This is a genomic window from Streptomyces sp. NPDC046197, assembly GCF_040646295.1.
Lineage (GTDB): Bacteria > Actinomycetota > Actinomycetes > Streptomycetales > Streptomycetaceae > Streptomyces.
This window is the reverse complement of sequence record NZ_JBEYZY010000004.1, coordinates 248324-360724: the sequence shown is the minus strand read 5'-3', so window position 1 is coordinate 360724 and position 112401 is coordinate 248324. Positions and strand designations below refer to the sequence as shown.

The 112401-nt window shown below is 71.6% G+C and carries 100 protein-coding genes, 4 pseudogenes and 2 riboswitches (1 of these 106 running past the window's edge); of the genes and pseudogenes, 45 read left to right on the top strand and 59 right to left on the bottom strand.

The annotated features are described in order from the left end of the window. Positions 1-43 carry the end of a VOC family protein gene (locus tag AB0A61_RS08670; RefSeq protein WP_361288255.1) on the top strand. Its footprint begins 359 nt before the window's first position, so the window shows 43 of its 402 coding nt (coding positions 360-402); the start codon falls outside the window, past its left edge; the stop codon is at positions 41-43. A gap of 90 nt (positions 44-133) precedes the next feature. Then, a complete protein-coding gene (locus tag AB0A61_RS08665; RefSeq protein WP_361288252.1) occupies positions 134-898 on the top strand; it encodes a VOC family protein in 765 nt (254 codons plus the stop codon). A 204-nt stretch (positions 899-1102) separates the two neighbouring features. On the opposite strand, the gene AB0A61_RS08660 is transcribed toward AB0A61_RS08665, so the two are convergent. Both AB0A61_RS08660 and AB0A61_RS08655 read right to left on the bottom strand, forming a co-directional pair. Beyond that, positions 1103-1699, bottom strand: a complete 597-nt coding sequence (locus AB0A61_RS08660) for a MarR family winged helix-turn-helix transcriptional regulator (protein ID WP_361288249.1) — start codon at positions 1697-1699, stop codon at positions 1103-1105. Next, complete coding sequence (locus AB0A61_RS08655; RefSeq protein ID WP_361288246.1) at positions 1696-3417, bottom strand: FUSC family protein; 1722 nt, start codon at positions 3415-3417, stop codon at positions 1696-1698. The genes AB0A61_RS08660 and AB0A61_RS08655 overlap by 4 nt, the downstream gene beginning before the upstream one ends. Before the next feature lie 214 nt (positions 3418-3631). On the opposite strand from AB0A61_RS08655, the gene AB0A61_RS08650 reads away from it, so the two are divergent. The 6 genes and pseudogenes from AB0A61_RS08650 to AB0A61_RS08625 all read left to right on the top strand — a co-directional run. Then, positions 3632-4183, top strand: a complete 552-nt coding sequence (locus AB0A61_RS08650) for a DUF5134 domain-containing protein (RefSeq protein ID WP_361288243.1) — start codon at positions 3632-3634, stop codon at positions 4181-4183. A gap of 86 nt (positions 4184-4269) precedes the next feature. After that, a complete protein-coding gene (locus AB0A61_RS08645; RefSeq protein WP_361288240.1) occupies positions 4270-5205 on the top strand; it encodes a M56 family metallopeptidase in 936 nt (311 codons plus the stop codon). A 213-nt stretch (positions 5206-5418) separates the two neighbouring features. Further along, on the top strand, positions 5419-6141 hold the full coding sequence (locus tag AB0A61_RS08640) for a helix-turn-helix domain-containing protein (RefSeq protein ID WP_361288237.1): 723 nt from the start codon (positions 5419-5421) through the stop codon (positions 6139-6141). Positions 6142-6397: 256 nt separating this feature from the next. Then, complete coding sequence (locus AB0A61_RS08635; protein WP_361288234.1) at positions 6398-7744, top strand: FAD-dependent oxidoreductase; 1347 nt, start codon at positions 6398-6400, stop codon at positions 7742-7744. Between the two features lie 58 nt (positions 7745-7802). After that, positions 7803-8042 carry a DUF397 domain-containing protein gene (locus tag AB0A61_RS08630; RefSeq protein ID WP_361288231.1) on the top strand — a complete coding sequence of 80 codons (240 nt, stop codon included), beginning with the start codon at positions 7803-7805 and terminating at the stop codon, positions 8040-8042. A 15-nt stretch (positions 8043-8057) separates the two neighbouring features. Further along, positions 8058-8480: pseudogene (locus AB0A61_RS08625) on the top strand (tRNA-dihydrouridine synthase); the annotation flags it as partial. 48 nt (positions 8481-8528) lie between these two features. Here the strand turns inward: AB0A61_RS08625 and AB0A61_RS08620 are convergent. The 3 genes from AB0A61_RS08620 to AB0A61_RS08610 all read right to left on the bottom strand — a co-directional run bounded on the left by AB0A61_RS08620 (position 8529) and on the right by AB0A61_RS08610 (position 14354). Beyond that, positions 8529-12815 (bottom strand): cation-translocating P-type ATPase, encoded by a 4287-nt coding sequence (locus AB0A61_RS08620; RefSeq protein ID WP_361288228.1) that lies wholly within the window; start codon positions 12813-12815, stop codon positions 8529-8531. A gap of 9 nt (positions 12816-12824) precedes the next feature. Beyond that, the gene (locus tag AB0A61_RS08615) at positions 12825-13409 is read right to left on the bottom strand and encodes a hypothetical protein (protein WP_361288225.1); all 585 of its coding nucleotides are present in this window, start codon (positions 13407-13409) and stop codon (positions 12825-12827) included. Between the two features lie 195 nt (positions 13410-13604). After that, complete coding sequence (locus AB0A61_RS08610; protein ID WP_361288222.1) at positions 13605-14354, bottom strand: PaaX family transcriptional regulator C-terminal domain-containing protein; 750 nt, start codon at positions 14352-14354, stop codon at positions 13605-13607. A 73-nt stretch (positions 14355-14427) separates the two neighbouring features. Between AB0A61_RS08610 and AB0A61_RS08605 the strand changes: the two genes are divergently transcribed. Continuing rightward, entirely contained in the window at positions 14428-16131 is a 1704-nt protein-coding gene (locus tag AB0A61_RS08605; RefSeq protein WP_361288219.1) for an acyl-CoA dehydrogenase family protein, read from the top strand. Positions 16132-16161: 30 nt separating this feature from the next. Here the strand turns inward: AB0A61_RS08605 and AB0A61_RS08600 are convergent, their stop codons facing one another. Beyond that, positions 16162-16884 (bottom strand): hypothetical protein, encoded by a 723-nt coding sequence (locus AB0A61_RS08600; RefSeq protein WP_361288216.1) that lies wholly within the window; start codon positions 16882-16884, stop codon positions 16162-16164. 226 nt (positions 16885-17110) lie between these two features. Between AB0A61_RS08600 and AB0A61_RS08595 the strand changes: the two genes are divergently transcribed. From AB0A61_RS08595 to AB0A61_RS08580, 4 genes are all read left to right on the top strand, one after another. Further along, a complete protein-coding gene (locus AB0A61_RS08595) occupies positions 17111-18268 on the top strand; it encodes an exo-alpha-sialidase (RefSeq protein ID WP_361288213.1) in 1158 nt (385 codons plus the stop codon). A 199-nt stretch (positions 18269-18467) separates the two neighbouring features. After that, on the top strand, positions 18468-19145 hold the full coding sequence (locus AB0A61_RS08590; protein ID WP_361288210.1) for a uracil-DNA glycosylase: 678 nt from the start codon (positions 18468-18470) through the stop codon (positions 19143-19145). Further along, entirely contained in the window at positions 19142-20161 is a 1020-nt protein-coding gene (locus AB0A61_RS08585) for a BadF/BadG/BcrA/BcrD ATPase family protein (RefSeq protein WP_361288207.1), read from the top strand. The genes AB0A61_RS08590 and AB0A61_RS08585 overlap by 4 nt, the downstream gene beginning before the upstream one ends. Before the next feature lie 185 nt (positions 20162-20346). Next, positions 20347-21270 (top strand): hypothetical protein, encoded by a 924-nt coding sequence (locus AB0A61_RS08580; protein ID WP_361288204.1) that lies wholly within the window; start codon positions 20347-20349, stop codon positions 21268-21270. A 163-nt stretch (positions 21271-21433) separates the two neighbouring features. Here AB0A61_RS08580 and AB0A61_RS08575 read toward each other — a convergent pair whose 3' ends face one another. Both AB0A61_RS08575 and AB0A61_RS08570 read right to left on the bottom strand, forming a co-directional pair. Then, on the bottom strand, positions 21434-22471 hold the full coding sequence (locus tag AB0A61_RS08575) for a lactonase family protein (protein ID WP_361288202.1): 1038 nt from the start codon (positions 22469-22471) through the stop codon (positions 21434-21436). Positions 22472-22572: 101 nt separating this feature from the next. Next, positions 22573-24066 carry an FUSC family protein gene (locus tag AB0A61_RS08570; protein WP_361288199.1) on the bottom strand — a complete coding sequence of 498 codons (1494 nt, stop codon included), beginning with the start codon at positions 24064-24066 and terminating at the stop codon, positions 22573-22575. Between the two features lie 277 nt (positions 24067-24343). Here AB0A61_RS08570 and AB0A61_RS08565 point away from each other — a divergent pair, with 277 nt between their 5' ends. Next, positions 24344-24820 (top strand): Lrp/AsnC family transcriptional regulator, encoded by a 477-nt coding sequence (locus AB0A61_RS08565; protein ID WP_361288196.1) that lies wholly within the window; start codon positions 24344-24346, stop codon positions 24818-24820. A 121-nt stretch (positions 24821-24941) separates the two neighbouring features. On the opposite strand, the gene AB0A61_RS08560 is transcribed toward AB0A61_RS08565, so the two are convergent. Next, positions 24942-25820 (bottom strand): LysR family substrate-binding domain-containing protein, encoded by an 879-nt coding sequence (locus AB0A61_RS08560; RefSeq protein WP_361288193.1) that lies wholly within the window; start codon positions 25818-25820, stop codon positions 24942-24944. A gap of 58 nt (positions 25821-25878) precedes the next feature. Here AB0A61_RS08560 and AB0A61_RS08555 point away from each other — a divergent pair, with 58 nt between their 5' ends. The 4 genes from AB0A61_RS08555 to AB0A61_RS08540 all read left to right on the top strand — a co-directional run bounded on the left by AB0A61_RS08555 (position 25879) and on the right by AB0A61_RS08540 (position 32084). Then, entirely contained in the window at positions 25879-26283 is a 405-nt protein-coding gene (locus AB0A61_RS08555; protein ID WP_361288190.1) for a DUF5997 family protein, read from the top strand. A 253-nt stretch (positions 26284-26536) separates the two neighbouring features. Then, positions 26537-28006, top strand: coding sequence for a cytochrome P450 (locus tag AB0A61_RS08550; RefSeq protein ID WP_361288187.1), 1470 nt, complete (start codon positions 26537-26539; stop codon positions 28004-28006). Continuing rightward, positions 27990-28994: a (-)-alpha-amorphene synthase gene (locus AB0A61_RS08545; RefSeq protein WP_361288184.1), complete on the top strand. Its 1005-nt coding sequence runs from the start codon at positions 27990-27992 to the stop codon at positions 28992-28994. Before AB0A61_RS08550 ends, AB0A61_RS08545 begins: the two co-directional genes overlap by 17 nt. A 180-nt stretch (positions 28995-29174) precedes the next feature. Further along, entirely contained in the window at positions 29175-32084 is a 2910-nt protein-coding gene (locus AB0A61_RS08540) for an AAA family ATPase (protein ID WP_361288181.1), read from the top strand. A 101-nt stretch (positions 32085-32185) separates the two neighbouring features. Here the strand turns inward: AB0A61_RS08540 and AB0A61_RS08535 are convergent, their stop codons facing one another. The 4 genes from AB0A61_RS08535 to AB0A61_RS08520 are packed head-to-tail and all read right to left on the bottom strand — an operon-like array spanning position 32186 to position 37209. After that, positions 32186-33394, bottom strand: a complete 1209-nt coding sequence (locus AB0A61_RS08535; protein WP_361288178.1) for an XdhC/CoxI family protein — start codon at positions 33392-33394, stop codon at positions 32186-32188. Continuing rightward, entirely contained in the window at positions 33387-35624 is a 2238-nt protein-coding gene (locus tag AB0A61_RS08530) for a xanthine dehydrogenase family protein molybdopterin-binding subunit (protein ID WP_361288175.1), read from the bottom strand. The genes AB0A61_RS08535 and AB0A61_RS08530 overlap by 8 nt, the downstream gene beginning before the upstream one ends. Beyond that, complete coding sequence (locus tag AB0A61_RS08525) at positions 35621-36613, bottom strand: xanthine dehydrogenase family protein subunit M (protein WP_361288172.1); 993 nt, start codon at positions 36611-36613, stop codon at positions 35621-35623. Before AB0A61_RS08525 ends, AB0A61_RS08530 begins: the two co-directional genes overlap by 4 nt. Beyond that, the gene (locus AB0A61_RS08520) at positions 36610-37209 is read right to left on the bottom strand and encodes a 2Fe-2S iron-sulfur cluster-binding protein (protein ID WP_361288169.1); all 600 of its coding nucleotides are present in this window, start codon (positions 37207-37209) and stop codon (positions 36610-36612) included. The genes AB0A61_RS08525 and AB0A61_RS08520 overlap by 4 nt, the downstream gene beginning before the upstream one ends. Positions 37210-37494: 285 nt before the next feature. Here AB0A61_RS08520 and AB0A61_RS08515 point away from each other — a divergent pair, with 285 nt between their 5' ends. After that, complete coding sequence (locus AB0A61_RS08515; protein WP_361288166.1) at positions 37495-38103, top strand: TetR/AcrR family transcriptional regulator; 609 nt, start codon at positions 37495-37497, stop codon at positions 38101-38103. Between the two features lie 792 nt (positions 38104-38895). On the opposite strand, the gene AB0A61_RS08510 is transcribed toward AB0A61_RS08515, so the two are convergent. Continuing rightward, complete coding sequence (locus AB0A61_RS08510; protein WP_361288163.1) at positions 38896-39909, bottom strand: 2-hydroxyacid dehydrogenase; 1014 nt, start codon at positions 39907-39909, stop codon at positions 38896-38898. A gap of 175 nt (positions 39910-40084) precedes the next feature. Between AB0A61_RS08510 and AB0A61_RS08505 the strand changes: the two genes are divergently transcribed. Then, positions 40085-40825: a class I SAM-dependent methyltransferase gene (locus tag AB0A61_RS08505; protein ID WP_361288160.1), complete on the top strand. Its 741-nt coding sequence runs from the start codon at positions 40085-40087 to the stop codon at positions 40823-40825. 31 nt (positions 40826-40856) lie between these two features. On the opposite strand, the gene AB0A61_RS08500 is transcribed toward AB0A61_RS08505, so the two are convergent. The 3 genes from AB0A61_RS08500 to AB0A61_RS08490 all read right to left on the bottom strand — a co-directional run bounded on the left by AB0A61_RS08500 (position 40857) and on the right by AB0A61_RS08490 (position 44294). After that, a complete protein-coding gene (locus tag AB0A61_RS08500; RefSeq protein WP_361288157.1) occupies positions 40857-42284 on the bottom strand; it encodes a selenium-binding protein SBP56-related protein in 1428 nt (475 codons plus the stop codon). Positions 42285-42441: 157 nt separating this feature from the next. Then, entirely contained in the window at positions 42442-43629 is a 1188-nt protein-coding gene (locus AB0A61_RS08495; RefSeq protein WP_361288154.1) for a cysteine desulfurase family protein, read from the bottom strand. After that, the gene (locus AB0A61_RS08490; protein ID WP_361288151.1) at positions 43626-44294 is read right to left on the bottom strand and encodes a metalloregulator ArsR/SmtB family transcription factor; all 669 of its coding nucleotides are present in this window, start codon (positions 44292-44294) and stop codon (positions 43626-43628) included. The genes AB0A61_RS08495 and AB0A61_RS08490 overlap by 4 nt, the downstream gene beginning before the upstream one ends. An 85-nt stretch (positions 44295-44379) precedes the next feature. On the opposite strand from AB0A61_RS08490, the gene AB0A61_RS08485 reads away from it, so the two are divergent. The 4 genes from AB0A61_RS08485 to AB0A61_RS08470 all read left to right on the top strand — a co-directional run bounded on the left by AB0A61_RS08485 (position 44380) and on the right by AB0A61_RS08470 (position 49238). After that, on the top strand, positions 44380-45738 hold the full coding sequence (locus AB0A61_RS08485; RefSeq protein WP_361288148.1) for an MBL fold metallo-hydrolase: 1359 nt from the start codon (positions 44380-44382) through the stop codon (positions 45736-45738). Further along, the gene (locus AB0A61_RS08480; protein WP_361288145.1) at positions 45735-47039 is read left to right on the top strand and encodes an MFS transporter; all 1305 of its coding nucleotides are present in this window, start codon (positions 45735-45737) and stop codon (positions 47037-47039) included. The genes AB0A61_RS08485 and AB0A61_RS08480 overlap by 4 nt, the downstream gene beginning before the upstream one ends. Positions 47040-47239: 200 nt before the next feature. Then, positions 47240-47443 (top strand): cold-shock protein, encoded by a 204-nt coding sequence (locus AB0A61_RS08475; protein ID WP_031161015.1) that lies wholly within the window; start codon positions 47240-47242, stop codon positions 47441-47443. Positions 47444-47531: 88 nt separating this feature from the next. Beyond that, on the top strand, positions 47532-49238 hold the full coding sequence (locus AB0A61_RS08470) for a DEAD/DEAH box helicase (RefSeq protein WP_361288142.1): 1707 nt from the start codon (positions 47532-47534) through the stop codon (positions 49236-49238). On the opposite strand, the gene AB0A61_RS08465 is transcribed toward AB0A61_RS08470, so the two are convergent. After that, a complete protein-coding gene (locus AB0A61_RS08465) occupies positions 49235-49603 on the bottom strand; it encodes a hypothetical protein (RefSeq protein WP_361288139.1) in 369 nt (122 codons plus the stop codon). The genes AB0A61_RS08470 and AB0A61_RS08465 overlap by 4 nt on opposite strands. Beyond that, a complete protein-coding gene (locus AB0A61_RS08460) occupies positions 49603-49764 on the bottom strand; it encodes a hypothetical protein (RefSeq protein WP_361288136.1) in 162 nt (53 codons plus the stop codon). The genes AB0A61_RS08465 and AB0A61_RS08460 overlap by 1 nt, the downstream gene beginning before the upstream one ends. A 793-nt stretch (positions 49765-50557) precedes the next feature. Here AB0A61_RS08460 and AB0A61_RS08455 point away from each other — a divergent pair. After that, the gene (locus tag AB0A61_RS08455; protein WP_361288133.1) at positions 50558-51742 is read left to right on the top strand and encodes a type III polyketide synthase; all 1185 of its coding nucleotides are present in this window, start codon (positions 50558-50560) and stop codon (positions 51740-51742) included. Between the two features lie 158 nt (positions 51743-51900). Here the strand turns inward: AB0A61_RS08455 and AB0A61_RS08450 are convergent, their stop codons facing one another. The 7 genes and pseudogenes from AB0A61_RS08450 to AB0A61_RS08420 form a co-directional block, all read right to left on the bottom strand. Further along, positions 51901-54063: a SpoIIE family protein phosphatase gene (locus tag AB0A61_RS08450; protein ID WP_361288130.1), complete on the bottom strand. Its 2163-nt coding sequence runs from the start codon at positions 54061-54063 to the stop codon at positions 51901-51903. A gap of 665 nt (positions 54064-54728) precedes the next feature. Continuing rightward, positions 54729-55510 (bottom strand): annotated as a pseudogene (locus tag AB0A61_RS08445) (alpha/beta fold hydrolase); the annotation flags it as partial. Continuing rightward, positions 55507-56031: pseudogene (locus AB0A61_RS08440) on the bottom strand (ABC transporter ATP-binding protein); the annotation flags it as partial. The pseudogenes AB0A61_RS08445 and AB0A61_RS08440, both read right to left, overlap by 4 nt. A 133-nt stretch (positions 56032-56164) precedes the next feature. Next, positions 56165-56368 (bottom strand): hypothetical protein, encoded by a 204-nt coding sequence (locus tag AB0A61_RS08435; RefSeq protein WP_361288127.1) that lies wholly within the window; start codon positions 56366-56368, stop codon positions 56165-56167. A gap of 115 nt (positions 56369-56483) precedes the next feature. Beyond that, positions 56484-57962, bottom strand: a complete 1479-nt coding sequence (locus tag AB0A61_RS08430; RefSeq protein ID WP_361288124.1) for a DEAD/DEAH box helicase — start codon at positions 57960-57962, stop codon at positions 56484-56486. A 171-nt stretch (positions 57963-58133) separates the two neighbouring features. After that, positions 58134-58337: a cold-shock protein gene (locus tag AB0A61_RS08425; RefSeq protein ID WP_351907225.1), complete on the bottom strand. Its 204-nt coding sequence runs from the start codon at positions 58335-58337 to the stop codon at positions 58134-58136. Positions 58338-58854: 517 nt separating this feature from the next. Then, positions 58855-59427 carry a helix-turn-helix domain-containing protein gene (locus tag AB0A61_RS08420; protein WP_361288120.1) on the bottom strand — a complete coding sequence of 191 codons (573 nt, stop codon included), beginning with the start codon at positions 59425-59427 and terminating at the stop codon, positions 58855-58857. 121 nt (positions 59428-59548) lie between these two features. On the opposite strand from AB0A61_RS08420, the gene AB0A61_RS08415 reads away from it, so the two are divergent. Then, a complete protein-coding gene (locus AB0A61_RS08415; protein ID WP_361288117.1) occupies positions 59549-59989 on the top strand; it encodes a nuclear transport factor 2 family protein in 441 nt (146 codons plus the stop codon). A gap of 371 nt (positions 59990-60360) precedes the next feature. Continuing rightward, on the top strand, positions 60361-61458 hold the full coding sequence (locus AB0A61_RS08410; protein WP_361288114.1) for a hypothetical protein: 1098 nt from the start codon (positions 60361-60363) through the stop codon (positions 61456-61458). 82 nt (positions 61459-61540) lie between these two features. Here the strand turns inward: AB0A61_RS08410 and AB0A61_RS08405 are convergent, their stop codons facing one another. The 24 genes and pseudogenes from AB0A61_RS08405 to AB0A61_RS08290 form a co-directional block, all read right to left on the bottom strand. Beyond that, positions 61541-61999, bottom strand: a complete 459-nt coding sequence (locus AB0A61_RS08405; RefSeq protein WP_361288111.1) for an Rrf2 family transcriptional regulator — start codon at positions 61997-61999, stop codon at positions 61541-61543. 54 nt (positions 62000-62053) lie between these two features. Continuing rightward, positions 62054-63277, bottom strand: coding sequence for an acyl-CoA dehydrogenase family protein (locus tag AB0A61_RS08400; protein ID WP_361288108.1), 1224 nt, complete (start codon positions 63275-63277; stop codon positions 62054-62056). 489 nt (positions 63278-63766) lie between these two features. After that, the gene (locus AB0A61_RS08395; RefSeq protein WP_361288105.1) at positions 63767-64936 is read right to left on the bottom strand and encodes an LLM class flavin-dependent oxidoreductase; all 1170 of its coding nucleotides are present in this window, start codon (positions 64934-64936) and stop codon (positions 63767-63769) included. Positions 64937-64959: 23 nt separating this feature from the next. Continuing rightward, complete coding sequence (locus tag AB0A61_RS08390) at positions 64960-65295, bottom strand: acyl-CoA dehydrogenase family protein (RefSeq protein ID WP_361288300.1); 336 nt, start codon at positions 65293-65295, stop codon at positions 64960-64962. Between the two features lie 23 nt (positions 65296-65318). Next, positions 65319-65540, bottom strand: coding sequence for a hypothetical protein (locus AB0A61_RS08385; RefSeq protein WP_361288306.1), 222 nt, complete (start codon positions 65538-65540; stop codon positions 65319-65321). Between the two features lie 110 nt (positions 65541-65650). Further along, positions 65651-66208 carry an NADPH-dependent FMN reductase gene (gene ssuE / locus AB0A61_RS08380; protein WP_361288102.1) on the bottom strand — a complete coding sequence of 186 codons (558 nt, stop codon included), beginning with the start codon at positions 66206-66208 and terminating at the stop codon, positions 65651-65653. Positions 66209-66250: 42 nt separating this feature from the next. Next, positions 66251-66481 (bottom strand): annotated as a pseudogene (locus AB0A61_RS08375) (hypothetical protein); the annotation flags it as partial. A 32-nt stretch (positions 66482-66513) separates the two neighbouring features. Continuing rightward, positions 66514-67662: an LLM class flavin-dependent oxidoreductase gene (locus AB0A61_RS08370; protein ID WP_361288099.1), complete on the bottom strand. Its 1149-nt coding sequence runs from the start codon at positions 67660-67662 to the stop codon at positions 66514-66516. After that, the gene (locus tag AB0A61_RS08365; RefSeq protein WP_361288096.1) at positions 67655-68746 is read right to left on the bottom strand and encodes an LLM class flavin-dependent oxidoreductase; all 1092 of its coding nucleotides are present in this window, start codon (positions 68744-68746) and stop codon (positions 67655-67657) included. The genes AB0A61_RS08370 and AB0A61_RS08365 overlap by 8 nt, the downstream gene beginning before the upstream one ends. Further along, positions 68743-70119 carry an NtaA/DmoA family FMN-dependent monooxygenase gene (locus AB0A61_RS08360; RefSeq protein WP_361288093.1) on the bottom strand — a complete coding sequence of 459 codons (1377 nt, stop codon included), beginning with the start codon at positions 70117-70119 and terminating at the stop codon, positions 68743-68745. Before AB0A61_RS08360 ends, AB0A61_RS08365 begins: the two co-directional genes overlap by 4 nt. A gap of 20 nt (positions 70120-70139) precedes the next feature. After that, a complete protein-coding gene (locus AB0A61_RS08355; protein WP_361288090.1) occupies positions 70140-71354 on the bottom strand; it encodes an LLM class flavin-dependent oxidoreductase in 1215 nt (404 codons plus the stop codon). Between the two features lie 75 nt (positions 71355-71429). After that, complete coding sequence (locus AB0A61_RS08350) at positions 71430-71495, bottom strand: putative leader peptide (RefSeq protein ID WP_351225061.1); 66 nt, start codon at positions 71493-71495, stop codon at positions 71430-71432. A 67-nt stretch (positions 71496-71562) separates the two neighbouring features. After that, positions 71563-72288: a GNAT family N-acetyltransferase gene (locus AB0A61_RS08345; RefSeq protein WP_361288087.1), complete on the bottom strand. Its 726-nt coding sequence runs from the start codon at positions 72286-72288 to the stop codon at positions 71563-71565. Between the two features lie 89 nt (positions 72289-72377). Next, positions 72378-73403, bottom strand: a complete 1026-nt coding sequence (locus AB0A61_RS08340; protein ID WP_361288084.1) for an ABC transporter substrate-binding protein — start codon at positions 73401-73403, stop codon at positions 72378-72380. A gap of 61 nt (positions 73404-73464) precedes the next feature. Next, positions 73465-74262, bottom strand: coding sequence for an amino acid ABC transporter ATP-binding protein (locus tag AB0A61_RS08335; RefSeq protein ID WP_361288081.1), 798 nt, complete (start codon positions 74260-74262; stop codon positions 73465-73467). Next, positions 74259-75239, bottom strand: a complete 981-nt coding sequence (locus AB0A61_RS08330) for an amino acid ABC transporter permease (RefSeq protein ID WP_361288078.1) — start codon at positions 75237-75239, stop codon at positions 74259-74261. Before AB0A61_RS08330 ends, AB0A61_RS08335 begins: the two co-directional genes overlap by 4 nt. A gap of 323 nt (positions 75240-75562) precedes the next feature. Next, a riboswitch (SAM riboswitch) is annotated at positions 75563-75671 on the bottom strand. Between the two features lie 38 nt (positions 75672-75709). After that, positions 75710-75892, bottom strand: a complete 183-nt coding sequence (locus AB0A61_RS08325; RefSeq protein ID WP_361288075.1) for a hypothetical protein — start codon at positions 75890-75892, stop codon at positions 75710-75712. Positions 75893-75915: 23 nt separating this feature from the next. Further along, positions 75916-76728, bottom strand: a complete 813-nt coding sequence (locus AB0A61_RS08320) for an ABC transporter permease (protein ID WP_361288072.1) — start codon at positions 76726-76728, stop codon at positions 75916-75918. Continuing rightward, the gene (locus tag AB0A61_RS08315; RefSeq protein ID WP_361288069.1) at positions 76725-77507 is read right to left on the bottom strand and encodes an ABC transporter ATP-binding protein; all 783 of its coding nucleotides are present in this window, start codon (positions 77505-77507) and stop codon (positions 76725-76727) included. The genes AB0A61_RS08320 and AB0A61_RS08315 overlap by 4 nt, the downstream gene beginning before the upstream one ends. Further along, the gene (locus AB0A61_RS08310; protein ID WP_361288297.1) at positions 77500-78825 is read right to left on the bottom strand and encodes an LLM class flavin-dependent oxidoreductase; all 1326 of its coding nucleotides are present in this window, start codon (positions 78823-78825) and stop codon (positions 77500-77502) included. The genes AB0A61_RS08315 and AB0A61_RS08310 overlap by 8 nt, the downstream gene beginning before the upstream one ends. Beyond that, positions 78825-79883 carry an aliphatic sulfonate ABC transporter substrate-binding protein gene (locus tag AB0A61_RS08305; protein ID WP_361288066.1) on the bottom strand — a complete coding sequence of 353 codons (1059 nt, stop codon included), beginning with the start codon at positions 79881-79883 and terminating at the stop codon, positions 78825-78827. The genes AB0A61_RS08310 and AB0A61_RS08305 overlap by 1 nt, the downstream gene beginning before the upstream one ends. Before the next feature lie 42 nt (positions 79884-79925). Next, positions 79926-80657, bottom strand: coding sequence for an ABC transporter ATP-binding protein (locus tag AB0A61_RS08300; RefSeq protein ID WP_361288063.1), 732 nt, complete (start codon positions 80655-80657; stop codon positions 79926-79928). Then, positions 80654-81547, bottom strand: a complete 894-nt coding sequence (locus AB0A61_RS08295; RefSeq protein ID WP_361288061.1) for an ABC transporter permease — start codon at positions 81545-81547, stop codon at positions 80654-80656. Before AB0A61_RS08295 ends, AB0A61_RS08300 begins: the two co-directional genes overlap by 4 nt. Then, on the bottom strand, positions 81544-82440 hold the full coding sequence (locus tag AB0A61_RS08290) for a TauD/TfdA family dioxygenase (RefSeq protein WP_361288059.1): 897 nt from the start codon (positions 82438-82440) through the stop codon (positions 81544-81546). The genes AB0A61_RS08295 and AB0A61_RS08290 overlap by 4 nt, the downstream gene beginning before the upstream one ends. A 642-nt stretch (positions 82441-83082) precedes the next feature. Here AB0A61_RS08290 and AB0A61_RS08285 point away from each other — a divergent pair. The 9 genes from AB0A61_RS08285 (at position 83083) to AB0A61_RS08245 (ending at position 92010) form a co-directional block, all read left to right on the top strand. Then, positions 83083-83637 (top strand): hypothetical protein, encoded by a 555-nt coding sequence (locus tag AB0A61_RS08285; RefSeq protein WP_361288056.1) that lies wholly within the window; start codon positions 83083-83085, stop codon positions 83635-83637. 59 nt (positions 83638-83696) lie between these two features. Beyond that, on the top strand, positions 83697-84620 hold the full coding sequence (locus AB0A61_RS08280) for an LLM class F420-dependent oxidoreductase (protein ID WP_361288053.1): 924 nt from the start codon (positions 83697-83699) through the stop codon (positions 84618-84620). A gap of 62 nt (positions 84621-84682) precedes the next feature. Beyond that, positions 84683-85507: a DUF1684 domain-containing protein gene (locus tag AB0A61_RS08275; RefSeq protein WP_361288050.1), complete on the top strand. Its 825-nt coding sequence runs from the start codon at positions 84683-84685 to the stop codon at positions 85505-85507. Between the two features lie 88 nt (positions 85508-85595). Next, a riboswitch (SAM riboswitch) is annotated at positions 85596-85710 on the top strand. A 19-nt stretch (positions 85711-85729) separates the two neighbouring features. Next, positions 85730-85861 carry a putative leader peptide gene (locus tag AB0A61_RS08270; protein WP_361288047.1) on the top strand — a complete coding sequence of 44 codons (132 nt, stop codon included), beginning with the start codon at positions 85730-85732 and terminating at the stop codon, positions 85859-85861. Positions 85862-86064: 203 nt separating this feature from the next. Further along, complete coding sequence (locus AB0A61_RS08265) at positions 86065-87681, top strand: ABC transporter substrate-binding protein (protein WP_361288044.1); 1617 nt, start codon at positions 86065-86067, stop codon at positions 87679-87681. Between the two features lie 3 nt (positions 87682-87684). Then, positions 87685-88644 (top strand): ABC transporter permease, encoded by a 960-nt coding sequence (locus tag AB0A61_RS08260; protein ID WP_361288041.1) that lies wholly within the window; start codon positions 87685-87687, stop codon positions 88642-88644. Beyond that, on the top strand, positions 88641-89564 hold the full coding sequence (locus tag AB0A61_RS08255) for an ABC transporter permease (protein ID WP_361288038.1): 924 nt from the start codon (positions 88641-88643) through the stop codon (positions 89562-89564). The genes AB0A61_RS08260 and AB0A61_RS08255 overlap by 4 nt, the downstream gene beginning before the upstream one ends. Next, positions 89546-91252, top strand: a complete 1707-nt coding sequence (locus AB0A61_RS08250) for an ABC transporter ATP-binding protein (RefSeq protein ID WP_361288035.1) — start codon at positions 89546-89548, stop codon at positions 91250-91252. Before AB0A61_RS08255 ends, AB0A61_RS08250 begins: the two co-directional genes overlap by 19 nt. Beyond that, complete coding sequence (locus AB0A61_RS08245; RefSeq protein ID WP_361288032.1) at positions 91249-92010, top strand: LLM class flavin-dependent oxidoreductase; 762 nt, start codon at positions 91249-91251, stop codon at positions 92008-92010. The genes AB0A61_RS08250 and AB0A61_RS08245 overlap by 4 nt, the downstream gene beginning before the upstream one ends. A gap of 223 nt (positions 92011-92233) precedes the next feature. Here the strand turns inward: AB0A61_RS08245 and AB0A61_RS08240 are convergent, their stop codons facing one another. Then, entirely contained in the window at positions 92234-92656 is a 423-nt protein-coding gene (locus AB0A61_RS08240; RefSeq protein WP_361288029.1) for a secondary thiamine-phosphate synthase enzyme YjbQ, read from the bottom strand. Between the two features lie 119 nt (positions 92657-92775). Here AB0A61_RS08240 and AB0A61_RS08235 point away from each other — a divergent pair, with 119 nt between their 5' ends. Beyond that, on the top strand, positions 92776-93855 hold the full coding sequence (locus tag AB0A61_RS08235; protein ID WP_361288026.1) for an NAD(P)-binding domain-containing protein: 1080 nt from the start codon (positions 92776-92778) through the stop codon (positions 93853-93855). A 79-nt stretch (positions 93856-93934) separates the two neighbouring features. Here AB0A61_RS08235 and mltG read toward each other — a convergent pair whose 3' ends face one another. Next, positions 93935-94783, bottom strand: a complete 849-nt coding sequence (mltG, locus tag AB0A61_RS08230) for an endolytic transglycosylase MltG (protein ID WP_361288023.1) — start codon at positions 94781-94783, stop codon at positions 93935-93937. 43 nt (positions 94784-94826) lie between these two features. Continuing rightward, positions 94827-96629, bottom strand: a complete 1803-nt coding sequence (locus AB0A61_RS08225; protein WP_361288020.1) for an ABC transporter ATP-binding protein — start codon at positions 96627-96629, stop codon at positions 94827-94829. A gap of 117 nt (positions 96630-96746) precedes the next feature. On the opposite strand from AB0A61_RS08225, the gene AB0A61_RS08220 reads away from it, so the two are divergent. Then, complete coding sequence (locus AB0A61_RS08220; protein ID WP_361288017.1) at positions 96747-97205, top strand: MarR family transcriptional regulator; 459 nt, start codon at positions 96747-96749, stop codon at positions 97203-97205. Between the two features lie 14 nt (positions 97206-97219). On the opposite strand, the gene AB0A61_RS08215 is transcribed toward AB0A61_RS08220, so the two are convergent. Beyond that, on the bottom strand, positions 97220-98869 hold the full coding sequence (locus tag AB0A61_RS08215) for a peptide-N4-asparagine amidase (protein WP_361288014.1): 1650 nt from the start codon (positions 98867-98869) through the stop codon (positions 97220-97222). 102 nt (positions 98870-98971) lie between these two features. Further along, positions 98972-99715, bottom strand: a complete 744-nt coding sequence (locus tag AB0A61_RS08210) for a L,D-transpeptidase family protein (protein WP_361288011.1) — start codon at positions 99713-99715, stop codon at positions 98972-98974. Positions 99716-100014: 299 nt separating this feature from the next. Between AB0A61_RS08210 and AB0A61_RS08205 the strand changes: the two genes are divergently transcribed. The 4 genes from AB0A61_RS08205 (at position 100015) to AB0A61_RS08190 (ending at position 105086) form a co-directional block, all read left to right on the top strand. Continuing rightward, the gene (locus tag AB0A61_RS08205; protein ID WP_361288008.1) at positions 100015-101892 is read left to right on the top strand and encodes an ABC transporter ATP-binding protein; all 1878 of its coding nucleotides are present in this window, start codon (positions 100015-100017) and stop codon (positions 101890-101892) included. Next, on the top strand, positions 101889-103706 hold the full coding sequence (locus AB0A61_RS08200; protein ID WP_361288005.1) for an ABC transporter ATP-binding protein: 1818 nt from the start codon (positions 101889-101891) through the stop codon (positions 103704-103706). The genes AB0A61_RS08205 and AB0A61_RS08200 overlap by 4 nt, the downstream gene beginning before the upstream one ends. 576 nt (positions 103707-104282) lie before the next feature. After that, positions 104283-104756, top strand: coding sequence for a DUF5709 domain-containing protein (locus tag AB0A61_RS08195; RefSeq protein ID WP_361288002.1), 474 nt, complete (start codon positions 104283-104285; stop codon positions 104754-104756). A gap of 51 nt (positions 104757-104807) precedes the next feature. After that, entirely contained in the window at positions 104808-105086 is a 279-nt protein-coding gene (locus AB0A61_RS08190) for a type B 50S ribosomal protein L31 (RefSeq protein ID WP_361287999.1), read from the top strand. 74 nt (positions 105087-105160) lie between these two features. Here the strand turns inward: AB0A61_RS08190 and AB0A61_RS08185 are convergent, their stop codons facing one another. Continuing rightward, complete coding sequence (locus tag AB0A61_RS08185; protein WP_361287996.1) at positions 105161-105955, bottom strand: metal-dependent hydrolase; 795 nt, start codon at positions 105953-105955, stop codon at positions 105161-105163. Between the two features lie 145 nt (positions 105956-106100). On the opposite strand from AB0A61_RS08185, the gene AB0A61_RS08180 reads away from it, so the two are divergent. Both AB0A61_RS08180 and AB0A61_RS08175 read left to right on the top strand, forming a co-directional pair. Then, positions 106101-108614 (top strand): DUF3516 domain-containing protein, encoded by a 2514-nt coding sequence (locus tag AB0A61_RS08180; RefSeq protein ID WP_361287993.1) that lies wholly within the window; start codon positions 106101-106103, stop codon positions 108612-108614. A gap of 19 nt (positions 108615-108633) precedes the next feature. Next, on the top strand, positions 108634-109500 hold the full coding sequence (locus AB0A61_RS08175; protein WP_361287990.1) for an acyl-CoA thioesterase II: 867 nt from the start codon (positions 108634-108636) through the stop codon (positions 109498-109500). A gap of 38 nt (positions 109501-109538) precedes the next feature. Here the strand turns inward: AB0A61_RS08175 and AB0A61_RS08170 are convergent, their stop codons facing one another. Together AB0A61_RS08170 and AB0A61_RS08165 are read right to left on the bottom strand one after the other, a co-directional pair. Then, entirely contained in the window at positions 109539-110465 is a 927-nt protein-coding gene (locus AB0A61_RS08170) for a DUF6397 family protein (protein WP_361287987.1), read from the bottom strand. A 126-nt stretch (positions 110466-110591) separates the two neighbouring features. After that, positions 110592-111002 (bottom strand): roadblock/LC7 domain-containing protein, encoded by a 411-nt coding sequence (locus AB0A61_RS08165; RefSeq protein WP_361287984.1) that lies wholly within the window; start codon positions 111000-111002, stop codon positions 110592-110594. Positions 111003-111095: 93 nt separating this feature from the next. Between AB0A61_RS08165 and AB0A61_RS08160 the strand changes: the two genes are divergently transcribed. Continuing rightward, complete coding sequence (locus tag AB0A61_RS08160) at positions 111096-111524, top strand: PPOX class F420-dependent oxidoreductase (RefSeq protein ID WP_361287981.1); 429 nt, start codon at positions 111096-111098, stop codon at positions 111522-111524. A gap of 53 nt (positions 111525-111577) precedes the next feature. Here the strand turns inward: AB0A61_RS08160 and AB0A61_RS08155 are convergent, their stop codons facing one another. Continuing rightward, entirely contained in the window at positions 111578-112183 is a 606-nt protein-coding gene (locus tag AB0A61_RS08155; RefSeq protein ID WP_361287978.1) for an ATP/GTP-binding protein, read from the bottom strand. Positions 112184-112401: the final 218 nt, after the last annotated feature.

Sequence of the window (112401 nt, the reverse complement as noted above, 5' to 3'; positions counted from 1 at the left end):
GGTGCCGGCGGACCATCCACTGCGATTCCGGGCCGGAATCTAGGGCGCGGCCGGCCGTACCGCTCCGGCTGGCCGCCGCCGGTGGGCCGGGCTAGCGTGCTGGTGGTGGGGGCGAGCCTTCCCGGAGGAAGCCATGGAGTTCGACAAACCGGTGATCGGCGGCCCCTGCTGGGCGGAACTGGGCACCACCGACCTGGAGGCGGCTCAGCGGTTCTACACAGAGGTGTTCGGCTGGCGGGCGGAGCCGGACCCCAGGCAGGAGCTGCGCGGGTATGCCATCGCCTTCGTGGGCGAGGCGGCGGTCGCCGGACTGGGCCCGCTGTACCGGCCGTCGCAGCCGGTCGCCTGGAACGTGTCGTTCGCCGTCGCCGACGCCGAAACGGCCACCAACAAGGTGACGGACGCGGGCGGAACGGTGATCCGCGGCCCGCTGGAGGTGCTCGACGAAGGACGCCTGACAGTGGCGCTGGACCCCTCCGGCGCAGCCTTCCAGATGTGGCAGGCAGGGCAGTTCGCCGGCGCCGGTCTGTTCAACGCGCCCGGCTCGCTGGGCTGGGTGGAGCTCGCCACCCGTGACATCAAGAGGGCCCGGGACTTCTACACGGAGGTGTTCGGCTGGAGCGTCAACGCCTCGGAGTGGTACACGCAGTGGGGCATGCACGGCGGGGAATTCGGCGGCATGACGAGAATCGGGGACCGCTACCCGCCCGACATGCCGCCGCACTGGCTGCCGTACTTCGCGGTCGAGGACGTGGACGCGACGACCGGTGTCGCGGTCACGGCGGGGGCGAGGACCCTGCTGGAGCCGAGCTCCGTCGCGGACGGCCCGCGCATCGCGGTGCTGCGAGACCCGCAGGGCGCGGCGTTCGGCGTCTACCAGGCTGGGCAGGAAGGGTGACTGCGCCGCCCTGCCGCACGACGTGAGAGCGGACGGCTGCCGCACGGGCGTGGGGCGGCCGGATCCCCAGGGCCGCCGAATCGCGGCACGTGACATGCGGGGCCGCGCCAATCGCGGCACTGACATCGCGGCGTGCAGGGCACGTGACATGCGGGGCCACGCGGCGTGCAGGGCACGTGACATGCGGGGCGCGGTGCGGCCCGCTCAGACCTCCGGCGCGCCCGGGCGGCCCTCCAGTCGTCCCAGCAACTGGCTCAAGAGGGCGGACAGTTCGGTCCGCCGGTCGGTGCCGAGACCGGACAGGACGGTCCTTTCGTAGGCGAGCTGCGCGGGCAGGATGCCGTCGACCAGGTCGCGTCCGGCGTCCGTGAGGCGGACATGGGCGACCCGGCGGTCGCGGGTGTCGCTGCGGCGGTCGACCAGGCCGCGCTCGGTCAGCTGTTTGAGGCGCTTGGTGACGGCGGCCCCCGAGGAGAACGTCTCGCGGGCCAGTTCGCTCGGGGTGAGCTCGTGTCCGGTGCGGCGCAGCGCCCCGAGCAGATCGAACTCGGGCCGGCTCAGCCCGGCCCGGCGCAGCGGGGCGTCCTCGGCCTGCTGCAGGAGGGCGGCGCAGCGGTTGATGCGGCCGATGATCTCCATGGGCGCGGTGTCCAGGCCGGGCTGGACGGCCTGCCACTGGCGGACCACGGCTGCGACGGTGTCGTCCACAGTCGCAACCTCGGGGGCCGTCGGCGGTCGGCCGTGCGCCGCCTGTGCGCTCCCCTCACCGCCGGTTGCGGACCGTCCGTTCGTCCCCGTCATGGCCGTACGTCCTCCGTCGTCCTGCCCGTGGCCGCCGGGGTGTGCAGGCCCTGGCGTCGTACCGTCGCCGCGAGCGTACGGTGTCCGGTCCGCTCGGCGAGCACGACCCGCTCCTGGGGCAGTGCGCGCTGCCACCATTCCCCGGACGCGGCATCGGCGGTGGTGCGCAGTTCGACCAGCGCGGCGGCGAGACTGCGGCGGGCGGAGTCCAGCGCGGCGGGCGCGGGGCGCGGCTCGGCCAGCAGGCGGGCAGCCCGCTCGCGGGCCCGGTCGGCGGCGGTCAGGGCGTGCTCGAGGCGGTCGCCGGCCCGCCGGTTGGTGACGGCGACGGCGGCGAGGAAGCCGACCAGCGCGCCGACGAGGGTGTCCATGGCCCGCTCGGTGATGAGCTCGCCCGGCGCGTGGTGTCCGGCGAACTCGGTGATGAGCAGGGCCATCGGGGTCACAAGGACGCTGCCGAGCCAGTAGTTGCGGCCGATCAGCGCTTCGGCGCCGAAGTTGAAGGCCAGGCAGCACAGCACGAGGGCGGCGGCACTGGCGTGGGCGAGCGGGGCGACGACGGCGAAGACCAGGACACCGACGAGGTTGCCGACGACGCGCTGGACGCCCCGGCTCCAGGTGAGGGTGACGTTGGCCTGGTAGAGGGAGGCCGCGGTGACCAGGGCCCAGTAGGGACGGCCGATGCCGAGCGCGAGGGAGGCGTACCCGGCGAGCGCGCAGCCGAGGGCTGTGCGCACGGCGATCGGGGTGAGCGGGCCGAGCCTGGTCCACCAGGGCCGGTGCGGGGCGGCGATCTCCGCGTCCACGCCGAGGAGCTCGTCGGCGGCGGCCCAGGTCTCGCCGGCCTGCGGGATCGGTCCGGTGCCGCACAGCTCTCGCGCCCACGCCCGCAGCCGGTCCGGGTCGGTGTCCGCGGGAGCGGCGAGCGCGACCTCTGCGCGGACGACGAGCCGCTCCAGGGCGCGGCGGGGCGCCGGGCGCTCCGGGGCTCGGCGGAGCACCGAACGGGCACCGGTGGACAGCAGTGACTGCCAGGCGGCCTGGACGGCGGCGGCCGCGGCGGCGCGGGCACGGGCCGCGCTCCCGCCGGTGCCCCGCGTGGCGGCGTACGCGGCGGCCGCGTGCAGCGCCTGGGCGGTGGCCCGGCGCTCCGGGCCGTGCGGCCGGAGCAGCCCGGGGGCCATGCCGACCAGCCAGGCCCAGGCGCCCGCCGCGGCGGCCGGCGCCATGTGGGCGGGGACCTGTCCAAGGGACTGCGGGGCGAACAGGGAGGCGGAGCTGATGAAGGTGAGGACGACGTTGCCGGGCGGGCCGATACGGGTCGCGTCGCACAGTGCCTTGTGGACCGCGGCCATCAGGGCGCCGACGGTGACCAGGACCACCGCGTCATGGGTCAGCGATGCCGCGACCAGGGAGACCGCGAGACCGCCCAGCATGCCCAGCACCACCCAGGCCAGGACGCGGGCCCGCGCGGCGTACGGACGGTTGTGGGCGTAGAGGGCACAGAGGGAACCCGCCATCGTGTACACGGCGAGGTCGAGCCGGCCGAGGGCGAGCAGCGCGAGGTTGGGCGGGGCGACCGAGGCGACGACGCTCAGGGCGGGCTTGAACCAGATGTCGGAGGGGCGGCCGAGCCGCAGCACGCCGCTGAGCGGGAGGCGGCGGGCCAGTCCCCCGGCGGGCACTAGCCGGGTTTTGGTGGGGATCGAACTGCGCATGACGACAAGCTTAGCAGGTGTTTTACCTGTGAATCATTTGCTGCGGCCGAAGTGCCCGCGATCAGTCCCCGCGCCTGCGTCCGCCGCCGTGCTCCGTCGAGTGCTCCCCACGTACACCCTTGCGCTCGCGTGCGCACCGCCCGCCCCGGGAATCTCTTGGCCGACCGGCCGACCGCCCAGGGGCGGTACGGGACCGTCGAACGGGGAGGTGGGCGTGCACGGACCGGCTTCGCCCGGCTGGCTCCTGGTCGCGCTGTGCGCGGCGACCGGGGCCTACTGCCTGCTGCGCATGCGCAGCTCGGTCGAGGAGCAGCGCCGCGCCGCGGGCGGCGAGGCGCTCATGGGCTTCGGCATGGCGGCGATGGCCGTGCCCGCCGCGGTGTTCAGCCCACCGGCGTGGGCCTGGCCGGCCTATGCGGTGGTCTTCGGCGCGGCCGCGCTGCGCGCCCTGTGGGCCGCACGGACGAGCCGACACCATCTGCACCACCTGGTGGGCGCCTCCGCCATGGTCTACATGGCGCTGGCGATGGCCGCCTCGCCCGGCGAGCACCACCACATACCCGGTGGGTCCGGGGTACCCCTGGTCACCGGCACACTGCTGCTGTACTTCGCCGGGTACGTCCTGCTGTCCGGCGTCCGGCTCGTCCCCACGGTGGCCGTGACCACGAGCGGCGGTGCCGGGGGGTGGGGCGACCGGCCGGAGCTGGCGCGGGCCTGCCGGCTGTCGATGGGGATCGCGATGGTGGCGATGCTGCTGACCCTGTGACGGCGGCCTGTACGGAACCGTGGTCTGTGTCACTTTGCCGTGCGATGCCGTACCGGTGAGCGGGCGGCCGCTCATAGGGTGCTCGCATGATGGTCCCCGCGGTCCTGTTGCTGCTCGGCGCCCTGACCGCCGTCGCCGCTCCCCGGCTCCTCGCGCGGGCCGACTGGGTGGACCGTGAACCTGTGGTCGCCCTGTGGGTGTGGCAGTGCGTGGTGGCCGCCGTCCTGCTGTGCTGCGCGCTGTCCATGACGCTCAGCGCGGCGGCCGCCTGGCAGGCGGTGCGTGGTCATGTGTTCGCCACGGCTCCGCGCTCGGTGGTGAAGGCCTATGCGTTCGGCGCGGCCGGCCCCTGGGCGGCGACGACGGCGGTGGCGCTCGCGTGCGGCGGGGCGTGGAGCGCCGCGATGCTCGTCCGGGAGGTCGCCCGGGCCCGGGCCCGCCGCAGGCAACGGCGGGCCGAACTCCTTGTGCGTGCGCCGCTGTTGCCCGGTGAGGAGCAGGTGGCCGGGCGGCTGCTCGTACTGGAGGGCGAGCGACCGGACGCCTGGTGGCTGCCCGGGGCGTCGCCCCAACTCGTCATCACCACGGCGGCGCTGCGCCGCCTCAAGGGGCGGCAGCTCGACGCCCTCCTCGCGCACGAGCAGGGACACGCGCAGGCGCGGCACGACTGGCTGCTGCACTGCTCGGCCGCGCTGGCGAGCGGCTTTCCTCAGGTACCGGTGTTCGCCGCGTTCCGCGACGAGATGCACCGACTGGTCGAACTCGCCGCCGACGACATGGCCTCGCGCCGCTTCGGGCGGCTGACCACCGCGCTGGCACTGGTCGAACTCAACGAGGACCGGGGCGTGTTCGGTCCCTGCCCCACCCCGCAGGCGCATGTTCCGCAGCGGGTGCGCCGGCTGCTCACTCCCCCGGACCGGCTCACGGCGGCCCGGCGACTGCGCCTGACGGCGGCGGCGTCCCTGGTGCCGGTGGTTCCGGTGCTGGTCGCGTTGTTGCCGGGGTTCAGGGCACTCGGTTAGCCCGGACCGCACCGCGGTTGGTCGACAGGCGGAGCACCACCGGCGGGGCCCGCAAAGTCGCCTCAGGCCACCACTGGGGCGAAGGGATGTCCGTCTCGGACGATCCCCCGCGTCGCCCGAGACGGACGGCAGCCCGAACGGACCCCGGGCAGGGGTCCGTCCATCTGCGTTGAGTATAGTTGGCTGGCAGCCAGTCAACGCAGGAGTTACAGCATGTCCCCGCGGAGCGCCTCGGTCAATGAAGAGTTGCGACGGCGTTCGCGGGAGCGGCTCCTGCAGGCCGCGGTCGAGCTGGTCAACGAGCACGGGTACGAGGCGACGACGCTCGGTGACATCGCCGACCGGGCGGGATCCGCGCGCGGACTGGTGTCGTACTACTTCCCCGGCAAACGCCAGCTCGTGCAGTCCGCCGTACACCGGCTGATGCATCGCACGCTGGAGGAGGCGCTGGAGCGCGAGCCGCGCACCGAGGACGGCCGGGTGCGGATGGCGCGGGCCATCGACGCGGTCCTGGGCCTGGCCCGTGACCGGCCGGTGCTCATGCGCCAGCACATGGCGGGCATCCTCCAGGGCGAGGGCTTCGTGCAGTGCCCGGAGCAGCAGCGCCTGGCGCAACTGCTGCGGGACACGGTCGCCCGGTACGGCTCACGGGACGTCGACGCCGACTATCCGATGCTGCGCGCCCTGCTCATGGGGGCCGTCTACGCCGCACTGGTGCCCGGGGTGCCCATGTCGATTCCGGTGCTGCGGGCGGAGTTGTTCGCGCGTTACCGGCTCGAGTGGGAGCTGGGCCTTCCGCCCGACACCGAGACGCCCGGCACGACCTGCGACTCGGACCTGTCCCGCTTCTTCGCCACCGGCCGACGGCAGGAGGGCCAGGGGGATCGGGGAGATCAGGGGGACCAGGAGGACCAGGCGAAGCCGCAGAAAAGCTGACACAAGGTCGAGGCCATCGAGGCTCTGTGGCAGATGTGGCAGATGTAGTGCGGACGGCCCGCGCCCGCCGTGCTGCCCGTCAGTGCCGACCATGACCGGTTGACACCGGTCGACACCGGTCGGGGCCCACGGAAATCGCGCCGAGCGTGCGACACGCCCTCGTCGCGGCGCCGACGCTCTCCCCGCGAGGGCCGCATGGTGCCATGCTGGAGCCATCAGCGATCTCCTCTGATCCGTCGGGGTAAGGAGTTCCGCCTTGCTGCGTGTCGCCGTTGTCGGCTCGGGGCCGAGCGGGTGCTACACCGCTCAGGGCCTCGTCCAGCAGGACTCCTCGGTCTTCGTCGACGTACTCGACCGGCTGCCCTGCCCGTACGGGCTGGTGCGCTACGGCGTCGCGCCCGACCACGAGAAGATCAAGTCGTTGCAGGGCAACCTGCGCACTGTCCTGGAGCACGAACGGATCCGGTTCCTCGGCGGTGTCCAGGTCGGCGGCCCGGGCGGCCTGCCCACCGCCCGGCTGCGGGAGCTGTACCACGCGGTGGTGTACTGCGTGGGCGCCGCCACCGACCGTCACCTCGGGATCCCCGGCGAGGACCTGCCGGGCAGCTGGTCGGCGACCGAGTTCGTCTCCTGGTACAGCGCGCATCCCGACGCCGTCGACGACGGTTTCGTGCGTGCTGCGCGGACGGCCGTGGTGATCGGCGTGGGCAACGTGGCGGTGGACGTGACGCGCATGCTGGCCCGGGGCGCGGCAGAGCTCAACCCCACCGACATGCCGCAGGGCGCGCTCGCCGCGCTCGCCGAGAGCCGGGTGACCGACATTCACATGGTGGGCCGGCGCGGACCGTCGCAGGCCCGCTTCACCACCAAGGAGCTGCGCGAGCTCGGCGCCCTGCCGGACACCGACGTCGTCGTCGACCCCGAGGACCTGGCGCTGGATCCGGGGTACGCCGACCCCTCGGCACTGCCCGCGGCGCAGCGCCGCAACGTGGAGGTGCTGCGCGGCTGGGCGGCCACGCCCCCTACGGGCGCCGACCGGCGGATCCGGCTGCGCTTCCACCTGCGCCCGGTCGAACTGCTCGCGGTCGACGGCCGCGTGGGGGCGGTGCGGTTCGAGCGTACGGTGCCGGACGGGCGGGGCGGGGTGACCGGCACGGGCCGGTACGAGGAGGTGGAGGCGCAGTTGGTGCTGCGGTCGGTGGGCTACCGCGGAGTGCCCCTGGAGGGCCTGCCGTTCGACACGTCCACCGGTACCGTGCCGCACCGGGAGGGGCGGGTCCTGCGCGACGGGGTGATCGCCCCGGGCGAGTACGTCGCCGGCTGGATCAAGCGGGGCCCGACGGGTGTCATCGGCACCAACCGACCCTGCGCCAAGGAGACGGTGACGTCGCTGCTGGGAGACGCCGCCGCGCTCGCGGGCAGGCAGGTGCCCGAGGACGCCGTCGCTTCGCTGCGTGCGGAGGGCGTCGAGCCGGTGGCCTGGGCGGGCTGGCTGGCCATCGAGCGGGCCGAGGCGGAGCTCGGCGCCTCACTCGGGCGGACCGTGGTGAAACTGCCGGACTGGGATTCCCTGCTGGCGGCGGCGCGCACCGCGACCCCTTGAGGGTCCTGCCCGGTACGCACTTCGGCGCGGCCGCCTTTCGGCGATCACACTCGGCCCGTTGTTCAACCACCTGCCCGCGCGGGGCGGTTCACCCGTCGCCGCGGAGGGTGGCCTGGCGGGCGGCGGCGGCCAGGAGGCTGTCGAGGAGCCCGGGGAAGAGATCGTCGAGGTAGCCCACGGCGCCGTCCCTGCAGCACTTCCGGTGCGTGACAGCAAGCGCCCCGCCGGGCCGGCGGTCGTCTTCGACGACACCACGTGGGGCGTGTTCGTCGACGCCCTGAAGCGTGGCGACGTCTGACGTAGCCCAGAAACTGCGGTCAGGGCGGTGTGGCCGCAGGACAAGCCGCTGTTCTTCCGGGTCTCCGCCACCGACTGGCTCGAGGACGGGGGCTGGACGGCGGACGACACGGTGCGCCTCGCCGCCGAACTGCACGCCCACGGGGTCGACCTGCTCGACGTCTCCACCGGCGGCAACGCCTCCGGCGTGCGCATCCCGACGGGGCCCGGCTACCAGGTGCCGTTCGCCGCGCGGGTCCGGGCCGAGTCGCCCATGCCGGTCGCCGCGGTCGGGCTCATCACCGACGCCGAGCAGGCCGAGAAGATCGTCGCCAACGCCGAGGCGGACGCGGTCCTGCTGGGCCGTGAACTGCTCCGCAACCCTTCCTGGGCCCGCCACGCCGCCCGCGAGCTGGGTGGCACGGCGCACGTGCCGGACCAGTACCACCGGTCCGTGTGAGCCGAGGGGCGGCGCCGGTACCGTGCGCCGCCCCGTCCGTCCCACGCGTCAGGGCTCCCAGTTCGGCACCAGCCGCAGGACGGTGTCCTCCAGCTGGGGCAGCGCTCGCTGCCCCAGCACCGCCAGGACGATCGCCGCGGCGACGCCTGCCCAGGCGACCGGGCCCAGCGGGGTGCAGCCGACGGCGCGGCTGACGCCCGGGGTCTGGACCACGGCGACGAGGGCGACGGCGGAGCCGAAGGCCGTGAGCCGCACCAGGTTGCTGTCCCGGCGGTCGAGCAGGGTCTGGACCAGCTGGGTTCCGACCACGCCGCACAGGGCCATCGTGCTGGAGCGGCGGGCGGTGCCGGGAGTGAAGCGACCGACCAGCCAGGCCGCGAGCGCGCCCAGGCACGTGGTCAGGGCCCGGTGGCGGATCTGCCGGATCAGGGGGTCGCCGAGCACACCGCCGGCCGCGTCCTCCGGAGACCCGATCCGTGCCCGTTCGACGTTGCCCTTCGGCGTCACCGCGACCGCCATCGCCGGGAACAGGTCGGTGAACAGGTTCACCATGAGCATCTGGCGCGTGGACAGCGGCGCGCGTCCCGACAGCAGGGTGCCGATGATGCCGAAGCCGACCTCGCCTCCGTTGCCGCCGATCAGGATGGCGATGGCGTCGGCGACGCTGTGCCACAGGGCACGCCCCTCGGCGATCGCATCGATCAGGACGGTCAGATCGTCGTCGGTGAGGACGATGTCGGCGGCATTGCGCGCGGCCGCCGAACCCCGCGCGTTGATGCCCACGCCGATGTCGGCGGCCCGGATGGCCGCGGCGTCGTTCGCACCGTCGCCGACCATGCCGACCACCCGGCCGGCATCCCGCAGCGCCTCGATGACCTGCAGCTTCTGCTCGGGTGCGACCCGGGCCACCACCCCGGCGTCACGAAGCATCCGGGCCCTGGCCGCCCGGTCGGCGGCGGCCAGCTCGTCCCCGGTGGCCACGGCCGTGTCCTGTGGCCAGCCCAGTTCCCGGGCGATGGCCCGCGCGGTCTGCGGATGGTCACCGGTGAGCATGACCGGCCGGACCCCCGCCTCGTACAGGCCCCGCACCAGGGCCGTGGAGGTCTCGCGCGGCACGTCCGACAGCGCCAGCAGGCCGGTGAACTCCAGGTCCCCCAGCGGCTGTTCGAGGACGTCCGCCTCGTTCTCGTGCTCGTCGAGCGTGCGCTGGGCCACCGCCAGCACCCGCAGTCCGTCGGCGGCCAGTGTGTGCGCCGCGTCGGAGGCATGGGACGGCAGGTCGCGGCAGGCGGGCAGGACCGTCTCCGGGGCGCCCTTGACCACCAGCGTGCGCGGGCCGTCCTTGGCCCGGCCGACGGCGGCGGCGTACCCACGACCGGCCTCGAAGGCCAGGCCTTCGAGCTGGACCCAGTCCGGATCGGGTCCGGCCGCGTCGAGGACCGCTTCGTCGGTGGCGTGCACCGGTTTGTCGGAGCTGCCGTTCACCCGCGGGCAGGCCCGTGCCGCGGTTCGCAGGGTGTCCGCGGCGGCCGGTTCGTTCGCCGCGCTGACGGTCCCGTCGGAGCCGGCCACCCGCACCACGCGCAGCCGGTTCTCGGTGAGGGTGCCGGTCTTGTCGAAGCAGAGGGTGTCCATGCGGCCCAGCGCCTCCAGTGTGCGCGGGGCACGTACGAGAACACCGCCGCGGCTCAGCCGGCGGGCGGCCGCCAGCTGGGCCACCGTGGCCACCAGCGGCAGGCCTTCGGGTACCGCGGCCACGGCGACGGCCACACCGCCGCTGACCGCCTCGCGGATGGGGGTGCCGCGCAGCAGGGCGAGACCCGTCACCGCGGCACCGCCGCCCAGGGTCAGCGGCAGGGCCTTGCGGGTGAGCTCCTGCAGCCTGGCCTGCACACCGGCCGCCGGGGGGATGCGGGCGGCGAGGTGGACGGCGCGGGCGGCTTCGGTGCGCTCGCCGGTGTCCACCACGACGGCCCGGGCGTTTCCGGCCACCACGGTGGTGCCCTCGAAGACCATGGAGCTCCGTTCGGCGACCGGGGCGTGCGGGGTCGGATCGGTCTGCTTCTGCACCGGCAGGGACTCCCCGGTGAGCGCGGACTCGTCGACCTCGAGGCCGTCCTCCCACAGCAGGCGGGCGTCGGCGGGCACCACGTCGTCCGCCTTGAGCTCGATGACGTCGCCCGGCCGGAGCTTGCCGGCGTCGACGGTGCGGGTGCCGCCGGCCGGTGCCTCGTCCTCGGGGGGCGCGACGCGCGCCTTCTGCTTCTGCTCCGCGAGCAGCCCGGACAGCGCTCGTTCGGCGCGCAGCCGCTGAATGCCGCCGACCAGCGCGTTCAGGTCGAGGGCGCCGACGACGAGCAGGGCGTCCACGAAGGAGCCGAGGATGGCCGAGGCCGCCGAGCCGACGGCCAGGACCGGGGTGAGCGGGTCGTGCAGCTCGCCGCGTACGGCCCGGCCGAGGTCCAGACTCCAGCGCGCCGCGGAGAGGCCGGGAAGCCGGAAGACTCGGCCGACGGCGTTGCGCGTCCGGGAGGCCGCCTGCTCGAACCGGGTGGGCTGTACGACCGGTTCGTGCTCCAGGCGCTCCCGGGTCTCGGCCACGTCCAGCTCGTGCCAGTGAACCCGGGGGCGGGGGTGGGGTGCGGCGGCCGCCGTCACCCCCAGGGCGGCCCGCGTCCCGGAGAGCAGGGCGGCCAGCGCGGCGGCGTCGACCGGCGCGTGCCGCAGTCCCGGCAGCACCGCGCGGCGTCCACGGCCGCCCTTGGACTCGCCGACGGCCACCAGCAGCCCGGAGAGCGCTGCACCCGAGCGGGCCAGGGTCTGCGCCCGGTGGCCGATCGTACGGGCGGCCGGTACCGCGGTCAGCACCCGCCAGACGTCGGGAAGGCCGTGCAGGGCCAGGATGTCCGCGCCCCACACGACGGCGCTGTCCCGGTCCGTGAGGGCGACGGCGACATCGCTGCCGCGCAGCCCGGCCAGGACGTCGTGCTCGTCGGCGGAGCGCATCCGGGCGACCGTGATGACGGCGCCCGAGTCGTCGTGGAGCCCGTAGACGACGTCGTCCAGCGGCCGCCGGGCGTCCACCACCTGGTCGGCGAGACCGGTGAAGTCCTCCAGGGCGGGGTCGTCCACCACCACGACCCGCAGTCCGGCCCGGCGGGCCGCGTCCATCACGGGCTCGGCCCACGGGTCGGCCTCCCCGTCCTCGGTGCGCAGTGCGCTCGGGTGCAGGACGACCGTGCCGGCCATCTCCAGCTGGCGCAGCCGCTCGGGGTTGCGGACCAGCAGGCCGGTCCGGGCCAGCGTGGCGCTCAGCACGGCGTGGAAGACGGCGGGCCCGTACCGCGCGGCCTTGGGCGAGCCGGCCAGCACGGCCTCGGCCGCCTCGGCGGTGTCGTGCTTGACGAGCAGCGTGGCCGCCGCGCCCAGCAGACTGCCCGCGGAGGCGTGCGCGGCGTACTCCTGGGCCGGTGAGACACGCAGGGGCGGGCGCGGGGAGTCGTCCGCCGCGACGCTCACGCGGCCGGGTGTCACCAGCTCGTCGTGGAACGCGTCGAACGCGGCGGCGCGCGCCACCGTGTCGACGAGCTGGCAGGCCCGCAGCGCCCCGTCGAGGATCAGCGAGGCGGGGGTCTGTCCCACGCCGTGGGTGACCGCGTTCACGCAGGCCAGCGCCAAGTCCATGCCGGAGCTGCCCAGCCGGGCGGCCAGCCGGTCCCGGAAACGCGGGTTCTCCCGCAGCAGTGTCACCACCGCGGTCACCATCCGGGGTGACGGCGGCAGACGCAGGCGGTACGCGGTGACCGCACCGGCGATCCCGACCACGTCGACCGCCAGCGTGGCGGCGGCCGCGCGTACCCCCTTGGGGTCGGCCGGGTGAGTGATCTCCTCGGGGTCACCCCCGAGAGCCAGTCCGTGCCGTTCCGCGAGCTCGGCGGCGTGCTCCACCACCCGGTCCGTGAGCTCCGCCTCGGTCGCCTGCACGACCAGACGCCCGAGCCCCTCGTCCCAGTACGCGAAGACCACGTCCGGGTGCTCCTCCAGCGCCGCGGCCACGTGCCGGGCCAGGGACCACACCTCCTCGCGCCCCGCCCGCCCCGGCCCGGCCGGGCGCAGCCCCAGATGTGCCCGGGCGCCGGACCGCCAGTGGCCTCCCGTGCCGGGCAGTGCGTTGCGGGCGACCCGGGCCACCCGTACGGCGGCGTCCGCGGTGCGCGCCCCGGCTCGTGCTGTTCCGGCCACCGCGCCGACGGCCACGCCCACCGCCGGTGCGGCCGTACGGGCGAGCAGGAGCCGGGCGGCCGCCGACGGCCCCGTCAGCAGACCGAGCACCATCGCGCGCCCTCAGAGGGTGGTGCGGTCGGGCCGCGCCGTCGGGCCGAGTGGTGCGGTGGCTGCCTTGCTCTTGGCCGGCTTGCTCCGGCCCGTGGGTGTCCTGCTCTTCTCCTTGCTCTCCTTCATCGGCCTGGAGGTGCGTGCCCCGGATCCGGTGGGCACTTCGATCGCGGCGCGGGCCTCCTTGGTGGACGCGCTCCTCGTGGTACGCGGTGCGGACGACTTTTTCGCGGTGCCGGTGGGCACTTCGATCGCGGCGCGGGCCTCCTTGGTGGTCGCGCTCCTCGTGGTGGCGGAGATCTGCGCGGGCGCCTGCTCCCCGCCGTCCCCGGTGTGTCCCGGCCTGGGCTGGGTGAGCCAGGCCACGGCGGCTCCGGTGAGGGCGACGGGCCACTCCACCAAACCGGCGACGCCGAGTACTCCGGCTCCGGTGTAGACCACCAGCCGGCGACTGCGCGGGGACACGGCACCGACCTTGTCCAGTGTTCCCTGCGCGGCCCTGCCCACGGCCTCGGCGCCCGGCACCCTCCGGAGTACCGAGGCCGCGCCGTGCAGGGGCGCCGCAAGGACCGACGACGACTTCTGCTCAGCCATGACTCTCCTCGCCTGGGTGACAAAGCCTTTTCCTGCTCCTGCGGGTGCCCACATGCTTGCTGGTCATCCCGCCTTTCCCAGGGAACGTCACGGAGCGCACCGGCGCCACCGGGCAACCGCACGCGCGTGTCCGGCCCGACAGGGCGGACGCGATGCCGGGCGTGCGGCGTGGCAATCCCCGCACGGCCGCCGCCCCTACTGCCTCGCGCGTCCCAGCATCTCCTCGGTCAGCTCACGCTGGTAGTCGGTGTAGGCGGCGCGGAGAGAGGGGCCCGGCCAGGCGGCGGGGAGGAGTTCGCCGGGCAGGACGGGGTCGGCCAGCAGGTGCCGTACGACCGCCGCCAGGGCGGTGAAGCGGTCGGCCGGGCGGTCGGTGCGGGCGACGTGGGCGAGCAGCGTCCGGGCCGTCGCCGCCCACTGGTCCAGCGGCCACAGACTCGCGGCCAGGTCACGGTCGGGCTGTTCGGGGCGGGCGGTGAGCCACCGGGCCACCTCGCCGAGGTCGTCCGGCCGGTTGCGGCGGAGGTTGGCGGGGCGCAGCCAGACCCCCTCGCGGAGTTCGGCCAGCCGGAGCCCGGCGAGTCGGGCGCGGAGTTCGGCCCGTTCGGCGGGGCCGCGGCCGGTCGCCGTCACCACGGCCATCTCCCACGCACCGTCCCAGGGCCGGGTCTCGGGATGGACGGCCGCGTCCTGGCGCCGCTGGCGCTCCAGCAGCCGGTCGCTGAGTCGGTAGACGGTGTCCGAGCGCCGCAGGTCTCCGGCGGCCACCATCCGGCTCAGCGCCGCCCGCAGGGTGGATCCGGCGACCCCGAAAGGCTGCACGGCGCTTACCAGGTCCTTCACCGGCAGCTCGGGCGGATGCGCCCCCAGCAGCAGGCTCAGGACGACGGACCGCGCGGACAGCGGCCGCAGGTCGACCCCGGCGGGCTCCTGGAAGGCGTTCATGGTCACGTAACTGTACGCAATCCGCCATGTTGCAGGATTGCTGCGGCCGCAGAGAAAGTGCAACACTGCCTGCATGGCCTCCACACTCGCGCATGAACAGCAGGAACGGCACCAGCCGCGGCACGAGCCACCGCTCCGGTACGCGACGCACGACGTCATCAACCAGGCCCCTCCCCTGGCCCCGTACGATGCGTCCGACGACGCCGCCCTGCTGGAGGGCCTGCGCCGCGAGGGCGCCGGTTGGGCCGAGGAGGACGTACGGCGGCTCGGGGTGCGGGCCGGCAGCGCCGAGGCCCAGGAGTGGGCCGGACAGGCCAACCGGTACGAGCCGGAGCTGCGCACGCACGACCGCTACGGCAACCGGATCGACGAGGTCGACTTCCACCCGGCCTGGCACCACCTGATGGGCGTGGCGGTCGCCGAGGGGCTGGCCGGCACTCCCTGGGCGGACAACCGGGCCGGCTCCCATGTCGCCCGGACCGCGGGCGGGTTGGTGTGGGGGCACACCGAGGCCGGGCACGGTTGTCCGACATCGATGACGTATGCGGCCGTGCCCGCGCTGCGCGCCCAGCCGGAACTGGCCGCCGTCTACGAGCCGCTGCTGACGAGCCGGGTGTACGAACCGGGGCTGCGGGTGCCGACCCAGAAGCCGGGCCTGCTCGCGGGCATGGGGATGACGGAGAAGCAGGGCGGCTCCGACGTACGGACCAACACCACGACGGCGACGCCCACGTCCGAGCCCGGCGTGTACACACTGCGCGGGCACAAGTGGTTCACCTCGGCGCCGATGTGCGACGTCTTTCTGGTGCTCGCTCAGGCACCTGGCGGGCTTTCGTGTTTCCTGGTGCCGCGTGTGCTGCCGGACGGCAGCCGCAACACCTTCCGCATCCAGCGACTCAAGGACAAGCTGGGCAACCGCTCCAACGCCTCCTCCGAGCCCGAGTTCGACGCGACCGTGGCCTGGCTGGTCGGCCCCGAGGGGCGGGGTGTCAAGACGATCATCGAGATGGTCAACTGCACCCGGCTGGACTGCGTGATGATGTCGGCGGCCCTGATGCGCAAGACCCTGGTGGAGGCGGGTCACCACGTCCGCCACCGCCGCGCCTTCGGCGCGCTGCTGGTCGACCAGCCGCTCATGCGCAACGTACTCGCCGATCTGGCGCTGGAGTCCGAGGCCGCCACGACGCTCACGCTGCGGCTGGCCGGTGCCGCCGACCGGGCGGTACGCGGGGACGGCGACCAGGGGTCGGAGGCGGCGTTCCGGCGGATCGCGACAGCCGTCGGCAAGTACTGGGTGACCAAGCGCGGCCCCGCCTTCACCGCGGAGGCGCTCGAATGCCTGGGCGGCAACGGGTACGTGGAGGACTCCGGCATGCCCCGGCACTACCGCGAGGCTCCCCTGCTGTCGATCTGGGAGGGGTCGGGAAACGTCAACGCCCTGGACGTGCTGCGGGCGCTGGGCCGCGAACCGGGCACCGCGGACGCGCTGTTCGCCGAACTCGCCCTGGCCCGGGGGGCCGACGCCCGGTTCGACGCCGCGGTCACCCGCCTCAAGAGCCTGCCGGCCGAAACCACCCCGGCGGGCGCGCGCCGCCTGGTGGAGCTGATGGCCCTCACCCTCCAGGCCTCCCTCCTGGTCCGCCACGCCCCGCACGCGGTCGCCGACGCGTTCTGCGCGACCCGGCTCGGCGGCGACTGGGGACACTCCTTCGGCACCCTGCCCGACACCGCGGACCTCGGCGCGATCCTGGAGCGGTCGTTGCCGGATCCCGGGTGACGAGCGGTCGCTGCCGGATCCTCGGTGACGTCACCAGGTCTTGCGGCCCCACAGCGGGCCGAACCGTGCCCACTCGGCGTCCCACTGCTCCATGCGCCGACGTTCCAGGCGGCCGCGCAGCACACGGCCGCCGACGAAGGGCGCGGCGGCCACGCTCACGCCGACCAGAGCGCCGATCAGCGTGGCCCGGCTCCGGGCCTGGGAGGCCGTGGCGGGCCTGGTCACCAGCCGGCCCTGGGGGTCCGTCCATACGGTGACCGGGGTGCCGACCGCGCTGCCCGGCCGTACCTGGGCCTGCCCGGTGTGCGAGGAGCCGTTCGGCGCGGTCCAGTGGACCTTCGCCCACACCCGCATCGCGTCGGTTCCCTGTCCCTTCGAGTCGGTCCGGCTGCTCCCGGACCGGCCGGGGCTGGATTCGGCCTTGGCATCATCACCGGTGTTCGTGCGGTCCGGATCACCGGTGTCCGTGCGGTCCGGCGCGCCCGCGCCGGCCCCGGCCGTCCCCGGCTGCGAGGACGAGGTGGTGCCGGGCGCCTGCTCGGTCACCAGTGCCACCGTGGGCCGCCACTCGACGCGCTCCCGGGCCAGGCCGTGCTCCACGGCCCGGGTCGCCGTCCATCCGGCGAGGGTTCCGGCGAGGACGGTGACCACCCAGGCACCGAGCACCACCCAGGCCTCCACCACATCGGCGCGGCGTTTGAGCGGATTGCGGCGCCAGCGCCACAGCCACACCTTCGGACCACGGAACGCCATCGAAGGCATCCTCCTCACGAGCGCACGGACATGCCGGATCGCCCTCCCATACGGGAGACGACTCCTCGATGCTCACGCCGAGTCCCCCGACTCGACGGTGCCATGAGTGGCGGCGCCCGCGCACAGTTCTGGCCGAATCGGCGGGAACCGGCCCGCGCCCGACTCCCCGGCGCGTCCGACATCGCCGTCCTGACCTGGGGCGACGTCGTCCCGAAGGTGACTGTCAGTGGTGGGGTGCAGACTGGCCGGTGTCCAGGACGAAGGCGTCCTGGACACCGAGGTCGCGGAGGTGATCGGCATGACCGAGGTCCTGCTCGCCGTGGGCACACGCAAGGGCCTGTTCATCGGGCGGCGGCGAGGTGGCGCCTGGGAGTTCGACGACGGACCCTACTTCAACGCCCAGGCCGTGTATTCGGTCGCCATCGACACCCGCGGCGCCGTGCCGCGGCTGCTGGCCGGCGGCGACAGCTCGCACTGGGGGCCGTCGGTGTTCCACTCCGACGACCTGGGGCGCACATGGACCGAGCCCGCCCGGCCGGCCGTCAAGTTCCCCAAGGACACGGGGGCTTCGCTGGAGCGGGTGTGGCAGCTGCACCCGGCGGCCGCGGAGGCGGACGTGGTGTACGCGGGCACGGAACCGGCCGCGCTGTACCGCTCCGAGGACCGCGGCGAGAGTTTCGAGCTGGTCCGCCCCCTGTGGGAGCACCCGACCCGTTCGAGGTGGGTGCCGGGCGGTGGCGGTGAGGGCCTGCACACCGTGGTGACCGACCGGCGCGACCCGAAGGCCGTCACGGTCGCGGTCTCCACGGCCGGCGTGTTCCGCACCTCCGACGGCGGGGCCACCTGGGCGCCCGCCAACTCCGGTGTGTCCGCCGTCTTCCTGCCGGACCCCGACCCGGAGTTCGGCCAGTGCGTGCACAAGGTGGCGATGGACGCGGCCAACCCGGACCGGCTGTACCTGCAGAACCACTGGGGGGTGTACCGCAGCGACGACGCGGGCGGGCGCTGGACGGACATCGGCGAGGGGCTGCCGTCGACGTTCGGCTTCGCGGCGGCGGCGCATCCGCACCGCGGTGACACGGCGTACGTCTTCCCGATCAACGCCGACGCCGACCGGGTGCCGGCCGATCACCGATGCCGTGTGTTCCGCACGGCCGACGCCGGCAAGAGCTGGGAGCCGTTGGCGGCGGGGCTGCCGTCGGCGGACCACTACGGCACGGTGCTGCGCGACGCGCTGTGCACCGACGACGGAGAGCCGGCAGGGGTGTACTTCGGCAACCGCAACGGCGAGTTGTACGCCTCGGCGGACGACGGCGACAGCTGGCGGCAGTTGGCGTCCCATCTGCCGGACGTGCTGTGCGTCCGGGCTGCGGTGATCAGTTGACAGCAGGGGGGTGGTGAGCCACGGGCGCACGGTGAGAACGCCCGCGCGGGGGACGGCCCGCGCGGCGAGGCTGCACGCCGAGGTCGCCAACGCAAGGAAAGGGAGGTCGCGTTCACCGGTGACGCCGGTTCGGTCATCCTCGGTCGGCCTTCGGCCACTGCTTGATCGTCGCCCGGTGTCCGGCAGTAGGGTGACGCCCGTGGCACCACGACCGTTGCATGAAATCGTCGAACCGGGCTGGGCCAAGGCCCTGGAACCCGTGACCGGAAGAGTCGCCGAGATGGGCGACTTCCTGCGCGCGGAGATCGCCGCGGGGCGCACCTACCTCCCGGCCGGGCCGAACGTCCTGCGGGCCTTCCAGCAGCCCTTCGACGACGTACGCGTCCTGATCGTCGGGCAGGACCCGTATCCGACTCCTGGGCACGCGGTGGGCCTGTCGTTCTCCGTCGCACCCGACGTACGCCCGCTGCCGGGCAGCCTGATCAACATCTTCCGCGAACTGCACAGCGACCTGGGGCTGCCCCAGCCGTCCAACGGCGACCTGACGCCCTGGACCCGGCAGGGCGTCCTGCTGCTCAACAGAGCGCTCACCACTGCCCCACGCCGGCCGGCCGCCCACCGTGGCAAGGGCTGGGAAGAGGTCACCGAGCAGGCCATCCGGGCCCTGGCGGCACGGGGCAAGCCGCTGGTGTCGATCCTGTGGGGCCGCGACGCCCGCAACCTCCGGCCGCTCCTCGGCGACCTTCCGTCGGTGGAGTCCGCCCACCCCTCCCCCATGTCGGCCGACCGCGGCTTCTTCGGCTCCCGCCCGTTCAGCCGCGCCAACGACCTGCTGATCAGGCAGGGGGGACAGCCGGTGGACTGGCGCCTGCCATGACGGGGGACGGTTCGGGCAGACCGGCCGCCGCACGGCCCGCGCCCGCCGCGGCCGGTTTCCTCGCCGTGGACTCGGGCGGCTCCGGACTCCGGGCGGTCGTCGGCCTGCCCGGGTCCGGGCCGCTGGCGGAGCGGGAGTCGAGGGAGCCGGTGCGTACCGGAGCCCGGGGAATCGACCCCGGGCACCTCATGGAGCAACTGGTTCCCATGGCACGGGAATTGGCCACCGAGTCCGGGGTGGAGCGGCTGGAGACGGCCGTGGTGGGGGCCGCCGGGTTCGCCACTCTCGGAGACGCCCTGCGCGCCGAACTTCCCGGTGCCCTGGGCCGGGAGCTCGGAGTGCGGTCGGTCGTACTCGCCGCCGACGCCGTCACCGCCTATGTCGGCGCCCTCGGCCCGCGACCCGGTGCCGTGATCGCCGCCGGTACCGGTCTGATCGCGATCGGCACCGATCTGACCGGCTGGCGTCGTGCCGACGGCTGGGGTCATCTGCTGGGCGACTGCGGCAGCGGGGCGTGGATCGGACGCGCGGGGCTGGAGGCCGCGCTGCGCGCCCACGACGGGCGGGACGGCGGCTCGGCCGTCCTGCTGGCCCGTGCCGAGGAGACGTTCGGGCCGATGCCGGAACTGCCCGGCCGGCTCTACCCGCGCCCCGACCGCGCCGCCGTCCTGGCCTCCTTCGCACCCGAAGTGGCGGCCTGCGCCGAGAGCGACACCGTCGCGGCGGGCATTGTGCGGGCGGCGGCCCGGCACATGGCCGGGTCCGCGGCCGCCGTCTGCCCGCCCGAGGGTGAGCCCCGTCTCGCTCTGACCGGTGGCCTGTTCAGGATGGGCGACCCCCTCCTCGTACCGCTGGAGCGGGAACTGGCCGAAAGACTGCCGCACGCGCGGCGCGTTCGGGCCGACGGGGATCCGCTGCACGGCTCGGTGCGCATCGCCACTGCCTTGACGACAGGCACCCTCAGCCTGCCGGGCGACGAGAAGATGCTGTACGTCGTGCCGGCCCACGGTGACTGATCGCCCGGATCCGCACTTGCCGGACAAGTACACCCATGCGGAGAGCGAGTTGTCGCATCGGCCCCGATTGCCGGTACCGATCAGTCCAGAACCGCACGTAACTCATCAGACAAAACCGGACGGATACCGCTCACCTGGACCCTCCCCGAACAGAGGAACCCAGAAAACCAGTAACATGCGGCGCCATGAGCTCCCCCACTGGGCCCGCGTCCGGCCTGCCAGTACGAATGCCGCGCCCCCGCCAGCCCGGACGGCACCGCCGACCCGAACCGCTGGCGGCTCCCGAGGGCGCGCCCGCGCTCGTCCTCGCGGTGCCGGGCACGCCCGGCGCCGCCTCGCGCAGCCTCGCCGAGGAGGTCGTGAGCATCGCCCGCTCCGAACTCCCCGGTCTTGACGCGCGGATCGGGTACCTCGACGGGGACGATGCCGAGTTCCCCTCGCTGCGGTCCGTGCTCGCACTCGCCGCCGAGGAGCGCACCGCCCGCTACGAGCAGGCGCTCGCGGCCGGTGCGGCGGTCAAGGAGCCCGACGGCCCTGTCGCCGTCGTGGTGCCCCTGCTGGCCGGTCCGGACAGTGCGCTGCTGCGCCAGGTCCGCCAGGCCGTCATGGAGAGCCGGGTCGCCGCCGAGCTGACCGACGTCCTCGGCCCGCACCCGCTGCTCGCCGAGGCGCTGCACGTACGTCTGTCGGAGGCCGGCCTGGCGCGGGCCGACCGGGCCCGCCTGTTCACCGTGGCGACCGCCGCGGACGGCATCATCCTCGCCTCCGTCGGCGGCGAGGAGGCCGTGCAGGCCGCCGGGATCACCGGCATGCTGCTCGCGGCCCGTCTCGCGGTGCCGGTGATGGCGGCCGCCCTCGACCAGGAGGGCTCGATCGCGGCCGTGGCCGAGCAGCTGCGGTCCTCCGGGTCCCAGCAGCTGGCCCTCGCGCCGTACCTGATCGGCCCGGAGATCGACGCCGGGCTGCTCGAAGCGGCCGCCGCCGAGGCGGGCTGCGCCGCGGCGGAAGCCCTCGGCCCGTACCCGGCCATCGGCAAGCTCGCCCTGGCCAAGTACACGACGGCGCTGGGCATCACCCCGCAGCAGGCCCAGGGACTGCCGGTCCGCTGACGCTCACGGCAGCCGTTACGCCCCTGCATGACCAAGGGCCCGCTCCGTACCTGGAGCGGGCCCTTTGCGCTGTCGGCCGGTTCGACCGGGTGGGCCGGGTCGGCAGGCTGTGCCGACCCGGCCGATCAGGCTCGGGCGGCCCGGCGCGCGGCACCGGAGCGGCTCAGTGGAACACCACGCAGGCGGCCGCAGGCACCTCGATGGCGCCACCGCGCTGGGGCAGTCCCGTCTCCGGGTGCACCCGGAACCAGGTCACGTCGCCCGAACGCTCGTTCGCCACGTACAGACAGCCGTCGTGGAAGGTGAGCGCCCGGGGCCAGTGGCCGCCGCACGCGACGGTTCCCACCAGCCGCAGCCGCGCCCCGTTCTCCTCGACCGCCAGCACGGACAGCACGTCCTCGCCCCGGGTCGCGGTCCACACGAACCGGCCGTCGGGGGCGACGACGATGCCCGAGGGGTAGGCGTCGGCGGCCGGGGCGTCCGCCAGGACCGGCGTCTGGGCCAGCGGCTTGAGGGAGCCGGTCGCGGCGTCCCAGTGGCAGACGGTGACGGTGGGGGTCAGCTCGTTGACCACGTAGGCGTGGGTGCCGTCCGGGTGGAAGGTGAGGTGACGGGGTCCCGAGCCGGGGCGCAGCGCGATCTCCCGGTGCAGCAGGAGGTCTCCGTCCGTCAGGGCACACACCCGCACCGAGTCCGTGCCGAGGTCGACGCTGACGACCCAGCGGCCGCTCGGATCGGGCTGCACCTGGTGTGCGTGCGGGCCGCGCTGGCGGCGCTCGTGCGGGCCTGCTCCGGAGTGCCGCAGCAGGCAGGAGGGGGCCGGAGCGAGCCGGCCGTCGGGGCGCAGGGGTACGGCGGTGACGCTGCCGGAGCCGTAGTTGGCGGTCAGCACGTGCCCGCCGAAGACGCTGAGGTGGGTCGGTCCGCTGCCGCCGACCGGCACCGGAGGACCGGCGAGCTCGGCCGTCCGCCCGTTCACCCGGTAGGCGGCCACCGCCCCGTCGGCCGTCTCGCTGACCGCGTAGAGCATGGCGCCGTCGGGCGACAGGGCCAGGTACGACGGGTCGGGAACGCCGTCGACGCTGCCCACCACGGTCAGCGTGCCCCCGCTCGCGGCGACGGCCGCGGTCACGACGCCGGGACCTCCCGCTGCCGTGAACGACCCGATGAACGCCCGCCGCCCGCCGCCCTGTGCAACCACCGTGGTCCCCTCTCGGTCGTGCCGTCCGGGGGTGACGTTAGCAGCCGATCAAGGGCGGTCTAGACCAAGTCGCATATGCCACTGCGGTGCCGCGCGCCCGGTCAGGCGCCCACCAGCGGGGAGCCCGACGGAGTGCGCAGCGGCTCGGCCAGCTCCGCCAGGGCCCGCTCCAGACCGTGGAGGTGGGCGAGCGCGGGCCCGGAAGCCACCGGCCCGGCGGCGACGGCGATCAGTTCGGCCTCGCCCGCGGTCAGCGCCTCCACCGCGGCCTCCACCCGCCAGCACGCGGCGGCCAGGCGGGCGTCGTGGGAGGCCTCGGGGTCCGCGGCCACGGCGACCAGGCCGCGGACCTCCCGGGCACAGTCGTCGAGCAGCGCGAGCACACGGCGGGCGCGGCGCTTGCGGCCGAGCATCGGGTTCAGGGGGTGCACGAGCGGCGCGACGGAGAGCCGCACCCGGCCGAGCAGCTGCTCAAGCTCGGCCACGCGCGGCGCCGGGTCGGCGTCCGCCGCGCCCGCCAGCCGGGCCGCCGTCTGCGCGGTGCACGCGTGGACGCAGCGCAGGGAACGCTGGATCCAGGCGTCGGTGACCGCGTGCGTGGTGACGGGCAGGACGAAGAGCACGGCGAGCCAGGCGCCGAGCGCGCCCACGGCGGTCTCTGCGAGCCGCACGGCGAGCAGGCCGGGACTCAGCACGCCGATCAGGCCGTAGAGCGACTCGGCGAGCAGTGTCACCCAGAGCATCATCCAGGTGTAGGACACGGCGGCCGTGTAGAAGATGCCGAAGACGCAGACGGCCACGAGGACTGCGGTGGGTAGCGGGGACCCGTGCAGCGGGACGGCGAGGAGGACGCCGAGGCCGATGCCGATCAGAGTGCCGAGGACCCGGCGGAAACCGCGCACCAGGGTCTCGCCCCGAGAGGCGGTGTTGACGAAGATCCACCAGGTGGCGCCGACGGCCCAGTACCACCGTTGCCCGGACACCAGCTGGCCCACGACGAGGGCGAAGCCGGCGCCGGCGGTCGCCTGGACGGCCTGCCTGGTGGTCACGCGGGCCAGCCCGGTGCCGCCGGACGGGGCGGGCAGGGCGGCCGGCGGCAGTCGGCGCTCGTAGCACCACAGCCCGAAGCGCACCACCGCGGCGGCGAGTACGGAGACCACGACGGCGGCGGACAGCCCGGGCAGCTGCCCGGCCGTGGCGTGCAGGAACTGCGCCACGAAGAAGGTCATGAAGGCGAACACACCGAGGCTGTGGCCGCGTGGCCCGAAGCGGCGCGCGTACACGCCCGCGCCGACCAGGGCGAGGAAGACCAGGTCCCGCATCACGGGACGGTCGTGCAGCTCGGCCGCGGCGGCGAGGACGGGCAGACCCACGACCGGCAGCAGCGCTGTGGTGACCGCCTGTCCGCGGACGGTGGTGTCGGCGACGGTGAACAGGGCGAGCAGCGCGGCGAGCCCGCCGGTGACGGCGCCCGGCAGGGAGTGCCCGGCCGGACCGGACACGGCGACCGCCAGGCCGACGCCGAGCACGGCCCGGGCTGCGAAGCGCAACCGCGTCCGTCCGGGGTCCGGAGCCACGAACACCCTCTTCAGCACTGCTTGCCCCCCTTTGGAACACCCGGAAGAACTGGAACACCGGCATGAAAAAGGCGCCGCGGGGTCCGCAGCGCCATCGACACCTCCATCACAGCATCACTACCGCCTCTGGCTCAAGTGTGCCCTTCATCACTGTGCCAATGGCTCAGACCGACAGGCGGGTGCCTTCCCGGGAGGGGGCCATCGGCTGACAACTCCTGGCCCATTCGAGGAACACTGTCCTGAGCCATTGGTACAGTCGAGAGGATCGTTCGAAGCAGGAGGAGAGCGGCACCCGATGGGCGTGGACGAACTGGACACCCGCATCCTGCGGCTGCTCCTGGAGCAGCCGCGCACCAGCGTGCGCGAGTACGCCCGCATCCTCGGCATCGCACGCGGCACGCTCCAGGCGCGGCTGGACCGTCTGGAACGGGACGGTGTGATCACCGGCACGGGCCCGGCGCTCTCCCCCTCCGCGCTGGGCCACCCGGTGCTGGCGTTCGTGCACATCGAGGTCACCCAGGGCCACCTGGACGACGTGGGGGACGCACTGGCCGGCGTGCCGGAGATCGTGGAGGCGTTCTCGATCACGGGCGGCGGCGATCTGCTCACCCGGGTCGTGGCGCGCGACAACGCGCATCTGGAGGACGTGATCCAGAAACTCATCAGCCTGCCCGGCGTGGTCCGCACCCGCACCGAGGTGGCCCTGCGCGAGCGGGTCCCGCACCGGCTGCTGCCCCTGGTGGAGTCGATCGGCCGCGCCACCGCCACCTGACCCCTCCGGGCGTGGGCGCTTCACGCGGCCCGGCTTGCGGGTTCGCACGCCGAAAAAGCGCAGGCCGGAGAAGGGGACTCCGTCACCGCGGGCCGTACGCGGACGGGAGGTGCCGGGCCGGTCAGGAACGGCGGCGTGGCCGGTTGCGGCCGCCGCTCTTGGTACCGCCGGACCCGCCCCGCGGGTTCCTGCCGGTGGCCTTGCCCGTGGTTTTTCCAGGCGTACTGCCGGTGGTCTTGCCGGTGGCTTTCCCGGACGTACCGCCGGTGGCCTTGCCCGTTGCCCTGCCGGGCGTCCTGCCGGTGGTCTTCCCCGCAGTGGGCGCGCGTCGGGCGCCGGTCGCGTCGGGACGCTTGCGCTCGGGCTGCTCCTCGGCTCGCCGGGCCGCGCTGCGTCCGCGGGTGCTGTTGACGGTCCTGCCGCGGACGATCCCGATGAGGTCCTCGACCAGGTCGGTGGTCGCCTCTTCCGGCCACGACAGCGCGACACCGGACTGCGGGGCGTCCACTACGGGACGGTAGGTGAGGTCCCGGCGGTGGTACAGGCGGGCGAGGGACTGGGGGACGAGGAGGAGGCCCACGCCTGCGGCCACGAGTTCCACCGCATCCTCCGTGGTGGCGGGGCGTTCGAAGGCGGGTTCCCCGGGTGGCCGCTCCCAGCCGAGCACGTCGTCGAGCGGGTGGAAGACGACCTCGTCGGCGAGGTCGTCGACGGACACCTCGTCAACGGCCGTCACCAGGTGGTCCTTGGGAACCACGACGACCGTCGTCTCGGTGTAGAGGGGAATCGCGCTGAAGAACGTCCGGTCCACCGGCAGCCGGACGAGCCCCGCGTCCGCCTCGCCTCCGCGCAGCACATCGGCTGCCTCGGCGGCCGGTACCTGGACGAGGGCGAGAGGAACGTCGGGCAGGCGCTCGTTCCAGATCCGCACCCATTTGGCGGGCGTCACCCCGGGGACGTACGCGAGCCGGAACGAGGGGGATGCTTGCGAGCCTGTCACCCCGCCAGGTTACCCGGCGTGGTCGGACCTCTCTTCGGAGGTCGATAGTCTTGACACCATGAAGTCGCACCAGAGCACCCAGACGATGAAGCCCGCGACCGCGGCGAAGAAGCTGGGTGTGTACCTCCCCGCCACGCCCGCCGAGTTCCAGGAGGGCGTCGTGTCGCGCGACGAGCTCAACGAGCTCCAGGCGAATCCGCCGGAGTGGCTGCGGGAACTGCGGGCGAACGGCCCGCATCCGCGCCCGGTGGTCGCGGCCAGGCTGGGCGTCTCCATCGCCGGTCTCGCGCGCGGGGGCGTCACGGAGGCCCTCACGACCGAGCAGATCGAGGCCTTGAAGCAGGACCGGCCTCAGTGGCTGGACAAGGAGCGCGCCACCCAGGCGGAGGTCCGCAAGGAAGCGGCACGCCTGAAGAAGCGGGACACCGAGCGCGCCGAACAGAATCGCGAATCGCGTTCCTGACCCGCCCCGGACAGAAGAAGCCGCCCTGCCGGAACATCCGGACAGAAGACCCCGCCCTGCCGGAAAAAGTCGTCAGTTGACACCTCACGCATCAAAGACGTTTCGCCGCATGCTTCCGTGCGCTCCTGTGCGCCCCCACGGGCAGAGGATTCACGGGCCCAGAACACGTTGAACTGGGCAGGACATGAGTCGAGCGCCAAGCCCGTGAAAGACCGCATCCATTTCGCGTGTCGACTGAGGCAGGTGGTATTCGATGAACGGTTCCGCACCTGAATCCGAGCGAGCATGGTCCGTGGGTACTGCGCCAGGCATATTCCCGTTCTTCAGTCACGGTATCGCCTTGATACGCCGGCCGCTGGCCTTTCTGAATTCTTTACCCGCTCGTGGGGATATGGTGCGGATATGCCTGGGCCCACAGCGCGCGTGGATGGTGTGTCACCCGAAGCTCGTCCACGAAATGCTGCTGGACACGCGCACCTTCGACAAGGGCGGCCCGCAGTACGACAGGCTCCGGATTCTCATGGGCGACGGCCTGGTCACCAGCCACCATGAAAGGCATCGTCGTCAGCGTCGGCTCCTGCAGCCCTGCTTCCGCCCCGCCCAGGTGGCCGCGTACACGGAGCTGATGGGCGAGGAGGCGGAGTCCCTGTGCCGGACGTGGCAGGCAGGTCAGAGAATCGACGTCAGCGCGGCCATGATGGCACTGACGACACGCCTGACCAGCCGCTTCCTCCTTTCCGACACCCTCGACGAGTCGACCGCCGCCCAGCTGAGGGACTGTCTGTCCACCATCGTCCGCGGCCTGTTCGTGCGCACGGTCGTACCGGTCGACGCCCCCTTCCGGGTCCCCACGCCCGCCAATCGCCGCTACCGGCTCGCGGTCGACCGGCTGCACGCGATCGTGGACGCGACCATCGCGCAGCGGCGTCGGTCCGCTCCCCGGGACGATGTGCTGAGCACTCTGCTGACGGCGCACGACACCGACGAGGCGTCCCCCGTCAGCGAACGGGAAGTCCACGACCACCTCATCACCCTGCTGCTGACCGGCGTGGAGACCACCGCGCTCTGGCTGGCTTCCGCCTTCAGCCTCCTGGCGCTTCATCCGGAGGCGGAGCGCCAACTGCACCGCGAGGTCGACGCGGTTCTCGCCGGACGGCGGCCCGCGCCACAGGAACTGCCCCGTCTCGTTCGCACCCGGTGCGTCCTCACGGAGACACTGCGCCATTCCCCTCCCGGCTGGCTCTTCACCCGCGTCACCACCAGGGAGACGGAGTTCGCCGGGTGCCGACTGCCGCGTGGCGCCACCGTCCTGTACAGCCCCTACCTCCTGCACCACGACCCCGCCTCGTTTTCCGAGCCGGAGCGCTTTCTCCCGGAACGCTGGCTTCCGGGCCGTGCCGCCCAGGTTCCGCAAGGCGCGATGCTGCCGTTCGCCGCGGGCAGCCGTAAATGCGTCGGTGACGCGCTGGCCATGGCGGAGGCCACGGTGGCCGTCGCCACCATCGCCGGCCGCTGGCGCCTGCGGCATCTCCCCGGACCCGTCACGCAGTCGCGCCCCGCGGCGACATTGGGTCCGAGGTCGCTGGTGATGATCTGCGAACCGCGCTCGCGCGAGACGGCGGGCGCGCCGACTCGTGCGGATTGTCTCGCGCCCTGGACCACGGTGACACCCCGAGTACCGGACTCCCGAATGGCAGGTGACCCTGGTGTCGACGACGCATGAGGAACTCACGGTGACCACGCCGGGCGGAATAAGGCATTCCAATCTGCGGGAGCTGATCGACGCCCATCTCTACATGCCGTACCCCTTCCGGCGGAACCGCTATGAATCCGAGGCGGCGGCAGGCACGGACGTATGGCTGCGCCGGTGCGGGCTGACCGAGGAGCCGGGTGTGGCGGAGATGATCGCCTACACTCGCCCGGCCGAACTCGCTTCGTACACCAGCCCGGCCGTCAATCCCGGCATCCTCCAGATCGTGGCCAATCAGATCGCCTACCAGTTCGTCTTCGACGACCGGGCGGAGGACGTCGGCCGGCGGCGGCCGCACCGCCTGCTGCCGATGTTGTGCGAGAGCATCGGCATCCTGCGCGACGACGAGCCGCCCACGACCCCTCTCGGCGCGGCCCTGGCCGACCTGTACGGACAGGTCCGCGAGACGTGCACGCCCGCGCAGGCCGCGCGCTGGGCCTCGCTGAGCCGGGAGTACGTGCACGGACTGTTGTACGAGGCGGTGGCCCAGGCAGGCTCCTCGCCGATACGGACCGGGCTGTGCACGTCGATACGGTCGCTGACCGCGGGGGTGGAGCCGTTCTATCCGCTGCACGAGGCCGCGGAGCAGGAGGAACTCACCCCGGACGAGCTCAATCACCCCGCCATGCGGCGGCTGGCGCGGCTGTCTGCCGACGCGGCGGTGTGGATTCCCGACCTCTTCTCCGCGGTGAAGGAGCAGCGAACGGGCGGGATGATCAATCTGGCCCTCGCCTACGAGCGCAGGTACCGCTGCTCGTTGCCCGCGGCCGTCCTGCTGGCCATTCGCAAGATCAACCGCACGATCTGCGCGTTCGAGAAGCTGCGCGCCCAGGTCGAACCGGAGTTGAGCCCTTCCGCGCTCGGCTGCGTCGACGGCATGGTCGGCTGGATGCGGGGGTGCTACTACTGGTCGCGCACCGTTCCTCGCTACGCCGATGCGCTGGCGGCACCCGCTGTGTGAACGGACGGGTCCACAAAACCAATTCAACTGACCTACCCCAAGGACGGCGACCGCAACCTTCTGTCAAGAGCGATTCACCCTTCCTTGCCACCTTCGTCCCCCATCCGGTCTCCGAGCGCCGGGGAAGGCGTACGCTCTCGCTGCCTCCCGACGGCCGAACGACAGGAAGCGGTACGGCACATGGCGAATGGGCTCGGGCGACCGAACAGCGGACATCCGCCGTTGTTCGAGCGCCATCGGGAACTCAGTGCGCTCGACGCCGCGCTGGCCGGTCTTCGTGACGTCGCACGGGGCGTGGCGCGAGCCCGGCGCGGCGGGCTGCTCGCCTTCACCGGTTCGGCCGGCCTGGGCAAGTCCACGCTCATAGCGCAAGCGCGCGACCGGGCCACCGCCCAGGGGTTCACGATCCTCTCGGGCAAGGGCGGCGAGACGGAGCAGGAACTGGCCTTCCGTGTGGTGCGTCAGCTGGTGCAGCCCACCCTGGCTGCGATGGAGGAGACGGAACGCCGTGCGCTCCTGGGGAGTTGGTACGACATCGTGGCCACCGCCCTCGGTCTGGAGGCGAGGGGCCCCGACCGGGTACCGGACCCGGCGGGGGTGCGCGACGGCCTCGACTGGGTGATGACACGCCTGACCGTGCTGAAGGCGCCCGTCGTGCTGCTTCTCGACGACATGCACTGGGCCGACGCGGAGTCGCTGAGCTGGCTCGCCTCCTTCGCCCCGCGAGCCGAAGACCTTCCGCTGCTGATCGTCGCGGCCTACCGGCCGGACGAACTGCCGCCCGAGGCGGCCCCGTTCCGCGCCCTCGTCGAGGACCACGGGGCCCGCCCCTACGACCTGGAGCCGCTCACCGCCGAGAGTGTGGCGCGCATCGTCAGGGAGCACGTGGGTGAGCAGGCGGAGGACGAGTTCTGTACCGAGTGCTGGAAAGCCACCGGCGGCAGTCCTTTCGAGACGGTGGAACTCGCCATCAGGCTGGGCGAACGGCGTGCGAAGGGTACCGAGGAGAACCTGCCCGCCATGCGCGCCCTCGCTTCCGCGGTCAAAGGTCCCGGGCTGCTCGACCGACTGCACCGGCTCGGCACGGCCACCGTCCGCTTCGCGTGGGCCGCCGCCGTCCTGGGCACGTCCGTCTCGCCGGAACTCGCCGCCACGGTCGCCGTGGTCGGCAGCGAGGAAGCGGCCGAGGCGGCCGAGAGGCTGCGCGCCGCCAGGATTCTGGGGGCCGCGCCGGGCCCCGGAGGCAGCCTGGGATTCGTGCACCCGCTGATCGCCACCGCGGTCTACCGCGACATCCCGCCTGCGCTGCGGGTCGGCCTGCACAATGCGGCCGCGGACGCCGTCCGTGCGGCGGGGCTCGGTCCCACCGCGGCCGCCCGGCATCTGCTGGAGGTCCCCTGCGAAGGGAGGTCCGATGCCGTCGCATGCCTGCGGGAGGCCGCCCGTGAGTACCTTCGTGCCGGTGCCCCGGAGGCAGCCCGAAGGGTCCTGACGCGCGCGCTCCAGGAGCCGCCGAGTCCGGAGGACCGAGCCGCCCTGCTCCACGAGCTGGCGTGCTCCACGTTCCTCATCGAACCCGCGGCCACCGTCAGCCATCTGCGTGCGGCGCTGGCGGAGCCGGGCGTCGATCCGGAGCTGCGGGCCTCCATCGTCTACCGGCTGACTCAGGCGCTGGCCCACACGGATCGGATGGCGGAGGCCGCGACCGTGGCCGCGGAGGAGGCGCGGCAGGCCACCAATCCGCGCATCCGGCTGCGCATGCAGGCCGATCACTTCGTGTGGAGCGCGTTCCGTACCGACGAGTCCGACTCGTCCGCCCGCTCGCGCAGGCTGGCCCGGCTGGCCGAACGTCTGACCGGCCGCGGACTGGAGGAGCGGTACATCCTGGGGCTGCGCGCCTGGGACGCCCTGCTGCGCGGGGAGCCGAGGCAGACCGTCCTCGGGTATGCGGAGGACGCCCTGCGCGGTGGTCTGCGCTGGACGGAGGAGAGCCGGGGTTTCGAGGTACCCGTCTCGGTCGCCCTGGCTTTCATGTACTGCGACCAGCCGCGGCGGGCCGAGGAGTTGTTCAGCAGGGGCATCGCCGAATGCGAGGGAAAGGGCTGGCGCGGCTCCCATCTGGCCCTGGGCGACACCCTGCTCGGCTACATCCGCTACCGCCGCGGCTGTCTGGCCGAGGCCGAGCACCTGGTCCGGGAGGGGCTGCGCATCGCCGACCGGGTGGAGGGGGCCGTGCCCGCGCAGTGGTTCGCGATCGGCATCCTCATTCAGACCCTGCTGGCCCGTGGCCGCGTCACCGCCGCGCGCCGGCTGGCCGACCGCTACCACTACGGCGACGTGGTGCCCAATGCCGTCATCTACCCGGATCCCCGCACGGTGTACGCCGAACTGCTGCTGGCCGAGGGACGGCACCCGGAGGCGGCAGCCCTGTTGTCCGATGTCGGGGACTGGCTGGAGGGCCGCGCCTGGCGGAACCCCGCCTGGTGTCCGTGGCAGCTGGACCTGGCGTCGGCGCTGCGCCCCACCGCGCCCGACCGTGCGGCGAGCCTGGCCGCGGAGGCGGTCGAGCGAGCCCGTGCCTTCGGTGCGACGTCCACGATCGGCCAGGCGCTGCACACCCTGGCGGAGGTGACCGGCGGACCGGCGGCGCTCGATCTGCACGCCGAGGCGGTGGAACACCTGGAGCGGTCGCCCGCCTCGTACGAGCTGGCGCGTGCACTGGTCGGCCAGGGCGCCGCGCTGTCCCGGAACGGCCGGCTCCACGAGGCCGCCGACCGGCTCTACCAGGGTCTGGAAGGCGCCGTTCACTGCGGTGCGGAGGCGTTGGCAGGACGGGCCAGGGAAGAGCTCTCCGCGGCCGGACTGCGGCCGCTTCCGCTGCGCTACGGGCAGACCGACACCCTGACCGCCCAGGAACGAAAGGCCGCGGAAAAGGCGGCCCAGGGCCAGTCGGTGGCGGTGGTCGCCAAGGAGCTGCAGCTGACCGAGCAGGGTGTACGGCAGCTGCTCTCCTCCGTCTACCGCAAGATCGGCACCGACGCCGCCGGTCTCGCCCGCGCGCTGGAGAACTTTCCCCGCCCCAAAACCTGACCGGCGTCACTCCGCGAATCGCACGCGGCGGGGACACCGGCGACCGCCTCGGCCGGGCTCCCGGGCGTGGCGATCTCAGGCCGCCGCCGCGCGTCCCGATTTCAGGCCGCCGCCGCGCCGTCCCGCTCTCCTCCGGAACGCCCCTCGTGCAGATCCGGGTCCCGTTCGTCGCGTCCGTCCCGGTGAATCGGCATCCGCGCGCCGGTGAGCGGGACGCCGGTCCCGCCCCGACGCGCCGCGACGATCTCGGCCGTGATGGACAAGGCCGTCTCCTCGGGCGTACGGGCGCCGAGATCGAGGCCGATCGGCGACCTGAGCCGGGCCAGCTCCCGCTCGCTGACGCCGGCCTCCCGCAGTCGCCGGTTGCGGTCCTCGTGAGTGCGTCGCGAGCCCATCGCGCCGACGAACGCGACCGGCATCCGCAGGGCGGCCGTCAGCAGCGGCACGTCGAACTTGGCGTCGTGGGTGAGGACGCACAGGACCGTGCGGCCGTCGGTCTCGGTGCGCCGCAGGTAGCGGTGCGGCCAGTCCACCACGATGTCGTCGGCCGCGGGGAACCGGGCCCGCGTGGCGAAGACGGGGCGGGCGTCGCACACGGTCACGTGGTAGCCGAGGAACTTGCCCGCACGCACCAGGGCCGCGGCGAAGTCGACCGCCCCGAAGACGATCATGCGCGGTGGAGGCACGTTCGCCTCGACGAGCAGGGTGAGGCCGCCCGGGCAGTGCGATCCGTCCTCGGAGAGCTCCACCGTGCCGGTGCGGCCGGCGTCCAGCAGCGCCCGGGCCTGGGCCGCCGCCGTGCGGTCCAGATCCGGGTGGCCGCCGAGAACGCCCTCATCCGAGCCGGCGCGGAAGCCGTCGTACGTTCCGTCGGGGCGCACGAGCAGGGCTCTGCCGAGGAGTTGGGCCGGTCCGCGGACGACTCGGGCGAGGGCTGCCGGCTCGCCCCCGACGGCCGCCGACAGGGCCGCGCGGAACACTGGCCTGACCGGCGCCTGCGCGCCGATCGGCGTGATCATGACGTCGAGGACTCCCCCGCAGGTCAGGCCGACCGCGAAGGCGTCCTCGTCGCTGTATCCGAAGCGTTCGAGGACGGTCCCGCCGTCCTGGAGTGCCTGCACGCACAGGTCGTACACCGCTGACTCGACGCAGCCGCCGGAGACCGAACCGACGACCGTGCCCTCGCTGTCGACGGCGAGGGCGGCGCCGGGGCCGCGCGGTGCGCTGCCGCCGACCCCCACGACGGTGGCGACCGCGAAGTCACGACCCTCCTCGAGCCAGCGGTACAACTCCTCCGCGATGTCAAGCATCCCGTGCTCCCGTGCCCGGCCCGCCCGCGCCCGTGGCCGTACTCGCACCCCTACCCCCACCGGCACCGGCACCGGCACCGGCACCGGCGGCCTGCGGTGCCGCACCGTCCTGCGCTCCCGCCAGCAGGACCCGATCGGGGCGGATCGGCAGGTTCCGGTGGCGGACGCCGGTCGCGTGCCAGACCGCGTTCGCGATCGCCGCGGCGGCGCCGACGATGCCGATCTCGCCGACGCCCTTGATCCCGACGGGGTCGTCCGGGTCCGGGTCGTCCACCCAGTCCGCCTCGACGACCGGTACGTCGGCGTGTGTGGCGACGTGGTAGCCGGCGAGATCGGCGCCGACGTGGCCGCCCGAGGCGTGGTCCCGGACCGCCTCCTCGTGCAGGGCCATCGAGATGCCCCAGATCATGCCGCCCACCAACTGGTTGCGAGCCGTGAGCGGGTTGACGATCCGGCCCGCCGCGAACACGCCGAGCATGCGCCGTACGCGCACCTCGCCGGTGGTGACGTCGACGGCCACCTCGGCGAACTGGGCGCCGAAGGAGTGCCGTTCCTTCTGGGCGAGCGCGCCGACGGCCGCGGTCGTGTCCGACCGTACGGTGATTCCCTCCGGGGGGATGTCGGCACTCAGGGCGAGCCGTTCCCGCAGCTCGTCGGCCGCCATCAGGATCGCCCAGGCCCACGAGCGGGTGCCCATGGATCCGCCCGCGATCCCCGCCGGTCCGAAGTCACTGTCCCCGATGCGCACCCGGACGCGCTCCGGTGTCACCTGCAGCGCGTCGGCGGCCACCAGGGTCAGCGCGGTACGCGCCCCGGTGCCGATGTCCGCCGCGGCGATCCGCACGGTGAAGGTTCCGTCCGCCTGCGCCGTCACGACGGCCGTGGACGGCAGGGCTCCCGCGCCGAAGGAGGCAGCCGCCGTGCCGGTCCCGAGCAGCCACCGCCCCTCGCGGCGCGTGCCGGGACGCGGGTCCCGGTCGGCCCAGCCGAACCTGCGGGCGCCCTCCTCGAAGCAGGCCCGCAGATTGCGGCTGCTGAAGGGCAGTCCGGAGACGGGGCCCTTGTCGGGTTCGTTGCGCAGGCGCAGCTCGATCGGGTCGAGGCCGCACTTCACGGCGAGTTCGTCCAGCGCGGACTCCAGCGCGAACGACCCCGGCGCCTCGCCCGGCGCCCGCATCCAGGTGGGGGTCGGCACGTCGAGCCGTACGACCCGGTTCGCCGTGTGGTGGGCGTCGGCGTCGTACATCACCCGTGCCACCCCGGCGCTCGGCTCGACGAACTCGTGCACGGTCGAGGTGAGGCTCGTGGAGTGGTGCTCCAGGGCGTGCAGCCGCCCGTCGGCGTCGGCACCGAGCCTGACCCGTTGGGTCGTGGGGCTGCGGTAGCCGGCGAGCGAGAACATCTGGCGTCGGGTCAGGACCACCCGGACGGGCCGCTGGAGTACCGTCGCGGCCATCACGGCCGCCACCTGGTGCACGCGCACGCCCTTGCTGCCGAAGCCGCCGCCGACGTGTTCGGAGCGCACCCGTACCGCGCCCAGGTCGAGGGAGAACATCTTCGCCAGCTCGCCCACCACCCATGTGGCGCCCTGGTTGGAGTCGACGACGTCCAGCCGGCCGCCGTCCCAGCGGGCCGTCGCCGCATGGGGCTCCATCGGGTTGTGGTGCTCTTCCGGCGTGGTGTACTCGGCGTCCAGGACGACGGCGGACGCCGCGAGCTCGGACTCCAGGTCGCCCTTGTCCGTCACCGCCGGCATGAAGCCGTCCGCTGGATAGGCGTCCGGGTGTTCACCGCGGAACGCGACGTCGTGCGGCTCCTCCTCGTAGTGCACCACGAGCGCTTCGGCGGCCTCCCGGGCCTGCTCGGAGGTCTCGGCGACGACCAGTGCCACCGGCCAGCCCCGGTGCGGCACCCGGTCGTGCTGGAAGAGGGCGCAGGTCGGGTCCGGCCTGACACCCAGCATGCCGACGTAGTCGGTCTCGACGCGGGGTGCGTTGTGGTGATCCAGGACGGTGAGCACGCCCGGCATCGCGAGCACGGGTTCGCTCTCCACCGAGCGGATGCGGCCGCGGGCCACGGTGGACAGCACCAGCCAGCCGTGGGCGAGTTCGGCGAAGGGGATCTCCCCGGCGTAGCGGGCCGCGCCGGTGACCTTGTCGCGGCCCTCCACACGGGTGTGCGCCGTGCCGACGTGGCTCTTCGCCGTCGTCGGTGTCGTGGCCGTGGTCATCGGGAGGCCTCCTCGGCGAGTTCGGTCAGCACGGCCACCACCAGGTTGCGCATCAGGGTCACCTTGTACCGGTTGTGGGGCAGCGGGTGCGCCGCCGCCAGTTCGGCGTCCGCGGCGGCGGCGAAGGTCCCGGCGTCGGCCGGTGCGCCGGCGAGCACCCGCTCGGCGGCCCGGGCCCGCCAGGGCCGGGACGCGACCGCGCCGAAGGCCAGGCGCACGTCGCGGACGACGCCGTCGCGGACGTCGAGCGCGGCGGCGATCGAGCCGATCGCGAACGCGTAGGAGGCGCGTTCCCGCACCTTCCGGTAACGGGAGCGGGCGGCGACCGGGGCGGGCGGCAGGGTCACGCCGGTGATCAGCGCTCCCGTCGGCAGGGCGGTCTCCCGGTGCGGGGTGTCGCCCACCGGAAGATAGAGGTCGGCGAGCGGCAACTCGCCCGGTCCGTCGACCGTTCGGTAGGAGACGGCGGCGTCGAAGGCCGTCAGCGCGACCCCCATGTCCGAGGGGTGCACGGCCACGCAGTGCTCGGACGCACCGAGGATCGCGTGGTTGTGGTGCTCGCCCTCGATCGCGGGACAACCGCTGCCGGGGACACGCTTGTTGCAGGGCTGGGTCACGTCGGCGAAGTAGCCGCAGCGGGTGCGCTGGAGCAGGTTCCCGCCGACCGTGGCCATGTTGCGCAGCTGTCCGGAGGCGCCGGACAGCACGGCCTGGGTCAACGCCGGGTAGCGGCGGCGGACTTCCGGGTGGGCGGCGAGGTCGCTGTTGGTGACGGTCGCGCCGATGCGCAGGCCGCCGTCCGCCGTCGACTCGATGCGGTCCAGGGGCAGTTCGCGGATGTCGACGAGCCGGGCCGGGCGCTCCACGCCGGTCTTCATCAGGTCGACGAGATTGGTGCCACCGCCCAGGAACCGCGCTTCGGGGTCGCCGCCGAGCAGCGCGACCGCCCCGGCGACGTCGGACGCCCGCTGATAGCCGAACTCCTTCATGCCGCCGCCTCCGTGGACTCGGCCTCGGCGATGGGGCCGGCCTGGTCGGCGGGCCCCTGAGCCTCCGCGTCGGTCGTGGCCGCCCGGGCGACGGCCTGGACGATCGAGACGTACGCGGCGCACCGGCACAGGTTGCCGCTCATCCGCTCCCGGATCTCCTCGGCGGTCAGCGGTGGTGGGCCGGCTTCCGGCCGGACGTCCTGGGTGACCGCGCTGGGCCAGCCCGCGGCGTGTTCCCGGATCACCGCCACGGCGGAGCAGATCTGTCCCGGTGTGCAGTAGCCGCACTGGTAGCCGTCCAGGTCGAGGAACGCCTGCTGCACCGGATGCAGTCGCTCGCCCTCGGCCAGGCCTTCGACGGTGGTGATCTCGCGGCCCTCGGCCGCCACCGCGAGGTGCAGACAGGAGACGGCCCGGCGCCCGTCGATCAGGACGGTGCAGGCACCGCACTGGCCCTGGTCGCAGCCCTTCTTGGTGCCGGTCAGATCGAGACGCTCGCGCAGCGCGTCGAGCAGGGTGGTGCGGTGGTCGACGGACAGCGTGTGTTTCTCGCCGTTGATGTGCAAAGTGATGGCGCTGGACGTCGATGGGGCCATGGTCAGCTTCTTTCGCGTATCCGGGCGCATCCGAGGGACGGTCCGGCAGGCAGACGTATCGGGGGTGTGTCAGGAGACAGGGGGATGGCGCTGTACGTGGCGATACGGCATCGGAGAGGGGCGGGACGCCGGGCGGGGGCGGCGGTGGGCGACCACCACTGCCCTCAGCGGCGTGCCGCCGCTATGGTGAACCTAACTGGACAGCTGTCCGTTAACAGAGAACCTAACGGACAGTTGTCCGCTTAGCAAGACCGGACTCGGCCACGAGCCCGGCGAGGAGGACGAGTGCGGCAGAAGAAGGACGCACCCCCGCGTGACGCGCCCCCGCGTGACACACCCCTGCGTTCGGACGCGCAACGCAACCGTGAGCGCATCCTGGAGGTGGCGCTCACCGAGCTCACGCGCTCGGCGGACACACCGCTGAGCGTGATCGCCAAGAAGGCGGGCGTCGGGCAGGGCACCTTCTACCGCAACTTCCCCAGCCGCGAGGCACTCGTCCTGGAGCTCTACCGCTACGAAATGCAGCAGGTCGCCGACAGCGCCGCCCACCTGCTGGAGACCAGGGGCCCGGAGCGGGCCCTGCGTGAGTGGATGGACCGCCTCGCCCAGTTCGCCATGACCAAGGCGGGCCTGGCCGACGCCATCCGCCAGGCCACCAGCGCGCCCGGGAGCCCGGCGAAACCGGGGCACTCACCGGTGACCGCCGCGGCCGACGCCCTGCTGCGCGCGAACGAGGAGGCCGGCACCATCCGCCCGGGGGTGAGCGCGGACGACTTCCTGCTCGCCATCGCCGGTCTCTGGATGATCGACCCCGACGGGGACTGGCAGCCCCGCGCCAACCGCCTCCTGGACCTCGTCATGGACGGCCTGCGCACGGGAGCGGCCCGCGGGTGAGCGACCCGCACGGGAGCAGTCGGCCGTGACACACGCCGCCGCCCCGGCCCCGGCCAGGCCGCCCGCGAACCTGCGATCTTCCTGACCACCCGGGTGCCGTCGAGCGGGTTCGGCACGTCGGGCATCCTGGGGGTGGGCCGGCGAGGCGCTGAGGAGAGCTGCGGTGGACGAGCGCGCGGGGTTCGCGTGAGGTGGGGACACCGGGGATGTCCTCCCAGCTGCGGCCGGACGCCCTGGTGGACGACCTGCAGCAGCAGGTGGCGCAGGTTCGTGCGGCCCGGGACCGGGTGCGCACGTTGCTGGACGCGGTCCTGGCGGTCGGCTCCGACCTCGACCTGGAGGTGGTCGTGCACCGCATCGGCCGGTCATGGTCTGTCGTCGCCATGGGTGTTGTCTCGCTCTCTACCTGCCCTTCCAGGGCCACGACGGCCGTCCGCCCGGGGCCGGCTCGGCTCGTCCGGCTGTCCCCCCGGTCCCGGAGACCACCGCCACGTCCCTCGGCCGTACGGTCCCCACGTGCTGTTCCTGCGTCTCGTCCACCGGACGGTGTCCACTCCTTCTGCTCCTTCTGCCATGTAGACGACGGCCGGGAAGTGCCGTGGGTGGCCGGCCCTTCCCGGCCGTCGCCTCATGATCGTCGGAGGGGTACCCGGGCCGGAGAGGGCCGAAGAACCCCACAACGGCCTCCGGATGGCCCAATGGCCCTGTTCCCGCCGCGGCAGGGGACACATCGGGCACGGCGCGCGGCGTCGGCGCCGGACACGGGCAGAGGCCGTCTTCCTCACTCGGGCGTCAGGCTGTCCCGGGCCGGACGAGGGTGTTGGCGCTGGAGCGGTCGGCGAGGAAGTCCTCGATGTTGGCCACGGTGGTCCGGGCGATCTGACCGACGGCGTCCCGGGTGAAGTACGCCTGGTGCGAGGTGACCAGGACGTTGCTGAAGGTCATCAGCCGCGCGAGGCGTTCGTCGGCCATCACCTCCAGCGACTTGTCGAGGAAGAACACCCCGGCCTCCTCCTCGTACACGTCCAGGCCGACCCCGCTGAGCCGTCCCGCGCGCAGCGTCTCCAGCAGGGCGTCGGTGTCCACCAGGCCACCGCGGCTGGAGTTGATCAGGATCGCCTCGTCCTTCATCAGCGCCAGGGCCTTGGCGTCGACGAGGTGGTGGGTGTCCGGCAGGAGCGGCACGTGCAGGCTGACCAGGTCCGCCTCGGCGAACAGCTGCTCGCGCGGGACGTACTCCATACCGAGGGCGAGGCAGTCGGGATTCTCGGCGACGTCCCAGCCCAGCAGCCGCATTCCGAACCCGTGGGCGATCCGTGCGAAGGCGGCCCCGATCTTTCCGGTGCCCACCACTCCAGCCGTCCGCCCTCGCAGATCGCGGCCCATCAGCCCGTCGAGCCTGAAGTCGAACTCCCGCGTGCGGTGGGCGGCCCGAACGATCCGGCGGTCGACGGCGAGGGCCAGCGTCCAGGCGAACTCGGCGACGGAGTACGGCGAGTAGTACGAGACCCTGGCCACCGTGAGGCCGAGTTCCCGGGCGGCGGCCAGGTCGATGTTGTTGTGACCGGTGGACCGCTGGGCGATCATCCGGGTGCCGCCCTCGGCCAGCGAGCGCAGGACCTCGGCGTCCAGGGTGTCGTTGACACTGCTGAGCACGACCTCGTGGCCGACCGCGGTCGGGACGGTGTCCCGGTCCAGGAACATCCCCAGACAGCGCAACTCGTGACAGCCGGCAAACGCCTTGTCGAAGGCCTCCCGCAGCAACGGCTCCTCGTCCACGAGAACGCCATACGCAACGATCTCCACCTGCTTGCCTCCTGCCGAATCAGGCGATCTCCCTGCCCTCCACCGTAGGTCGCGATCACTCGGGCGCAGAGGGCCGACGGGGCCAGGCAGCGCGCCCAACGACCCATATCCCGCCCGCGCAACGCTGTAAAAACGCGTCGACACCGCCCTGCCGCACCCGGCAAAGTGGCCGCCTGTGACGAGCAGTGAACTGTGGAGCAGAGCGACCGCCGACCGCTACGACGCCGAGGAGGGCGAGATGTCCTCGGCGGCCGTCCTCGGACCGACGCTCGACTTCCTCGCCGGACTCGCCGGCGACGGCCGGGCGCTGGAGTTCGCCATCGGAACCGGACGAGTGGGCCTGCCGCTCCGGGAGCGCGGAGTACCCGTGGCCGGGATCGAACTGTCCGAGCACATGGCAGCGGTCCTGCGGCGCAAGATCGACGAGGACATGCTCCCCGTCACCATCGGGGACATGGCCACGACCACCGTCCCCGGCGAGTTCACCCTGGTCTATCTCGTCTACAACACCATCACGAACCTGCTCACGCAGGACGAACAGGTCGAGTGTTTCCGGAACGCCGCACGACACCTGACGCCTGGCGGCCGGTTCGTCATCGAGCTGGGCGTGCCACCACTGCGGTTCCTGCCGCCCGGGCAGGTCGCGGTGCCGTTCGACGTCTCCGAGCGGCACCTCGGCTTCGACACCTTCGACCTGGTCGAGCAGATCCTCGTCTCGCACCACCTCACCCGGGACGGCGACGACGGCCGCTATCGCCGCGACATGTCCCGGCACCGGTACGCGTGGCCGGCGGAGCTCGACCTGATGGCCCGGATCGCGGGGCTCGAGCCGGAACGGCGCGTCGCGGACTGGGACGGGGCGCCCTTCACCCAGGACTCCGCGAAGCACATCTCCGTGTGGCGCAAGCCGGCCTGAGGCGAGTGGACGCCCGCGGCGGCAGGAACGGTCAGCGGCGGTAGCAGTACGAGTCCGAGGAGGCGTCGCCTCCTTGCAGGCGCGTCTGGTGCACGCGCAGGCCGAGGAAGTCCGGGCCGTGCGGGAAGAAGCGCCTGTCGACGGAGAGCCCGCCGTGCGAGGTGTCGGCGTCGAGTTTGACCATCCACGGGTCGATGCCCGCGGGATAGAACTGCGCGTCCCAGGCGGCGTACAGGGAGTTCGTCACATACACGCGCCGCCCGTCGCGGCTGAGCTCGACCATCTGTGCTCCGCCCGTCAGCGGAACGTCCGGCTCGGCGGGATGCGGCTGCCGGCCGACGATGCCACCAAGACGTACGGACCCGGTCTGCCTGGGACGGGACGGGTCACTTACGTCGTACTGGAGCAGATCGCCGGTTCCCCAGGCGGAGACGTACAGCCACTGGTCGTCCACCGACAGGTCGATGTCGGTGATCAACGGGGGCACTGCGCCGAACGGCCGCAACGCCGGGGGAAGGTCCTCCGGCTGCGCGGGCTCCGCGGGGATCGTGATCACCTTGCGGACCACGTAGTCCTCGCCCTCCCGGTTCCACAGCCACACCGATGCCGACAGGTCCTCGACGTTGATCACGGTGTTCGCGAACCCCCATGTCGCCTCGGGGTCGTGTGCCGGACGCAGCTCCAGCACCATCTGGTTCTCGTCCCCCAGATCGACACGCTGCCGGTGCCGGCCGGCGTCCAGGTCCCAGAAGTGCAGCGAGTGGCCGTACTGGCGGCTCAGCAACAGTTCGGGGACAAGGCCGTCCTCGATCATCGAGGGGGTTCCCCACTCGCTGGTCACGGCGATGTTCTGACGCAGATGCCACCAGATGTCGTAGGCCATCCGCTGCGGTCCGCGGTCGCTCTCCCAGGGGCGCAGCACTTCGAAGCTTTCGTGGTCCAGCAGCGCGACGCCGCCGGGCCCGTCCGCACCGTCCGCGCCGCCCAGGCAGGACAGGAACATTCCGTCGGGGCCACAGTGCAGGGTGTGCGGGCGCGAGTATCCGGCCTTGGCGGCCAGTTCCTCGGGCTCGATCACCTTGACCAGGTGCGGCCGCGCGGGATCGGGGCTGGTGTCGAAGACGTGCACCCGGGAGGAGCGCAGTCCGGGGACGATGAGGTAGCGCCGCGCAGCGTGATGATGACCGGCATGGGCCAGCGCGCTCGAGCAGGCGTTCCAGCCGAAGTGGTGCAGTTCGTTGCCCAGGTCGGGCAGCTCGGCGTGGGAGATCACACTGCCGTAGTCGGGGGATTCGGGGTCGGTGCCGACGGTGAACAGCGCGTCCGGGCACTGGGCGGCCGGGTCGAACCCGACGACATAGGCGAGCTTCTCCGCAGGCGCGGCGATCGCGTCCGCCGGAGAGCGGTACAGGGTGGGGTCACTCTGGTCACCGCGGTCGTGAGCGTGCTCGGTCGTCATGGCCGTGCATTCTCCCGGACAAGAGCCTGAATCCGGGGCGACTCCCCGACAGGCGGCCAGGGTCACCCGTTCGCGGCCGACACGTTTCGGACGCCCCGTTCGTACGCGTCGGCCCCCGCTGCACCGAACCGCGCGAGCGGCCACCTCTCGGAACCGGTCACCGCCCGTCGCCGCTCGCCCGCCCCCGGGCACTGGCTGCGGTGGTCAGCAAGCGGGCTGCCAGGTCGATGTCCGCCGGTGTGGTCCAGCGGCCCAGGGACAGGCGCAGGGCCGACAGGGCCCGGTCGTCGTCCAGGCCCATGGCGCGCAGCACCGGTGAGGGCGTGTGGTCGCCGCTGTGGCAGGCCGAACCGGTGGAGGAGGCCACCTCGGGTACGGCGGCCAGGAGTTCGTGGCCACGGATGCCGTCGATACTGATGTTGAGGGTGTTGGGCAGGCGGGCTTCGGCGGGCCCGTTGAGGTGGACCCGGCCGGGCAGCGCCTCGGCCAGCTGTGCATGGAGACGGTCGCGCAGCTGCCGGATGCGGTCGTGGCCGGCGGCGGCCGGCTCCTGGGCGGCGAGTTCGGCGGCCGCGCCCAGGGCGACGGCGAGGGCGACGTTCTCGGTGCCGGCCCGCAGCCCGCACTCCTGCCCTCCCCCGTAGACGAGGGGTTCGAGGGCGACGCCCTCGCGTACGTACAGGGCGGCGATACCCTTCGGCGCGTACATCTTGTGCCCGACGACGGTCAGCAGGTCCACGCCCAACTGGTCCACGTCCAGCGGGACTTTACCCACGGCCTGCGCGGCGTCGCAGTGGAACAGCGCACCGTGGGCGCGGGCGACGCGGGCGAGCTCGGTGATCGGCTGCAGGGCGCCGGTCTCGTTGTTGGCGGCCATGACCGAGACCAGCACAGTGCGTTCGGAGAGCGCGGCGGCCAGGGCCGCGGGATCGACGAGGCCGTCCCGGTCGACCGGCAGGTAGGTGACCTCCGCGCCGTGCCACCGCTGAAGAGCCCGGCAGGTCTCCAGCACCGCCGGGTGCTCGGTGATCTGCGTGATCACGTGGGGGCGGTCGGCCTTGGCGGCCAGCACGGTGCCGCGCAGGGCGAGGTTGTCGGCCTCCGAGCCGGAACCGGTGAACACGATCTCCCCGGGCTGTGCGCCGATGAGCTCGGCCACCTGCCGGCGGGCGTGCGCCAGTGCCGACCTGGGCCCGGTGGCATAGGCGTGGGCGCTGGAGGGGTTGCCGAACCGGTCCGCCAGGTACGGCAGCATCGCCTCCACCACCCGTGGGTCGACGGGGGTGGTGGCGTTGTGGTCGAGGTAGACCGGCCTGCCTTCGAGGCCGGGGTGTACGGGGATCACGCGGCACTCTCCGTCTCCACGGGCAGCTCGGCCAGCCGCCACTCCAGCATTCCGTCCGTCAGCCGGACCGCCCTGCGGCCGCGCGCGTTCAGCAGGCGTACGGCGTCGTGAGCGAGCACGCAGTAGGCGCCCCGGCAGTACGCCACCACCTCCGTCTCCTGCGGCAACTCGGCGATGCGGTCGGCGAGTTCCCCGACCGGGATGGAGACAGCGCCGGGGATGTGGCCCGCCGCGTACTCCTCGGCGGGCCGCACGTCCAGGACGACGACCTCGCCCGCCGCCGCACGGGCGAGCAGTTCCTCACGGCCGACCTCCTCGCCGTCGACGGGACCGAGATAGGCGGCCCGGGCGGGCTCGACCGCGTCATGGTGGGCCTGGGCGACCCGGCGCAGCAGCGCGTACAGGGCGGCGACGTCGTCCCCCGCTAGCCGGTAGTGGATGCGCACTCCGTCCCGGCGGGTGACGACCAGGCCGGCCTGTTTGAGGGTCTGCAGGTGGGCCGAGGCAGTGGTCAGGTTCAGGCCGGCGGCCTTGGCGAGGGCGTCGACGGAGCGCTCGCCCTGGGCCAGCAGATCGAGCAACTCCAGTCGCTTTCCACTGCTCAGCGCCTTGCCGGTGCGAGCGAAGGCGTCGTACAGCGCGGCTTTGCGCGCGGCATCTCCCATGACATCCTCCATAAATCCATGGAATATTGTAGAGAGGAGAGGGCGCTGAAGCGACCGTTCCCTGCCGTGGACCCCGGAGGATCCGATGGGCTTCGCCGACGACCACCTGATACCGCTCGTCGACGCCGGGCTGGGAAACAGTGCCTACCTCGTGGATCTCGGCGAGGGCCGCGCCCTGGCGGTGGACGCCTCCCGGGACCTGCGCGCCCTGCGCCGGGCGGCCCGGCAGCGCGGGCTCACTGTGGCGTACGCGGCCGACACCCACCTGCACGCCGACTTCCTCACCGGTGCGCTCCAGCTCGCCCACGACGACGATGCCACCGTGCTGGCCTCTGCCGCCCCGGGCCGTGCCTTCCCGCACCGCGGCCTGGCCGACGACGACGAGATCGACCTGGGCGGACTGACACTGCGGGCGCTCGCCACCCCCGGCCACACCGACGAGCATCTGTCCTTCCTCCTCCTGGACGGGGCCCGCGAGCTGGGGGTGTTCACCGGCGGCTCGCTGATCGTCGGCTCGGCCGCCCGTACCGACCTTCTCGGCGCGGACCGGGCCGAGGAACTGGCCCGCGCGCAGTACCACTCGCTCCTGCGCCTGGCCGCGCTGCCCGACGAGACGGCAGTCTGGCCCACCCATGGCGCCGGCTCCTTCTGCTCGGCCCCTCCCGGTGCCGAACGCACCACCACGATCGGCGCCGAGAAGCAGACCAACCCGCTGCTCGCCGCGCCCGACGAGGACACTTTCGTAAGACGGCTGCTGGGCAGCCTCGGTACCTATCCCGGCTACTTCGACCGCCTCGCCGAGACCAACCGGCGCGGTCCCGCCGTCCTCGGAACGGAACCCGGCCTCCCGCCCCTCTCCGCGATCCAGGTACGCCAGTTGCCGGGCCGGGGCGGGCAGGTGGTCGACGTCCGCCCGATGAGGGACTTCGCCGCCGGTCACATCCCGGGCGCCCTCTCCATCCCACTGCGCGACCAGTTCGCCACCTGGCTCGGCTGGCTCCTGCCCGACGACAGCCCGCTGGCCTTCGTCACCAACCCCGGCCAGGACCTGACCGAGCTCACCTGGCAGGCCCTGAAGATCGGCTACGAACGCCTCGCGGGCCATCTGCCGATGACCTCCTGGATCGCCGAGGGGGGCGAGCAGCAGACGATCGAACTGCTCACCGCGGACCGTATCGGCGACCGCCCGGTCCTCGACGTCCGCCGGCCCGCCGAGCACGCCGCCGGCCACATTCCCGGAGCCGTCGGCATCGAACTCGGCGCACTGCCCGCTCGCACCGGCGAAGCACCCACCGGCGCGGTGGTGCACTGCGGGCACGGCGAGCGCGCCATGACCGCCGCCAGTCTCCTGCAGCGGGCCGGACACCACGACCTCGCGGTCCTCGACGGCGACCCCGACGACTGGGCGAAGGCCACCGGCCGCCCCCTGAAGGAGGGTGCGTGACCGCCGGCACCACCGCCCCGGGCAGTGGCATACGGCTCGGACTGCGTGCCAACCTCGCGCAGTTCGCCCTCCTGGTGGCGGTCAACGCCCTCGTCGGCGGCATGCTCGGGCAGGAACGCACCGTGCTGCCGCTGCTGGCACGCGACGTCTTCCACCTGTCCGCCTACACCGCCGCACTGACCTACATCGTGGCCTTCGGTGCCACCAAGGCGATCACGAACTTCTTCGCCGGCACCCTCTCCGACCGCTACGGACGCAAACCCGTGCTGGTCGCCGGCTGGCTGGTGGCCCTGCCCGTGCCGATGCTGCTGATCTGGGGACCGGCCTGGGGCTGGATCGTCTTCGCCAACGTTCTGCTCGGCATCAACCAGGGACTGACCTGGTCCACCACCGTCATCATGAAGATCGACCTGGTCGGGCCCGCCAGCCGGGGGCTGGCCATGGGCTTCAACGAAGCTTCCGGCTACGTCGCCCTCGCGGTCACCGCGATGGCCACGGGCGCCATCGCCGCCCACGCCGGGCTGCGGCCCGCCCCCTTCCTGCTCGGTGCCGCCTACGCCGCCCTCGGTCTCGGCCTGTCCACCCTCGCCGTCCGCGAGACCCTGGGTCACGCCCGCGCCGAGGCCGCCCTCCCCCACGCGCTCGGCTCGCCCAGGGCAGGGGGAACCCCCGTGTCCGCGCCGGCCAACCGCGGCCGTCTCGGCGAACCGACCACCGGACAGATCGCCTGGATCACCAGTTTCCGCGACCGGGCACTGTCCGCCGTCTGCCAGGCAGGCATGGTCAACAACCTCAACGACGCCCTCGCCTGGGGCATCTTCCCCCTGCTGTTCGCCGCCCACGGCCTGTCCGTGGCCCGGATCGGCGTCCTGGCCGCCCTCTACCCCGCGGTGTGGGGGTTCGGGCAACTGCTGACCGGCTGGTGGTCCGACCGGATCGGCCGCAAGCACCTGATCACCGCCGGCATGATGATCCAAGCCGCGGCCATTGCCCTGGTGGCGACCGGCAGCACATTTCCCGTCTGGGCCGCGGCCCAGGTCCTCCTCGGCGCCGGAACCGCCCTGGTCTACCCCACCCTGCTGGCCGCCGTCGGCGACGTCGCCCACCCCGCCTGGCGCGCCCGCTCGGTCGGCGTCTACCGGCTGTGGCGCGACGGCGGCTTCGCCGTCGGCGCCCTGCTCGCCGGAGCCCTCGCCGACGCCTACGGCCTCACCACCGCCGTCTGGGCCGTCGCCGCCCTGACCGGCGCCTCCGGCCTCCTCGTGGCGGTACGCATGTACGAAACCCATCCCCGCACCTGATCGGCCGACGGCAACCGTCCGAGCCCGGTGCCGCGTCCCGGTGGTCCATCACGGTCCACCGAGCTGTGCTAGGCTTCCGGAGTTGCAGTTGTGGTACCCATGAACCTATGTGCGCCTGACAGGAATGTTTCCCTTCAGGCGCGTTATTTGTTTTTCCGGCATCTCCGGATGGGGCCTCTGCCTACAGAACGGAGAAGGTCATGGCACAGGGAACCGTGAAGTGGTTCAACGCTGAAAAGGGTTTCGGCTTCATCGCGCAGGACGGCGGCGGGCCCGACGTCTTCGCCCACTACTCGAACATCGCGACCCAGGGCTTCCGTGAGCTCCAGGAGGGCCAGCGGGTCTCCTTCGACGTCACGCAGGGCCAGAAGGGCCCCCAGGCGGAGAACATCGTCCCCGCCTGATCGCCGGACGCGTATCCGCCCACCCGGGGTCCGCACCGTCATGGTGCGGACCCCGGTTTGTGCTGTTTCCAGGAAGGCAGACAACCGCATGTCCCGCAGGCCCCAGAAGCCGAACCGGCGCGCCTCGTCACCCCCGCAGTCCGCGTCGTCGCCAAGGGAGTTCCGGCTGCCGGAAAGCACGACACCCGCGCTCCCCGCCGTCGAGGACTTCGCCGGTCTGGACATGCCCGCGGGGCTGCTGAAGACCCTCACCGCGCAAGGCGTCACCACTCCCTTCCCCATCCAGGCCGCCACGCTGCCCAACTCGCTCGCCGGCCGTGATCTGCTGGGACGGGGACGCACCGGCTCCGGCAAGACCCTGGCGTTCGGGCTTGCGCTCCTGGCCCGCACGGGCGGACTGCGTGCGGAGCCGAGGGCACCCCTCGCCCTCGTGCTGGTGCCCACCCGTGAACTCGCCCAGCAGGTCACCGACGCACTGACCCCCTACGCCACGGCGGTCAACCTCCGGCTGGCCACCGTGGTCGGCGGGCTGTCCATCGCCAAGCAGGCCGCGGCGCTCCGGCGCGGCGCGGAGGTACTCGTGGCGACTCCCGGCAGGCTCAACGACCTCGTGGAACGCGGGGACTGCGTGCTCGGCCACGTACGCATCACAGTGCTGGACGAAGCCGACCAGATGACCGACATGGGCTTCCTGCCGCAGATCACCAAGGTGATCCAGCAAGTACGGCCCGACGGACAGCGCATGCTCTTCTCGGCCACCCTGGACCGCAACATCGACCGCCTGGTGCAGCGGTTCCTGACCGACCCGGTGGTGCACTCCGTGGACCCGTCCGCGGGGGCGGTGACCACCATGGCGCACCACGTGCTCCACGTCCTGGACGAGACCGACAAGAAGGCCGTCACCACGCGCATCGCGGCCCGTGACGGCCGCGTCATCCTGTTCCTCGACACCAAGAGGTCCGCCGACCGGCTCGCCAAACGGCTCCTGGCCGTCGGTGTCCGCGCGGCGGCGCTGCACGGAGGCCGCTCCCAGCCGCAGCGCAACCGCACCCTGGAACAGTTCAAGAACGGCCAGGTCACCGCGCTCGTGGCGACGAACGTCGCGGCCCGGGGCATACACATCGACGACCTCGACCTCGTCGTGAACGTCGATCCCCCCACCGACCACAAGGACTACCTCCACCGGGGCGGACGCACGGCCCGCGCGGGCGGCTCCGGCAGTGTGGTCACATTGGTCCTGCCCGACCAGAAACGGGACGTCACCCAGCTCATGTCGGACGCGGGCATCCGCCCCCGAACGGCCCGCATCAAGTCGAGCGACGCGGAACTGGCCACCATTACGGGCGCCCGCGAGCCCTCCGGCGTCCCCGTCACCATCGAGGTCCCCCAGCCGGCGACACCGACGACGTCCCGCCCGGACCGGAAGGCCGGCACCGAGCCCGGCAAGCGGTCCGGGCGCCGACGAAACGGCGGCAGCACAGCGGCAACAGACGCTGCCACCAGAACGAGGGACCGGGGCTCGAACCGCCGGACCGCGGCCGGGGCAGCACTGGCTGACGGTCCTTCGGCAAGCAGTGGACGCCGTTCTGCCCGCCGGACGGTGGCCGGCAGGGCCACGGAGGGTGATGTCGGCTCGGGCCGCCGCAGTTCCGACCGCCGGGCCGGGGACGGGGCGGCGACCGGTGCTGCCTCTGGCAAGGTTGTCCGCGGATCCGGCCGACGGACGCCGGCCCGCGGCGCCACCGGCGATCGCGTCCCCGGCCCCCGAGGCGGCCGCGGCAACTCTGCCCCTTAGGGGGTGTCGTTTGGATCATCCCGGGTCCGCGACGCCTGGCACGGCACCTCGCCGCGTTGTCGCATCCCCCGAGTGCACCCAGTACGCGGGTCATGGGTGATCAGGTGCGGAGCGTCCGCGTCGCGGACCTCGGTCAGGTGCACCTTGTAGCCGCGCCAGTCGGCGCCGCGTTTGGTGCTGTAGCGGGCCTCGCCGTCGTAGGGCGAGTCGACGCGTAAGCGGGAGGGCGCCATGCGCTTCGGCTCGCGCAGCCGTACCCGTCCGTCGTCCAACCAGAACTGCTGGACCCAGACCATGCGCAGCGTCTCGATGGACGGCAACTGTCTCAGCCAGGGCGGCGCATCGGGAGCAGAAGCCCAGCCCATCAGCCGCAGCCGTGGTCGCCGGTCTGCTCGGCGTACTCGGTGCGTGCCTGCTCGCCGCGCGGCAGCCGGTAGTCCTCGATGCGGCGCCCGTAGCGGTCGAACCAGTCGGCCGGAACCCTCCCGGCCGGCCATTGCGGAGCCGCTGCGGCCAGAGCGTTCAAGGCCGCCGCAGATGCTCGAAGATCAACTCCGGCCGGTCCAGCCGAGGCACGGCGGCCAGGACATGGGTGGAATCGGTGCGTTGGGCGCCGGCGATGCCCAACTGATATGGCGGTCAGGCCGGTTGACCGCATCGCAGGGACAGATCAGCGAAGTCATCGTCGGTGAACAACGGACCAGGCACGTCCCGGAACCGCACGCACGGGCAGCCCATCGGGAACGCCGGCCGGGCGGCCTCGGCCGTCTGGGTCGGAACCTCGCACGGGCGGATGCAGCGACACCGCGAACACCTCACGCTCGTGTCCCCACACGCCGAACGGCGCCATCGCCCCCGGCCGGGTAGATCACCGGCAGACGTCCCGCCGAATTCGCCAACGGCGACCTCGGCGGGACGCCATCCGCTCTCGCCCGTCACGTCGGACAGCTTCCCGATCGCGGCGCACCTCTTCCCGGTCACGGAGAGTCTCCGTGGTCGAGTGGCCCGTGCCTCCGGGGGTCTCGCCCGGCTCCGGCGGCAGTGACCAGGCAGCCTCCTTACTGACGGTAGGTCAGGTAGCACCTGCGGAACCCCTCTGAGGGCCCCTGCTTCAACGGTGTGTGCCGCGTCACGCACCCAAAGCGCTGCCTAAGTTGTGTGCATCACAGCAGAAATGTCCATTTAGCGTTCATGCTCGAAACGGACTCCGACTCCCGAAGTGGAGCTCATCGGCAACCCCTTGGGCGCGAAGTTTCAAAGTGACCCATGACACAGCACTCGTGACATTCCTGCTTTTTTCCCCGGAAAGGTGCCACATTATGGCCGCTTACCTCTGCCCTCCTGCCGTGATACACGGCGAACACGCCGTGGAGACCAGCCAGATCGTGGCGGAGGTGCGCGACCGGCATCCGCACGCGGCGTGGGCGCCGCGGATCGACGGCATCGCGGCCAGCACGGGCATCGAGACCCGCGGGTGGATGCTGCCGCTGGAGGCCGCCGTCACGCCCGGCAACGGCGGCGGCCTGCGGGCTGTCGGCATCGGGTCGGCCCAAGGGGCGTTGGCACGCGACGGGTTCACCCAGCAGGACGTGGACCGCGTGATCGCCGCACTTGAGGCGATACCCGCGCCGCAGACCGTCCAGGAGCGCACCGCGCCGGCCTGGGAGGCCGTGCAGTCCTACGGGGAGCGTGCGGCGCGCGGGGCCCTGCAGATCGCCGGGCTGGACGCCGCAGACATCGACTGCCTGATCACCAGTCACTCCACCACCCCGGCGCTGCCGGGTCTGGACATCGCCCTGGCCAACAGGCTTCCGCTCCGCAAGGACGTGATGCTGCTGCCGGCCACGCAGTGGGCCTGTATCGCGGGGACCCGCTCCCTGGCGCTGGCGGCGGATCTCGTGGCCGCGGACCCCGACCGGGTCGTCCTGGTCGTGATCGCGGAGGCGCTGAGCACGACCTACCAACCCGCGGACGACACTCTCGAGTCCCTGATCGTCCGGTTGCTGTTCGCGGACACCGCGGTCGCCGCGGTGGTCACGGGCCGCCCGAGGCGCGAGTCGGTGCTGCGACTGGACGCCGCCTGGCACCACACCCTGCCCGGCACCCAGGACCTGCACCGGCTGGATACGCGGGCGGACGGCACCCACTTCGTCATGGACCGGCGCGGGCCGCGCGCCGTGCAGGAGACGGTCACCGCGATGTGGGAGTGGCTGCGTGTCCGTTACCAGGACGAGCCCGACGCCTGGCACCCCGACGTGCTGCTGGCGCACCCCGGCGGGACCCGGGTGCTGGAGTACATGGAGCAGACGATGCCCGACGCGTGGCCGTCGGGGCTGCTGGACCACAGCCGGGACAGCTACACCAGCGGCAACCGCGGAGGCGCCGCCGTGTTCGACATCATGCGGCGAGCGCACGACGCGGGGCAGAAGCCGGGCAATCGCGCCGTCCTGTACGCGGCGGCACCCGGCCTCACCGCCACCGCCCTGGAAGGGGAGTGGCTGTAGTGCGGGCCCGCGCCGCCCGTACCGGCGAACGGGCCGTCCGCGTCACCGGTACCGTCAAGGGAACCGTCCGTACCGTCGGTGGCGCCGGGTGACGCGTACGCCGCCCGCACCCTCGCCGCGCTCCCATGCGCCGGCCGCGCCCCCGCCCCGCAGCCGCGTCACCTCGCGACTTCCGCCCAGACCACCTTGCCGGTGTCCGTCCACCGCACCCCCCACCGGGTGGTGAGCCTGTGCACGATGTGCAGGCCACGACCGCCGTCGTCGAGGAGGCCGCCCCGGCTCAGACGTGGCCTGCCGCCGCTGGTGTCGCCCACCTCGCACAGCAGGCCGTGACCGGTCCTGATCAGCCGTACCGTGATGGGACCGGTGGCGAAAAGCACCGCGTTCGTGACCAGCTCGCTGACAAGCAGCGCCACGTTGTCCCGGGTGTCGTCCCTGGTGCGCCATCGCCGCAGCAGCGCGGACACCTGCGCGCGGGCACGGGCGGGGGCGTCGTCGCGGGCGGGCAGCCGCCAGGTCGCGGTGTCCCCCTTGCGGTAGCCGATCATCCGCGCGAGCAGCAGGGTCACGTCGTCGCGCTGGCGCGCGGGTGCGAGCGCGGAGGCGACGTGCCGTGCGGCCTGCGGCAGCGCGTCCCAGGGGTGCACCGTGGACAGGGCGTCCGCCAGCCTGCCGATGCCCTCGTCGATCGACAAGGCCGGATCCTCCACCAGGCCGTCGGTGTAGAGGGCGAGCAGGGAGCCCGGGGGTGCGTCGAACGTGTGCACGTCGAACGGCTCCCGCAGCGCGAACTCGGCGCCCAGGCCGGGGTGAGGGCGGACCGCGAGCGGGCCCGCGCGCCCGTCCGGTGAGACCAGGACCGGGGGGAGGTGGCCGGCGCTGGACAGCGCCACGTGGTGGCTGACCGGGTCGTAGAGGGCGATGCAGCAGGTCGACCCGAGGGCGCTGTATCCGGCCGCCAGCCCGGACTCCGCGTCGTCCAGCAGCGTCACGGTCTCGTCCAGGTGCTCCAGCACCTCGTCGGGCGCCAGGCCCGCGGACAGCAGCGCGCGGGCCTCCATGCTCAGCTGGCCCATGGTTGCCGCGGCTCCCAGGCCGTGCCCGACGACGTCACCGACCACCAGCGCGGTACGACCGTCCGGCAGCGGAAAGCTGTTCACCCAGTCGCCGCCGACGCCCGCGCTGTCGGGCGTGGCGGGCTGGTAGACGCTGGCGATCTCGATGGTGTCGCCGCCGGTCCGGGGCAGCAGCCGGCGCTGCAACGCCAGCACCTGCGTGTGCTCGCGCTGGTGCTGACGGGCCAGGTCGACGTGATGGGCGGTCCTGGCCACCAGTTCCTGCAGGTCGAACAGCTCGCTGTCACGGAAGGGGCAGTCCGCCCGCCGCCAGACCTCCGCCACGCCCAGCACGACGGGCGGCGCGCGGTCCAAGACAAGCGGTATGCACACCACACCCGCCGACCGGTCACCGGGCACCAGGGCACGCATCACTCGCGGACTGCCGAGTACCCGCTCGACCGCCTCCCGGTCGGGTATGACGATGGCCTGCGGGGCGTCGTCCCGCCGTACCGCCTGCGCCAGCAGGCGACTCGCGTCGCTGGGAAGATCGTCGCCCGGAGTCACGTAGCCCTCGGGCCACGCCCGGTCCGGCACCAGGGCCGCCCGCCGTAGCCGGATGCGCCCCTGCCCCTGCCCGGTGACTCCCTCGCCCGTCCACACGGCGAAGTCGAGGTCGACGGCGGCCACGTCTCCCCAGGCCAGCAGGGACTGCGCCAGCGACTGCGCGGTCTCGCCGATGTCCAGCGAGGTGCCGATAGCGGTCTCGGCGGCGTACAGGTGCAGCCTCTTGGCCATGGCGATCAAGGAGACGGTCAGGCCCTCCTGAGGCGCCGCGGCGGGCAGGATGCTCAGCGAGACCACCAGCTCCGACCCGTCGCCGCGCCGCAGGCGCTGGATCCGGGCGACGTGCGCCTCACCCGTCTCCAGGACCTGCCGCAACCGCCGTGTGACCGTCGGTACGTCCCCGGGGGGCAGGAGATCGACGAAGGAGCTCCCGGCCACGGCATCCAGCCCCGCGAATACGGGGGCGTCCAGATTGCACCGGGTGATCCTCAGATCCCTGTCCAGGTTGACCGCGCCGAGAATCTGATCCTGACGGCCGGCTGCCGGGATGTCGGGTGCGCGTCGGCGGGCGGTGGGGTCGCCCTGCGCGTCGGCAGGACCGGCGGCCGCTGCCGCTCCGCCGCGCGGGATGTAGCGCTCCAGGGCGCTGCTGACCAGTTCGAACGGCGAGGAGGACGAGGGAGAGGGTGTGGAGTCCATGCGGCTCTCTCAGCAGTCCCCGGCGCAGCGCCGGGGCCGTACTCGGACCCGTGCGACGGGCCCCGAGATCCCCGACCGCACACCTCATTGAATAACACCGTGGGTCGCTTCGCACACACCAGCGAATCGCCCGGTGAGCGCGGACAGTGAGGGAATCCCGCGGCCGGTGGGGCCGTGCGCAGAGCCTGAGGTCCCGGGCGGGGACTCGTTGTCGCCGCCCCTCGGCCCCCGGCGTCTGTGACCGACAGGTACGCGGCCGTGTCGGCTGCAGACGCCTGTGGCCGACAGGGGCGGTGCCGTCCGGGCGGGCCTGGCCGCGAGCCTCTGTCAGGCGACGTTCATCGAGGTGCCCGGCGTCGTGGTGCGTCCCCTCGCCGGCGATCCTCTCTGGTACCGCCACGTCCTCGGCCGGCGCCGCGACGGACCTCTGGCGGCATACGGCGACGAGATCGTCCGCAGGGTGGGCGAGGGCTATGTCGCCACCTGTGTCGCCGCACCGGCCTGCGCACGGTGGCGCAGACGCCGTCCGGATCACCGTGCCCGACCGAGTGAGCCGGTGCGGGGACGATCCGCTCTCACGGCTTGCTGATCGAGATCTCGTCATGGAGGGGGCTGCTGTTGTCGACGTCGATCCGGACACCCGTGGCGGGATCGGTGAAGGTCGGTTCTCCGTCGGCGCCGAGGGCTTCGTCCAGCAGCCAGTGCAGGCGCTCGGCTCCGTCTCCCATGCCCAGCATCAGGCCGAGCGTGCGCAGCCGCCGAACGGTGAGTCGGTCCCCGTCCGGCAGCCGCACCGTGCGGCGGTCCAGCAGATCGGCGATCCGCCGGACCAGCTCGCGGTCACCGGGGTAACGGGCGTAGAAGGCGCTCACCTTCTCCCTGACCCGGGGATACGTGGCCGCGTACACGTCGTCGGCTGTGGCCTCCAGGCCGGGCAGGCCGCCGGTGATGTAGCAGGCACGCAGTCCTTCCGGGGCCCGGGACAGGTAGGTGAGGGTGAGGAAGCCTCCGTAGCTCTGGCCCAGCGTCTCCCATGGCCCGTCCCCGCACAGCTGATAACGGATCAGCTCCGCGTCGGCGACGATCGAGTCCGCGCGGAAGAACGCGAGATGGCCGGCCAGCTCCCGGGCATCGGAGCACCGCACGGCCGACCGGGCCGTGACCGGAGTGCTGCGTCCGGTGCCGCGTTGGTCCAGCAGCAGCACCCGATGGGTTCTGAGGGCACGGGCGAGCCACCCAGTGGTGGGGGTCACCGGCCGGGGTGACCTGCCTCCGGGGCCGCCCTGCAGATACAGCAGCCAGGGCAGCCGCTCGCCGACGCGGGCCGGTCGGACAGTTCCCGGGCGAACACCCGGATCGAGGGGCCCGCTGATTCGGTGTGGTCGAGCGGCGTGGTGAAGGTGTGGTCGGTCACGGCGAGTCCGGGCAGGCGGTAGCTGCGGCTCATGGGGTCCTCTCCTCGGTGAACGAAGTGGACTGCGGCTGCGGCAGAGGCTCGGGGTAGTGGCAGGCGACTTCGTGCCCCGGAGCGAGCGCGCTCAGCACGGGCCGCTCGGCGGCGCAGCGGTCGGCCGCCCTCGGGCAACGGGTGCGGAACGGACAACCGCTCGGCGGATCGAGCGGACTGGGCAGGTCGCCGCTCAGCACGATCCGCTCGCGGGCCCGTTCGGCGTCCGGGTCCGGCAGCGGTACGGCGGAGAGCAGGGCGTGGGTGTACGGGTGCGCGGCACTGGCGTACAGGGTGTCCCGGTCGGCCCTCTCCACGACCGTGCCCAGGTACATCACCGCGACGCGGGTGCTGATCCGGCGGACCGCGCCGAGATCGTGCGCGATGAACACGTAGGCGAGCCCATGCTCCTGCTGAAGGTCCTTGAGGAGGTTGAGGATCTGCGCCTGCACCGACACGTCGAGCGCGGAGACGGGCTCGTCGCACACCACCAGTTTCGGCCGCAACGCCAGCGCCCGGGCGGCGCTCCCAGTCGTAGTCGGTGGAGTTCTTGGGCATGCGCACCCAGTTGCCGTACGGGGCCTCAAGGTCGAGCCATGTCCTGCCGTTGGAGGCGTTCCACATCCAGTCGGCGGTTCCCGACAGTTGGTTGTACTACGGCGTCAGGGGCAGTGAGGTACAGACGGCGTCGGGGAAGTCGACGTAGAGCGCGGCCACGTGCTTGGTGCCGACGGGGTTCTGGAACCGCGTGTAGTCGGTCTGCCGGCCCTCGTCGGTGTACCCGGTCGTCCCTTGCAGGGCGCATGCGGAACTGCCCCCGTGGTACGCGCGGGCGGGGTGGGCAGGGGCGATGACCAAGGCGAGCAGGGCGGACAGGACGATGAGGAGCGACGCCGAGTGCCATGGGCGCCCGGTTGGCGGCCGCCGACGTGACGGTCAGGGCTCGCGATCGTACAGGGACCCCATTGCCGGCCTATGCGCCACGACGGACCCGGGCGGCCTTGCGGGCCTCGGCGATCTGGCGGGCCTCAGCAGACCGGCGAGACTCGCCGCCGGCCCGCCCCGGGCGGGTGCCCAGACCGCGGAATGGGGCACCGCCGCGCTTCGGGCGCTCCGCGACCGGCCCGCTGCCGCCGACGGGGACACCCGAGGGAGCCTGTGCGCCGGTGATGCGGCTCAGCTCGGCCTCGCCGGAACGGACCTGCGTGATCTGCGGCCTGATGCCTGCGTCGGACATGAGACGGGCCATGTCCCGGCGCTGGCTGGGGAGGACCAGCGTGACGACACCCCCGGACTCGCCGGCGCGGGCAGTACGGCCGCCGCGGTGCAGGTAGTCCTTGTGGTCGCTGGGCGGGTCGACGTTGACGACGAGATCGAGGTCGTCGACATGGATGCCCCGAGCCGCGACGTTGGTGGCCACCAGCGCCGTGACGTCACCGCTCTTGAACTGTGCCAGGGTGCGGGTGCGCTGGGGCTGCGACTTGCCCCCGTGCAGCGCCGCAGCCTTGACGCCGCTGCTCAGCAGGTGCCTGGTGAACTGGTCGACAGCGTGCTTGGTGTCCAGGAACATGATCACGCGCCCGTCGCGGGCAGCGATTTCGGTGGCGGTGGCGTACTTGTCGGCGCCATGCACCTGCAGCACATGATGCTCCATCGTGGTGACCGCGCCCGCCGAGGGGTCGACCGAATGGACCACCGGGTCATGGAGGTAACGACGGACCAGGAGGTCGATGTTGCGGTCCAGCGTGGCCGAGAAGAGCATGCGCTGGCCGTCGGGACGTACCTGGTCCAGCAGTTCGGTGACCTGCGGCATGAAGCCCATGTCCGCCATCTGGTCGGCTTCGTCCAGGACGGTGATGTTCACTCGGTCCAGACGGCAGTCCTTGCGCTCGATGAGATCTGCGAGGCGGCCAGGAGTCGCGATGACCACCTCGGCCCCGGCACGCAGTGCGCCGGCCTGCCTGCCGATCGACATGCCGCCGACCACGGTGGCCAGCCGCAGCTTCAGCAACCGGGCATACGGGGCGAGCGCATCGGTGACCTGCTGGGCCAGCTCGCGCGTGGGGACGAGGATCAGGGCCAGCGGCTTCCGCGACTCGGCGCGCTGCCCGGCCGTGCGTACGAGGAGCGCCAGACCGAAGGCGAGCGTCTTGCCCGATCCGGTGCGCCCGCGGCCCAGGACGTCGCGCCCTGCCAGGGAGTTCGGCAACGTGGCGGCCTGGATCGGGAACGGCTCGTTCAGCCCGAGAGCGGTGAGCATCTTCAACAACTCGACCGGCATGTCCAGTTCACCGAAGGTCCCAACTGCGGGGAGGGCCGGAGTGACGGTGACCGGCAGCGCGAACTCTCCCTGCGGTGCGGAGGGGCGGCGTCCGGTGCCGCCTGGACTGACGCCGGGGAGATCCTGACCCCGTGGACGGAAACGGTCGTTCGTGCGAGCTGAACGGCTCATGGAGAACCTTCCTCGACAGGGCGCGCATCGAGGAATTCCCGACAGGGATGAGTCGGATGAATTGCAAGAACGGGCCGAATGTGAGACTAAAAGAATTTGATCGGAATACAAAAGCAGTAGGCTGGGGCCCCGCCGCAAGGCGGGGCCCCAGCCTACTCATGCGTTTCGGCGTCAGGCGGGAGTGATGTTCTCCGCCTGCGGACCCTTCTGGCCCTGCACGACGTCGAAGTTCACCTTCTGGCCTTCCTGGAGCTCACGGAAGCCCTGCGCGGCGATGTTCGAGTAGTGGGCGAAGACGTCCGGGCCGCCGCCGTCCTGCTCGATGAAGCCGAAGCCCTTTTCCGCGTTGAACCACTTGACGGTGCCAGTAGCCATGTCACATCTCCTTGGGGGCAGTGCCCGCGGGCCCACGCGGTGTGAACCCCTGCGTTGCCACAATGAACCCCGTCCGGATAAGCACCGGAGATACAAAAATGCCCGGCGGCATACGGCCGCGAAGGCACTTGAAGTTTCGGGAACCACAACTGCAACTGCCAACAAGTTTAGCACGGGTCGCACATCGGCACTGCGTTTACCGGCGGCGCAAGGCCTCGACCCCGGGAGAGCATCGGATCAATCACATAGTGAACTTTCGCATTGCACAAGGTGCAGCCAAGGAGAACTCACCCTCTCCAGCAACGAGCACTTGGCCTCCACTCCCCCTCCTTTGCCCGAGAAACGTCAATCGCACCTCTCGGCTCGGACCACCCCGAGTCGTTTCAGCAAGGTCGGGCCCCTCGGGTGCCTGGACCACCGATTCCAAAAGGTCGGCCGGGTGCCGCCGATGCCCGCAACGGCGGGCCGACCCGTGCTCCGTTGCGCGAGGCCCGGGGGATGCCCACACGCCGCCGGTTCAGCGCGGCCGCAGCCCGTCGAAGATCACCTCGAAGATCAGCTGCCGGGCCACCGGGTCGGCTCCTAGGTGCTCCATCGTCTTGCTGGTGCCGACCAGCAGGGCGATCAGCTCCGGCAGGCGCAGCTCCGAGCGGACCGCCCCAGCCGCTTGCGCCCCGGCCAGCAGCTCGGCCAGCTGCGCCTGGATCACCTTGCTGGACTCCTGCAGGGCAGCGTGTGCGTCCACCCCGGCAGCGGCGAGGGCCTGGGCGAACTCGTTCTTGCCCTCGGACCGCTCGATCACCAGGCGGAAGCAGCCGAAGAAGGCCTCGGCGGGCTCGGACTCGGCGGCCAGCTGCGCGGTCTGGGCGGCGATCGCCTCCAGCCTGCGCACCATCACCGCTTCCAGCAGCGCCTCCTTTGTCGGGAAGTGCCGGAAGAGAGTGCCGACCCCCACCCCGGCGGCCCGGGCGATCTCCTCGGTCGGCACGCCAACGCCACGGGTGGTGAACACCTTTGTGGCGACGTCCAGCAGCCTGGCCCGGTTACGAGCCGCATCCGCCCGCAGCGGGCGTTCCTCAGCGCCGCTCACCCCTCCCGCCCTTCCCCGCCGTCGGCGGAGCCACACTGGACAACCGGAGTTGCCAGTCCGTATCGTTTGAAACCGGAGTCGCTGGTCCGATTCTAGCGACGGATCCGGCTGGGGGTTGATCATGTCCGGAACGCTGTCACCACGCGAGGTCTTCCAGAAGCTGCTCAAGGGCATCACGGAGGGGCGGTTCTCGCAGCTGGCCGAGCTCTACGCCGAGGACGCCGTGGTGGAGACCGTCTTCGAGCCCGTCGGACCGCGTCGGTTCGAGGGGCGGGCCGCACTCAGGGAACGGTTCGCGGAAGTCTCCGTGAATTCGCCCGTGGAGCTGACCTCGACGAATGTGGTGATCCGGGAGACTGACGACCCGGAGGTGATCGTCGCCGAATGGACCTACCAGGTGCACCACCGGGCGACCGAGCGAAACTTCGAGGTCGCGAACATCCAGGTGCTGCGGGTCCGTGACGGCCTGATCGTCAGCAGCAGGGATTTCCACGATCACCTGGCCCTCATCGTGGCCGGCGGCGGACTGCCGCAACTGGTGGCGGCGTTCGACGGCAAGTAGCAGGAGTTCGGGGCTGCGAGCCGGGACTCCCGGAGCAGCGGGCGGGCGGATCGACGCCGCAACCGAATACAGCCCGGAAACCGGTATTCACGGGGCAAGGCGGCCCCCGCCACGATCTGGTGCTCCCGCGCAGACTGCTCCTTCACCCGGCTACGGAGCCCGGCTGCTCCGCGGCCTGCTGTCCCGGCCCGCGGCTTGGCGGTGCCGGACGGCCTGGTCGCCGCCACCATGCTCATCATGAGCCGACTGCTGGCGGCCGGCGCCTGACCGCCCCGCGTTCCGCACCGCTTTGCGCTCGTCGAGCTCCATCGCTCCATCGCCCCCGGGGCGCGCATCATCAAAGGAGGGGAGACCATCGACGAGGAGTGGCGATGAGGTTGTCGTTCCTTGAACCCCTCTACGCGGAGCCTGGCCCGTTCGCCTCCGTGTACCTGGACACCTCCCGAAACGTCGAGCACCCCGAGCGGGCGATCGCACTGCGCTGGCGGCGGCTGCGCGAGAGTCTGTCCCGTCAGGGCTCGGAGCCGGCGCTGTTGAACGTACTGGAGGAGGTGGTCGGCGCCGACACAGAGGTGCCGGGGGTGCACGGTCAGGCCATCTTCGCCGCCCATGGCACACTCGTCCTGGACGGGGAACTGCCCAGGCCGCCCGAGCACGACTCCGCGCGCTACAGCACCCTGCCGGACGCGATGCCCCTGGTCACCCAGCACCTTCCGGAGATCCCCTACATGGCCGTAGTCGTCCACTACGGCGGCCTTCCGACCGCCAAGACCCACGGCTGGGTAACTCTGGAGGCGGAGACCGGCACCTGGCCCGCGTCCACCGTCACCCCGGGTGAGCGGCTGCGCCGCAGGGTCGCGGTGGCGACCTGGCACCACACCTCCCTCCGGCTCGGCCACCGGCTGGACGAACTGGCGCGGCGCGCCCATGCCGACGCCGTCGTCGTGGGCGGGGACGAGTGGGCGTGCAACGTACTGATCCACCGCCTGCCGCACACCCTGCGGGACAAGGTCGTACGCGTGGGCGGCCGGACCCCCACCGACACCGGACGCGCCCTGTTGGAGCCACAGCTCGACGGCGTCTTCCGCGGCCGCATGGCCGCGCACGACCGGGAACTCGTGGACATCTTCATCGGCCGACGCGCCCTGGACGGACCCGTGACGGAGGGGCTGGCCACCACCGTCGCCGCCCTTCAGCGCGGCCAGGTCGCGGCACTGCTGCTGAGCCGACCGCCGGCGTCTTCGCTGCGGCTCTGGGCGGGCTCCCAGCCCACTCAGCTCGCCCTGACCGAGGGGGAGCTGACGTTCTTCGGCGTGCGGGCCCCGCGCGAGGAACGCGCCGACGAGGCCCTCGTCCGGGCCCTCGTCGGCACCGGTGCCGAGCTGGTCGTCGTACCGGAGAGCGAGCTGAGGCTGCACGAGGGCGTGGGCGCCCTGCTGCGGTACACCGACCCGGGGACCCCGTCCTGACGCCGCCGCGGTCGAGCTGGAGAGCCCGGTCAGCCGCCTGACCAACGCTGCTGGGTAGTCCGGATGCGCCGGGGGGTGTCGGTCAGGGATTCGTCCAGGCCTCGGGGTCCTCCGCGAGGCTCAGGACCTCGTCGGGCAGCTTGGCCGCGGCCACGTGGGCCAGGGTGACCTCGCCGAGGATCTTGCGGACGTTGGCGCGTACGGCGATCCACAGCGGCAGCAGCGACTCCGCGGGACCGCAGTAGGAGAGCTCGGGTGGGCGCACTCCCCGCACCGAGACCAGGGGGCCGTCCGCGACGCGGATGACGTCGACGATGGCGATCGACGCCGCCGGGCGGGCGAGCCGGTAGCCGCCCTTGCCGCCTCGCTGGCTGACCACAAGACCGCCCCGGCGCAGGTCGCCGAGGATGCCCTCCAGGAATTTGTGCGGGATGCCCTGCGCCGCGGCGATCGCCTCGGCCTTGAGCGAGGCCTCGCTCCCTGCTGCGGCCAGCTCCAGTGCCGCCCGCACCGCATAGTCCGCCCGCGCCGAGATCCGCATGCCGCGATTATCCATCACTGTCGTGTCGGCCCCCCGCACCGGTCGTCCTCCCGGTCAGGCTGGAAGGGCGAAGGGTGGGTGCGCGCCGTTGAGGAAGTAGTCGCCCACCTCGCGCAGTCTGTGGGCGACCGGCTCGCGCAGGGTGTGTGTCCGGGCGTTGCGCCAGAAGCGGTCGAAGCCGTGCCGCGCGGAGGCGGCGTCGGCGCCGTTGACGTCCAGGGCACGGGTGGTGATCTCCTGCGCGGCCCCGGAGGCGGCAGACTCGGCCACGCTCGCGAGGACGGCGATCTCCGCGCACTCCTCGTGGTCGAGATCCTCGCCCTGTTCGAGGCCGTGCACCAGGGCACCCACCGCCTGCTCGGCGAGGGCGGACGCGGCACGTGCGACGACGGTGAGCTCGCCGTACACGGCCAGCGCGTAAGGATCGTGCGGCGGGCTGTCCGGCCAGCGCTGAGGCGAGAAGGGCTGCCAGGGGGACCTCATGCCCCTTCCGTGCTCGCGAACCTCGGCCAGCAGGCCCTCTGCCACGCCAAGATAGAAGTGGACGGAGACCAGACGCGCGGTCGGCGCGGCCAGAGAGGCGAAGGGTGACAGGACGCCCTCGTCCGGCGAGAGGGAGCCGAGCACATCGTCGGCCGCGACCGGCACGGAATCGAACTCCACGCCGCCACCGGCCGCCAGCCGCTGGCCGAATGCGTCCCCGCTGCTGCCGCTCACGACGCCCGAGCGGGCGGGGTCGACCAGGACGGCCAACGGCTCACCGGTGCCGTACTTGGCGGCTCGAACCACCAGCCGGTTGGCGATCCCGACTCCGGTGGCATACCTCTGGAAGCCGTTGAGCAGATAGCCGCCTGACGCGGGGGTCAGGATGAGTGGTGGTTCGTGTGAGGCGATACCGCCTCCCCAGCACCACTGCCCCGCCGTCGACTCCCGCTCGATGCGGGCGGCACGGGTGCGGTCGGCGAAGAACCGGGCGCTGCAGGACAGGAAGTAGTGGTTGCCCAGCAGGTGACCGATGGCCCCGTCGGCTGCGGCGACGGTCCGGATGACCGCGTAGGCCGTACGCCAGTCCCCACTCCCGCCCCCGAGTTCGGCCGGTGCCGGCAGTGTCAGCAGTCCCGATTCACGCAACCGCGCCACCTCGTCGCGCGGTGCCTTGCCGGCCTGTTCGCGCTCGGCCGCGTCCGTGGCCAGGTCGTCCGCCATCTCACGGGCTATGTGCAGCCAGTCGGCCCGCCCGGCTCGCGCGTCGGTCACCTCGTCCACCGTCACCGTCATATCCTCACCCGCTTCATGCGACTGTGGCTGTCGCTACAGCTCAGTGTTGTGGTCATGGCGTGGCGTCTTCCTTCAGAGGACCGAGGACGACGCGGTGCCCGGCGGAGGCGGCTCGGGAGTGCGGCGGTGCGCAGTGACGCGTCGGCTTCATCATCCTCACTCTCCTCTTCGACGACCGTAACATTTCCCTAGTAATCCGATAGGAAAACTAGGGAACCTGATGTGTTCCGGCTGATTCACGCTCCCGGATGGCGAGTTCGCGATGGCGGGCGGCCGGGTGGTCGTCCCTGACCCGGGGGCGCAGCCGCCCAATTCCGGGACGACGAGGTCGACGAAGGCGGCGAAGGTGCCAAGGGTGGTGGCGTAGGCGGGGTTGAAGCCGTCGAACCTCGGCGCCTCCGCGGGAGCGGGGGACTGGTGATGCCCAGCAGCCCCGGGTCCGACAGTTCGTCGAGTTCTGTGCGGGGCAGGACGCGTTCAGCGTCGCGTTCACATGGGTCGTCGCGCGCTCCCGGCACCGGCGAAGGGGACCTGGGCGGCGGGGGCCACCTGCTGCCCGTACGGATGCCGCCACAGACCCTGCGCCTGAAGCTTCTGCAGCACGCCCTCGCCGAACCAGTACGCCTCTTCCAGATGCGGATACCCGGAGAAGATGAACTCCTCGATCCCCAACGCGGCGTACTCCTTGATCCGCTCGGCAACCTCGGTGTAACTGCCGACCAGGGCGGTCCCCGCCCCACCCCGCACCAGCCCGATACCCGCCCACAGGTTGGGATGGATCTCCAGCCCGTCCCGGCTCCCGCCCCCGTGCAGGGCCAGCATCCGCCGCTGTCCCTCCGACTCACTGCGGGCAAGCCCGGCCTGAACCTGCCGCACGGTCTCCGCATCGAAGCCCGCCAGCAGCCGCTCCGCCTCGGCCCAGGCCTGCTCGGAGGTATCGCGGGTGATGACGTGCAGCCGGATGCCGAAGCGGACGCTGCGACCTTCCTTCGCGGCCAGCGCCCTGATCCAGGCGATCTTCTGCGCGACGGCGGCGGGCGGCTCACCCCAGGTGAGGTAGACGTCGACATGCCTGGCGGCGACTTCTCCGGCGACCGGCGAGGAGCCCCCGAAGTACACCTCGGGGATCGGGTCGGGCACCCGGGCGAGTTTCGCGTCCTCGACCTGGAGGTGCTCGCCGGACAGGTCGACAGTCTTGCCCTCCCACAGCCCCCGGACGATTTGCAGGAATTCGCCGGTACGGCGATACCGCGCGTCCTTGTCCAGGAAGTCCCCATAGGCCCGCTGCTCGTGGCTCTCGCCGCCGGTGACGACGTTGAGCAGGAGCCGTCCGCCGGTCTGCCGCTGGAAGGTGGAGGCCATCTGCGCCGCGAGTGTCGGCGAGACAAAGCCGGGGCGGAAGGCGACGAGGAACTTCAGCCGTTCGGTGTTCTGGCTGACCATGGCGGTGGTCAGCCAAGCGTCCTCGCACCACGCGCCGGTCGGCGTGAGCGCGCCGACGAAGCCGAGGTCCTCGGCGGCGCGGGCGATCTGGCTCAGGTAGGCGACCGTCGGCGGCCGGTCGCGCCCGGACTCCGTGGCGGGGGTGCCGTGGCCGCCGCCGACGACGTGGCGGCTGTCGCCGTTGGTGGGCAGGAACCAGTGGAAGGTGAGGGACACGTGGGGGCTCCGATCGGTGTTCGTCAGCGTTCGTCACAGGGGGCCGTGCCGGGGGGCTTGGTGCCGCCCAGCACGTAATGGCCGATGTGCTGGACCTTCCAGCGGGCCGGGTCGTGCAGCGTGTGGGTGCGCGCGTCGCGCCAATGGCGGTGCAGGCCCAGGGAGTCGAGGGCCGAGCGGGTGCCGGAGACCTTGAAAAGGGCACTGGCGACCTCCAGGGCGGCCTCGGCCGCCGTCACTTTCGCGGTGGCCACCGCGATCGAGGCCGCGGCGGCCGAGTCGTCGGTCAGGTCGGCGCGGGCGTCGTCGACCGCGCGGGCGGGCTCGCGAAGCAGCGCTTCGGCAGCCCGTTCTCTGATCGCCAGTTCGCCGAACCGCTGGATCAGCAGCGGATCCTCCGCGGCGATCGCGTGCCCTCGGCGGCACTCCCGAACCAGGGGCGGCTCTTCGTACGGACGAACTCCACCGCCTCGGCCGGCATCCCGGAGGCGATCCCGGCGTCGATGGCCGCGTACAGCAACTGGGCTACCGCTCCGTGGAGTTGGAGGTCCTGGAAGGTGAGGTGGTACGGCACGACGCGGTCGGCGAGCACGGGCACGGGCACGGGCACCGACTCCAGGCGCCACGACCGTGAGGCCGGGCGCGTCACTCGGGACGTACGCCACGTGCAGGGTGTCGTCCTCTCGGCGTCATCCGCGATGACGTGCGCGACGCTCATCCGGCGGCCGCCAGCAGCGGCGTCCGCCCGCCCAGCGCGGCCGAGAACTGGTCTGTGACCTGCGCCAGAGCCTCGGCCGACCCCGGCGCGACGGTCAGCGTGCCGTCCTCGCCCACCGTGATGTCCTTGTCGAGCGTGAACCAGCCCGGCGTGATGTGCGCAGGGCCCATGGAGGCCAGCACCGGGCGCAGGGCGTAGTCGATGGCCAGCACGTGGGCGGTGGAGCCGCCGGTGGCCAGCGGCAGGACCGTCTTGCCCGCCAGGGCGTACTGGGGGAGCAGGTCGAGCAGGGACTTCAGCAGTCCGGAGTAGGCGGCCTTGTAGACGGGGGTACCGATCACCACGCCGTCCGCCTGCTCGAACAGGGCGGTGGCCCCGACGATCGCCGGGTGAGCGAAGTCGGCCCCGAGCAGCGCCTCGGCAGGCAGGGTACGCACGTCCAGCGCGATCACCTCGTGTCCCTGCGCGATGAGCCGTTCGTCCAGGTGGCGCAGCAGCCGAGCGGTGCGGGAGGTGGCGGAGGGGCTTCCGGAGACGGACAGGACAGTGGCCATGGAAAGGACCTTTCGGTTCGTCGTTTCGTGTGCGGGCCGCGGTCAGGCGTGGGCGGCGGCGGGCTCGGACGCGGCTTGCTCTGCTTCCAGTTCGCGCACCAGGGGCAGCACCCGCTTGCCGAAGTACTCGACCTCCTCCAGGTAGTGCAGGAAGCCGAGGAGGAAGAGGTCGACGCCGAGCCGCTTGCAGGCGACGACCCTCCCCCTGCCTTCAGCAGGGGCCCCCACGGCGATCTGCTCAGGGGGGCCGATCAGACCCGTGCGGAAGCCGTCGCGTGCAGCCGGTCGGTGGGGATTCTCGAACATCAGCTCGACTTAAAAGAGTGACCCCGTCGGCGCCATTCCTCCGCGAGCAGTTCGTATGAACGGACCCGGTCCGTGTGGTCGTGGGTGATGGTCGTGATGAGCAGCTCGTCCGCGCCCGTGGCCTCCTGGAGCTGTTCCAACTGGTCGGCCACGCGGCCCGGTGAGCCGACGAACTGGGTGTCGAGACGGTCCTGGACGAGGGCATGGTCCTCGTCGGTCCATGGATGGGCGCGCGCCTCCTCCGGCGTCGGGTACTCGATGGCGCCCTCGGCGGTGCGGATGCTGCGGACCCACGGGCCGTAGCCGGTGGCGAGTGCGCGGGCGGTGGCGTCGTTCTCGGCGACGACGACGTCCGCCGAGACGCTGACGTACGGTTTGTCGAGGAACTCGGAAGGCTGGAAGAAGGACCGGTAACCCTCCACGGCCTCCAGGACCGTGGCCGGGCTGACGTGGTAGTTCGCCGCGAACCGCAGACCGCTTTGGCCCGCGACAGCGGCGCTCTGACCACCGCTGCTGCCCAGGATCCACACCTCCACGTCGGCGCCCTCCCCCGGCACGACGTGCGCCTCGACGCCCTCCGGGGAGCGGTAGGTGCCGGCGAGCAGGGCGAGGATGTCGTCGATCTGCTCGGCGTAGTCCTGTGACTCGGCGCCCGGCAGCAGAAGCAGCCTGCGCTGCAGCGCGACACGGGGTGACCCGAGCAGATGCTCGAAGGAGAAGCGGGGCGGGATCAACAGGCCGTTCGGGGTGCGGCCGTCGACGACCGGGGTCGCCGTCGGCAACGGTGCGGCCGGCTGTCCCGGCGGGCGGCCGCCCGAGCGGCCCAGGCCCAGATCGAAGCGGCCCGGGTGCAGCGCGTCGAGCAGGCCGAACTCCTCCACCGTGGACAGCGCCGTGCGGTGCCCGAGCTGCACGGCCCCGGAACCGAGCCGGATGCTGGAGGTGGCGGATGCGGTCAGGGCCAGGACGACTGCGGGGGCCGTGCCGGCCACGCCCGGATTGAGGTGGTGCTCGGCGAACCAGTAGCGGGCATACCCGAAGCGCTCGGCCTGCTGTGCGAGGTCGATGGAGTTGCGCAGGGCATCGGCTGCCGTCGAGCCGGAGGGGATCGGGACCAGGTCGAGAACGCCGAGGGCAATATCAGACATGGACGGACTCCTGGGTGAGCGGTGGCGGCGGAAGCACGGGTCCCCATACGAACGGCGGGTCCGGGATCTCGCGGCGCAGCACGGGGGCGATCTTGGACTGGAACAGCTCGAGGGAGGCACGGTGCTGGGACTCCGTCAGCCCGCTCGCGTCGGCGTGCAGGTGGAGCACGGTGTGCCCGAACTGTTCGTGGTAGCGGTGCACCTTGTCGATGACCTGTTGCGGGCTGCCGATCAGAGCGGAGCTGCGTTCGACGAAGTCCTCCAGGGTCTCGAAGACGACCGGCAGGCCGGCCTTCTTGAAGAACGCCAGGTTGGACTCGAAGACCGGCCGGTACCCAGCCAGCGCCTCCTGCGAGGTGCGGGCGACGTAGATGCCCGCCGTGCCCGCGCCGACGGCGATCTGCGCCGGGTCGTGGCCGTAGTGCTCCCACCGCTCGCGGTAGTGGCGGATCAACTCGGCATACGGCTCGATGGGGTTGGTGACGTTCGCCGAGAACAGCGGGTCGCCGTAGCGGGCCGCCAGATCGACGGACTCCTTGCTGGTCGCGCTGCCGTGCCAGACCCGGACCGGCCGCTGATACGGCCGCGGCCACACCTCGGCGTTCGTCAGCGGGGGACGGAAGCGTGTGTCGGCGGTGACCTTGTCCTGGCGCCAGATCTTCCGGAAGACCTCGTAGCTCTCGGCGCTGCGGTCCCACTGGTCCTCGGGCGTGACGTGGAACAAGTCGCGCTGGGCGGCGCCGTTGCCCTTGCCAATGATCAGGTCGAGGCGCCCGTTGGACAGGTGGTCGAGGGTGGCGTAGTCCTCGTATGCCCGGACCGGGTCGAGGAGGCTGAGCGTGGTCACGGCCGTGAACAGCCGGATCCGCTTGGTCAGGGCGGCGACGTGGCTCAGTACGACCGGCGGCGAGGAGGAGATGAACGGCCGCTCGTGCCGCTCCCCCACGCCGAAGCCGTCGAAGCCCAACTCCTCGGCGAGCAGGGCGTTGTCGAGCACTTCGCGGAACCGGTCGTGCGTCGGCTTCTGCACGCCGGTGACTGGGTCCGGGCGGTGCACGATCAGGGTGATCACGAGGAACTTCACGAGGCCACCCGTCCGTCGAAGGCATCGTCCGGGTGGGCCAGGCCCAGATGGTGGCGCAGGGTCGGGCCCTCGTACTCGGTGCGGAACACACCCTGTTCCTGCAGCAGCGGGACGACCTTCTCGGCGAAGTCGTCGAGGCCACCGGGGGTGATGTGCGGGACGAGGATGAAGCCGTCACTCGCGTCCGCCTGGACGTACTCGTTGATGGTGCGGGCGACGGTCGCCGGGGAGCCGAGGAAGTTCTGGCGGTTGCCCGTCTCGATGACCAGGTCGCGGATGGACCAGTTGTGGGCGGCGGCCAGCTCGCGCCACTCGCGGGCGGTGGCCAGCGGGTCACCGTACATGCGCACCTGTGCGCGGCCCTTGGAGATGTGGTCGGCGCTGACGTCCGGGTCGATGTCGGGCAGCGGGCCCTCCGGATCGTAGCCGGACAGGTCCCGGTTCCAGACGAACTCCAGGTGCTTGAGGGCCGTGGCCCCGCTGACCTGCTGGCGGCGCACGTCCCTGGCCAGTTCCTCGGCCTCCGCGTCGGTGTCGGCGAGGACGAAGGTCGCGGCGGGCAGGATCAGCAACTGGTCATGGCGGCGGCCGTACTTGGACAAGCGGTTCTTGACGTCCGTATAGAAGGCCCGGCCCTCCTTGAGGGTGGCGTACCGGCTGAAGATGGCGTCGGCGCCAAAGGCGGCGAACTCCCGGCCCTCGTCGGAGTCTCCGGCCTGGAAGACGACCGGTCGGCCCTGTGGGGAGCGCGGCACGTTGAACTGGCCGTGGATGTCGAAGTGCTGGCCGGTGTGGACGAAGGAGCCGGCCTTCGCGTCCCGCAGGAAGACGCCGGTGGCCCGGTCAGCGATGATCTCGTCGCCGTGCCAGGAGTCGAAGAGTTCGTGCGCGGTGGTGAGGAACTCCTTGGCGCGGGAGTAGCGCTCCTCCCGCGGCAGGAAGCCGCCGCGGCGGAAGTTCTCGCCGGTGAAGGCGTCCCAGGAGGTGACCACGTTCCAGGCCGAGCGACCGCCGGAGAGGTGGTCGAGGCTGGCGAACTGGCGGGCCACCTCGTACGGCTCGTTGAAGGTGGAGTTTATGGTGCCGGTCAGACCGAGGTGCTCGGTGACGGCAGCCAGCGCGGCGAGGATCGTGAAGGTGTCGGGGCGGCCGACCACGTCCAAGTCGTATATCTTGCCGCCCTGTTCACGCAGCCTGAGCCCCTCGGCGAGGAACAGGAAGTCGAACTTGGCGCGTTCGGCGGTCTGCGCGAAGTGGACGAAGGAACTGAACTCGATGTGGCTGCCGGCCTTCGGATCGCTCCACACAGTGGTGTTGTTGACGCCGGGGAAGTGTGCGGCCAGATGGATCTGCTTCAGCGGCTTGCTGCTCATGTCGGTACGGTCCTTCCGGCTCAGACGGTGGCTGCGGCGTAGCGGTTGGCGGGGCGGGCGAGGCCCAGCAGGCCGCGCAGGGTGTCGGCCTCGTAGGCGGTGCGGAAGGCGCCCCGGCGCTGGAGTTCGGGGACCAGGTCCCGGGTGATGGCCGGCAGGTCGTGTCCGGCGACGGCGGGCCGCAGCCGGAAGCCGCTCAGCCCCTCCGCCGCCAACTCCTGGATCAGGTCGGCGAGTTCGGCGGGCGTACCGGCGAAGATGCGCGCGTCGCTGGTGTACGGCTCCCCCGCGAGGGCGTCGAGGCGGGCGCGCCGGTCCTCGGCAGCGGCCTGGTCGTCGTCCAGGAAGACCACCAAGTCGCCGAAGACATGAAGGAGTTCACCGGCGCGTCCGGCCGCCTCCTGCTCGGCGCGGATCCCGGCGACGATCGCACGGGCCTGCTCGGCGTCGTGCGGGGTGACGTAGCCGACATCGGCCTGGCGGGCCACGAGCCGGTACGGAACCGTCTGGTGGGCGAGGGCGGTCACCAGCGGCTGGCCCTGCGGCGGGCGCGGGGTGATGGACGGACCCTTGACGCTGAAGTGCCGGCCCTCGAAGTCGATGTAGTGCAGCTTCTCCCGGTCGATGAAGCGGCCGGTGGCCACGTCCCGGATCTCCGCGTCGTCCTCCCAGCTGTCCCACAGCCGGCGCACGACCTCGACGTAGTCGGCGGCCTCGTCGAAGTGCTCGGTGAGCCGCTGCTGTCCGGCGGGGGTCTGCAACTCCTCCGGGCTGATCGGCGGGAAGGAGCGCCGGCCGAAGTGGTCGGCCTCGTGCGGGCGGGCGCTGATCTGCACCCGCAGGCCCGCGCGGCCGGAGCTGACGTGGTCGAGGGTGGCGATCGCCTTGGAGATGTGGAACGGCTCCGTGTGGGTGGTGATCACGGTCGGGACCAGGCCGATGTGCCGGGTCAGGGGCGCGATGCGGGACGCGGTCAGGACGGCGTCCAGGCGGCCGCGCACCTGGTCGGTGCGGCCGTCCGGCTCGCCGTAGTGCGAGGACTGCAGGCCCAGCCCGTCCTCGAAGGTGACGAAGTCGAGCAGGCCGCGCTCGGCCTCGGCGACCAGGTCGGCCCAGTATCCGGCGGTGAACAGGTCCCGGGGGCGGGCGACCGGCTCGCGCCAGGAGGCGGGGTGCCAGCCGGTGCCCTCAAGGGCGACGGCAAGGTGCAGAGGGGAAGCGGGAGTTGAGGACACGAGGGTGCCTTCCTGGAGGTCCGTACGAGATCGCCGGCCCTCGGACATGGGGCGAACGGCGGCTGAAAAACGGGGTCAGGAGCAACAAAGGGCGCCGGCCACGCGCTGGAGGTCGATATGGGGCCGGCTGTGGAGGGGCACGGCACGCAGTACACGTGTCACGGGGCCCACCTCCAAGTCATCGCCTTCGACACACACAACGGCACGGCTATGCCGTTTCTTCCAGGACGGCGGCTTCGGTCTGCCGTAGGAGCGAGAAGACCGTACGGCGGCGCAGGGTGAAGCCGATCGACTCGTACAGCCGGATCGCGTTCGCGTTGTCGGCCCTGGCGTGCAGGAAGGGCCGCTCGCCGCGCTCCTTGATGCCGGCCGCGACGGCGCGGACCAGGCGGGTGGCCAAACCCCGGCCGCGATACGCCGGGTCGGTGCACACGGCGCTGATCTCGGTCCAGCCGGGTGGATGGAGGCGTTCGCCGGCCAAGGCGATCAGGCGGCCGCGGTATCGGATGCCCAGGTAGGTGCCCATCTCGACGGTGCGGGGCAGATAGGGGCCGGGTTCGGTGCGGGCGACCAGGTCGAGGATCTCGGGCACGTCGGCGGGGCCGAGCCGTACGGCCTCGGGGTCGGGCTCCGCGCGCAGGCCGGTGTCCACGAGCTGGACGCCGTGTCCGGTGCCCACGACCTCCCAGCCCTCCGGGGCCTCGGTGACGCCCCGCACCGAGGCGGTGCCGCCGGGTCCGACGAGCGCGGCAAGGTCGACCCAGGCGCGCGGGTCGTCCTCGTCGGAGACGGCGTAGAAGGGAGCCACGTCCTGGTGATAGCGGGCGGCGTGGCCCATTCGTTCGGCGAAGTGGGCGTGGGGGCCGGTGAGCGCGGCCCAGGCGGGGTTGTCCAGGATGTGCGAGGAGCCGGCGTCGAGGGTGGTGACGGACATGGTGTGGCGGTCTCCGGGGTGCGGCTGGGGGGTGTCCGGCGTGCCGGGACTCCACCGCGGGGCGGCGGTGGAGTCCCGGCACGCGGTGGTCAGGAGTTGTCGAGCGGCAGGCCCGGCGGGTTGACCTCGGACTTGGCGACGGCCTCGTTGGAGAGGTTGTACGCCTTGAGCCACGCGGCGTACTGACCGTTCTTGATCAGGTAGTTGATCGCGTCGGCCAGCGGCTTGGCGAGTCCGCTGTCCTTCTTCGCCGTTGCCGCGATCAGGCCCTGCAGGCTCGCGCCCGCGCCGGAGTAGGTGCCCGCGATGCGAGTGGCGTTGGGCGTGTTGGCCACCTGACGGTTGTGGTAGGCGAAGCCGGGGTTGGGCCCGAAGGAGGCGTCGATCTTTCCGCTGTTCAGGGCCAGGAAGGTGCTGGTGCTGTCCTGGAAGTACTTGACGGTGAGCTTCTTGCCCTCCTTGGCCAGCTTCGCCTGCCACTCGAGGAGGATCTTCTCCTGGTTGGTGCCGGAACCGACGGCGATCGTCTTGCCGGCGAGGTTCTCGTAGTTGCCGTCGAAGTTCCAGGTGCTCTTCTTCGGCACGATGAAGGCGAGGTTGTCCTGCCGGTAGGAGGCGAACTCGTACTTCTTCTTGCGCTCCTCGGTGTCGGTGACGTTGGAGAAGGCCACGTCGGCCTTGCCGCTGTCGATGCCGACGAAGAGGTTCTCCCAGGTGGAGTTATTTACCTCGGCCTTGAGTCCGAAGACCGCGGCGACCAGGCGGCCGAGGTCGGGCTCGGAGCCGGTGAGCGTCTTCTGGTCGTCGCCGACGTACGCCAGCGGCGGGAACCCGGCGGGCAGGGCACCGATGCCGATCTCCAACTTGCCGCTCTTCTTGACGGCGGCGGGCAGTTCGGCGCTGATGGACTTGACCTCGGAGACCTTGATGGTGGTCTGGGTGGCGGCGCCGTTGGAGACACGTCCGATGACGACCTCGCCCGACTTGGCGCTGTCGGTGGTGGTGGCCGCGTCGCTGTTGCCACCGCAGGCGGCGAGCCCGGTGGCCAGGGAGGCGACGGCGGTCGCCGCGGTGATGCCGCGTATCAGGCTGCGTCGGGTGAAGTGGGTGGGCATGGCCGTTCCTTGTCGCTGAAGGTGATGAGGGTGGCGTGGGGGGGTCTTGGGGTGCGGCGAGTCAGAGGACTTTGCTGAGGAAGTCCCTGGTCCGCTCGTGCCGCGGTTTGTCGAGGACCTCGGAGGGCGGGCCCTGTTCGATGATCTTGCCGCCGTCGATGAAGACGACCCGGTCGGCGATCTCGCGGGCGAAGCCGATCTCGTGGGTGACGATGACGAGGGTGGTGCCGCTGGTCGCCAGGTCCTTGATGACGGCGAGGACTTCGCCGACGAGTTCGGGGTCGAGGGCGGAGGTGGGCTCGTCGAAGAGGATGACGCCGGGGCGCAGGGCGAGGGCGCGGGCGATGGCGACGCGCTGCTGCTGGCCGCCGGACAGTTGCCGAGGGTAGGCGCCGACGCGTTCGCCGAGGCCGACGCGTTCGAGGAGTTCCTTGGCCAGTTGCTGCGCCTCGGGCTTGCCGAGCTTTCCGGTGGCGACGGGAGCGGCGGCCACGTTGTCCAGGACGGTCAGGTGCGGGAAGAGGTTGAAGTTCTGGAAGACGAACCCGATCCGGCCGCGCTGGGTGAGGATGGCCCGCTCGCTGAGCTCCTTCAGCCGCTCGCCCTGCCGCTTCACGCCGATCAGCTCGCCGTTGATACTGACGTAGCCGATCTCGGGCTTCTCCAGGTGGTTGATGACCCGCAGCAAAGTGGACTTGCCGGAGCCGGAGGGGCCCAGGATGACGGTGACCTCGCCGGGGCGGACGGTCAGGTCGACGCCGTCCAGTACCCGGTGGGTGCCGTACCACTTGTGCACGTCGTGGACCTCGACGGTGGCGGCCTCGACGTCCGCCACGGCTTCGAGCGTCTCGGCGGTCATACGGCGGCCTCCCGGCGGATGCGGGCCCGCAGGTCGGAAAGACCGGTGCGGAGCTTCTGCAGTGGCGTCGGCGGCAGTCCGCGGGTGGCTCCGCGGGCGTAGTGCCGCTCGACGTAGAACTGGATGACGGACACGATGCTGGTCAGGATCAGGTACCAGACGGTGACGACCAGCAGCAGCGGCACGATGTCGCCGGGGTAGGTGGAGCCCATGGTCTGCGCGGAGCCGAACAGGTCGAGCAGGGAGACGTAGAAGACCAGTGAGGTGCCCTTGATCAGGCCGATGAGCTGGTTGACGTAGTTCGGGGTGATCGAGCGCAGCGCCTGCGGGAAGACGATCTTCCGGAACTGGTAGCTCTTGGGCAGGCCGAGCGCGGCGGCAGCCTCGTGCTGGCCCTGGTCGACGGAGAGGATGCCGCCGCGTACGACCTCGGCCGCGTAGGCGGCCTCGTTGAGGCTGAGGCCGACGACGGCGACGACCATGTCGGTGGCGAGTCTCGACTCGTCGAAGGAGAAGAAGGCCGGCCCGAAGGGGATGCCGACGCTCACCGTCTTGTACAGGGCACTGAAGTTGTAGAGGAAGATCAGCACCACGATGAGCGGGATGGAGCGCAGCGCCCAGACGTAGGTCCAGCTGACCGCGCGCAGCGCCGGGCTCTTCGAGAGCCGGCCCAGTGCGAGCACGATGCCGCCGACAAGGCCCAGCACCGCACTGCAGGCGGTGACTTCGAGGGTGACCAGCAGGCCGTCGAGGATGGTGGGGCGCAGGAACCAGTAGCTCCAGCGGTCCCACTGGTAGAAGGGGTTGGTGACCAGTCCGTGCACGAACTGGGCGACCAGGACCAGCACGACCGCGGTGACGATCCAGCGGCCTGGCCGTCGCAACGGGAGAACTCGCTGCGCGATGAGGGCTTTTGACGGTTCGTCGGTGCTCGGCGCCTCGGCGAGGGTGACGGTGGCACCAGGGGGTTCACTCATGGTGGGCTCCGGCTGGGTGGGAACACCCCGGAAGCACGGCGGCATGCGGCGGTGCACACGACGGCGGGTACCGGGGGCGGGGAGGACGACGGCACACCGCGGTCGCGGTGTTCGTCAGGAAGTGCGGGGGCTGCGGGGAGAGGTCAGCCCCGACAGCGGGCGCGGCCCGGCGCGGTACACAGTGCGCTGTTCACGCGGAGCAGATCGACGGCACGATCGCCGACGAGCAGGTTCGCATACGACGGTACGCAGCTCCGGGAGCGGCGTGCGGCCGTCCTGGGAGCTGCGTACATGGCGTCACCGTCACTCTTCCGGCCCTGTGGACCTCGCGCTTACCGAAACTTCATCGGCCGGGTCGTCACCTGGGGCACCCCACCGCGATGGGAGGGTTGCCGGTCAGCAAGCCAGGGCTTGTCGCTGACGCTCATGACCGTTCTGGGCGGTAGTTAAAACAACGGCCCGAACATTTGTCAACGCCGGTCCAGCAGGTGGAAAGGCAGGCGAGCGGTGTGGGCCGTCCGGTCCAGGATCCGGACGGCCGCCCCGGCGGCCTTCAGGCCCCGGCAGCGGGCGCGCTGGCGGCGTTCGATGCCGTCGATGTCGAGGCGGACGCCGAACGCCGGGGGGCGGCGAGCATGCGGGCGTAGGCCCACAGGGTGGGGTGATCGGCGACGGATCAGGGCTTGAGGCGACCGGTGCCGAACATCGCGGCCGACCAGGCCGTCAGCGCCGCCCCGAGGCCCCAGACCACGGCAAGGGCCCAGCCCGCGCCGACGTCGCCCTGGCCGAGGAAGCCGATCCGCTCGACCTGGACCAGCCAGAAGACCGGGTCGAGGCGGCTCAGGACGTCCCAGAACTGCGGCAGTTGGTGGACCGAGTAGAAGACGCCGCCGAGAAAGCCCAGCGGCAGCAGGATGATCGACTCCATGGAGTAGACGTGGTCGAGGGACTTGGCGTGGCCGCCCGCGATCACGCCGACCTGTGCGGCGACCAGGAGCACGCCGAGTGTGCCGAGCAGCAGGACGAGAGGGCGGGCCGGGGTGGCGCCGTGGGTGAGCGGGAGTGCGACCGCCAGGACGCCCGCACCCACGACGACGCCTCGGGCGATGCCGCCGCCCACCAGTGCCGCGTTGATCTCCCACCACCTGAGCGGGCTCGCGAACACGTCGTCGATGTACTGGTCGCGGCGGGACTCGAACAGGCTGGTCGTTCCGTTGAAGAAGCCGACGTTGACGATCGCCTGGGTGAAGAGGCCGGGCACGATGAACCTGCCGTAGCCGATGCCGTCGATCGTGTCGACGTGCCGGCCGAGAGCCGATCCGAAGACGACGACGAACAGCACGGTCGACAGCACCGGGCCGACGACGCTGTAGCGCCAGATCGTGAGGAAGCGCAGGACCTCGCGCTCCAGGAGCCACAGGAACGGCGACCGCTCCGCCCTGAACGGTTCGTCGAACGCCGGGAGGGCCGGGGCCTCGGTGCCGCTCACGAGGCGACCTCCTCCGCCGTGCTCACCCGGTCGTAGACCTCCGAGATGTCCCGGGCCGCATACCGCTCACGCAGCGACGCGGCGGAGCCGCGGTCGACGATCCGGCCCGCGCGCAGGAGCGCGATCTCGTCGCACAAGGTCTCCGCCTCCTCCAGGTAGTGAGTCGTCAACAGCACAGTGGTGCCTGCCGCGTTAAGGCCCTTGACGACCCGCCAGGTCTCCGAGCGCAGCTCGACGTCGACGCCGGCCGTCGGCTCGTCGAGGATCAGCAGGCGGGGCCGGTGCATGAGGGCCCGCGCGAGGACGGGGCGCCGTTGCATGCCACCGGAGAGTTCGTAGGCGCGTACGTCGGCCTTGTCGTCGAGGCGGAACAGGGCGAGCAGTTCATCCGCGCGCCGGGCGGCCGCCTTCCGGCCGATGCCGTGGTATCCGGCGTGGTAGATCAGGATCTGCCGGATGGACAGGAACCGGTCGACGTTGATCTCCTGCGCGGCCAGGCCGAGGAACCGACGGGCCTGACGGCTGCGGTGGTCGTGGCCGAAGACGGACAGGGTGCCGGCGGTGGGTCGGACGATGTTGCACACCGAGCCGATCAGCGTCGTCTTCCCGGCGCCGTTCGGGCCGAGCAGGCCGAAGAAGGCGCCGTCCGGTATCTCCAGGTCGAGCCCGGCCACCGCGGTGAAGCCGTCTTCGTAGGTCTTGCGAAGGCCCTCGACCCGCAGCGCGGGCGGACTCCCGCCGCTCCGGGAAGCGGCGGGAGTCGCGAGCGGGTCAGCCATGGAACTGGTTCGCCGGGACCGGCAGCCCGTAGTGCTCACGCAGGGTCGTGCCCTCGTACTCCTCACGGAACAGCCCCTTGCCGCGCAGGATCGGCAACACATGCTCGACGAAGGCCGCCAGACCCGACGGCAGGGCGGGCGCCATGATGTTGAACCCATCCGCGGCACCGCCCTCGAACCAGGCGATGATCGTGTCCGCGATCTGCTCGGGTGTGCCGATGAACTCGAAGTGACCGCGTCCGCCGCCGAGCCGGGAGATGACCTGCCGGACCGTCAGCTGCTCGCGCACCGCGAGGTCGATGATCAGGTCGGAGCGGCTCTGCGAGCCTTCCAGCTTCGGCCTGGCGAGGATGAAGTCCGGCAGGGGCTCGTCGAGTTCGAAGACCGACGGCTCGGTCTCGAACACGGCGGCCAGCTGACGCAGCCCGTACTCCGGAACGCGCAGCTCGTCGAACTGCCGGGCAAGCGCCCGGGCCTCCTCCTCGGTGGACCCGATGTACGGGACGACGCCGGGCAGGACGATCACACCGTCCGGGTCGCGGCCTGCGGCTCGGGTGCGCGCCTTGATGTCGGCGAAGAAGGCGGCCGCGCGCTCGTACGTCGTGTGCGCGGTGAAGATCGCCTCGGCGTGGCGGGCCGCGAAGTCCTTACCGTCCTGGGAGGAGCCGGCCTGGACGAGCAGCGGGTAACCCTGCGGTGGACGCTCGACGTTGAGCGGGCCGGCCACCTTGAAGTACCGGCCCCTGTGGTCGAGGCGGTGCAGCCGCGCGGGGTCGGCGTAGCGTCCGGTGGTCCTGTCCGCGAGGACGGCCTCCGACTCCCAGCTGTCCCACAGCGCCTTGGCGACCTCCAGGAACTCGTCGGCGCGGGCGTAGCGTTCGGCGTGGCCGGGGCGGTCGTCGAGACCGAAGTTGGCCGCCTCGTCCGCCCCTGCCGAGGTGACGATGTTCCAGCCGGCGCGGCCGCCGCTGACGTGGTCGACGGAGGCGAGGCGGCGGGCGAGGTTGTACGGCTCGTTGTAGGTCGACGACACGGTCGCGATGAGGCCGATCCTGCTGGTCGCCTGGGACAGCGCGGTCAGCAGGGTCAACGGCTCGAGCTGGCCCGGCGGCCGGAACTCGCCGGTGCCGATGAGTGCCGGGCCGTCCGCGAGGAACAGCGAGTCGAACTTGGCGCTCTCGGCCAGCTGCGCCAGCTCGATCCAGTGCCGCAGGTCGAAGTCCGCCCGGGGATTGCTGTGCGGGAGCCGCCACGCCGCCTCGTGGTGACCCGCCTCCATGAGGAAGGCGTTGAGATGGAGCCGACGCCGTCTCGCGATCATGAGGTGACCTTCAGCTTGGAGCTGTCGTAACCGACCGGCAGGAGGTTGTCGGTGATCGACTTGACGTCGACCTTCTTGGTGATCTGACCCGCCTCCAGGAAGGCGTCGGCGAGCTTCTGCTCCAGCTCGATGTCCGACTGCTCCACCGGGGTCACCCGGTTCGAGTAGGCGGCCAGGGACGCCTTGGCGTCGGCCAGCGGGATGCCCTGCTCCTTCGAGAGCGCCTGCGCGTACTGGTCGGGGTTCTTGACGGCCCAGGCGAACTCTCGCGAGAGCCTCTTCAGGACATCCGTGAGAGCGGCGCGCTTGGTCTTGTCCTTCAGCGACGTGTCACTGGCGACGTAGTAGCTGCTCGTCTGGTCGATCGGCGGGAGACCCTTCACCAGGATCCGCGCGCCGTTCTTGACCGCGATCGCGGACTGGGGGTTCCAGATCGACCAGGCGTCCACCTTGCCGGTGTTGAACGCCGTCGCGCCGGCCGCCGGGTCGAGGAAGGTCAGCTTCACGTCCTTGGGGGTGAGGCCGACGCTCTTCAGCGCGTTCAGGGCCAGGCCGTGGGCCGAACTGCCCTGCGGAACGGCGATCTTCTTGCCCTTGAGGTCGGCGGCCGTCTTCAGCTTCGAGCCCTTCGGCACGATGATGTTCTCGTTCGACTGGGTCGGTGTGAGTGAGCGGTTGACGGCGACGACCTTGAAGCCGTACTCCTTCGCGGCACCGGTGATCGGCGGCACGTCGCCGACGCTGCCGAGGTCGATGTCGCCCGAGGCGGCGGCCTGCACGAGCGGCGGGCCGTAGGTGAAGCGGGCGAACTTCACCTTGTACGGCGCCTTGTCGAACACGCCGGTGATCTTCGCCAGTTCCTGGCTGCCGTCGCCGCCGTTGTCGCCAATGGTGAAGGTGTACTTGCTCCACTCGGGGTGCTTGGCGTCGCTCGCTGCGGCGGCGTTGCTCAGCGGCGCGGTGCCGTCCGAAGACGACGATCCGCAGGCGGCGAGGGTGCCCGCCAGGGCGAGGGAGCCGGCGGCGCCGATGAGTCTGGTGGTTCTCTTTCGCATGGTTGTCGTGCTTTCTGTGCTGAGTGAGCGTGTTCGGGGAGATCAGTGCTGGCCGGCGAGGCCGAGGTCTGCCAGGAGCCGGGCGCGGAGTTCCTCGCGTGCGACGCTCGCTTCGCGGTCCGCGGCGGAGAGGTGAACCTCGTGCGCGGTGCCGATACGACCGTTGCTCATGACGACGATGCGGTCCGCCAGGGCGATCGCTTCGTCGACGTCGTGGGTGACGAGCAGCATGGCGGCGTGGTGCTTGGTCCGCAGCGCCCGTACCAGGTCGTGCATGCGCAGCCGGGTGATGGCGTCGAGGGCTGCGAACGGCTCGTCGAGCAGCACGAGTTCGGGCTCCGAGACCAGGGCCCGTGCGAGCGACACCCGCTGGGCCTCGCCACCGGAGAGCTCCTTGGGCCAGGCCTTCTCGCGGCCCGAGAGTCCGACCTCGGCGAGCACATCGAGGGCGCGCTGTTCCGCGTCGGGTCCGTGCAGCCCGAGCGTGACGTTGCGCAGCACCCGCTGCCACGGCAGCAGCCGGTCGGCCTGGAAGACGATCGCACGCCGTGCCGGGACCTCCACGCGCCCTCCGTCGGGCCGGTCAAGGCCGGCGAGCAGCCGCAGCAGGGTGCTCTTGCCGCAGCCGGAGGGGCCGAGCAGGATCACCAACTCCTCGTCGGCGAGGGTGAGGTCGAGGTGGTCGAGCACCACCCGGTCACCGAACCGACGGACCACCTGCTCGACGACGACCCCGGTCTGCCGACGGCGCTCCGTCGCGATCGTGCTGCTCATGACGCCTCATAACTGGGCCGCCACCGCAGCAGCACCCGCTCGAGAACTCGGACGAACTGGTCGGCGAGCAGACCGAGGAGCGAGTAGATCACCAGCCCCACGAAGACCTGGTTGGTCTGCAGATAGGTCTGCCCCTGAGTGATGAGGAAGCCGAGTCCCTTGTCGGCGTTGACCGTTTCGGCTGCGACCAGACCCAGGACGCTGTATGCGAGGGAGAACCGCAGGCCGACCAGGAACCCCGGCAGGGCTCCGGGCACGAGCACCCGCGTCACCAGGCGCCAGGTGCCCGCACCTGTCGTGCGCGCCATCTCGATCAGCCGCTGGTCGACGCCCCGGATCGCGGCGAAAAGGTTGAGATACATCGGGACGCCGGCGCCGAAGGAGATCAGCAGCACCTTCGTGAGTTCGTCGATGCCGAACCACACGATCATCAACGGCAGTACGGCGAGGAGGGGGATCGTGTTGAGCACCTGCACGAGGCCGTTGAACAGGTACTCGCCGCTGCGCAGCAGCCCGCCGAGCACGCCGGTGACGATCCCCACCGTCAGACCGATCGCCAGACCGATGTCGGCCCGCTGCAGCGAAATGGCCACGTCGGGCCCGAGGACACCCTGTTGCCACAGATCGGCGGCTGACTTCACGATCGAGGTCGGCGCCGGGGCGTAGGTCTTCGACACCACTCCGGCCCGGGCGAGCGCCTCCCAGGCGATGAGGATCGCGACCGGGGTCGTGTAGATGCCCAGCGGCCAGCGCAGGCGCTCGCGGAGTGTGCTGAGTGATGTGCTTCGGCGGGCGTCGCGCGGCAGGAACACCTCACGCTCGCGTACGCTCGCCGTCTCGGCGTCCGGGCGCTCGGTGACGACCGGCGCCTTGAGACTGAGCTCGGTCATGCCGCCACCGCCAACACGCTGCTGTAGTGCGAGGAATCGCCGACGAGTTGCTCACTGCGGCGGCCGTCGACACCGGTCGGCACCTCACCCGCGACCGTCACCCGGTTGAGGCGGCGCGGGTGGTCGTCGTAGTTGTCCACTCCGTAGTGCTGGGTGATCCGGTTGTCGAAGATCAGCAGCTGGTTCGGGGACCAGGTCCAGCGCAGGATGTTCTCCGGACGGGTCACGTACGACTGCAGGATGCGCAGCAGGTCCACCGAGTCACTGCCCGACAGCCCGACGATCCGCTTGGCGAACCCCCCGATGAACAAACCGCGTTCGCCCGTCAGCGGATGCACCCGCACGACCGGGTGCTCGGCCTCGTAGGGCGTCGAGACGAAGATGCGGTCGTACTCCTGCTGTTCGGCGGTCACGGCTGCGGGGCGCGCGTAGTCGTACTGGTTGGTGTGTACGACGCGCAGCGTGTCGGCGAGGGCGCGCAGCGGTTCGGGGAGGTCGCGGTAGGCCGCGGCGGCGTTGGCGATGAGCGTCTCTCCGCCGTACGGCGTGGTCACGATCGACCGGAGCGTGGTGAGCTGCGGCGGGTTGACAACGAAGGTGACGTCCGTGTGCCAGGCGTTGGCCTTGGAGGTCTCACTGTCGATGGCGAGCACGTTCGTCGTGCCGTCTGCCGCCGGCACGTTCGGATGAGCGGTCGTCAGCTCGCCGAACCACCCGGCCACACGCTCCTGGCCGGCGTTGTCGAGCCGCACACCGTCGAACACGATCGCCTTGTGCTCGTTGAGGGCGTCCCGGAGCGTGGTGATCGTCGAGAAGTCCGGTGGCGTCGCGAGGTCGACGCCCTCGACGACTGCGCCGATACGGCCGGTGAGCTTACGGATGGACGGAGGCATGAGGGGGTCCCTCCCGGACGGATGGGCACACCAAGGCGTGCGGGGCAGTTGGATGAAGGCGCTGGTGGCGCGCAGGGCTGATCGACCCGGCACGCGGAACGCCGAATCGGCCGGGCCGGAGAGAAAAAGCGTGGTCGCAGGACTGCTACAGCCGCGTTCTCAGCGACCCGGTCGGCGTGCGCGAACAGGCTTGCGGCTGATACGAGGCTGAGAACTCACAGGAGGCGGATACGACGATCCGATGGGGAAGCATCGCAGTGCGGGCGGTTTCACACCGCCCCGGCCCGGCGCGCGCCGACTATGCACACCGGCCGATGCCGGCGACCACTTGCCGGGTCAGTGACAACAAAACGCGCTGGAGACGTGCGCCAGATCGATGTGGCGCCGCCGGGTCAGGTCCACGCGCGGGTTCATGGGACGGGAGTCCAGCAGACGGCCACCACGTTGGTCAATGCTTTTTTGGACAGGTCTTGCATCGCGGACACGCAGCACCTCCGCGCCGGTCGACGCTCGGTACGGCTTGCCCGACGTCCCCGTCGACGTGGACGGGGACGTCGACGGCGGGCAAGATCCGCGCAGTCGAAGCACAGGAAGGCACGCAGGCGTCCCAGCGGTGAGACGCCCCGCCAACCATGTACCACCTTGACATTCGCCGGGGCGGACGACGTAGGTGAAAAGGACGCCGGGCTGCTGTGGGGCTTCGACCTCTCGGACCGCGACGCCGACGGGCCACTGCCGAAGGAGGATCCGGTCGTCACCGAGAACGACGGCTCTTTCGGCGCCCGGCGCATCGCCGATCCGCGCGCGGTCGTGGCCGAATGGCGGGCGAAGGCGAAGGCGCACGGCTGGACGCTGCGCGAGACCGTCATCGCGCTCGGCCCGCAACGCGGGCACGTCGGCACTCCGTCCGGCCCGGCCGACAAGTTCGCCCACTTCGTGCGGCACGGCGCGCTCGACGGCTTCAACGTCACGCCGTACCTCATCCCCGACGGCCCCGACGGCCCCGACGACATCGTCGACCTGCTCGTCCCGGCACCGCAGGAACGCGGGGTCTACCGCACCGAGTACACCGGCACCACCCTGCGCGAGAACCTCGGCCTGCGCGAACCTCTCACGCACCGGTCCGCGCGGGACCGACGGCAGGCGGGACGAGCACCGGAATGGCCTTTCCGCTCAGGACTGAGTACACATGACTGACAAGAAGCTGTCACGCACAGACCGGAATGCGGGTTCGACCGACGCCTGTTCTGACTGACATGACTGTTGGAGTAGCGCTCAACGCGTCCGACGCGCCGAACCAGGTCGACGCCACCGTGCAACTGGCCCAGGAGGCCGCGGGCGCCGGTCTGCGGTCGGCCTGGTTCGGGCAGACCTTCGGCGCGGACTCACCCCAGCTCGCGGCGATCGTCGGACGCGAGGTGCCCGGACTGCAGGTCGGCACCTCCGCGATCCCCGTCTTCGGCCGCCACCCGCTGCTGGTCTCCAGCCAGGCCCAGACTGCCCAGGCCGCGACCCACGGCCGCTACCACCTCGGCCTGGCCCTGGGCACGAAACTGCTGACGGAGACCGGCTTCGGCCTGCCCTTCGAACGCCCCATCGCCCGCCTGCGTGAATTCCTCACCGCACTGCGGCAGTTGACCGAGACCGGCACGGCGGACTTCCACGGCGAATTGCTCACTGCGACCACCCCGGTCCCGGCGCGGGTACCAGGTGCCGAGAGCGGTGTCCCCCTCCTGGTCGCCGCGATGGGGCCACAGGCGCTGCGGGTCAGCGGTGAGCTGGCGGACGGGATCCTGCCCTACCTGGCGGGACCGCGCGCCCTTGCGGAACACATCGCGCCCGCCCTGACCGCAGCCGCCGAGGCCGCCGGTCGTCCCGCGCCCAGGATCGTGACCCTGGTGCCCGGCGTGGTCACCGACGACGTGGAGGCGGTGCGGGCCAAGGCCACCGAGAACCTCGCGTTCTACGAACAGATCCCGTCCTACGCCCGGGTCATCGAGCTCTCCGGCGGCCGGCGGGCCGCCGACCTGGCCGTGATCGGCGACGAGAAGACCGTCGAGGCCGGGATACGCCGTTACCGCGACGCCGGCGCCACCGAGGTCGTGTTCTCGGGCACCGAGATCGCGGGAGAAGCCGACCGCCGACGCACCTGGCGGCTCCTCGGCGAACTGGCCCGCTGAGCACGCCGGTCGAACCGACGGCCCGACCGGCCCCCCTGCACCCCCGTGACGAAGGAGAACCCATGACCACCGAGGCCACCACGACCGACTTCCATGCCTTCACCGAGAACTGGCGGGAGTGGTACCGCGCCCATGAGGCCCGGCTCGCCGACCCGCACGGGTTCCTGGCGGTCACCGGCCTGCACTGGCTCGACGACCGGCCCCAGCGCTTCCCGGACGCGCCCGGTGCGTGGCGCACCGGCCCCGACGGGGTCGTCGCAGACCTCGACGACGGCGAGGAACTGATCGTCGACGGAACCCCGGTGCACGGTGAACACCGCTTCGGCATGCTTCCCGAACGCGGCGGCGTCGACGCCGTCTGGGGAGACGCCGTCATCGAGATCGCCAGGCGCGGCGGGCACGACATCGTGCGCCCCCGGCACCCGGACGCACCGCTGCGCACGGCCTTCACCGGAACGCCCGCCTACGCCCCCGACCCGCGCTGGGCCGTGACGGGCCGCTGCATCCCCTTCGACACGCCACGACCGACCACCGTGGGCGCCGCGGTCGAGGGCCTTGAGCATGTGTACGACGCTCCGGGCAGGGTCGAGTTCGAGCTGGACGGGCGCCCCCTGTCGCTGACCGCGTTCCCCGGCCACGGTGCGGGCCGACTGATGGTGCTGTTCACCGACGCGACCTCCGGAGTCACCACCTACGCCGCCAACCGGGCCCTGACCCTGGAGCCGCCCGCCGCCGACGGTACGGTCGTCCTGGACTTCAACCGCGCCGCGAACCTGCCGTGCGCCTACACGGACCTGGCCACCTGCCCGCTGCCCCCGGCCGAGAACCGGCTGCCGGTGGCGATCGAGGCCGGCCAGAAGATCCCCCGCGAGCGCGGCGGTTCCTGAGCCGGAACCGGTACCGGTCCGACTGCCCCTGCAGGGCGTCGCTTTCCGGCATTGACGCACGACAAGAGCCCTCCGTACGATCACGAACGGCATTGAGTGTCAGCGTCAAGCCCTGGCTCGCTGACCGGCAACCCTCCCCGCGCGGTGGGGTGCTCCAGGTGAAAGCCCGGCGGGATCACCGACGATCTCCGCAAGCGCGTGGCCTCGTGACCGGGGCCGGAAATGTGGAGGACCGGTATGCGGCACGGTGGTGACCTCAGCGCCCGCTTCGTCGGCGCCACCGTGTTCTCCCGGCTCTCGCGTCGGCGCCATATCGACCTCAAGCGCTCGACCAGCTGCCTCTGTCAGGCCTGACGGCCCCTTCCGCCGCCGGTCGTGGTCCGGCACGCACCGGCCGTCACCGCACCCGCCTGCGGCTGCCCCCCGCTCCGCCCTGATCCCTGTCTGCACAGCGCTTCCCCGCCACCGGTCTGGTACCGGCCGGGGCCGTACACCCATGCACGGTCGTGCCTTGTACGGCGCCTTCTTGCCTGGTGACACGAGTAGGAGAACCCTCCGTGAACGCACTTCCGGCTTTCAGAGCCCCCCGCTGGGCGCCCCTCGCCGCCCTGCTGACCACAAGTGTTCTGCTGACCGCCTGCGGTTCGGGCGACGACTCCGGTAGCGGAAGCAGCCGGCCGAAGTCCGGTGGCACCCTGACCTTCGCGGTGGGTTCCGACGCCGGCTGCGTGGATCCACAGCAGGTCGGCAGCAACGAGAGCATCTACTCGGTGCGCCAGACCGTGGACTCCCTGACCGACCAGGACCCCAGGACCGGCAAGATCGTGCCGTGGCTCGCCAAGAGCTGGGACATCAACGCCGACGCCACGGAGTTCACCTTCCATCTGCGCTCGGGCGTCACCTTCAGCGACGGCTCCCGGCTGACCGCGCAGGTGGTCAAGGACAACCTCGACGCGGTGCCGGAGCTCGGCGCCCTCGGGGTCCTCGCCCAGGGCTATCTCAGCGGCGTCAAGAGCACCACCGCGGTGGACCCGCTCACCGTCAAGGTGACCTTCAAGGAGCCCAACACCCAGTTCCTCCAGGCGACTTCGACCCACTCGCTGGGCATCGAGTCGTCGGCGAGCGTGAAGAAGACCCCGCAGCAGAAGTGCAGCGACGGTGTGATCGGGTCGGGGCCGTTCGTGCTCAAGCAGTACGTCCAGAACCAGTCGATCACTCTGGCCAAGCGCACCGGCTACGACTGGGGCTCCTCGCTGTGGTCCAAGAAGGGCGAGACCTACCTGGACAAGCTGGTCTTCAAGGTCGTCCCCGAGGCGGGGGTGCGGGCCGGCAGCCTCCAGTCCGGGCAGGTGGACGCGATCAGCAGCGTCGGCAAGGCCAACGAGGCGGCACTCGGGGGCGGTCAGGTCACCCTGCTGCGCCGGGCCAACCCCGGCGTGGTCTTCGGGCTCGGCGTCAACAACTCGCGGCCGCTGCTGAAGGACGTAAAGGTGCGTCAGGCGATCCTGGCGGCCATCGACCGCAAGCAGATCGCCGACACCGTGTTCCCGACCGGCACCCAGTCGGCGACCAGCGTCCTGGCGCACACCACGCCCGACTACACCGACCTCTCCTCGGACCTCGCCTTCGACGCGGCCAAGGCAAAGTCCCTGCTGGAAGCGGCCGGTTGGAAAGCCGGCAGTGACGGCATACGCGCCAAGGACGGCAAGGAGCTGAGCCTGACCATCAGCTGGTTCCCCAACGCCGCCACCAACCAGCCCGCACTGGAGCTGGTCCAGCAGCAGCTGAAGGCCGTCGGGATCGACGTGGTGCTCAAGCAGGGTCAGGTCAGCCAGTTCGCCACCACACTCCAGGGCGGTGACTTCGATCTGGTGTGGGGCAACGTGACCCGCTCCGACCCTGACATCCTGCGTACCTCCTTCTCCACCCGGCTGGCCAACTTCTATCGCCTGCCCGCCACTTCCCTGGACACGGCGCTGTCCGGCCAGGCCGCGACCACGGACACCGCCAAGCGCGAGCAGCTGGTGGACGAGGCGCAGAAGCTGATCGTGCAGAACGCGTACAACGTGCCGGTGGTGGAACTCCAGACCCAGCTGGCCGTGTCGAAGAAGGTGCACAGCCTCGACTTCGACTCGGGCAGCCGCATCCAGTTGCACGACACCTGGATCGGCTAGCGCATGCGCCGCTATGTGATCAAGCGACTGGCGCAGGCGGTCGGGGTGCTGTGGGCGGCGTACACGGTGTCGTTCCTGGTACTGAACTGGCTGCCCGGTGACCCGGTCACCGCGATGGCCAGTGCCGGGATGGACTCGGGGGACGTCGATCCGGCCCGGCTGGTCGCGCTGCGGCACGAGTACGGCTTCGACAAGCCGGTGCTGGTGCAGTACGCCGACTGTCTGGGAGGGGCGATGAGCGGGGACTTCGGCGACTCGGTCGCCACCGGCCGTCCGGTCACCTCGACGCTGGCCGACGCGCTGCCGCAGACCCTCCAACTGACCAGTGCCGCTCTGCTGTTGGCGGTGCTGCTCGGCGGTGGTCTGGCGGTGCTGGCGACCTACACCACCCGGCGCTGGCTGCGGCAGCTGCTGCTGTCGTTGCCGCCGCTGGGGGTGTCCGTCCCGACGTTCTGGGTGGGGCTGCTGCTCGTCGAGACGTTCTCCTTCCGGCTGCACTGGTTCCCCGCGTTCGGCAACGACGGCCTGGAGGGGCTGGTGCTGCCGGCCCTGACGCTGGCGGTCCCGACGGGCGCGCAGGTCGCCCAGGTGCTCGCCAAGAGCCTGCTCACCGCACTGGACCAGGCGTATGTGGAGACCGCGCGGGCCAAGGGTGCCGACCGGTGGCGGGTGCATCTGCGGCACGCCCTGCGCAACGCGTCCCTGCCGGCGCTGACGGTCGTCGGCCTGCTGGTGGGGCAGCTGATCGCCGGTTCGGTGGTCGTCGAGACGGTGTTCTCGCGCGACGGCCTCGGGCGCGTGACCGCGGCGGCGGTCACCGCCCAGGACATCCCGGTGGTCCAGGGGGTGGTGGCCTTCGGGGCGCTGATCTTCGTGACGACGAACCTGGTCATCGACCTGGTCTATCCGCTCCTGGATCCGCGGATCGTGGTGGCCTCAGGCAGAAGGGCGGCACTCGCATGAGCCAGAGCCTTGTCGACGACCCGGCCGAGGCGGCGCTGGGACCGGCCCGCCCGGTCGAGGCGGGGTCGGGGCCGGAGCCAGGACGCCGCGTGGATGTACGGCGGCTGCTGCGCTTCGTGGTGCGCCGCCCGGGTCTGCTGCTGTCGGTCGTCGTCCTCGTGCTGGTGGTGCTGGCCTCGTTCTGGCCCGACCTGTTCACCTCGCAGGACCCGCTGAAGGGCGTGCCGTCCCAGAACTTCCGCGGCCCGAGCGGAAGTCACTGGTTCGGCACCGACGAGCTGGGCCGCGATGTGTTCTCGCGGGTCGTCCATGGCGCCCAGTTGTCCCTGAAGGCCACACTGATCGCGGTGCTGGTGGCGTTCGTGGTCGGCGGGTTGCTCGGGGTGGTCGCCGGGTTCGTGGGCCACTGGGTGGACGACGTGCTGATGCGCTTCGTCGACGTACTGCTGTCCATCCCCGCGCTGTTCATGTCCCTGGCCCTGGTCACCGCGCTGGGCTACGGCACGGTGAAGGTGGCGGTCGCGGTCGGCATCGCCAGCGTCGCCGCGTTCGCCCGAGTGGCGCGCGCGGAGGTACTGCGCGTGCGGCAGGCGGTGTTCGTGGAGGCGTCGCGCGCGAGCGGGGCCCGCTGGTACTCGGTGCTCGGCCGACATGTGCTGCCCAATGCCGCGGGCCCGGTGATCGTCCTGGCCACCCTCGACTTCGGATCCTCCATCCTGGCCGTCTCCGCCCTGAGCTTCCTCGGCTACGGCGCTCCCCCGCCCGCCCCGGAGTGGGGCACGTTGATCTCCGACGGCCGCAACTACCTCGCCAACGCCTGGTGGCTGACCGCACTGCCCGGCCTGGCGATCGCCGCCACCGTGCTGACCACCAACCGCATCGCCCGGGCGCTGGACGGCGAATGGTCCCGGCAGCCATGACCGACGAACGTGAGAGCGGTGACGACGTGACCACACCCCTGCTGGAGCTACGCGGCCTGTCGGTGTCGTACCGCACCCGGGGCGGCACGATCCCGGCGGTCCGGGGCGTCGACCTCGCCGTATGGCCGGGACAGGTGACTGCGGTGGTCGGCGAGTCCGGCTCCGGCAAGAGCACGACCGCGCACGCCATCACCCGGCTCCTGCCGACGAACGGCCGTATCGACGCGGGCACGGTCCGCTTCGGCCGGCACGATCTCGCCGCCCTCTCCGAAGCCGAACTGCGCACCGTACGCGGAGCACGGATCGGACTGGTCCCCCAGGACCCGACCGTCTCCCTCAACCCGGTCAAGCGGATCGGCGACCAGGTCGCCGAGGTGCTGCGCATCCACGGTCTGGCGACCCGCCGCTCGGCTCCCGCCGAGGCGGTCGCCGTCCTGGACCGGGCCGGACTGCCCGACGCGGTCCTCCGGGCCCGGCAGTATCCGCACGAACTGTCCGGCGGCATGCGGCAACGCGCCCTGATCGCCATCGCCATCGCCGCGCAGCCCGAGCTGATCATCGCCGACGAGCCCACCAGCGCGCTCGACGTCACCGTGCAGCGGGTCATCCTCGACCATCTCCAGCGCCTCACCGAGGAGTCGGGCACCGCGGTCCTGCTCGTGACCCACGACCTCGGGGTCGCCGCCGACCGGGCACAGCGGCTGGTGGTGATGTCCCAGGGCAAGGTCGTCGAGGCGGGCCCCACCCGTGACATCCTGGCCGACCCGCAGGACGACTACACCCGGCACCTGCTGGCCAGTGCCCCGAGCCTCACCACCGCCCGGCCCCGCACCCCGGTCTCCAACCCCGAGGCGCAGACGGCGCCCCTGGTCGAAGTGCGCAACCTGGTCAAGGAGTTCAGGCTGCCCCGCACCGGGGACGGGCCCCTCACCCTGCGCGCCGTCGACGACGTCAGCCTCACCCTCCACCGGGGCCAGACCCTCGCCCTGGTCGGCGAGTCGGGCTCGGGCAAGTCCACCACCGCCCGCCTGGTGCTCCGCCTTGCCGACGCGACCGCGGGGCAGATCCTCTTCGACGGCACCGACGTCACCACCGCGCATGGCGCCCGGACCAGGGAGCTGCGCCGCCGCGCCCAACTCGTCTACCAGAACCCGTATGCCTCGCTCGACCCGCGCTTCTCCATCGGCGAGGTGATCACCGAGCCGCTGCGCGCCTTCAAGGTCGGCGACCGCGCCTCGCGGCTCGCCCGGGCCCGCGAACTGCTGGACCGGGTGGCGCTTCCCTCCGCCACACTGGAGCGCCGGCCGGCGGAGCTGTCCGGCGGACAGCGGCAGCGCGTGGCGATCGCTCGCGCCCTCGCCCTCTCCCCCGACCTGGTGGTCTGCGACGAGCCGGTCTCCGCCCTCGACGTGTCCGTGCAGGCCCAGGTCCTGGACCTGCTGGCCGAGTTGCAGGCCGACACGGGGGTGGCCTACCTCTTCATCTCGCACGACCTGGCCGTCGTACGGCAGATCGCGCACCAGGTTGCCGTGATGCGGACCGGCCGCGTCGTCGAGACAGGCCCGCCGGAGGAACTGTTCACCCGCCCTCGCCACGTGTACACCCGCGAACTGCTCGCGGCGATCCCCGGCGGCCGTCTCCCCTCCCCCGCCCCCGAGACCACCACGAGCCGAGGACCAGCGTCATGAGCACTCCCACCATCACCTCGTTGGCCTTCCCCACCCCGGGCAACTTCGCCGACGACGACCCCTATACAGGCCTGGTGGAGACCCTCCAGCTGTTCGAATACGGCGAACGGCTCGGCTACGACGGGGCCTGGATTCGCCGGCGCCACCTCGAGCACGGCGTCGGTTCCGCCGCGGTGTTCCTCGCCGCGGCCGGCCAGCGCACCGAGCGGGTCGAGCTGGGAACGGCAGTCATCCCCATCGGGTACGAGAGCCCCTTCCGCCTGGCCGAGGACCTCGCGCCGGCCGACGTACTCTCCCGCGGCCGCCTCCAGGTCGGCTTCAGCACCGGCATGCCGCACGCCGAACTGCTCGGCGACCTGGTGTACGACGGGGACTGGCGCGGCTTCGACCTGTCGTACGGCAGGATCGCCCGCCTCGTCGACAACCTGCGCGGCGACTATCTCGGTGGCCCGGACACGGTGATCCACTCGCCCGGCAACATCCAGCGGCCGCGGCTGCAGCCGCACAACCCCGGTCTGGTGGAGCGGATCTGGTATGGCGGAGGCAGCCTGCGCTCAGTCCGCTGGGCCGCCGAGAACAGTCTCAACCTGCTGTCCGGCAACATCGTCTCCGGCGAGGACACCGACGACTTCACCACCGCCCAGCTGAACCTGATCTTTCGAGTACCGGTCTCTCATCGCGAAGCCAGGGGCCCAGTTTCGGCCGGGTCATCGGGTCGGTGGCGTCCGACACCTCCCAGTCGTCGGCCCAGCCGATGATGTGGCCCCCGACGGATGCGGCGGCGGTCAGCACGTCCTCGCGTTGCCGCTCCGGAGACGACGTGGCGAGCTTCATCCGCGACAGCCGTCGCACGCCGAGAAAGCACTTTCCGCATCCGTCGTAGGGGCGTTCGATCATGTTCAGGTCCGTACCGCGCAAGGCTTCTCCGTTTCGAGCACGCAAGGTACGGAGATTTGGCGGCCACACCCAGGATGATCTTGCTCAGCCCAGGAAGCTCAGTCGAACCTGACGGTTGACATTGGAGATGTTGGTGTCCACCAGGCACACCGACTGCCACGTCCCCAGCTCCAGGCGTCCGTCGAGCACCGGGAGCGTCGCGTGCGGGGGCACCAGGGCCGGGAGGACGTGGTCGCGGCCGTGGCCGGGGCTGCCATGACGGTGCTGCCAGCGGTCGTCGGCGGGCAGGAGGGTGTGCAGGGTGGCGAGGAGGTCGTCGTCACTGCCGGCGCCCGTCTCGATGACGGCGATACCGGCGGTGGCGTGCGGCACGAACACGTTCAGCAGTCCGTCGCGACCGGCGGCGGTCTCCCGCAGGAAGGTCTCGCAGTCCCGGGTGAGGTCGACGACCGTCTCCCGGGAGCCGGAGGTCACGTTCAGCACTCGAGTGGTGAAGGCATCTGACATGCAACCCATCCTCACCCCTGCGCCAGGGTTCACACGCGAGCCCCCCGGCACCGGCCTCCGCGGCCCGGGCCCTGGTGCGTACCGGGAAGATCCACCCCCTCGGCGTGGTTGGTGGAAGCGTGAACAACGCGCGCGAGGTCGAGGTAGTCGTCATAGGCGCTGGACAGGCCGGTCTGTCCAGCGCCTATCACCTGCGGCGCACCGGTTTCCGGCCGGACTGCGACTTCGTCGTGCTCGACCACTCCCCCGGTCCCGGCGGCGCCTGGCAGTTCCGGTGGCCGTCGCTGACGTACGGCAAGGTGCACGGGATGCACGCACTGCCGGGCATGGAGCTGAGGGACGCCGACCCCGCGCGGCCGTCGGCGGACGTGATCGGCGAGTACTTCGCCGCCTATGAGCGCGCCTTCGACCTGCGGGTGCGGCGGCCCGTGGAGGTGCGCGCCGTGCGGGAGGGCTCCGCGGGACGGCTGCTCGTGGAGACCTCCGACGGTACGTGGGCGACCAGAACCCTGATCAACGCGACCGGTACCTGGGACCGGCCGTTCTGGCCGCGGTATCCAGGCCAGGAGACCTTCCGGGGGCGGCAGTTGCACACCGCTCAGTACACGGGTCCCGAGGAGTTCGCCGGACAGCGGGTCGTCGTGGTGGGCGGAGGTGCGTCCGGCACGCAGCACCTGCTGGAGTTGGCGCCGTACGCGGCCGCCACCACATGGGTGACGCGACGCCGGCCGGTCTTTCGCGAGGGGCCGTTCGACGAGGACGCGGGCCGGGCCGCGGTCGCGCTCGTCGAGGAGCGGGTGCGGCAGGGGCTGCCGCCCAGGAGTGTCGTCTCGGTCACCGGTCTGCCTCTCAACGACGCCATACGGCAGGGGTTGAAGGACGGGACCCTGGACCGGCGGCCGATGTTCGACCGGATCACCCCGGACGGCGTGGAGTGGAAGGACGGACGGCGCGTGGCGGCCGACGTCATCCTGTGGGCGACCGGTTTCCGTGCCGCACTCGACCACCTGTCCCCGCTGAGGCTTCGTGAGCCGGGCGGCGGAATCCGTGTCGACGGCACGCGGGCGGTCGCCGATCCCCGAGTCCACCTCGTCGGGTACGGCCCGTCGGCGAGCACCGTCGGCGCCAACCGGGCCGGCCGCGCGGCCGTGCGGGACATCCGCAGGCTGCTGGCGCAGGAGCCCGCGACCGCCGCATGAGGCCCCGGCAGAGCCGGGGGACTCCCCCGCCGCAATTGGCCCCCACGGTCAGCGCGGGTGGGCTACCTCTTGCCGCGCATCACTTCTTCGGCTGGGGGGTGGCGGTCCGCTGGCGGGCGTTGAACGCCTCGACGTTGCGCAGGTGCTCGTTGTAGTCGGCCGTGAAACGCGTGTCCCCCGGTTTGACCGTGACGAAGTAGAGCCAGTCGCCCGGGGGCGGATTGATCGCGGCCCGCATGGCGTCCTCGCCGGGGCTGTCGATCGGCGTGGGCGGCAGACCCATGCGCTGGTAGGAGTTGTACGGGCTGTCCAGCCGCGTGTCGTCGGTGCTCGTCCGGAACGTGGAACGGTTCAGGGCGTAGTTGATGGTGGCGTCCATCTGCAGCGGCATGCCGCGCCCCAGCCGGTTGAGGATGACCCGTGCCACCTTGCCCATGTCGGTCTTGGAGGCGGCCTCGGCCTGGACGATGCTCGCGATGGTGACCGCCTGGTAGAGGTTCATGGAGTTGCGCTGAGCGCCGGCGGCGATCGGAGCCCCGTCGTACCTGTGGTTCGCGGTGTCGACCATGGAAGCCAGCAGGGACTCCGGCGTCGTCTTGTCGTCGATCGGATACGTCGCCGGGAAGAGGTAGCCCTCCGGGTTGCCCTCGGCATCGTTCGGCAGTTTGAGGTTGGCCTTCTCCAGCGACTTCTTCGTGGTGCCGGCGGGCAGCGCGAGGGTCTTGTCGACGGCCTCGTACACCTGACTCGCGCGCCAGCCCTCGGGAATCACCAGGGTGCGGGGGCGCGTGACCGCATCGCCGCCGCCCAGGGTCAGCAGCGGCACCGCCACGGCGGTGCCGGCCACCACGGCCCCGGACACGACGAGAACCAGTCGGCCCCGCCGCGTCAGTCGGATCGCGCTCCGTGACGGAGTGTTCGTCTGCATGCGGGCACGGTATCCCCCATAGGTTCATAAACCCGGCATATCGTCAGCTTGTCGGCTCCAGTTGCGCATCCCGGCGGACCAGGGCGGCGTAGCGCCCGTCGAGCTCCAGCAGTTCCTCGTGGGTGCCGCGCTCGGCCACCCGCCCGGAGTCGAGGACGACGATCTGGTCGGCACCGCGGATGGTGGACAGGCGATGCGCGATCGTGAGGGTGGTGCGGTTGGCCGACAAGGCGTCGATGGCCTCCTGCACGGCGGCCTCCGTACGCGTGTCGAGGGCGCTGGTGGCCTCGTCGAGGATGAGGACCGGCGGATCGCGCAGGATGGTGCGGGCGATGGCCAGGCGCTGCTTCTCACCCCCGGAGAAACGGTGGCCGCGTTCGCCGACGACCGTGTCGTAGCCGTCGGGCAGGGCCGCGATGTGGTCGTGTATCTGGGCCGCGCGCGCGGCCGCGTGCAACTCCTCGTCGGTGGCGTCGGGCTTGGCGAACCGTAGGTTCTCGGCGACCGAGGCATGGAAGAGGTACGTCTCCTGGGAGACGACGCCGACCGCACGGGCGAGGGTGTCGAAGTCGAGGTCGCGGACGTCCACCCCGTCGAGGGTGACGCGGCCGCCCGTGACGTCGTAGAGCCGGGGCACCAGGTACCCGAGCGTGGACTTGCCGGCGCCGGTGGGGCCGACGATCGCCAGGCTGCTGCCCGCCGGGACGCAGACGTCGATGCCGTCGAGGATCGGGCCGCCCTTGTCGTCGTAGCGGAAGCCGACGCCCTCGAAGGCGACCTCGCCCTTGACCCGGTCGAGACGGACCGGCTGCTCCCGCTCGGTGATGTCGATCGGCAGGTCCAGGTACTCGAAGATGCGCTGGAAAAGCGCGAGCGACGTCTGGATCTGGACGCCGGTCGACAGCAGGCTGACGGTGGGGCGGAACAGGCCCTGCTGGAGGGAGACGAAGGCGACGATCGTACCGATGGAGACCTTGGGACCGCCGAACTGGAGGGCGACGCCCGCGGTCCAGTAGATGACGGCAGGCATGGCGGCCATGACGATGGTGATGACGGCCATGCGCCAGCGCCCGGCCATGTTCGACCTCACCTCGAGATCGACCAGACCTTCGGACTCCTCCGCGAAGGACCTGGTCAGCGAGTCGGAACGGCCCATCGTACGGCCGAGCAGGATGCCGCTGACGGAGAGCGACTCGGTGACCGTGGCGGCCATCTCGGCCATCTGCTTCTGGCGCTGGGTGGTGATCTTCTTGCGTTCGTTGCCGACACGGCGGCTGATCCAGACGAAGACCGGAAGCAGGAGCAGTGACACCACGGTCAGCCGCCAGTCGAGAGCGACCATCGCGACGATCGTGGCGACCACACTGGTCAGGTTGGAGACCAGGGAGGTGGCGGTGGAGGTGACGGTGGCCTGCATGCCGCCGATGTCGTTGGCGATGCGGGACTGCACCTCGCCGGTGCGGGTGCGGGTGAAGAAGGCGAGCGACATGCGCTGCAGGCGGCCGTAGACGGCGGTGCGCAGGTCGTGCATGACGCGCTGGCCGACGGTCGTGGAGATGAGGGTCTGCAGGACGCCGAAGACGCTGGTCAGAACGGCGCTGAGGATCATGCCGAGGGCGAGCAGGCTCAGCAGGCCGGTGCGGCCCTGCGGGATCGCCACGTCGAGGGTCGCCTTCAGCAGGAAGGGTGTGGCGACCGAGACCAGCGAGGAGGCGCCGACGAGCAGGCCGACGATCGCGAGGCGGCCGCGGTAGGGCCGGAAGAGTTTCAGGATGCGGCGCACCTGCCGGGGACGCTCCTTGGCGTCGGCAGGTGGGGTCCAGGAGGGTTGGCGGTCGGGGTGCATGGGCTCCTACGGAGGTGGGCGGGTGCCGACCGGGCGTTGCGGTCGACGACGACGAAACGGATCCTAGCTCATTGTTACCTATACTCACAATGAGCGTAGTCCTGATATTGTTCCCGCATGACCAGCCCCGACCCCGACGGCCTCCTCGCCGAGCAGTTGCTGCGGCTCACCCGCCGGGTGCACCGCATCCAGAAGCGCCATCTGCAACAACACGACCTGGGCATCACCCCTGCCCAGTCCCGCCTGCTGCGCACGCTGGCGCACTACGGCGAGCCGCCCCGCATGGCGGACCTCGCCGAGTCGCTCGAAGTCGTCCCCCGTGCGGTGACCACGCTGGTGGACGCGCTGGAGACGAGCGGCAGGGTGCGCCGGGTGCCCGACCCGACCAACCGGCGCGTCATCCGGATCGAACTCACCGACGACGGGCGCAGGGCCCTGGACGAGCTGCGCGGCGCCCGCCGAGCCGCCGCCAGGGAGATCCTCGCGCCGCTCACGGAAGAACAACGGACCGCCCTGGGCGGGTTGCTGGACACGCTGGTGGGCGCAGCGGTGCCCGAGCAGGGGCACCGCTGCTGAGATGAACGGCTGCTTCAGCAGCCGGTGCGGTCCTCCGTGAGCACTCCCTGCACGGTGGTCAGCGCACGGTCGTAGCACCCGCCGGAGCCGTACAGCCGGTAGTGCTCGTTCGTCGTGCCGACCGCGTGCCGTTGTTCGCGCGGCACGTTCAGCGTGTACGCGGCGTCCCCGGTGTAGGTGTCGTCGAGTCGCCACCACCCGATGCGCCGGCCGCCCCGTGCCTGCACGACCGCGGCCCGGTCCCCCATGGCCACAACCGTGCGCAGCCGGCCGTCCGCTGCGATGGTCGTGGTGCCGTTCATGGCGTACGTCAGGTGGGTGTGCGTCACTGCGGCCGGAACGCCGTCTCCGGCGACGGTGACGGTCTGGTCGTCGGTCCAGGTGGCGTCGAGTCCGTCGGTGTTCTCGCCGTCGGTCCAGCGGTGGGTGGAGGTGTTGCGCAGGGCGCGGGTGACGGTGGTGCTCACCCGTCCGTGCGAGGTGTCGACGTACCCGGCGACGGTCAGCCGGTGCCCGGCCTCGGTGTCCACACGCTCCTGCGAACCGGGCGCGTACGTCGACGAGTTGGAGAGGTCTCCCGCCCTGTCGACGGTGAGCTTCCCGGTCACCCGGGTGCTCCTGGCGTCCTGCCAGACCAGCACGTTCACGGGTGTGCTCCATCCGGCCTGCCCCTCGGGCACTCCGGCGACCGAAACCTCAAGACGGTGCGGGCGTCCGTCGTCGAGGATGCCGGCGAAGGGGGTCAGGTCGTACTCCACGGGCTTGACGTCGAAGGCGCGCGGGCCGGGGATGACGTACCAGAGGAAGGGGTTGGACCATCCGCCGGTCCACACGGTCGGGAACGGCGCGGCGATTCCGGCGAGCTGCCCGTCGACCCTGATCTGCACCTCGTGGTAGGGACCGTGGTCCGACTTGCAGGAGTACGGCGCCTGGGCGGGCACCGTCAGGTACCAGAACTCCTCGCAGCCGCCACCGGATCCGGTGGCGTACACCTCGGCGACGACGCGTTCGCTGTTGCGCGGCGTGGTGAGCGTGCTGCCGTCGCCGAGGGTGAGCACGCGGTCGGGAGTGGCGGCGGGCCGGGTGGCCTCGTCGGCCGCGTAGAAGGTGAGGGTGACCTTGACGTCGATGACACCGGTGTACGTGTCGTCGACGACGTTGCCGATGAGCATCTCGACGTCCTGGTTTTGGCGGAAGGTGGCGCTGTAACGCGTGACGTCCTTCTCGACGGACCAGGCGATGCCGTCGGGCGAGGGTTCCGGGGTCGACGTGCGCAGGATCTCGACCCCGCCGACGTGCAGGTAGCCGAGCCGGTCGTACTGACGCCCCTTGACCTTGCCCTCGAGCCGCAGCACGACCTTGCTCCAGCGAGCGCCGCACCCCTTCGGCGGGGTGTAGGTGCCACGGTAGGGCGTGAAGTCGCGGAATTGCGCCTCTGCCAAAGTGATCCGGCAGGACCCGGTGGCGGGCCTGTCGACCGGCGGGGCCGCGGTGACGGGATCGTGCCAGTCGGTGCCGAACTCCGGTGGCGTGTCGACCGGTTGGCCCGAGTGGCGGACGGATCGGGCGGGGACATCGGCCGCCCGAGCCGGGCCGGCGCCGAGGAAGACACTCGCCAGGAGGGTGACTCCGGCGAGCATGGACATGACTATCCGGCTTCTCATGGCCCGTGTTCTACGGGCTGTTGGCTCCCCGCCGCAATGAGCCCACGGAAGGGCTGCCCTCTATCGGCCACCCGCGACGACCCTCACCGGGCCAGGCAGATCTCAGCTCCGCAGACTGGCCTCGTCCCCCATCACCACCACGGGGCCCTGTCTCGGGTCGAGTACGCGCAGCAGGTACTCCATCGCGGCCTCCGGGACACTCACGCACCCCAACGTGCCGTCGCCGTGGTCCACGTGCAGCCAGATGCCGCCGCCCCTTTCCTGCCCTTCGGGACGGGTCGGATCGTACGGAGGCGCGCCCCTGCGCCGGTTGTAGTCGACCGCGACGACGTAGTCGAAGTCGTGCCAGTGCGCCGCGTCCCCGAAGTAGGGGGAGACGAAGGCACCCTCGTCCTGGGTGTAGGAGAGCCGGGTGCCCGGGTCGGCGAGGCGGCCGCCGGCATCGGAGAGGGTGAACACCCCGACGGGCGTGCGCTCGTCACCCGCACGGTGGTCGGCGGCCCAGCCCCGCCTCCCGTTGTGCGCCGCCCAGTTGCCGAGCCGCTCCCACGCGTCCCCACGTCTCTCGTAGAGCGCCAGCGTCGAGTCCGAGGAGTCCCTGTCGCCCCCGTAGACCACCACGACCTGGCCCGTGTCCGCCGGAACCTCCCGCCACAGCAGGTCACCCACGCCGGGGAGGTGTGGCGGCTCCGGCCGGTTGGACCGGGTGCCGCTCTCCGCGCCACCGGGCCTCGGCACACCGCCGTGCGAGACCTCCGTCCGCGGACCGTTCCAGACGGCCAGAGCCATCAGCAGGAAACCGCAGGCCGCCACCATCGTCGCCCGCCGTGCACCGTCACTCCGCATGCCCCCCATGCCACCATCGCCACCCAGGACGATCTACTCGAAATGGGCCAATCAGCCTTACTCGTGTCATGTGGCGTACGGTGTCCCCGACTTGCGGACCCTCTCGCAGTGCCGTCGCCCCGCCTTCCGCCCATACGCCGGAAGCAGCCAGTCCCCACCCCGGCCGCGGAAAACCGGTTGCCTCCGACCACGCTGCGACGCGACCCTGTCACGGCTTGTTGCCGCCGCCGCTTTTACCTTCCCTTACCCACCCCCCCTTCCCCACCCCTCCGCCGCCTGACACGAGCCAATGGGACGTCATGCAGATCCAAGATCTTCCGTATCCCGACCCGGGTGTGCCGGACGCTCGCTCGGGTCCCCGATTCCTCTGGTGGCTGGGGCGGAACCAGCTGGGCGGGCAGATGAAGGCACTGGCCTGGGGACTGCTGCACTTCGCCTCGGTCTCCGCCCTGCCGTTCTGCGTCGGCCTCGCAGTCCAGGCGGTCGTGGACCGCTCCGCTGCGCGCCTCGCGACGGCGGGCGGGCTGATGGCCCTGTGCTGCCTCGGAAACGCGCTCGGCGACACCTTCCTGCACCGCGCCGCCGTCACCAACTGGATCACCGCGGCCGCCCGCGTCCAGCAACTGCTGGCCCACAAGGCCGCGCAACTGGGGTCGGCACTGACCCGCCGGGTCGCCGCCGGCGAGGTCGTGGCCGTCTCCACGGGCGATGTCGAGAAGATCGGCTGGTTCGTGGAGGCCGTCTCCCGGTTCACCGCGGCGGCGCTCACCATCGTGCTCGTCTGCGTCGGCCTGCTGGTCTACCAGCCTGCGCTCGGGGTCGTCGTCGCCGCGGGCCTGCCCGTGCTCGCCCTGGCCGTGCTGCCGCTGCTGCCCCGGGCGACCAGGCGCGCCGACCTGCAACGGGAGAAGGCCGGCCGGGCCACCGAATTGGCCTCCGACACCGTCGCCGGGCTGCGCGTGCTGCGCGGCATCGGTGGCGAGGAACTCTTCCTCGACCGCTACCGCCGCGCCTCCCAGGAGGTCCGGCACGCCGCCGTGCGCAGCGCCCGCATGTGGTCCCTGATCTCCGCCCTCCAGGTGCTCCTGCCGGGACTGCTGCTGATCGCGGTCGTCTGGTACGGCGTGCACCTGGCCAGGGCCGGCCGCATCACCGTCGGCGAACTGGTCACCGTCTACAGCTCCGTCATGGTCCTCACCTATCCGCTGCGGCACTTCGAGGAGATCGCCATGGCGTACTCCTTCTCCCGCCCCTCGGCCAGACGAGCGGCCAGGGTGCTGTCCCTGGAGCGGGCCACGGACACCGCGGGGACACGCACCGCCGAGAGCCGGGCCGGGGACCTGTACGACCCGGCGACCGGTCTGCTGGCGCCTGCCGGACGCCTGACCGCCGTGGTGTGCGGCGACCCGGATGCCGCCGGACTGCTGGCGGAACGGCTGGGCGGACACCCCGCCGAACAGAGTGTGTCGGTGCTGCTGGACGGAGTACCGCTCGACGATCTGCCGCTGGAGTCCGCCCGCACGGCCGTCCTGGTCCAGGACAAGGACCCGGTGCTGCTGTCCGGTTCGCTGCGCGAACTGCTCGCCGTGCCTTCCTCGGGTGACGTCAGTGCGCGGGAGGCGCTGGCGGCCGCCCAGTGCGGGGACGTCCTGGAAGCGCTCGCGCAGGCATCGCCGAGCGCGGCGGACCCCATGGACGTACGGATCACCGAGCGCGGCCGGTCCCTCTCCGGCGGCCAGCGCCAGCGTCTCGCCCTGGCCCGCTCGCTCATCACCGACCCGGAGGTACTGGTCCTCGACGAACCCACCTCCGCCGTCGACTCCCACACCGAGGCGCGCGTCGCACAGGGCGTGCGCGGTCTGCGGGCCGGCCGCACCACGGTGGTGTTCACCTCCTCGCCGCTCCTCCTGGACCTCGCCGACCGGGTCGTGCTGGTGCACGAGGGCGAGGTTGCCGCGGTCGGCGTGCACCGCGACCTGGTACGCACCGAGCCCCGGTACCGGGCGGTGGTGACACGTGAGACCGACGCGAAACGCGCCCTGAGCGACGCGCTGCAAGCGGACCACACCCTGACCGCCGCCCTGGAAGACGACGAGGCCGCCCTCAGGGGTGGTGCGCTGCACGACGACGAGGCCGCCCTCAGGGGCGCGCTTGAAGAGATCGAGGAGACGGCATGATCGGGGTGGCGCCACCTGCGTACGACCCGGCGGCCCCGACGACGGCGAACACCCTGCCCGTCGGTGCCCCCGCGACCGTACGCGCCTACGTGGCCGAGTTGTTCCGCCGGCACCGGCGTGCCTTCCTGCTCCTCGTCACCGTGAACACGGTCGCCGTGCTCGCCTCCATGGCGGGCCCCTGGCTGCTGGGCGGGCTCGTCGAGCGGGTTTCGGACGGCGCACCGGAGCTCCATCTGGGGCGGACCGCCGGGCTCTTCGTACTCGCCCTGCTCATCCAGACCGTGTTCGTACGGCAGGTGCGCTTGCGTGGCGCGATCCTCGGCGAGCGGATGCTGGCGGACCTGCGCGAGGACTTCCTCGTACGGTCGGTCGGCCTCCCCCCGGGGGTCCTGGAACGGGCGGGCACCGGCGACCTGCTGTCCCGCATCACCACGGACATCGACCGGCTGGGCAACGCCATGCGGGAGGCCGTGCCACAGTTGGCGATCGGCGTGGTGTGGGCCGCGCTGCTGCTCGGCGGTCTCGTCGTCACGGCGCCGCCGCTCGCCGCCGCCGTGCTGCTCGCCCTGCCGCTGCTGGTGGTCGGCTGCCGCTGGTACTTCCGGCGAGCGCCGTCCGCCTACCGCTCGGAGGCCGCGGGCTACGCCGCGGTGGCCGCGGCTCTCGCCGAGACGGTCGACGCAGGACGCACCGTGGAGGCACACCGCCTCGGTGACCGCCGCATCGCCCTGTCGGACCGCCGGATCAAGGAGTGGACCGCGTGGGAGCGCTACACGCTCTGGCTGCGCTCGGTCCTCTTCCCGGTCATCAACGTCACCCACGTGACCGTGCTCGGCTCGGTCCTCATGATCGGCGGCGTGTTCGTCCTGCAGGGCTGGGTCGGAGTCGGTCAGCTGACGACGGGCGCGCTCATCGCTCAGATGCTCGTCGACCCGGTGGGACTGATCCTGCGCTGGTACGACGAGCTGCAGGTCGCCCAGGTGTCGCTGGCCCGGCTGGTCGGCGTGCGTGACATCGAACCGGGCGCCGGTGACGCCTCCCTGACCCCCGACGGACGCGACGTGCGCGCCGACCGGGTCCGCTTCGGCTACCGGGAGGGCCTGGACGTGCTGCACGAGGTCTCCCTGGAGGTGCCGCCCGGCACTCGGGTGGCCCTGGTCGGCCCGTCGGGCGCGGGCAAGTCCACCCTGGGCCGGCTGCTCGCCGGGATCTACACGCCCCGGGACGGGCGGATCACCCTCGGTGGTGCGGAGCTGTCCCGGATGCCCGCCGAACGCGTCCGCTCCCACGTCGCCCTCGTCAACCAGGAGCACCACGTCTTCGTCGGCTCCCTCCGCGACAACCTCCTGCTCGCTCTGCCGCACTCCCGGCTGCGTGCGAACGGGGAAGGTCCCGGCGACGCCTTCGACGCGGAACTGTGGGCGGCGCTGGGCGCGGTCGACGCCGACGGCTGGGCGCGTGCTCTCGACGACGGTCTGGACACCGAGGTCGGCTCCGGCGGCCTCCCGCTCACCCCGGCCCAGGCGCAGCAGATCGCGCTGGCCCGCCTGGTGCTGGCCGACCCGCACACGTTGGTACTGGACGAGGCGACATCGCTCCTCGACCCGCGAGCGGCCCGTCACCTGGAGCGGTCCCTGGCCCGCGTGCTCGACGGCCGTACCGTCGTCGCCATCGCCCATCGGCTCCACACCGCCCATGACGCGGACGTGATCGCCGTCGTCGAGGACGGCCGTATCAGTGAACTGGGCAGCCACGACGACCTGGTCTCGGCGAACGGCGCCTACGCCGCTCTGTGGCGGTCGTGGCACGGGTGAGCGGGGCAGGTCGACGGCAAGGTGACGGTGGGCGACCGAGCCGGGCCAGACCGTGGCCGCGCGGGGGCGGTTCAGGGCCTGCCGACGGCACGCGGCAGCTGCGAGACGCATGGCACGGCCCCTTCTGCGGGAGGCCCAGTGGCCGCTTCTGCGGGCGACCCCGTGGCCACGGCAGCGTGCGGCAGGCATCGACCCTGGTGGCGCGGCCGGCGCCCCGGCCCCGGCCCCGGCGTAGGCGCCGGCGTCGGGGTCTGCCCCTGACCTGGGCCTGTCGGAGCCGTCCTCCGAGGCGGCGGTAAGAGGTGCGGGGGCCGATCGAAAGCGGGTGGGTCCACAGCCGGGCGGTCCGGAGTCGCGGTGCGGGCGGGTCGGTCGGGAACCGGCGTCGGATCGGGTGTCGTCGTCTTGCGCCGTTGCGCGGTGCCGAACAGGGGTGGAAGGCTGGGTAACGGCACCGGCTCGGGGAGTGCCCGGGAACCTTCCGGTTCGCGCCGGGTGACAGCCGTGCCCCGCGCACCGGCGGCCGGTGGCCGCCCGCGGTGAGAACGGGCCCGTCCCCACCACCTGGAGGTACCCGTGGACAGCGCCGACGGATGGGGAGACGACGTCTACCAGCCCGATGAGGACTCCGAGGTCAAGGAGGACACCGGGGTGCTCGACGCGGAGGACACGCTGGAGTACGACGGTGTCGACGATCCTCTCGACCGAGGCTGGTCCCCTCCGGAGCGACCCTGGGCCGTGGAGCATCTCGGCGTGACCGCGGCCGAGCGTCGCCAGGGCGAGACCCTGGACCAGCGTCTCTCCGAGGAGCAGCCCGACCTCGTGACCGCCGACGGCGACGGCATCGGCGACTGTCAGGGCACCGACGGGGAACTCCTGGACAACGAGGTCGGCGACACCCGGTCCGGCCGTCTGGTCGCGCCCGACGAAGGGGCGCACGAGGACGAGGAGAGCGCGCTGGTCGCCACGGACGTGGGAATCGACGGTGCGGCCGCCTCCGCCGAGGAAGCCGCGATGCACGTCGTCGACGAGGACACCCTGTCCAGCTGACCCCGCTGCCCGCGCGCCGTCGCCACCTCCCCCGCCGCACAAGGAGCACCGATGCAGCAGGACAAGCACCCCGACTACCGCCCTGTCGTCTTCCGCGACCGCGCCGCCGGATACGCCTTCCTGACCAGGTCCACCGCGACCAGCGACCAGACCATCGAGTGGGACGACGGCGAGACCTACCCGGTGGTGGACGTGGAGATCTCCTCGGAAAGCCACCCCTTCTACACCGGCAAGGCCCGGACAGTGGACTCCGAGGGGCGCATCGCCCAGTTCGAGCGGCGCTACGGCGGTGGCACGGGGCAGGGCTCCGCAGGGGGCGGTGGAGTCTGACCCGTCACGGCCCGGGCTGAACACCGAGCCGGAGTCGGCGTGGGCCTGGCAGTGGCCGTGAGCGACCGTACGCCTCAGATGAAGTTGAGCGCGGCCGCGCAGCCCACTCCGCCCAGCAGCATGAACACCGGCATCAACACCTTGAGCTCCACCCAGCTGCCCGCCCTGAACCGCATGGCCTTCGGCGGGCCGATCGGGTACCAGCGCTTGCGGCCCACCGGTATCGGCCACAGGACCGGGCAACCGGAGACCGTCAACGCGTCCCCGATGTCGTGCACCAGCGCACCCAGCACGATCGGCAGCCCCAGCCACAGGTACTCCTGGCCCGGCGCCGTGAACAGCCAGTCCGAGCCATCGCCCGGCTTGTCCAGGATGCCGGCGAGGATCCACGCGCTGGTCGCGGCCAGCAGCCACACCAGGACGTCGCTGCTGGACCCACGGGCCGCCCGCCACAGCAGGCCCTCGATGGCGAGCACCATGTGGACGAACAGGATCGCCAGCACCGCCCAGCGGCCCCCGGTGATCGCCGCGACGGAGGTGCCCGCGCCGATCAGCACCGCCCACAGCCAGGTGTGTGTAAGAGTCCGGTGGCCGCCGGAGCGGCGCGGGTCGCCCTGCTTCTTCGTGGCCTTGTAGACGGCGTACGAGAGCTTGTCGACGATCTCGCACAGCCACCGCGACAGCGGTCCGAAGGCACGCGAGATGGTGGCGGCCTTGTGGTCGAGGTCGGGGGCCAGCGCTGCCCCGGCGCAGATCAGCGCGCCGCAGAGGAGGACCGGCCAGGGCATCGGGTGTCCTGCCGCGGCGGCCGCGGCTCCGACGCCGAGCCAGGCCGCGGCGCCCGACAGTGAGTGTGCTGGTCCCATCATGGCCGTTCCCCGCCCCATTCTTCGTGTGCCGCTGTCCAGTTGGCCCGGTGCGCTGATGCCCCGTCGGCGACACAGCGTAGCGGTCGTGATCTTCGGGACGGCATCCGATTCCCGTCTGGGCCACAAGGCCAGGCAAGATGGGGGCGTGACCCTCATCGATCAGCTGCCGCCGACCGCCGACCCCGACGCCCTCTACGAAGCCTTCGAGTCGTGGGCGCAGGAGCGCGGTCTCACGCTCTACCCCCACCAGGAGGAGGCGCTGATCGAGGTGGTCTCCGGCGCGAACGTGATCGTGTCGACACCCACCGGTTCCGGCAAGAGCATGATCGCTGCCGGCGCGCACTTCGCCGCGCTGGCCCGCGACGAGGTCACCTTCTACACGGCTCCGATCAAGGCCCTGGTGTCGGAGAAGTTCTTCGAGCTGTGCAAGCTGTTCGGCACGGAGAACGTCGGAATGCTCACCGGCGACGCCTCGGTCAACGCCGACGCGCCCGTCATCTGCTGCACCGCTGAGGTCCTCGCGTCGATCGCGCTGCGCGACGGCAAGAACGCCGACGTCGGCCAGGTCGTGATGGACGAGTTCCACTTCTACGCGGAGCCGGACCGCGGCTGGGCCTGGCAGATCCCGTTGCTCGAACTGCCGCAGGCGCAGTTCATCCTCATGTCGGCCACTCTCGGTGACGTCTCCTTCTTCGAGGAGGACCTCACCCGCCGCACCGGCCGTCCCACCGCGGTGGTCCGCTCGGCGACCCGCCCCGTACCCCTGTCCTACGAGTACCGGCGCGCCCCTCTCACCGAGACGCTCACCGATCTGCTGGAGCGCCGGCAGGCTCCGGTGTACATCGTGCACTTCACGCAGGCCCAGGCCGTGGAGCGGGCGCAGGCGCTGATGAGCATCAACATGTGCTCGCGCGAGGAGAAGGAGCAGATCGCCGAGCTGATCGGCAACTTCCGCTTCACCACCAAGTTCGGCCGTAATCTGTCCCGCTACGTACGGCACGGCATCGGCGTCCACCACGCCGGCATGCTGCCCAAGTACCGGCGCCTGGTGGAGAAACTGGCACAGGCCGGTCTGCTGAAGGTCATCTGTGGCACGGACACGCTCGGCGTCGGCGTCAACGTGCCCATCCGCACCGTGCTGTTCACGGCGCTGACCAAGTACGACGGCAGTCGCGTGCGCACCCTGCGCGCCCGGGAGTTCCACCAGATCGCGGGCCGGGCCGGGCGTGCGGGCTTCGACACGGAGGGCTTCGTCGTCGCGCAGGCCCCGGAGCACGTCATCGAGAACGAGAAGGCGCTCGCCAAGGCGGGCGACGACCCGAAGAAGCGCCGGAAGGTGGTCCGCAAGAAGGCACCGGAGGGCTTCGTCGGCTGGACGGACAACACCTTCGAGAAGCTCATCGCCTCCGAGCCGGAACCCCTGACGTCCCGCTTCCGGGTGACGCACACGATGCTGCTGTCGGTGATCGCCCGTCCCGGCAACGCCTTCGAGGCGATGCGGCGCATGCTGGAGGACAACCACGAGCCGCGCAAGCAGCAGCTGCGGCACATCCGGCGCGCGATCGCCATCTACCGCTCGCTCCTCGACGGCGGCATCGTCGAGAAGCTCGACCAGCCCGACGCGGAGGGGCGCATCGTCCGCCTCACGGTCGATCTGCAGCAGGACTTCGCGCTGAACCAGCCGCTGTCGACATTCGCGCTCGCGGCTTTCGAGCTGCTGGATCCGGAGTCGCCGTCCTACGCCCTCGACATGGTGTCCGTCGTGGAGTCCACGCTCGACGACCCGCGGCAGATCCTCGTCGCCCAGCAGAACAAGGCGCGCGGCGAGGCCGTGGCTGCGATGAAGGCGGACGGCGTCGAGTACGAGGAGCGCATGGAACGCCTCCAGGACATCACCTACCCCAAACCGCTGGAGGAGCTGCTCTTCCACGCCTACAACACCTACCGCAAGAGCCACCCCTGGGTCGGCGATCATCCGTTGTCGCCCAAGTCCGTGATCCGGGACATGTACGAACGGGCGTTGTCCTTCACGGAGCTGGTCTCCTTCTACGAGCTGGCCCGCACCGAGGGCATCGTGCTGCGCTACCTCGCCAGTGCCTACAAGGCCCTGGAGCACACCGTCCCGGACGACCTGAAGTCCGAGGACCTCCAGGACCTGATCGCCTGGCTCGGCGAGATGGTGCGCCAGGTGGACTCCAGCCTGCTGGACGAGTGGGAGCAGCTGGCGAACCCGGAGGAGATGACCGCCGAGGAGGCTCAGGAGCGCGCCGACCAGGTCAAGCCGGTCACGGCCAACGCACGGGCGTTCCGCGTCCTGGTGCGCAACGCCATGTTCCGCCGCGTCGAGCTGGCCGCCCTCGACCAGGTCGGGGAGCTGGGCGAGCTGGACGGCGAGTCCGGGTGGGACGCCGAGGCGTGGGGCGAGGCGATGGACAAGTACTGGGAGGAGTACGACGACCTCGGCACCGGTCCCGACGCCCGCGGCCCCAAGCTGCTCGTGATCCAGGAGGAGCCGCAGAACGGGCTGTGGCGAGTGCGGCAGATCTTCGACGACCCCAACGGCGACCATGACTGGGGTATCAGTGCGGAGGTCGACCTCGCGGCCTCCGACGAGGAGGGCCGTGCGATCGTGCGTGTCACCGATGTCGGTCAGCTGTGAGCCCGGGAGAACTCCACCCATGACGAATCCGGCCGAAAGGCTCGTGGACCTGCTCGACCTGGAGCAGATCGAGGTCAACATCTTCCGCGGCCGCAGCCCGCACGAGTCCCTGCAGCGGGTCTTCGGCGGCCAGGTGGCGGGCCAAGCCCTGGTCGCCGCCGGACGCACCACCGATGGCGAGCGCCCGGTGCACTCGCTGCATGCGTACTTCCTGCGCCCGGGCCGGCCGGGTGTGCCGATCGTGTACCAGGTCGAGCGGGTGAGGGACGGACGGTCCTTCACCACCCGAAGGGTCACCGCGGTGCAGCAGGGCCGCACGATCTTCAATCTCACCGCCTCCTTTCACAAGCCTGAACAGGGGAGCTTCGAGCACCAGCTGCCGCCGGCCCGCGAGGTCCCTGATCCCGAGTCCCTGCCGACGGTCACCGACGAGATTCGTAAGCATCTGGGCGCGCTGCCCGAACAGTTGGAGCGCATGGCGCGTCGCCAGCCCTTCGACATCCGTTATGTGGACCGGCTGCGCTGGACCACCGAGGAGGTCAAGGACGCCGAGCCGCGCAGCGCCGTGTGGATGCGCGCGGTCGGACCGCTCGGCGACGATCCCCTGGTGCACACCTGCGCGCTGACCTACGCCAGTGACATGACCCTGTTGGACGCGGTGCGCATTCCGGTGGAGCCGCTGTGGGCTGAGCGAGGCTTCGACATGGCGTCGCTGGATCACGCCATGTGGTTCCACCGGCCGTTCCGCGCGGACGAGTGGTTCCTGTACGACCAGGAGTCCCCGGTGGCGACCGGCGGACGGGGCCTGGCCCGCGGGCGCATCTATGACGTGGAGGGACGCCTGCTGGTGTCGGTGGTCCAGGAGGGGCTCTTCCGCGCGCTGTAGAGGATGGGCCGCACAGGGGGGTGCGGGCGGGCCGTGGTTCAGACGCCTCTGCGGAAGAACCGGCCCAGCAGGCCGCGTGACCGCTGGGACCGATCGGGAGTGGTCGGCCGCTGTTCCGGAGCCGGACGCCGGTCGGTGTGCCGTGCGGCCGGGCGGGGTGCGGGCCGGTGGGCGCGTGCCTCTTGAAGTGCGCGTGCCAGGTCGGCCCGCAGCCACGCGATCTCGTCGGGGCCGTCCGCCGTCAGGATCCGCTCGGTGAGCTGAGCGGCGGGTGAGCCCGGTGCGCCATGGGCCGGCGGCTGGGGCCGGAAGCGGTTCAGGTGGGCGCGTTCGTAGGGGTCCGTGACGACCTCCGAGACCTGCACCGCGTCGAGGAGCGATGCCACGGCGGCCGCCCTCTCCCACGGGTCGTCGGCCTGGCGCAGCAGGCAGCCCAGGTGGCGTCCCCGCCAGTTGCGCGGACGCAGGTCCAAGCCCGCGTCCAACTGGTCGCGCAGCCCCTCGGGCAGCGGCCGGTGGCCGAGCAGCGAGGAATTCTCCGTGGCGCCCGCGAACTGCCGTAGTTCGTCGGCCAGATACAGCCACACCACGGACCGGTAGCGATTGAGGTAGAACTTGGCCGGCACCACCAGGCCGAGGCGGGCAAGACGCGTGAATCTGGCCGGGGTCACCTCCATCATGGCGGCGCCTTCTCGGGTGCCCACCACTTCGATGCGCCTTTGCAGCGCCTCCGGGAAGCCGTCCTGGGCGCGCAGCCGGTCGACCTCCGAGCGGGCGACGAGGCGCCCGCCTCCCCCTTCATCGGGGACGGTGCGGATGTGGCCCAGGTGGACTGCAAGGTCGAACTCGCTGCGTTTCAGGCCGAGTTCCCGCCCCGCGCGGCCCAAGCTGAGGGGCACTTGGCCGGTGCCTGCGGTCCGTTCGGCTGTGGGCGTGACCTCGTGGATGATGGTGTTGCCGGACATGCTCGTCTCCCCCGTGGAGTGTGTGACCGGCGGCCGTGTGCGTCCGCCTGGAAAAAACGGTAGCCGGTGCGGCGGATCTGGTGGCGAGCCTGTGGATAACTCCACGGGGGTCGGTGAACTCGCAGGTCAGAGGTCTGTTGCGGGTGCTCGCTCCGGATGGCGTGCGTCGACGTCGAGGTGGTCGCCGACCCGGTTGACGAGCAGGGTCATCTCGTAGGCGATCTGGCCTATGTCGGCCTCCGCTCCACTGAGCACGCATAGACAGCTGCCCGCGCCGGCGGCCGTGACGAACAGGACCGCGTCGTCGAACTCGACCATGGTCTGGCGAACTTTGCCCGCGCCGAAATGGCGTCCTGATCCTTTGGCCAGGCTGTGCAGCCCGGACGAGATGGCTGCGAGGTGCTCCGCGTCCTCGCGTCGAAGTCCGGTGCTCGCCCCCGTCACCAGTCCGTCGTTGGACAGCACGAGTGCGTGCCGTACGTGCTCCACCCGCTGGGTCAGGTCGTCGAGCAGCCAGCCGAGTGTCTTCTGCGCCATGTTGCGGTCTCCCCGTGTGATGTGTCCTCCTTTGCCGGAGGATCTCCCGCAAGCCTTCCCCACCCTTGCTGCCGCGGCAAGGAGGATGGGGGCATGGCACACAAGATGACCGACGAGGAGTGGCGGGCTTTCGTTTCGTACGGCACCCGCACCGGCAAGTTGTCGACCGTCCGGGCTGACGGGAGCCCGCATGTCGCGCCGATCTGGTTCGTGCTCGACGGCGAGGATCTGGTGTTCAACACCGGGAAGGAGACGGTGAAGGGACGCAATCTGGCCCGGGACGACCGGGTCGCCCTGTGCGTGGACGACGACCGGCCGCCGTTCAGCTTCGTGGTCGTGCAGGGCCGCGCCCGTCTGTCCGAGGACTTGGACGAGCTCCGGCACTGGGCCACCCGCATCGGTGCCCGCTACATGGGCGAGGAACGCGCCGAGGAGTTCGGCGCCCGCAACGGGGTCCCGGGCGAGCTTCTCGTTCGCGTCTCGGTCGGCAAGGTGGTGGCGGTGAAGGACCTGGCGGACTGAGAACGGTCGCCGTTGCGACGGCTCCCGCCGAGTGCCTGGGCGGCGGTTCCGGGTCAGCTCACGGATTCGAGCAGCCGGGCGGTGTACATCCGCCCGGCGTACTCGACGAGCCGGATCAGCACCTCCTTCCCGGAGTCGCGGTCGCGTGCGTCGCAGAGGACGACAGGCGTTCCCTGGTCGAGGTCCAGGGCCCGTGACACGTCGTGTGCCCCATGGATGCGGGCTCCCGTGAAGCAGTTGACTGCCACCACGAAGGGGATGCGCCGGTGCTCGAAGTAGTCGACCGCGGGAAAGCAGTCCTCCAGCCGCCGGGTGTCCGCAAGGACCACGGCACCGAGGGCTCCCTGTGACAGCTCGTCCCACAGGAACCAGAAACGGTCCTGGCCCGGCGTGCCGAAGAGGTAGAGGGAGAGGCCGGATCGAATCGTGATCCGCCCGAAGTCCATGGCGACGGTCGTGGTGACCTTCTGGTCGATGCCGTCGGTGTCGTCCACCAACTGGCCGGCTTCGCTGAGCAGTTCCTCGGTACGCAACGGCCGTATCTCACTGACCGCACCCACCAGGGTGGTCTTGCCCACGCCGAAACCGCCGGCGACCAGAATCTTCAACGCCAGGGCGGACGTCTCGCCGTCCTGGGCATCGGAGTGCTCGGAGACCATGGATCACTTCTCTCAGGAGTGCCGGCGACGATCGACGCCCGTGCAGGCCTGCCGCACACCGGCGCGAGGTCCGCACGGGACATCGGTGACCGGGGTGCTCGGGTAGGAAGTCAGCATCATGACAAGTGAGGCACCCTTTCGAGGGATTGGATCGTAAATTCCCCGATCCGACCGTCTGGCGCCCGTTGGCTACCAGGATGGGTGCACAAGAGGGACGT

Excerpts from the sequence above, each read along its gene's own strand:
- AB0A61_RS08665 (WP_361288252.1), top strand. The coding sequence starts at position 134 with ATGGAGTTCGACAAACCGGTGATCGGCGGCCCCTGCTGGGCGGAACTG.
- AB0A61_RS08660 (WP_361288249.1), bottom strand. The coding sequence starts at position 1,699 with ATGACGGGGACGAACGGACGGTCCGCAACCGGCGGTGAGGGGAGCGCA.
- AB0A61_RS08655 (WP_361288246.1), bottom strand. The coding sequence starts at position 3,417 with ATGCGCAGTTCGATCCCCACCAAAACCCGGCTAGTGCCCGCCGGGGGA.
- AB0A61_RS08645 (WP_361288240.1), top strand. The coding sequence starts at position 4,270 with ATGATGGTCCCCGCGGTCCTGTTGCTGCTCGGCGCCCTGACCGCCGTC.
- AB0A61_RS08640 (WP_361288237.1), top strand. The coding sequence starts at position 5,419 with ATGTCCCCGCGGAGCGCCTCGGTCAATGAAGAGTTGCGACGGCGTTCG.
- AB0A61_RS08620 (WP_361288228.1), bottom strand. The coding sequence starts at position 12,815 with ATGGTGCTCGGTCTGCTGACGGGGCCGTCGGCGGCCGCCCGGCTCCTG.
- AB0A61_RS08615 (WP_361288225.1), bottom strand. The coding sequence starts at position 13,409 with ATGGCTGAGCAGAAGTCGTCGTCGGTCCTTGCGGCGCCCCTGCACGGC.
- AB0A61_RS08610 (WP_361288222.1), bottom strand. The coding sequence starts at position 14,354 with ATGAACGCCTTCCAGGAGCCCGCCGGGGTCGACCTGCGGCCGCTGTCC.
- AB0A61_RS08605 (WP_361288219.1), top strand. The coding sequence starts at position 14,428 with ATGGCCTCCACACTCGCGCATGAACAGCAGGAACGGCACCAGCCGCGG.
- AB0A61_RS08600 (WP_361288216.1), bottom strand. The coding sequence starts at position 16,884 with ATGGCGTTCCGTGGTCCGAAGGTGTGGCTGTGGCGCTGGCGCCGCAAT.
- AB0A61_RS08585 (WP_361288207.1), top strand. The coding sequence starts at position 19,142 with ATGACGGGGGACGGTTCGGGCAGACCGGCCGCCGCACGGCCCGCGCCC.
- AB0A61_RS08580 (WP_361288204.1), top strand. The coding sequence starts at position 20,347 with ATGAGCTCCCCCACTGGGCCCGCGTCCGGCCTGCCAGTACGAATGCCG.
- AB0A61_RS08565 (WP_361288196.1), top strand. The coding sequence starts at position 24,344 with ATGGGCGTGGACGAACTGGACACCCGCATCCTGCGGCTGCTCCTGGAG.
- AB0A61_RS08555 (WP_361288190.1), top strand. The coding sequence starts at position 25,879 with ATGAAGTCGCACCAGAGCACCCAGACGATGAAGCCCGCGACCGCGGCG.
- AB0A61_RS08550 (WP_361288187.1), top strand. The coding sequence starts at position 26,537 with ATGAACGGTTCCGCACCTGAATCCGAGCGAGCATGGTCCGTGGGTACT.
- AB0A61_RS08540 (WP_361288181.1), top strand. The coding sequence starts at position 29,175 with ATGGCGAATGGGCTCGGGCGACCGAACAGCGGACATCCGCCGTTGTTC.
- AB0A61_RS08535 (WP_361288178.1), bottom strand. The coding sequence starts at position 33,394 with ATGCTTGACATCGCGGAGGAGTTGTACCGCTGGCTCGAGGAGGGTCGT.
- AB0A61_RS08530 (WP_361288175.1), bottom strand. The coding sequence starts at position 35,624 with ATGACCACGGCCACGACACCGACGACGGCGAAGAGCCACGTCGGCACG.
- AB0A61_RS08525 (WP_361288172.1), bottom strand. The coding sequence starts at position 36,613 with ATGAAGGAGTTCGGCTATCAGCGGGCGTCCGACGTCGCCGGGGCGGTC.
- AB0A61_RS08520 (WP_361288169.1), bottom strand. The coding sequence starts at position 37,209 with ATGGCCCCATCGACGTCCAGCGCCATCACTTTGCACATCAACGGCGAG.
- AB0A61_RS08500 (WP_361288157.1), bottom strand. The coding sequence starts at position 42,284 with ATGACGACCGAGCACGCTCACGACCGCGGTGACCAGAGTGACCCCACC.
- AB0A61_RS08490 (WP_361288151.1), bottom strand. The coding sequence starts at position 44,294 with ATGGGAGATGCCGCGCGCAAAGCCGCGCTGTACGACGCCTTCGCTCGC.
- AB0A61_RS08485 (WP_361288148.1), top strand. The coding sequence starts at position 44,380 with ATGGGCTTCGCCGACGACCACCTGATACCGCTCGTCGACGCCGGGCTG.
- AB0A61_RS08475 (WP_031161015.1), top strand. The coding sequence starts at position 47,240 with ATGGCACAGGGAACCGTGAAGTGGTTCAACGCTGAAAAGGGTTTCGGC.
- AB0A61_RS08470 (WP_361288142.1), top strand. The coding sequence starts at position 47,532 with ATGTCCCGCAGGCCCCAGAAGCCGAACCGGCGCGCCTCGTCACCCCCG.
- AB0A61_RS08465 (WP_361288139.1), bottom strand. The coding sequence starts at position 49,603 with ATGGGCTGGGCTTCTGCTCCCGATGCGCCGCCCTGGCTGAGACAGTTG.
- AB0A61_RS08455 (WP_361288133.1), top strand. The coding sequence starts at position 50,558 with ATGGCCGCTTACCTCTGCCCTCCTGCCGTGATACACGGCGAACACGCC.
- AB0A61_RS08450 (WP_361288130.1), bottom strand. The coding sequence starts at position 54,063 with ATGGACTCCACACCCTCTCCCTCGTCCTCCTCGCCGTTCGAACTGGTC.
- AB0A61_RS08430 (WP_361288124.1), bottom strand. The coding sequence starts at position 57,962 with ATGAGCCGTTCAGCTCGCACGAACGACCGTTTCCGTCCACGGGGTCAG.
- AB0A61_RS08425 (WP_351907225.1), bottom strand. The coding sequence starts at position 58,337 with ATGGCTACTGGCACCGTCAAGTGGTTCAACGCGGAAAAGGGCTTCGGC.
- AB0A61_RS08415 (WP_361288117.1), top strand. The coding sequence starts at position 59,549 with ATGTCCGGAACGCTGTCACCACGCGAGGTCTTCCAGAAGCTGCTCAAG.
- AB0A61_RS08410 (WP_361288114.1), top strand. The coding sequence starts at position 60,361 with ATGAGGTTGTCGTTCCTTGAACCCCTCTACGCGGAGCCTGGCCCGTTC.
- AB0A61_RS08405 (WP_361288111.1), bottom strand. The coding sequence starts at position 61,999 with ATGCGGATCTCGGCGCGGGCGGACTATGCGGTGCGGGCGGCACTGGAG.
- AB0A61_RS08400 (WP_361288108.1), bottom strand. The coding sequence starts at position 63,277 with ATGACGGTGACGGTGGACGAGGTGACCGACGCGCGAGCCGGGCGGGCC.
- ssuE (WP_361288102.1), bottom strand. The coding sequence starts at position 66,208 with ATGGCCACTGTCCTGTCCGTCTCCGGAAGCCCCTCCGCCACCTCCCGC.
- AB0A61_RS08370 (WP_361288099.1), bottom strand. The coding sequence starts at position 67,662 with ATGTCTGATATTGCCCTCGGCGTTCTCGACCTGGTCCCGATCCCCTCC.
- AB0A61_RS08360 (WP_361288093.1), bottom strand. The coding sequence starts at position 70,119 with ATGAGCAGCAAGCCGCTGAAGCAGATCCATCTGGCCGCACACTTCCCC.
- AB0A61_RS08345 (WP_361288087.1), bottom strand. The coding sequence starts at position 72,288 with ATGTCCGTCACCACCCTCGACGCCGGCTCCTCGCACATCCTGGACAAC.
- AB0A61_RS08340 (WP_361288084.1), bottom strand. The coding sequence starts at position 73,403 with ATGCCCACCCACTTCACCCGACGCAGCCTGATACGCGGCATCACCGCG.
- AB0A61_RS08335 (WP_361288081.1), bottom strand. The coding sequence starts at position 74,262 with ATGACCGCCGAGACGCTCGAAGCCGTGGCGGACGTCGAGGCCGCCACC.
- AB0A61_RS08330 (WP_361288078.1), bottom strand. The coding sequence starts at position 75,239 with ATGAGTGAACCCCCTGGTGCCACCGTCACCCTCGCCGAGGCGCCGAGC.
- AB0A61_RS08315 (WP_361288069.1), bottom strand. The coding sequence starts at position 77,507 with ATGGCTGACCCGCTCGCGACTCCCGCCGCTTCCCGGAGCGGCGGGAGT.
- AB0A61_RS08305 (WP_361288066.1), bottom strand. The coding sequence starts at position 79,883 with ATGCGAAAGAGAACCACCAGACTCATCGGCGCCGCCGGCTCCCTCGCC.
- AB0A61_RS08300 (WP_361288063.1), bottom strand. The coding sequence starts at position 80,657 with ATGAGCAGCACGATCGCGACGGAGCGCCGTCGGCAGACCGGGGTCGTC.
- AB0A61_RS08295 (WP_361288061.1), bottom strand. The coding sequence starts at position 81,547 with ATGACCGAGCTCAGTCTCAAGGCGCCGGTCGTCACCGAGCGCCCGGAC.
- AB0A61_RS08290 (WP_361288059.1), bottom strand. The coding sequence starts at position 82,440 with ATGCCTCCGTCCATCCGTAAGCTCACCGGCCGTATCGGCGCAGTCGTC.
- AB0A61_RS08280 (WP_361288053.1), top strand. The coding sequence starts at position 83,697 with ATGACTGTTGGAGTAGCGCTCAACGCGTCCGACGCGCCGAACCAGGTC.
- AB0A61_RS08275 (WP_361288050.1), top strand. The coding sequence starts at position 84,683 with ATGACCACCGAGGCCACCACGACCGACTTCCATGCCTTCACCGAGAAC.
- AB0A61_RS08270 (WP_361288047.1), top strand. The coding sequence starts at position 85,730 with ATGTGGAGGACCGGTATGCGGCACGGTGGTGACCTCAGCGCCCGCTTC.
- AB0A61_RS08260 (WP_361288041.1), top strand. The coding sequence starts at position 87,685 with ATGCGCCGCTATGTGATCAAGCGACTGGCGCAGGCGGTCGGGGTGCTG.
- AB0A61_RS08255 (WP_361288038.1), top strand. The coding sequence starts at position 88,641 with ATGAGCCAGAGCCTTGTCGACGACCCGGCCGAGGCGGCGCTGGGACCG.
- AB0A61_RS08250 (WP_361288035.1), top strand. The coding sequence starts at position 89,546 with ATGGTCCCGGCAGCCATGACCGACGAACGTGAGAGCGGTGACGACGTG.
- AB0A61_RS08245 (WP_361288032.1), top strand. The coding sequence starts at position 91,249 with ATGAGCACTCCCACCATCACCTCGTTGGCCTTCCCCACCCCGGGCAAC.
- AB0A61_RS08240 (WP_361288029.1), bottom strand. The coding sequence starts at position 92,656 with ATGTCAGATGCCTTCACCACTCGAGTGCTGAACGTGACCTCCGGCTCC.
- mltG (WP_361288023.1), bottom strand. The coding sequence starts at position 94,783 with ATGCAGACGAACACTCCGTCACGGAGCGCGATCCGACTGACGCGGCGG.
- AB0A61_RS08225 (WP_361288020.1), bottom strand. The coding sequence starts at position 96,629 with ATGCACCCCGACCGCCAACCCTCCTGGACCCCACCTGCCGACGCCAAG.
- AB0A61_RS08220 (WP_361288017.1), top strand. The coding sequence starts at position 96,747 with ATGACCAGCCCCGACCCCGACGGCCTCCTCGCCGAGCAGTTGCTGCGG.
- AB0A61_RS08215 (WP_361288014.1), bottom strand. The coding sequence starts at position 98,869 with ATGAGAAGCCGGATAGTCATGTCCATGCTCGCCGGAGTCACCCTCCTG.
- AB0A61_RS08210 (WP_361288011.1), bottom strand. The coding sequence starts at position 99,715 with ATGCGGAGTGACGGTGCACGGCGGGCGACGATGGTGGCGGCCTGCGGT.
- AB0A61_RS08205 (WP_361288008.1), top strand. The coding sequence starts at position 100,015 with ATGCAGATCCAAGATCTTCCGTATCCCGACCCGGGTGTGCCGGACGCT.
- AB0A61_RS08200 (WP_361288005.1), top strand. The coding sequence starts at position 101,889 with ATGATCGGGGTGGCGCCACCTGCGTACGACCCGGCGGCCCCGACGACG.
- AB0A61_RS08190 (WP_361287999.1), top strand. The coding sequence starts at position 104,808 with ATGCAGCAGGACAAGCACCCCGACTACCGCCCTGTCGTCTTCCGCGAC.
- AB0A61_RS08185 (WP_361287996.1), bottom strand. The coding sequence starts at position 105,955 with ATGATGGGACCAGCACACTCACTGTCGGGCGCCGCGGCCTGGCTCGGC.
- AB0A61_RS08175 (WP_361287990.1), top strand. The coding sequence starts at position 108,634 with ATGACGAATCCGGCCGAAAGGCTCGTGGACCTGCTCGACCTGGAGCAG.
- AB0A61_RS08170 (WP_361287987.1), bottom strand. The coding sequence starts at position 110,465 with ATGTCCGGCAACACCATCATCCACGAGGTCACGCCCACAGCCGAACGG.
- AB0A61_RS08165 (WP_361287984.1), bottom strand. The coding sequence starts at position 111,002 with ATGGCGCAGAAGACACTCGGCTGGCTGCTCGACGACCTGACCCAGCGG.
- AB0A61_RS08160 (WP_361287981.1), top strand. The coding sequence starts at position 111,096 with ATGGCACACAAGATGACCGACGAGGAGTGGCGGGCTTTCGTTTCGTAC.
- AB0A61_RS08155 (WP_361287978.1), bottom strand. The coding sequence starts at position 112,183 with ATGGTCTCCGAGCACTCCGATGCCCAGGACGGCGAGACGTCCGCCCTG.